Raw genomic sequence first — 111165 nt, forward strand, 5'->3', positions numbered from 1 at the left:
ATAGCACGACATGTCGAAGAGAGGGCGGGCGAGTATAGTGGACAGGTGCGCCAGCAGTAGAGGGCCGGCGGCGGCGGCGGGAACGTGACTGATGGCACACCGCGGGGCGCGGGGCCGGGGCCAACACGGCGCACGGCCACGTCTGGGGGGGCGTGGCCGTGCGGGACCTCAGGAACGCTGCGGAGTGCTCGCGCTCAGCGTGCGGCGCAGAAGCCGAACTCGGCGGTGGCGCCGGGGGCCAGGGTCTTGTTCCAGTTCACGCCGCTGGCGCTGAGGGTGGTGCCCGACTGCGTCCAGGTGGCGTTCCACAGGTTGTTGACCGTGCCGCTGATCGACAGGGTGGCGGTCCAGTCGCCGCTGCTGCCGCCGGTGTTGGTCACCTGCACGCGGTTGCAGTAGCCGGCGTTCCAGTCGCTGTCGACCAGCACCCTGGTGCTGAAGCTGCTGCCGGACGGTGGCGGCGTGGGCGTTCCGCCGCCGCCGTTGCCACCGCCGTTACCGCCTTCGCCACCAACACCACCACTACCACTACCACTACCGGCGCCGTCCCACAGCTTCTTCAGCAGGGTCACCTTGTCGTTGCGCACCGTGCTCCAGTCGTCGTTGAGGATGCCGCCGGTGTCGCCGCTGTTCGGGTTCCACGACCAGTAGAAGCCGCTGTGGATGCCCTTGCCGATCAGGTAGTCGACCAGGGCGTTCTGCCACTGCACGTCCAGCGGGTTGCCCTGGCCGTACTTGCCGCCGAACTCGCCCAGCAGCAGCGCGTGGCCGGCCTGGACGAACCGGCCGAAGTGCTGCTCCCAGATCGCCGGCATGTTGGCCGGGAAGTTGCTGGCGCTGAAGTAGGGCTGCATGGACACGTCCGGCCCGTACACGTGCGGGGCGAGCAACAGGCGGTTGGCCGGGACGGCCAGCGGGGTGCAGGCCAGCGGTTCCAGGTTCTCGCCCCAGAAGTGGGCGGTGTCGCTGGAGCAGGTGGAGGTGTTGGAAATGCCTTCGACCACGATCAGCCAGTTCGGCGCCGCGTTCAGCACCACCGCCGACGCGCGTTCGGCGGCCTTGTTCCAATCGGTGGCGGCATTGCCGCTGCCCCAGGTGGCGGCGCCGTGCGGCTCGTTCTTCAGATCCAGGCCGATCACCCCAGGCACCGACGCGTAGCGCTTGGCGACGAAGCTCAGATCATTCAGCCATTGCTGCTCGCTGTAGCTGCCGGTGTACCAGAGTTCGGAGATCGCGTTGCAGTCCGGGGTGTGGTGGTCGAGCAGCACGTACATGCCGCGGCTGCTGAGTTCGTTGATCACCTTGTCGAGCAGCTGCAGCGAGTTCAGACCCTGCAGGTCCGGATTGCGGCTGTAGTCGATGCTGCCGGGCGAGACCGCCTGCAGCGTCTGCGGGCAGAACGGCAGGCGCACGGCGTTGAAGCCCAGGCCCTGCATCTGCGTGATCATGTCCTTCCAGTTGCGCGCCCACAGGCCGTGCACGGTGTGCTGCGAGGTCTCGAAACCGAACCAGTTGACGCCGCGCAATTGCACGGCGTTGCCGGCGTCGTCCACCACCTTGCCCTGGTCGATGGCATAGCTCCAGGCCGAGCCGCTGGCGACCACGAGCGCCGCGGCCAGCAGGCAGCGGGTAATGCGGGAATGCAGGGATCGGTTCATCGCGATGCTCCGAGGGTGGCCGGTGCGGAGTGCGCCGGCCAAGGGGGCGGATACTTGGCGGCGATGATCGGCAGTGTCCGCCATGGCGGCCGTGACTGCCGTTGCAGAAGACGGGCTTGTCCACGGATTGCGCGCAGGTGCTGTGGTGATGTCCACGGGCGCGCCGTCACCTGGTGAAAACGCCAACGGCAGCGTCGTGGGACGCTGCCGTTGAGGTTGGGCCCCGCGCGCTGCGCGGGGCGATGGCGCCGTCTTCAGCGGGCGGCGCAGAACCCGAACTCGGCGGTGGCGCCGGGGGCCAGGGTCTTGTTCCAGTCCACGCCGCTGGCGCTGAGGGTGGTGCCCGACTGCTTCCAGGTGGCGTTCCACAGGTTGTTGACGGTGCCGCTGATGGACAGGGTGACCGCCCAGTTGCCGGTGGCGCTGCCGCTGTTGGTCACCTGCACGCGTTCGCAGTAGCCGGCGTTCCAGTCGCTGTCGACGATGACCTTGGTGCTGAAGCTGGCGCTGCCCGGGGCCGGAGTCGGCGTGGGGGTCGGGGTGGGCGTCGGCTCCGGGGTGGGCGTGGGCGTCGGAGTGGGTGTCGGCGTGGTGCCGCTGGTGTCGCCCCACAGCCGCTTGAGCCCGGTCATCTTCTCGGTGCGCACGGTGGTCCAGTCGTCGTCGAGCACGCCGCCGGTGTCGCGGCTGTTCGGGTTCCAGGCCCAGTAGAAGCCGCTGCGGATGTTCTTCTTGATCAGGTAGTCGATCAGCGCCTTCTGCAGGATCGGGTCCTGCGCCTGGTTGCGGCCTTCGTTGCCGCCGAACTCACCGATCATCATGGTGTAACCGAGCTGGGTCAGCTGGCCGAACTGGCGCTCCCAGATCGCCGGCATGTTGGCCGGGAAGCTGCTGTCGCCGAAGTAGGGCTGCCAGTTCACGTCCGGGCCGTACACGTGCGGCGACAGCAGCAGGCGGTTGGCCGGCACGTTGAGCTTGGTGCAGGTCAGCGGTTCCAGGTTGCCGCCCCACCAGTAGCCGTAGCTGCTGGAGCAGGTCGGGTTGTCGGTGATGCCCTCGACCACGATCAGCCACTTCGGCGCCACCTTCAGCACCGCCGCCGAGGCGCGCTCGACCGCCTTGTTCCAGTCGGTCTTGAGGTTGCCGGTGCCCCAGGTGTTGCGGCCGTTCGGCTCGTTCTTCAGGTCGATGCCGATCACGCCCGGCACCGACGCGTAGCGCTTGGCCACGAGCGTCAGATCGCTGAGCCACTGCTGCTCGCTGTAGGAGTCGGTGTACCAGAGCTCGGAGATGCCCTGGCAATCGGGCGAGTGGTGGTCCAGCAGCACGTACATGCCGCGGCTGCTCAACTCGTTGACCACCTTGTCCAGCACCTGCAGCGAATTCAAGCCCTGCAGGTCCGGGTTGCGGCCGTAGTCGATGCTGGTCGGCGCGACGCCGCGCAGGGTCTGCGGGCAGAACGGCAGGCGCACGGCGTTGAAGCCCAGGCCCTGCATCTGCGTGATCATGTCCTTCCAGTTGCGCGCCCACAGGCCATGCACGGTGTGCGCGCTGCCTTCGAAGCCGAACCAGTTGACGCCACGCAGCTGCACCGCGTTGCCGCGGTCGTCCACCACCGTGCCTTTGCTGACGGCGTAACTCCAGGCCGAACCGCTGGCGGCCAGCAGCGCGGCGGCCAGCACGCAACGGGTGATGCGGGTGAGAGGGGACATCGACATCTCTGCAGGTCTCCGGAAGCGGGCCGGCCCCGCAGTCGGAGCGGCCCAGATGAGGGTAGGGGCAACGGGCGCCGCGCCCGGCTCGGGTGGAAGCCGGGAGGGGCACGCGGATCGGCGTGGCCACCGGATCGGCGCGGCCCCGTGATACGCGAGCGCGGCATTAGAGCATGTTCAGGTTCGTATTTGAGCGGTTTATCACAATAAATTTTTGCGACAGCGCACGTCTGGCGGGTGCCCGGCCCTCGCCGGTCCCGCGGCCGCCTCGCTACACTCGGCCGCTCATGCCTGCCGAGAGGGATCTTCGTGCAACGTCCAAACCTGTCCTTCGCGGTGCAGTGGCCCCATTGGCGCCCCGATTCCGCCTTCCGCGCGCGCCGCGTCGCCGGCGCAGCGCGGCGCCCGTGAGTCGGGAACCGCTACCGCCGTCCGCAGCGCCGGCGCCAGCCCCGGCGGTTGCCGCCGGGGCCGCGGCGGCACGGATGGACGAAGCTGCGGCGGTCGCCCCGGCGGACACCGCAGCCGCTGCGCGCGCGCAGCCCGATGGCGTGCCCCCGGGCAATGGGGCGCCGCGCTGGCTGGTCCGCAGCGGCGTGGTGCTGGCGTTCGCGATCGTCGGGCCGCTCCTGGGCACGCTGGTCGTCGGTCTGCCGTTGGCGTTTTTCTGGACGCGGGGGCAGCCCGGCGGCTTCGGCGATGCGCTGCCGCTTCTCCTGCTCATGGCGTTGATGTCCTGCATCTTCGGCGCGTTGCCGGGGCTGTTGACCGGCCTGTTCGCCGCCTATGCCTGGCCCCGCCTGCGTGGCTGGCGCGCGCATCTGCTGGTGGGGGTGATCGGTGCCGCCATGTCGGCCGTCTGCGTCGGTGCGCTCATCGCCTGGATCAACAGCCACCGCGACGCGTTCCGCGAGCCCGGCAGCTGGCTGGGATCTTGCGTGCTTGCCGGGGGCGTCGGCGCCATGCTGCTCTCGCTGGCGCTGGATCGGCTGCGCGGACGCTGAGCGCTGCCGCGGCCCGGCCGGTGCTGGCCTGCGGCCGCAGGGCGCCAGCCGGCCCGCGGGCTCCAGCCACGGAAGTCCCGGGCGAGCGTCCATTTCCTCGCGCGTCCCTGCCGCACGCGCAGCCGCAGGCGGCGTGCGCGCGGATGATGGTGCGTCCCAGGACATCAGTGCTCGAAGGACCGCGCGCCCGAAGGGCCCCCGGCCCCTGCCGATCGCCTGGCCGCGCCGCTACACTCGAGGTTCTTTGTGTCTGCCGAGGGAACTCCGTGAAACGACCGATCGTGAGCCTGCTGGCGCTTGCGCTGTCCGGCGCCAGCCTGGCGGCACCGCCGCCCGCACCGACCTTCGACACCAAGCGCTTGTCCGCCGACGTCAAGACACTGGCCTCCGACGCCTACGAGGGCCGCGCCCCGGGCTCGGCGGGCGAGGAGAAGACCGTGGCCTACCTCAGCGCGCAGTTCCAGGCGGCCGGCCTGCAGCCCGGCGGCGACCTGCGCGACGGCAAGCGCCTGTGGACCCAGGCGGTGCCGCTGCGCCGCGCCGACATCGTCGGTACGCCGCAGCTGGCCATCGCCAGCGGCGACCAGCGCCAGGCCCTGACCCAGGGCCAGCAGATCGCCGTGCGCGCCGCGCTCGACGGCAGCAGCCAGGTGACCCTGGACGGCGCGCCGCTGGTGTTCGTCGGCTACGGCGTCAAGGCGCCCGAGCGCGGCTGGGACGACTTCAAGGGCGTGGACCTGAAGGGCAAGATCGCGGTGGTGCTGATCAACGACCCCGATTTCGAGACCGGCAAGGGTGCGTTCGACGGCAAGGGCATGACCTACTACGGCCGCTGGACCTACAAGTTCGAGGAAGGCGCGCGGCAGGGCGCGGCCGGCGTGCTGATCGTGCACGAGACCGCACCGGCGTCCTACGGCTGGGCCACCGTCGCCAACTCCAATACCAACAGCATGTTCGATGTGGTCCGCGACGATCCCAAGTCGGTGCACCCGGAGCTGGAGGGCTGGATCCAGCGCGACCTGGCGGTGGACCTGTTCAAGCGCGCCGGGCTGGATTTCGATGCGCTGAAGAAGCAGGCGCAATCGCGCGACTTCAAGCCGGTGGAGCTGAAGGGCGAGCGCCTGTACGCCGACTACGCGGTGAAGTCGGAGGTGATCACCTCGCACAACGTGGTCGCGCGGCTGCCCGGCAAGACCCGGCCGGACGACACCCTCATCTACACCGCGCACTGGGATCACCTGGGCGTGGGCGCACCCGACGCCAAGGGCGACCGCATCTTCAACGGCGCGCTGGACAACGCCAGCGGCGTCGCCGCGCTGCTGGAACTGGCCCGCGCCTTCGCCAAGGGCCCGGCGCCGCAGCGCTCGGTGGTGTTCATGGCGGTCACGGCCGAGGAGAAGGGCCTGCTCGGCTCGGAGTACTACGCCTCCAAGCCGCTGTATCCGCTGGCGCGCACGGTGGCGGTGATCAACATGGACGGCATGAGCCCGTTCGGGCCCTCGCGCGATTTCGGCATCTACGGCACCGCCAAGCTGGAACTGCTCGACGACCTCAAGCGCGTGGCCAAGGGCTGGGACCTGCGCTACACGCCCGATCCGAAGCCGGAAGCCGGCTACTTCTTCCGCTCGGATCACTTCTCCTTCGCCAAGCGCGGCGTGCCGGCGCTGTCCTTCGCCGCCGGCCAGGACTGGGTGGACGGCGGCGTGGCGGCCGGCAAGGCCGCCTCGGACGACTACACCGCCAAGCGCTACCACCAGCCCGGCGACGAGTGGCAGCCGAACTGGACCTTCGCCGGCGCCGCGCGCGACATGCAGGTGCTGTACACGCTGGGCGAGGAACTGGCCAATTCGACGCAGTGGCCGAACTGGAGCCGCGACTCCGAGTTCCGCGCCACCCGCGACGCCAGCGCCGCACAGCGCCAAGCCGCGCCCGCCAAGTGAGTCGCGCCCCAGTGCCGCCTGCGCCGCAGGCGGCGGCGGATCCGCCGCCGGGTGCGGGCGCGGAAGGCGCCGATCCGATGGGCGCCGACGCGGGGAGCGATCCGCTGCCGCGCTGGCTGGTCTACCTCGGCGTGGCCGTGGCGTTCCCATTGGTAGGGCCGCCGCTGGGGACTGCGGCGGTCTTGCTGCCGATGATGGCGGTCGCGTGGCTCTGGGGCGGCGCTCACCTCGGTGACATCGGCGGCGGGCTGCTGATGCTGCTGGGGATCGCGCTGTATTCCTACCTGTTCGGCGTCTTGCCGGCCTTGCTGACCGGCCTGGTCGCAGTACGCGCCTGGCCGCATCTGCGCGGCTGGCGCGCGCATCTGCGCATCGGTCTGGTCGGCGCCGGGTTCTCGGCAGCGTGCATCGGCTCGGCGATCGCGCTGTTCGGCGATCATGCCGAGATCGGTGCGCTGGCCGCCGCGGCAGGGCTGTGCGCGCTGGCCGGCTTCAGCGGCGCCACGTTGCTGTCGCGCGCGCTGCAAACTTTGCGCGGCGGCTGAGCGCCGCCGCGGCTCAGCCGCCGCTGGCCTGCTGCAGCGACGGGGTGCGCCAGCCGGCACGCACGCCCCAGAAGTAGAAGCCCAGCGCGACCACGCCGACCACCACCAGGTCCGGCCCGTAGGACAGGTAACCGTGGCCGCCGAAGGTGGTGCTGCCGGCCCACGACAGCAGGGCGATGGTCGGCAGATAGGCGATCAGCCAGCTGGCGCCGCGCAGGTGCCGGCGGAAATCCTTCCAGCCGTCGCGCTGCTGGTAGTACGCGTACACCGGCAAGGCGACCAGCATCAGCAGGATGATCTCGCCGGTCAGCGGCCAGCGCGCCCAGTACAGCAGTTCGGTGGCCAGCACGAAGGCGGCGGCGGCCAGCACCGGCAGGCCGGCGATGCGCAGCGGGCGGTGCATCTCCGGCGCATGCTTGCGCAGCGCCATGGCGCTGATCGGGCCGGTCAGGTAGGAAATGATCGTCGCCACCGAGATCACCGCCGCCAGCGTGCCCCAGCCGCGGAAGAAGAACAGGAACAGGTAGGACACCAGCAGGTTGAAGAACATCGCCGGGCGCGGCACGCCCCAGGTCGGATGGATCCGGCCCAGCACCTTGGGCATGGTGCCGTTGCGCTCCATGCCGTAGATCATCCGCGCGGTGGTGGCGGTGTAGGTGATGCCGGTGCCGCTGGGGCTGACGAAGGCGTCCACGTACAGCAGCATCGCCAGCCAGTGCAGGTTGACGATGATCGCCAGCTGCGCGAACGGCGAGCGGAAGTCGATGCCGTGCCAGCCGGCCTTGGCCAGCAGGTCCGGCGGCACGGCGCCCAGGTAGGCGACCTGCAGCAGCACGTAGACCACCGTGGCCAGCGCGATCGAGCCGAGCACGGCGAACGGGATGCTGCGCCCGGGATTGCGCGCCTCGCCGGCCAGGTTCACCGGACTCTGGAAGCCGTTGAAGCTGAACACGATGCCGGCGGTGGCCACCGCGGTGAGCACCGCGGCGAAGTCGATGGTGTGGCTGCCGCCGTGCAGGCCGACGCTGAAGTTCTCGCTGTGGAAGCCGCTGGCGATCAGCGCCACGCCGGTCAGCGCCGGCACCACCAGCTTGAACACGGTGATCAGGCTGTTGGAGCGCGCGAACAGCTTGACGCTCCAGAAGTTCAGCAGGAAGTACACCAGCACCAGCACCGCGGCGATGCACAGGCCGGGCACCGACAGCTCGCCGGCGCCGCCGGGCTGCTGCACGTACAGATCCTGCGCCCACTGCCAGGGCCAGGAGGCCATGTATTGCACCGAGGCCTCGGCCTCCACCGGGATCACCGACACGATCGCGATCCAGTTGGCCCAGCCGGCGATGAAGCCGACCAGCGAGCCGTGTGAGTAGTGGCTGTAGCGGACCATGCCGCCGGACTCGGGGAACATCGCGCCCAGCTCGGCATAGGCCAGGGCGATGGTGGTGACGATCGCCGCGCCCAGCACCCAGGCCCAGATCGCACCGGGGCCGGCCAGCCCGGCGGCGCGCCAGGCGCCGAACAGCCAACCGGAACCGATGATCGAACCGAGGCCGGTCAGCATCAGGGCGAACGGGCCGACATCGCGGCGCAGGGCGGTTTGGGTCATGGCGGGTCCGGCGGCGGCGGGAAGCGGGGGATGATCGCATAAAGCCGGGAATGGGGATTGGGGAATGGGGAATCGGAAAAGCGGCATGTCGTTGGCTGAACGTTCCCGGCTTGCGCTCAACGATTCTCCATTCCCGATTCCCGCCTTACGCAAGCTTTACGCCCCAGGCCCACTTCCGCCATGGAACGCTTACGCGGCGCGCGCGCAGACTGCGCCACGTCCTTTCCGTTGGATGTGTTCCATGTCGATTCTGCTGATCCAGGGCCCGCATCGCGATGCGTCGGCCATCGCCGCGGCGCAGTGTCTGGCCGCTTCCCATGCCGCGCAGGTGGTGCCGGTGGCCTGTGCCGATGCCGCGCAGATCGTGGCGCGGCTGCAGCAAGGCGCGTGCGACGACACCGAGCTGGTGCTGCTGGATTCCGGTGAGTTGCCGGCGTCGGAGCTGGCCGACCATGGCGCGCAGCTGTGCGCGGCGCTGGATGCGCTGGGCCATCCGTACATCGAGGTGCACGATGCCAGCGCGCAGGCGCTGGAACCGCTGCTGCATCCGCGGCACATGCCGTTGCTGACGGTGATCGCCAACGGTGCGCTCGCCGACAGCTACGCGATCGCCCTGGGCGTGGCGCAGCGCCGGCTCGGCGCGCGCGCGGCGCTGGCCAACTGAGGGCGCCGCCATGTCGATCCTGTTGCTCCGTGGCCCCGACTGCGTGGCCGGCCATCGCGGCCGCCCGGCCCGCATCGCCCCACCGGTGATGCGGCAATTGCTCGCCCATGCCGGCCGCGCCGGCAAGACCCTGGCCGTGCGCGGCTGCGCCAGCGAGCGCGAACTGCTGCAGGCGCTGGCCCAGGCCGACCAGGCCGGGGTGGAGATGCTGCTGCTGGATCCGGGCGCGTGCTCGGACAGCGCCGTCACCGCGGACGCGGTCGCGCACCTGCGCCGGCCCTACGTGGAAGTGCACGACGATGCCAGCGATCGCCGCGAAGCCTGCCTGTGCGCGGCGTCGGTGCAGCGGCTGGGCCAGGTTGGCGGCTACTGCGCGCAGGGCTACGCGCTGGCGCTGTCGATCGCGCTCGAACACCTGGGCTGCAACGGCTACGAAGGCGATGTCCACGTCGGCACCTGAGCGCGCGCGCCACTACCTGGCCGACTACGAGGCCTACAGTTTCGGCCAGCGCGTGGCCTGGGGCACCCTGGCGCACACCTGGGCCGAGCCGGCGCCGCTGGATCCGGAGCGGCTGCTGTGTCACATGCGGGCGCAGGCGGCGCAACGCCACGGCGTGGACAGCAGCGAGATCCGCATCCGGAGCGTGAGCCGGCTGTAGGGCGCGCTGTCGCCTGGAATGGCGCCGCCGCCTCGGCGTGCAGATGGGCTGCGGTTTCGTCCTGCCAAGGCCCGGTCCCATCCTCGCCAGCGGCGGTTTCGTCGCACGCCGCTGGCGCCGTGCGACGCCGCGGCTATCCTCGCCGGAACTTCCCAGTCCACGGCCGCCATGCTCGCCAGCCTGTTCTTCCTCGTTCGCCTGTTGTGCGCCTGGGCAGTGGCGGTGGTTGTCGCCGCCTTCGTCTGGGCGGGGTTGTTCTACGGCATGAACTCCGGGCCGGGCTGGCTGTTCGGCCTGTTGGCGATGCTGCTGATGCTGTCGGCGCTGATCGCCGGCATCACCCACCTGCGCAAGGTCTGGCTGATCGCCGGGCGCCTGGACTGGGGCACCCTGGCCAGCCGCCAGCGGCGCCAGATCGAGATCCCGCTGGACACCCATGAGGCGTTCGCACTGCTGGATGCGGCGGTGCGCGAGCTGCCGCGGGTGGAGGAGGTGGAAAGCACGCTGGACAGCCTGCAGGTGCGCGCCAAGGTGCGCCGCATCGATCCGTACAACGGCCGCCCGCCGTCGCGCTGGAACCTGGCCGCGCGCTTCGCGGTCAAGCGCAACCAGGTGCTGGCGACAGTGACCCCGGGCACCGGCACCAGCAGCCTGACCCTGCTTCTGGAGCCGGATGCCAGCGCCTGGATCGACCTGTTCGCGGTCGACGAGGGCAGCAACTACGAGAACGCCGAAGCCTTGGGTCGTGCGCTGGCCCGGCGCGTGGCCGAGCTGCGCCGCGACGAGCAGGCCGCCGCCACACAGGCCGCCACCGAGCAGGAGCTGACCGTGGCGCGGCTGAACCTGCTGCACGCGCAGGTCGAGCCGCACTTCCTCTACAACACGCTGGCCAGTGCACAGGTGCTGGCGCGGACCGATCCGCCGCGCGCCGACCTGATGCTGGGCTATCTGATCCAGTACCTGCGGCGTTCGCTGCCCAGCACCGAGGACGCGATGAGCTCGCTCGGCGACGAACTCGAGCGGACCCAGGCCTACCTGGAGATCCTGCGCATTCGCATGGGCGCGCGCCTGCAACTGCAGGTGCAGGTGCCGGAGACGATGAAGACGCTGCCGCTGCCGTCGATGATGCTGCAGACGCTGGTGGAGAATGCGATCAAGCACGGGCTGGAACCCAAGCCCGGCGGCGGCACCATCTGGATCCTGGCGCGCGCGGTCGACGACCACGTCACCCTGACCGTGGCCGACGACGGCCTGGGCTTCAACACCCAGTCCAGCGGCACCGGCATCGGCCTGAAGAACCTGCGCGAGCGCTTGCGCCTCACCTATGCCGGCGCGGCGAGCTTCGCCATCGTCTCCAACTTCCCCAGCGGTGTGGCCGCCACCATCACCTTGCCGTGGCCGGCGGGGACGACGCCGCCACCGCCGCCATTGCCGGCGCCGGTGGCGACGCACACGGGAGCGCACCATGACTGACGCGATCGTCGCCGAGGACGAAACCCTGTTGCGCGATGCGCTGGTCGCGCTGCTGGGCGAGGTGTGGCCGGAGTTGCGCATCGTCGCCGAGTGCGAGGACGGCGCCAGCGCGCTGGAGCGGCTGGCCGAGTTGCGCCCGCAGGTGGCGTTCCTGGACATCCGCATGCCCGGGCTGAGCGGCATCGAGGTGGCGCGTGCGCTGGGCGAACTCAGCCCGCACACGCAGGTGGTGTTCGTCACTGCCTACGACCAGTACGCCATCGACGCGTTCGAGCACGGCGCGGTGGACTACCTGCTCAAGCCGATCGTGCGCGAGCGCCTGCAGGCCACGGTGCAGCGGCTGCAGGCACGGGCGGCGCAGGGGCCGGATCCGGCGGTGCTCGACGCGCTGCTGCAGCGTCTGCAGCAGCGCCCGGCCGCGCCGTCGGCGCCGCCGCCGCTGGCCTGGGTGACCGCCAGCAGCGGCCGCGAGACGCGGCTGATCCTGCTCGACGACGTGCTGTATTTCCAGGCCGACAGCAAGTACACCACGGTGCTCACCCGGGATGGCGAGGCGGTGCTGCGCACCTCCTTGCGCGAGCTGCTGGACGTGCTCGATCCGGCGGCGTTCCGGCAGATCCACCGCTCCACCATCGTCAACCTCAAGGCGGTGGCCTCGGTGGTGCGCGACGACACCGGCAAGGGCCGGCTGAAGCTGCGCCACCGCGACGAGGTCCTGACCGTCAGCCAGCCGTATATGAGCCTGTTCCGCGGCATGTAGCCGCGCATCCCCTCGCTTCGCACTGGAACAAGGAATCTCCGCCATGCGTCTGCTCTCCGTGCTGTGGTCGTGCCTGCTCGGCCTGTTCGGCTGCCAGGGACATGCCGATCTCGACCTGTCCATGGGCGCCCGCCGCGAGACCGTGGTGCAGGCCAGCGAACGCGGCGTGCCGCTGCTCTTCAGCCGCACTACGTATCGCGGTGGCCTGGCCACGTTCCGTTGCATCGACAGCCGCAGCGGGCGCTGCCACTACCAGGTCTACGCCGCCTGCACGGCATCGCCGCAGGCTAGCGGCGGCGATGGCGCTGCCTGCAATCCGCGCGTGCTGCAGGCCTTCGATTTGGCGATCGGTCAGCGCCGCGAGATCGCCGGGCTGCCACGCGACTTCCGCCAGTGCGTGGTGTCGGATGCGCCGGCGTCGGCCTGCGGGCGCGAGTGAGAGGCGATAGCGAACGGCTGGTCGATACGATCTTCCGACACATCCAGCGATGTCACGATGGCCGCGGCTGTTGTGGGAGGGACTTCAGTCCCGGCGCGTCTGCAATGGAACTGCCGGATGGCGTCTTGCGTCGCGACCGAAGTGGCTCCCACACGGGCATTACCGCGGAGCTGTCGGACGTCGCGCGTCGCGGCTGCAGCCGTTGAGAGGCATTGCCGCAGAGCCGTCGGACAGCGTCATGCGTCGCGGCTGAAACCGCTCCTGCGCGATGCCTCGTTGCGGTCCGAAGATCGGCGCCGTCGGAGCGGCTTCAGCCGCGACCCGGATGCGAGGTCGACCGATGCATCGCGTCGCCGTATCCGCCTTGCATCCGACTGTCGCAATCGGATCGCTGCCGTTGTGGGAGGGATTTCAGTCCCGACGCCTCTGCAACGGAGCCGCCGGATGGCCTCTCGCGTCGCGACTGAAGTCGCTCCCACAGGACGCTGTCCCGCAATCCCACAGCACGCTGGCACGAACGGCGTCGCGTCGTGCGCAACGACGCGCACCCACTCAGTAATCCACGCCCACCGAGAACAGCAGCGTGCGCGGGTCGCCCAAGGCCACGGCGCGCTGCAGGCCGCCGGTGAAGTAGTCGCGGTCGAAGGCGTTCTTCAGGTTCAGCGCGTAGCGCCAATGGCCCTGGCGGTAGCCCAGGCCGGCATCGAACACCAGGTAGCCGGGAATGCGATGGCCGTAAGCGGTCTTCTCGCCTTCGGCGCGGGCGCCGCCGCTGACGCTCCAGCCGTCGACCGCGCCGTGGGCGGTGTACTGCAGCCACACAGAACCGCTATGCCGCGGCACGTTGTTCAGGCGGCTGCCGACGCTGCTGACACGCTGGCCACCGTCATTGGTGACCACCGCATCGGTGTAGGCGTAGCCGCCGAACAGGCTCAACCCGTTGCCCAGGTCGGCGGCGGCGTTGAGCTCCAGGCCGCGGCTGCGCTGTTCGCCCACGGCGATGCTGTAGCCGTCGTTGAACGGATCGGTCTGCAGCACATTGCGCCGGCGCAGGTCGTACAGCGCCATGCTCAGGCTGGTGCTGCTGCTCACTTCCATCTTGACGCCCAGTTCCACCTGGCGCCCGCGCTCGGGATCGAACTGCGCGCCCTGCGCATCGCCGCCGACATTGGGATAGAACGAGGTGGCGACGCTGACATACGGGCGCAGCCCGCCACCGACGTCGAACATCAGCGCCGCCGAACCCGTCGTGGCACTGTTGTCGGTGCGCGTGTCGCTGCCGGCCAGCCGGTCCTCGCTGCGGTTGCGGCTGCGGTCGTGGCGCAGGCCCAGCAGCAGTTGCCAGTCCGTTGCGAACTGGATGCGGTCGCGCAGGTACAGGCCGCCCGAGGTCACCACGCTGAGGTTGTCGCGGGTGGGGCGGGCCGGGCAGGTCACGGCGCTGCCGTAGACCGGCGCGTACACGTCGAGATTGCCGACGCGGCAGGTCGACTGCACGTTCCATTCCCAGGTCTTGAACGCGTCCAGGCCGGCGGTGACGGTGTGCTGCCAGGTGCCGGTGGCGAAGCCGCCCTGCAGGTAGGTGTCCTGCACCCAGGTGCGTCCGTCGAACTGTTGCTGGGTGGCGGTACGGCGCAGGGTGCGCAGGTTGGCGGCCAGGCCGTTGTTGGCGATCAGGAAGCCGTCCAGGCCGAAGCTCTGCCAGCGTGCGGCGTGGTGCAGGCTCCAGCCGTTGTCGAAGCGGTGATCGAGCACGTAGCCGATCCGGCTCTGGTGGCTGTGGTACGGCCGCTGCCCGGGTTCGCCGGTGAACAGCGCGCGGTCGATCCTGCCGTTGCGGTTGGGTTCGGCGCTGCCTTCCCACGGCAGACCCTGCTGGCGGATGTAGTCGCGTTCCTGGTAGCTGGTCAGCAGCACGAAATCGGTGCGCGGGCCCAGGTCCAGCGACAGCGAGGGGGCGATCCAGCGGCTGCGGAAGTACACGTGGTCGGTCGGGTCGTCGCTGTTCATCGCCAGCGCATTGAGGCGCAGTGCGACCTTGCCATCGGCCGACAGCGGCTGGTTGAGATCGACGCTGCCCTGGCGCAGGCCGTCGCTGCCCACGCCCAGGTCGACCCGCCGCATCGGTTCGGCGCCGGGACGCTTGCTGATCAGGTTGACTAGGCCGCCGGGCAGCACCTGTCCGTACAGCAGCGAAGCCGGGCCCTTCAGCACCTCCACCTGCTGCACGCCGAACAGTTGCTCGGCCACGCGGTTGCTGTCGGCGGTGCGCAGGCCGTCGACGAACAGCGCGTCGGAGGCGGTCTGGCCGCGGATGATCAGGTCGTCCCAGCCGCGCCGGCCGTAGGTGTTGGCGACCACCCCGGAGACGTTGTGCAGGGCATCGGACAGGGTGCGCGCCTGCTGGCTGTCCAGCAGCGCGCGCGGCACCACGGTGATCGAGAACGGCGTCTGCGCCAGCGGCGCATCCGACTTGTCGGCCTGCACCGGTCCGGTGGCGCGGAAGCCGCTCTGCGCGTCGGCGCGCACCTGCACCGTGGGCAGGGCGGTCGCCTGTGCGGCATCGGCGCCGCTGTCGGCGTCCGAGACGGTGGCGGCGTGCGCAGGCAGGGACAGCGCCATGCCCAGCAGGCAGGCGCAGGAGAGGGGGTGCAGTGTCATCGAGAACGTGGGGCGAAAGTTCTAATCGAGAATGATTATATTTCGCGAAACGGGCGTTGGGAATGCCCCGTGTCACCGCGATCGGCCGACGCCGGCTGCGTCGGGTCGGTGCGGCTTGACTGGGGGCTGGCATCGTCGTGGCATTGCGCCCTTGCGGCGATCGCGGGCTTGAGCGAACACGCCGTCGGACGCGCGGATCGCGACCGACTGTGCGCGTGTTGCGCCCGATTCGCGCCCGCGCGTGATGTGGTCGGCGGGCGCGCCGTCTATCGCAGACGGCGCGCGTGAGATGCGTGTGCGGCCGACTCAGCCGGCGACGCGGAACACGCCGGGCTGGCCGCCGGGCGGCGTGCCTTCGAACTGGATCAGCGAGGCGACCAGTTCGGCATGCAGGCGGATGCGGCCCATCTCGCGCATGATCCGGATGTCCTCGTGGCGCAGTTCGCGGTTGGCCACCACCTCGCGCTTGTAGGCGAGGATCTCCGGGTACTTGCGCGCCATGTTCAGCGCGTCGGCCACGCACTCCACGGTGTCGGCATCGGCCGACAGCGGTTCGCGGCTGTTGAACGCGGTGAGCCAGCGCTCGAAGCCGGCGGTGCGGTCGAACATGTTGGCGATGAACCAGATCACGAACAGGATCGCCACCCACGAGGTGACCACGATGACGATGCGCGAGAACGTCAGGTGGTAGTCGTGCTGCCACAACTGCGCGGTGATCACGCCGAGCAGGATCAGCGAGATCGCCTGCCAGCCGATGATCGACGCCACCAGCCACTGCTGCTTGGCCTTGGCCAGCAACGCGACCTCTTCGCGGATCTGCGCCTCGCTCTTGTGCTGCCAGTGCGCGACCTGTTCGGGAAACGAGCGCTGGTGCAGCGCGTTGTCCTCGAGCAGCAATCCCAAGCCTTTGAACAGAGCGAGCATGACGGGCTCCTTGCAGATGCGGTGACGGACGCGGAACGTCGGTTGGCGATCTTGAGGCAGCTTCTTTCTAGCACAGCGGCCGCAAAGTGCATGCTGCGGTCGCACATGCGGCGCGGTCGCGGCGCGCCATACGCCATCGCACGGCGCTCGCGCCGCTTTCGCTACCATCGGCGCATGCCCCCGCTGCTACGCACCCTCTCCGCTCCGGCCACCGCGCAGATCCGCCGCTGGGTGCTGGGCGCCTTCCCGCGCGAACGCGACGCCATCGACTACGACCAGCCGCTCGGCGATGTGGGCCTGTTTGGTCCGGACAGCGTCACCTGGCGCATCCATGCCGAGTTTCCCGGGATGCTGGCCGGCGGGCTGTGTGCGCTGCTGCTGCAGACCCTGCATCCGCTGGCGCTGGCCGGGGTCTACGACCATTCCAACTTTCGCGAGGATCTGGTCGGGCGCCTGCGCCGCACCACCCAGTTCGTCGCCGCCACCAGCTACGCGCCCACCGACGCGGCGCAACGCCAGATCGCCCGTGTGCGTGCGATCCACACGCGGGTGCGCGGCCACACGCCCGACGGGCGCGCCTACGCCGCCGACGATCCGGCGCTGCTGACCTGGGTCCACGTGACCGAGGCCTACGGCTTCCTGCAGGGCTACCGCCGCTACTGCCGCGCGGTGCCGGCGGCGATCGCCGACCGCTACTACGACGAAGGCCGGCGCGTGGCCGAAGCGCTGGGCGCACGCGACGTCCCGGCCAGCGAGGCGGCGGTGCTGGACTATTTCGAGCGGCAGCGGCCGCTGCTGCGGGTGGATGCGCGCTCGCGCGAGGTGCTGGCGGTGCTGTCCGGCCTGCGCCTGCCGGTGCCGGCGCCGGGACTATCGCGCGAACTGTTCCTGGGCGCCGGCGCGGCCTTGTTGCCGCCATGGGCCAGCGCCCTGCTGCGGCAGGCACGGCTGCAGCGCACCGGCCCGACGGTGCCGGCCTGGTTGCTGCAGCAGGTGGCGCCGCTGTTCCGGGTGGCACTGCACGATGGCATCGCCGCGCGTGCGTGCCGACGGGTAGGACTGACGACGCAGGCACTGGCGCAGTGGCCGCAACGGACTGAATGATTTATCCGCATCGCTGAACGCAGCATCGCGTCACGGGTGGTCAAGATCGCCGGTCCCAGGCCGCTGTATCCAGCATCTACGCCGCACTCCCGACCCTCGATGCCGCCGAACCCGCTCGCCTACAGGAAGCGTGACCGTCGCTTTCGGCACAGCCTGCGGCGCGTCACGCGCGCGCCGTTGCGGGCGATCGCGACCTGGGGCCTGGCGCTGGCGGTGCTGCTGGCCGCCGGCCTGGTGCTGGTGTTGGCGCAGGACCGCCACAACCGCCTGGCCGCAGCGCAGCGGCAGAGCCTGGCCCTGGCCACCGGCAGCGACCGCCTGCTGCAGTTGCAACTGGACAATCTCGGCCAGGCCCTGCATGGCGAGGGCCTGAGCGCGCAGGCGCTGCTGGCGGAGACGCCGGCGCGGGCGCCCGAGCTGATCGCCGCCTCGCTGCACGGCCTGCAGGCGCGGCACCCGGAACTGCGCGACGTGGCCCTGCTGGATGCGCAGGGCCAACGCCGCTTCGGCGGCACGGGCGATCCGCAACTGCGCGCATGGATGCCGCGCGCGCGCTGCGGCGACCGGGTCTGCGTGAGTCCGCCAGTGCGCCTGGCCGATGGCGAGGCGGTGGTGCGCGTGGCGGTCCCGTGGGGCACCGATGGCTGGGTCGAGGCGCAATGGCGGGTGGCCGCGTTGCAACGCATCGTGCAGGGCACCGACAGCGGGCGCGACGGCATCGTCGCGCTGACCGACGCGCAGGGCGTGCTGCTGGCCGCCAGCCGTCCGCTCGCGGCCGGCCAGCCACGCCTGCCGATCGCGCTGACGCAGCCGATGCCGCACGGCGGCGCCCTGGGCGTACGCCGCGATGTCTTCGACGGGACACCGCGGATCCTGGCGCTGAGCGGCGGCGGTGCGTATCCGTTGCTGGCAGTCGCCGGGGTGGGGCTGCGCGAGACGCTGTCCGGCTGGTGGTGGTTCGCCGCGGCGGCGGCGCTGGTGTACGTGCTGTACCTGCTCGGCCTGGCCTATCTGCTGGTCAGCCTGCGCCGTGCCGAGCGTCGCCAGCGCCACCTGCTGCAGCGCCTGCGCCGCGGAGACGAGGATCTGCGCCTGGCGCACGGCATGGGCGGCATCGGCACCTGGCGCGTCGACATCGCGCAGCGTGTGCTGCGCCTGTCCGAACCGACCGGCGCGATGTTCGGCCTGCAGCGCATGCAACTGCCCATCGAGGCGTTCCTGGCGCGGATCCACGACGAGGATCGCGCACGGGTGACGCAGCTGTACGAGGACGCGGCGCAAGGGCGCGCGGACTACAACACCGTCTATCGCATGCACCTGCCCGATGGACGCCTGCGCTGGCTGGCCGCGCGCGGCGCGCTGGTGCACACCCGCGAGGGCGTGTGCATGACCGGCGCGGTGCAGGATGTCAGCGACCGGGTGGCGGCGCACGCGCGCCTGCTCGATGCCGAGCGCCAGTTCCGCCTGGTGTTCGATCGCAATCCGTTGCCGTACTGGGTGTTCTCCGTGGACAGTCTGCGCTTCCTGGAAGTGAACCAGGCCGCGGTGCGCCAGTACGGCTACAGCCGCGAGGAATTCCTGGCGATGGACCTGCGCGATCTGCGTCCGTCGGAGGATGCCGAGCGCTTGCTGCAGGACGTGCGCAAACCGCGCGAGGGCTTCGACGCGCCGAGCGTGTGGACGCATCGGCGCAAGGACGGCAGCCTGCTGTCGGTGTGCATCCACAGCGCCGACCTGGAGTTCGGCGGCGTGCCGGCGCGGCTGATCCTGGCCGAGGACGTCACCGAGCGCCTGGCCCACGAACGCGAACTGGCCTATCTCGCACGCCACGAATTCAGCACCGGCCTGCTCAAGCCGCGGGCGCTGGCCGAAGCCCTGCGCGCGCAGCGTGGCGGCTACGCCATCGCCTACGTGCAGGTGCGTGGCCTGGCCCTGATCGGCGACACCCTCGGCCGCGCCGTCGGCGATGCAGTGCGTTGCGCAGTGGCCGAGCGCATCCGCGCGCTCGGCGAGCGCTTCGGGCTGAGCGCGCACCAGCCGGCGCAGGACTTCGTGCTGGCGATCCTGGACCCGCAGGCCCTGCCGCTGGCCTTGCAGGCGCTGCAGGAGGCGCTGTACGCACCCGTGCAGGGCGGCGAATTCGCTCAGCAGTTGCAGGCGCACATCGGCGTGGCGCTGTGTCCGGACGATGCCGCCGATGCCGACGAGGCGATCGGCAGCGCCGCGCAGGCCGCGCATGCGGCGCAGGCAGAGGGCCGCAGCCTGGTGCGCTTCGACCGCGCCATGGCCGCGCGCACCGGCGAACGCCTGCGCCTGGCCGGGCGCATCCAGCAGGCGATCGAGCGCCAGGAGTTCGAGCTGTATTTCCAGCCGATCATGGACGCCGTCAGCGGCGCGCCGCGCGAACTGGAAGCCCTGATCCGCTGGCCGCACGCAGATGGCGGTTTCATCGCGCCGGATGCGTTCATCCAGTTGTGCGAGGACACCGGGCTGATCCTGCCGCTGGGGCGCTGGGTGATGCGCGCGGCGGCGCGGGCGCGTCGCGCCCTGGTCGAGCACGGATGGCCGGACCTGCCGGTGGCGGTGAACGTGTCGGCGCTGCAGTTCTTCGATGGCGATCTGGTCGCCGACCTGGTGCAGGCCTGCGCCGAGGCCGGGCTGGCCGCCAATGGCCTGCAGTTGGAGCTGACCGAGAGCAGCCTGATGCGGCAGCCGCAGCAGGCCGGCGACGTGCTGCGGCAACTGCGCGCGCTGGGCGTGCGCGTGGCCCTGGACGATGTCGGCACCGGTTTCTCCAGCATGGCGTATCTGCGCGACCTGCCGCTGGACACGCTGAAGATCGACCGCAGCTTCGTCGCCGAGGTCGACCGCGATCCGCGCAACGCCTCGATCTGCCAGGCGCTGCTGACCCTGGGCCATTGCCTGGGGCTGGACGTGGTCGCCGAAGGAGTGGAGACCGAGGCGCAGTTGCGCTGGTTGCGCGCGCACGGCTGCGGCGGCGTGCAGGGTTATCTGCTCGGGCGTCCGGCCCCATTGGCGGATGTGCTGCAGAGGCTCGGCGCGGTCACAGCATGAGTTCCACGTCGTGGCCGCTGCCCGGTGCCGGCAGCGGCTCGCCGTCCCAGTAACGCCGCAGCGGTTCGCGCACCAGGTCCAGCGCGGTGGAGGCACCGCGCGCGCCCGGAAAGCGCTGCAGGTTGCGCGACTGCAGCGCGAGCATGCGCCGGTCCTGTTCGCCGACCCGGCGCAGCAGCGGCCACACCAGCAGGCGCACCGCCCACGCCGGCGCCCAGCGCCCCTCCACGTGCAGGCTGGCGAAGACGTCGGTGCTGCGCGCGTCGAGCGGGGTGAAGTGCAGGCTGATCCGCACGCGGCCGCCGCGCGCGTAGCGGTACTCGATCTGCGCGCTGCCGGGGCCGGCGAAATGCGCGCGTTCCAGAATGCGCGGCGATTCGAACAACCGGTACAGCCAGCCGCTCTGCGCCGCGGCGCCGCGGTAGTCGACGTGGAAGCCTTCGTCGGTGTGGCGCAGCTCGGCGCGCATGGCGGTGCGCGCGCCGCCGCGCCGCACCAGCCCCGGATGCAGCAGATGGGTGTGCAGCGGGTCCAGGAAGTTCTCCAGCGCATCGACCACGTGCGCATGCCAGCGCGTGCGCCACAGGAAGCGCCGCGCCGACGGCTGCAGCGCCTGCACCAGTTGCGAGGGCGCGTCCGCGCCTTCCGGGTCGGGACGCAGCCAGATCAGGCCATCGTGTTCGCGCGCGGCGAAGGCGCGGACCCGCACCGCCGGCGGCGCCTGCCCCGGCGGCAGGCCGGGGATCTCGCGCAGGGCGCCGGCGCGGTCGAAGCGCCAGCCGTGATAGGGGCAGGACAGGCCGTCGCCGGTGGCGCAGCCGGCCGACAGCGGCGCGTGCCGGTGCGGGCAGCGGTCTTCCAGCGCCAGCAGGCCGCCATCGGCGCAACGCGCGATCGCCGCATGCCGGTCCATCACCGACACCGCCAGCGGCTGGCGCCGCAACGCCGCGGCGGGCGCGACGGCGAACCACTGCCGGTACAGGGACGGATGCCAGGCGCTCATGCCGCCGGCGCCACGCGCGTGGTGTGCCGCGCGCCGCGCGCGTTCATGTGATGGTGGTGCCGGCGACCCGGTTGCGGCCGGCGCGCTTGGCCGCGTACAGCGCCTGGTCGGCGGCCAGCACCAGGGTCTGCCAGGACGCCTGCGCCCCGGGCGACAGGCAGTAGCCGATGCTCACCGTGCACACCAGCGGCGCCTCCGGCGCGGCATCGATCTGTTGCTGCTCGATGCGCCGCCGCAGGCGTTCGGCGAGATCGCGCACCGACGCCTCGTCGCCCTGCGGAATCAGCACCATGAACTCCTCGCCGCCGATGCGCGCCAGCAGGTCCGGCATGCGGATGTGCTGCGTCAGGGTCTGCGCGATGGCGACCAGCACCTGGTCGCCGACCGCATGGCCGAAGCGGTCGTTGATCGCCTTGAAATGGTCCACGTCGATCATCAGCACCGCGATCGACGCCCGCTTGCGTGCGGCATCGAGGGTCGCCGCCTCGCCGCGCTCCCACATCACCCGGCGATTGGTGACCCCGGTGAGCGGATCCTGCGAGGCGTGCCGCCGCAGTTCCGCGTTCATTTCGCGGGTCAGCATCCACAGGAAGCCGGGGGTGATGCTGGCGGTCAGCACGATGCGCGAGAGCAGGCCGAAGTTGGTGGTCGGGTCGTAGCTGGTATCGACGTCGGGATGGACGGCCCACCAGACCACCCGCAGCCCGACCATGCCGGCCCACAGGAAATGGAAGACGGCCGTGAAGCGCGCCGGCGTGCGCACGGTGCTGTCGGCGTGGCGCCACAGCGCCACCGCGGTGGCCAGGGTCAGCATGCCCCGCACCAGGCCGCCGAAGATCACCATGATGCGGTGATCGAGGCCTGTGTAGTGCAGGCTGTAGAGTTCCAGCGCGCAGAGCAGCGCGATCGGGACCAGCAATGTCCACTGCAGCAGCGGGCGTCGCAGGTAGGCGTTTACCGCCACCAGTGTCAGTGCGGTGGCCACGTCGAGGGTGACGTTGCCGGCGGGCACGACCCAGATGTCCATGTAGTGCCAGGCCGGCGCCAGCAGGGTGCCGAAGCCCAGGGTGAACACGGCGTAGCTCAGCGTCAGCAGCAACAGACTGCGCGCGTGCCGTTCCTTGCGGCCGGTGACGTACAGCGCCAGGAACATCGCCGAGGACACCGCCGCGAGCAATGCGTTGACGATCAGCAAGGTGCCGGCATGGGCCAGATGCGCAATCCATTCCACAGATGTTCCGGGCCGCAGCGGCGATGAGGTGTTGCAGATGCAGCAAAGTATATGCCAGTGCCAGCGTCGGGCAGCCGACGCGGCATGCGCGATCGACGCTGAAAACGATTACGGCCCGCCTTCGGGCTTGGCGCGGCCTGGCCTCACAGCCGGTACTTGCGCATCAGCGGGACACCGATGCGCCGGGTCAGGGCGCCGAGCGCGGCGATCGGCTGGCGTCGCCGCAGCGGCAGGTGGCGCGCATCGACCGCGCTGTACTCGATGACCGGCATGCCGCCGCGCTGGCGCTTGAAACTGGCCGCGCCGGCGCTCTGGTTGAGGCGCTGGCCATACCGTCGCGCATGGTCGATGCCGCAGGCGGTGAGGGTGCGGTACAGCGCCAGCCGCTGCGGCAGCTGCAGGTCGTAGCCGACGATCGGTGCGGTGACGGTGCCGCCGACGCCGAACAGGCCGGTGATGCAGACCAGTTGCCCGTCGCCATCGCGGAAGCCGTCGAAGCGCAGCAGCCCGGCGCGGTGCCAGGCGCGCAGGAAGCCGGCGTGGTAGGCAGGATTGCAGTGTGAATATTTCTCCAGATACAGCTGCGCATACAGCGCGGCGATGCGCGCATAGTCGGCCTCGCCGATGGCGTCGTTGCCGCAGCGCTGCAGGTCGCGGCGGTCGACCAGTTTGAGGTCGCGGGCCAGGTCGCGATGGCGCAGCAGTTGCGGCCAGTCTTCGTACAGGTAGACCTGGCGGCTGCCGATCAGGGTGAAGCCTTCGGCCTGCAGCGCGTGCAGCCACTGCGGCGTATCCACCGCGTTGAGCGAGCGGAACCACAGCGCGTGGTCGGGCCAGCGCGTGCGTGCGGCATCCAGCAATGCGCGCAAGCCGCTTGGCGGCAGCGGCGGGTAGAGGTTGGTGGACAGCAGCCAGTTGTTGAGGGTGACCGCGCGGTCGATCCGTGCCCAGTCCAGCCACGCGCCGATGCCGCCGCACAGGCCGCGTACCGGCGCGGCCAGCGCGCCCGGCAACAGCCGCGCGGCTTCCTCGGCGGCGTAGTCGGCATAGGTGGTGCGCGGCGAGCAGACCCAGGCGTTGCCGGGGTGGCGTTCGCCGACCGTCACCGGCAGCGCCAGGTCGCCCGCCTGCAATACCTCGATGCGCGCATGTGCGTTGTCGGCCAACTGCTGCGCGTCGCCGCCGGCGTGCAGCGTGGCGAAGCGTTGCAGCTGCGCGGCGTAGTCGGCGGCTGCGGCGGCGTCGCCATGGCTCATGGCGGCGGCAGTGCCTCGCCGTCCCACTCGGTATCGCGGGTGGCGGCTTCGCGCACGCTGCAGCGTTGTGCCAGCGCCAGGCGCGCGTGGCTGCCCAGGTCGCACAGCGTGCCGACCAGCGGCCAGCGGTCGCCGCGCGGCGCCAGTACGTCCTCGGCGCGTGCGTAGTCGCGGCGCCACTGCCGCAGCCGGCCCTGGCCCAGCGCCGCCGGCAGTGCCACGCCCAGCATCAGCATGCCCAGCATCGCCGCGCGCTCGTCGGCCGGGCGCAACGGCGCCGGCGCTGCGCCCGCGTCGCCGCACAGCAAGGCCACCAGCGGATCGGTCGCGGCGAACAGGTGCAGGCCGCTGGTCGCACGCGGATTGCATTCGATCACGCTGCAGCGCCCTTCCGAAGACACCATCCAGTCGAAGGAGATCTGCCCGGTGAAGTGCAGCGCCCGCACCAACTGCGTGGTGAAACACTCGATCTGCGGATCCGGGGCCGCGTCGAAGTAATAGCTGGAGCTGCGCCGCAGGCGGTAGCGCGGGCGGTACACCGCATGCGCCAGCAGCACGCCGTCGCGCGCCAGCGCATACGAGCAGCGTTCCTCGCCCTCACAGTAGCGCTGTGCGACCCAGTCGCCCTGCGCGGGCAGCTGTGCGGCATCGGCGGGAACTCCTTGCGGGTACAGCCGCACATGCACGCCGAAGCGCGAGAATTCCGGTTTGAGCACCAGCGGTTCGGAACCGGCCCATTCGCGCGCCTGCCCCAGGCTGCGCACGCGCACGCTGGCGGGTACGTCGATGGCGCTGTCCAGGCTGCGCGCCAGTTCCATGAAGTGGTACTTGCTGTGCAGCGTGCGCAGCGTGTCGAAGTCCTGTAGTGGCAGGTGCAACTGCGCCGGCAGCGCGCCGCGGTAGCGGGCCAGGTAGAACACTTCCTCGCAGGTCGGCACCAGCACGTCGATGCGCTGGCGGGCGAGCACGCCATTGAGATCGGCCAGCCAGGCGCGCGGCGCATCGCGTGCCGGGGCGACGCGGTGATGCGCGGTCACCGCGCGCGACCAGCCGGAGATGCGGCTGGCGACGCTGTCGGCCAGGTGCACCCGCCAACCCAGCGCGGCGAAGCGGCGCGCCAGGTCCAGCGCGACCGGCGCGCGTGCGCCGGTGATCAGCACCCCGCGGGCCTCAGCCATGCGTGTGCTCCGCCGGTGCCGGCCGCCATTGCCGACAATGCGAGGGCACCAGGCGCAAGCCCGGCTCGGCCTGGCGCAGCGCATGCAGCCGCGCCAGGGTGTCGCGATACGCGCGATGCTCGCCGAGCAGGCGGGTGACCAGGGCCGGCGGCGGCGTTCCGTCGGCGAGCGCGGCGCTGGACCAGGCCGCATCGGCGATCAGGAACACCGGGCCGTGCGCGTCCTCGAACCACAGGCCGTAGTGGCCGGGCGCATGCCCGGGCAGCGGCACCAGCAGCACGCTGGCATCGCCGAACAGGTCGCGCGGCGTGCCGAAGTCGCGCAGTGCGGCGGGCGACAGCGCCGCGGGCAGTGCCTCGATCCAGTGCATGCGCGGACGCGCGCCGCGCAGCAGCGCGGGCAGGAAGCCTTCGCGCAGCGCGGCCAGCCGGCCGCGGCGCTGCAGATCGTCCCAGGCCTGCTGTGCGCAGGCCAGGCGCGCCTGCGGGAAATCGGCGACGCCGCCGACGTGGTCGCCATGGAAATGCGACAGCACGATCCAGCCGATGCGGTCCGCATCCACGCCGTCGCGGGCGAGTTGTTCGCGCAGCGATTGCCCGGGTGCCAATTGCACGGGAGTCAGCCAGCGGTACAGGCGTTCGGGAAAGCGCGCGGTGGCATCGAAGAAATGACGGGCGTAGCCGGTGTCGAACAACAGGTCGCCCTGCTGCGGATGCTGCAGCAGGGCCGCCAGCGCCGGGAACGGGCACGGCGCCAGCGGCGCGCCGCGGCGCGTGGCGCGCTCCGGATGCGTGCAATGGCCGGCTTCGTACAGCCGCCACTGCAGCCGGGGCGCACTCATGGCCGCCCCAGCGCGGCCAGCCCGGCCTGGGTCGACAGCACCGGCGCATAGCCGAGTTCGCGGCGGGCGCGGCCGATGTCCAGCGTCTGCGAATAGCCGAGCACGCCGATACCGTAGCGGCTGAGCCGCGGCTCCGGCTGCCCGCGACGGCGCAGCGCCATCTGCTCGCCGAGCGTGGCCAGCGCCAACGCCGGTCCGCGCGGCACCGGCAGCAGCCGCACGCGCAGGCGCAGCACCGCGAACAGCTCGGTCAGCAGGTCGCGCACCGCGATCGGCACACCGTTGCTGATGTTGTAGGCGCGGCCATCGCCGATGTGCTCGGCGCGCAGCGCCGCCAGCGCCGCGGCCACCGCGTTCTCCACGCAGCACACGTCGATCATCGCGCGGCCGCCGTTGACCAGCGGGAACCAGCCGCGCTGCGCCACCGCCAGCAAGCGCGGCACGATCGCGTTGTCGCCATGGCCGAACACCGCGCGCGGGCGCAGCACCACCGCCGGCAGTCCGGCCGCGGCGGCGGCGCGCACCTTTTCCTCGGCTTCCCACTTGGTCTGCGGGTAGCCGCCGATCCAGCGCGCCGGCGGGGTGAAGTCTTCGGTGATCTGGTATTGATCGGCGAAGCGGAAGTAGATGCTGGGCGAACTGAAGTGCACGAAGCGACGCAAGCGCGCGGCGAGCGCAGCGGCGAGCAGGCGTTCGGTGGCGACCACGTTGGCCAGGCGGAAGGTCTCGGCGCTGGCCCAAGGTGCCGACAACGCGGCGCAGTGGATCACCGCATCGCAGCCGTGCAGCAACGGCGCCAGGTCGTCGCGACACAGCTCGGCGGGCACGACCTCGATCCGCGGATCGCCGGCGAAGGCCGCCAGCTTGGCGGCGTCGCGGCCGCTGGCGCGCACCGCTACGCCGGCATCGGCGAGGGCGCGCACGATGTAGGCGCCGATGAAGCCGGACGCGCCGGTAACCAGGACGCGGGCCATGTCAGTAACGCAACACCGCGCCGCCGAACGCCAGTCCGGCGCCGGAGCCGACCAGGCCGATCAGGTCGCCGCGGACGATGCGGCCGCTGTGGATCGCCTGGTGCAGCGCACTCGGAATGGAGGCCGCCATCTGGTTGCCGCGCTGGCCGATCACCTCGATCAGCGCGTCCGGCGCCAGCCCCAGCGCGACGCGCAGATGGCGCAGCGCCTTGGCGCTGGCCTGGTGCGGCACGATCCGCCGCAACTGCGCCAGCTCGACCCCGGCCTGCGCCAGCAGCCGCTGCAGGAAACCGGGCAGCTTCGCCGCGGCCAGCCGGTAGGTGGCGCGCCCGTTCATTTCGAACTGCGAGCCGGCGCGCAGCGCGTCGACGCCATGATCCAGGCGCAGGCGGGTGCCGCCGGCGCGCACGCGGCAGTGGTCGATGCCTTCGGAATAGGTTTCCAGCCGCGCCGTCAGCAATTGCGAACCGCTGTCGCCGCTGTGGGCGCCGACGACCACCGCGGCGGCGCCGTCGCCGAACAGCGGCGCGGTGTCCGCATCGTCCGGGTTGAGGCCGACGCTGGCGATCTCGCTGGCGACGATCAGCACGCGGCGGTAGCGGCCGGCGGCGATCGCGCAGGCGGCCAGGTCGAGTGCGGCGATGAAGCTCAGGCAGGTGGCGTTGATGTCGAAGGCCGGAATGCCGCTGCCCTGCAGGCCCAGCCGCGCGTGCAGCAGCGCCGCGCTGCATGGGATCGCCTGTTCCATCAGGCTGCAGGCGCTGATCACGCAATCGACCTCGTGCGCCTGCAACTGCGCCGCCTGCAGCGCCGCGCGCGCGGCGCGTTCGCCCATGAAGGTGGCCGGCTCGTCGGCGCCCGCGTAGTGCCGCGTGGCGACCCCGGTATGCCGCAGGGTCCAGCCGGCGGGCTTGCCCCAGCGCCGGTCGAAGGCTTCCGCCGGCACCCGCTGCGCGGGCAGATACTCGCCCGTGCCGAGGATGCGCAGCGCGACGGGCCTGCTGGTGTGGACGCTCATCCGTAAAGCTCGCACAAGGGGCGCGCAGCGTACTGCCAGCGGCTCGGCGCCGGCAACCGCTCTTGCGAAGATCGCGCCGCTGTCCGCGGCGGGCGGCCTCAGACAATCCTCAATCGCGCAACGACCTGGCGAAATACGTGGGCGCTTCGACAAAGCCTTCCCGCCGATAGAAGGCGTGCGCCCGTTCCCGCCGGTTGTGGCAGTGCACCTCCAGGCGGTCGCAGCCGCGCTGCCGCGCCAGCGCCTCGCCCTCTGCCAGCAAACGCTGTCCCACCCCGGCCCCGCGCGCGCGATCGTCGACGCAGAAATAGCTGATGCGGCAGATGTCGCCGGCCAATGCCAACTGCGGCAGAAAGTGCAGCGACAACACACCCAGGACGTCGTCCCCTGCGGCGGCCACCAGCAAGGCCGCGTCCGGATGCGCCAGGAGCTGCGCCAGGCGGGCCTCGATGAAGTCTTCGGTTCCGGCGTAGTCCAGTGCCGCCATCAGCGTCACGATCGCCTGCCGGTCCGCCATCGCCGCGTTCCTGATTTTCAGGGTACCGTTCTCGCGCATTTGCAGAGCGTAGGAAGTCGCCCGCGTTGGGCGCAACCGCTTTGCCGATCCGACGCAATCTGTGCGGAAATGCGCGGAGCGCCCTAGCGCCCGCGACGCTGCCCGTACCAGAAGCCGAGGCCGTCGCGCGAGCGCAGCAGGCTGCGGCCGCGGCGCAGCAGGCGCAACAGCAGCCCCAGGTGCTCGCGCTTGCTGAAGCTGCGCAGCTTGCGGTCGGAGGTGTGCACCGGCTCGCGCAGGATCACGAAGCGGCCCTGCCGCGCCAGTGCGCGGCTCAGCGCCACGTCCTCGCCGGCGTAGTAGCGCTCGTCGAAGCCGCCGGCGGCGACGAAGGCGCTGCGCGTGCAGAACAGGAAGCAGCCGGGGGCGATGCCGGTGCAGCGGAACAGCCAGCCGAACAGTGTCTGCGCCAGGCGCTCGTGCCAGGCGATGTCGCCGAGCAGGCGCACCTGCGCGCCGCCGCCGACCGCACCGGTGCCGAGCGCGCGTAGCGCCGCGGCCAGCAGCGGGGTGTTGACCCGGGTGTCGGCATCGACGAACAGCAGATGGCGGCCGCGGCTGGCGGCGGCGCCGGCATTGCGCACGGCGGCGATGTGCCGCAGTTCCACCTCCAGCACCTGCGCGCCGTGCCGGCGCGCGATCTCGGCGGTGCCGTCGCGGCAGGCATCGGCGACCACCAGCGTCTCGCAGTCCAGCCGCAGCGCCTGGGCGGCGACATGCAGCGAGGCCAGCGTGTCGCCGATCAGGGCGGCTTCGTCGTGCGCGGGGACGATGAAGGAGATCACCCCCGCATCATGCGGGGCCGGCGCGGCGCGGGCAATCGACCCGCGTCGCGGCCGGGGGCGCGGTTCAGCCCTGCAGGGCGCCGCGCGAGGCGGCCGGGTAGCGATGGCCGGCGGCGGCGTCGGCGGGGAAGATCGCCTCGATCTGCGCCAGCTCCTCGGTGCTCAGCTTCACCTGCAGCGCGCCCAGGTTCTCTTCCAGGTAGGCCAGGCGCTTGGTGCCCGGGATCGGCACCAGGTCCTCGCCCTGCGCCAGCACCCAGGCCAGCGCCAGTTGCCCCGGGGTCACGCCCTTGGCCTGCGCCAGCTCACGTACCCGCTCCACCAGCTGCAGGTTGCGGTCGAAGTTCTCGCCCTGGAAGCGCGGCGAATGGCGCCGATAGTCGTCGGCCTCGAAGTCCTCCGGCGAACGGATTGCCCCGGTCAGGAAGCCGCGGCCCAGCGGCGAGTACGGCACGAAGCCGATGCCCAGCTCGCGCACCGTCTCCAGCACGCCGTCGTGTTCCGGATCGCGCGACCACAGCGAGTACTCGCTCTGCAGCGCGGTGATCGGATGCACCGCGTGCGCGCGGCGGATGGTGGCCGCGGCGGCTTCGGACAGGCCGAGGAAGCGCACCTTGCCCTGTTCCACCAGCCGTGCCATCGCCCCGACCGTGTCCTCGATCGGCACGTTCGGATCCACCCGGTGCTGGTAGTACAGGTCGATATGGTCAACACCGAGCCGGCGCAGGCTGGCCTCGCAGGCCGACTGTACGTATTCCGGGCGGCCGTCGATGCCGCGTGCGGCCGGGTCGTTGGGGTCGAGCTTGATGCCGAACTTGGTCGCCAGCACGACCTGGTCGCGGCGCCCGGCCAGCGCCTTGCCCACCAGCACTTCGTTGGTGTGCGGGCCGTACATGTCGGCGGTGTCGATGAGGCTGACGCCGTGCTCGATCGCGGCATGGATGACGGCGATGGCGGCATTGTCGTCGCTGCGGCCGCCGTAGAACGCGCTCATGCCCATGCAGCCGAGGCCGAGGGCGGAGACGCGGGGGCCGTTGCGGCCGAGGGTGCGGGTTTGCATGGAAATGCTCCTGAGGGGGAGGGGAGGGAAAGCGTGGCCGCCGGGCGGTTCGCTCAGGGTGAGGACGGGCCCAGCGCGTCGCGGGCGACGGCCAGGGCATTGAGCGCGGTGGGGAAGCCAACGTAGGCGTACAACTGGTCGAGCACGGCGAAGATCTCCGCACGGCTGGCGCCTGCCGCCTGCGCGGCGCGCAGGTGCAGGCGCAACTGCGGTGCGGCGTGGCCGAGGCTGGCCAGCACCGCCACCGTGACCAGTTCGCGGGTCTTCAGGTCCAGCGCGCTGTCGGCGCGGTAGATCTCGGCGAAGGCGATGGCGGCGCCGCGGCCGCTCAGTGCGGTGTCCGCGTCGTCGGCCAGGGCGCGGATCGCCGCGCCCTGCTGCGGGCCCATCAGCGCGGCGATCTGCGCGATGCCGGCCGCTTCGACCTCGGCCAGGGTCATGTTGCTTGGCAACGCGTTCGCGATGGATGCCATGGAATGGTGCTCGTGTGCGAAGGGGCAGGACGCCGCGCTCAGCGCGGCTGGATGCGGGTGCCGCCGCTCAGCAGCGCCTGCGGGTTGGGCGAGGCCAGGAAGTCGTGCGGGAAGCCCAGTTCGATCGCGCTGGCGGCATCCAGCCGCTGCAGCGCCTCGGCATCCAGGTGCAGGGTGAGTGCGCCCAGGTTGTCCTGCAGTTGCGCCACGCTGCGCGCGCCGACGATCGGCATCGCCCTGCGCGCCAGCAGCCAGGCCAGCGCCACCTGCGCCGGCGAGCGCTGCAGCTCGGTGGCCAGCGCCACCACCGTTTCGGCGACCGCCAGCGCGTGTTCGTTGAAGGTGCGTTGCGAATGCGCGACCTCGGCGCGGCCCACGCCATCGACCTGCGCGCCGCCCGAGGCCGCCGCGCGCACCCGTGCCAGATCGGCGGCGCCGTACTTGCCGGTGAGCACGCCCATCGCCAGCGGCGACCAGGCCAGCACCGACATGCCCAGTGCCTCGGCCATCGGCACCAGTTCGCGCTCGACCGTGCGCTGCGCCAGCGAGTACTCGATCTGCAGGGCGACGAACGGCGTCCAGCCGCGCAGGTCGGCCAGGGTCTGCATGCGCGCCACCTGCCAGGCGGGGGTGTCGGAGATGCCGGCGTAGAGGATCTTGCCGGCGCGCACCAGGTCGTCGAAGCCGCGCATCACCTCGTCGATGCCGGTGGTGCCGTCCCAGGCGTGCAGATACAGCAGGTCCAGGTAATCGGTGCCCAGCCGCGCCAGGCTGGCGTCGACCGAGCGCAGCAGCGCCTTGCGGTGGTTGCCGCCGCCGTTGGGGTCGCCGGGGAAGGGATTGAGCGCGAACTTGCTGGCGATCACCAGCCGGTCGCGGCGACCGGCAGCGAAGCGGCCTAGCAGGGTCTCGGCGCTGCCGTTGGTGTAGATGTTGGCGGTATCGAGGAAGTTGCCGCCGGCATCGACGTACAGGTCGAACAGGCGGCGTGCCTCGGCTTCGTCCGCGCCCCAGCCCCAGTCGGCGCCGAAGGTCATGGTGCCCAGGCACAGCGGGCTGACGCGCAGGCCGGAACGGCCGAGCAGGCGGTAGTGATCGAGGGCCATCGCGGCGGTCTCCAGGTGAGGGTGCGGGGCACTGTAGGCGCCGCGTCGCCCTGGATAAATCCTGGTAATCCGCATGGGCTTTGAAGCTGTGCTACACAATGACCGGCGCCTGCCGCGTCCGTCCTCCCTTGCTGCCCGCCCGCCATGCACCGTCCCTCGCCGCTGTCCGCCGTCGTCGCCTTCGTCCGCGTCGCCCACCATGGCAGCTTCACCCGCGCCGCCGCCGAGCTGGGCGTCTCGCCCTCGGCGCTGTCGCAGACGCTGCGCGCGCTGGAGACGCAACTGGGCGCACGCCTGCTCAACCGCACCACCCGCCGGGTCGGGCTGAGCGAGCACGGCGAGCGCTTCCTGCAGCGGGTGGCGCCGGGCCTGGCGCAGATCGACGCGGCCTTCGCCGACCTGGATTTCCTGCGCGACCGCCCGGCCGGCACGCTGCGCATCAACCTGCCGCTGGTGGCCGCCGAGCAACTGGTGTGCCCGCAGCTGCCGGCGTTCCTGGCCCGCTATCCGGAGGTCAGCGTGGAGTTGTATTCGGACCGGACCCTGGCCGACATCGTCGCCGGCGGCTTCGACGCCGGCATCCGCCTGGGCGAGAGCCTGGCGCGCGACATGATCGCGGTGCCGCTGGGACCGCCGCAGCGGCAGACGGTGGTGGCCGCGCCGGCCTACTTTGCCGCGCATGGGACGCCGCACACGCCGGCCGAACTGGCCGAACACGACTGCATCCGCTGGCGGCGCACCGACGGCCGCCTGCAGGCCTGGGAATTCACCCGCGACGGCCACGATTTCCTGGTCGAAGTCAGCGGACGGCTGGTGGTCAACGACACCGCGGTTGGCCTGGACGCCGCGCGCCGTGGGCTGGGCCTGGGCCAGGCGTTCGAATGGCAGGTGGCGGCCGACGTCGCTGCCGGGCGCCTGCAGCGGGTGCTGGACGACTGGCACGCGCCGTTCGCCGGCTGGCACATCTACTACCCGGCGCGCGAACACTTGCCGCCGAAGCTGCGCGTGTTCATCGATCATCTGCGTGCGGCGCATCCAGTGGGTGGCACGGTGTAGCGCGATGGCGCTGGCCGAGGGCCGGTGCATGGCGAGACCAGAATGCAGAGAACACGCGGCAGCGCCGCAGCGCGAGGGCATTGTTGCCTCGAAGACGCGCCCGACCGGCAATGCCGGGCGCCGAAGGGGCATCGCCTCGCCCGGAGACCGCCGCGATCGCGATGCAGGGTGCCGCCCTTTGCGGGCGGCACCGCCGGGCTCAGCCCTTGAGCTTGGCCGCGAACTCGGCCACGCGCTTGCCGAGCAGGCGCGCGGTCTCCAGGTCGCCGCTGCGCGGCGCCTCGTCCGGCGAGGCGTCGGACGGCGAGATCGCCAGCGCGCCGCCGGAGCCGGCGGTCCAGTTCACGTCGTTCGGGCCGTGCGCCTTGGTGTTGGACGGCAGCAGGCCGGTGCCGACCCAGATCTGGCCGTGCTGCTGGGCCAGGGTCCAGAAGTATTCGATGGTGGCGAACTTGTCGCCGTTGACCGAGGCCGAGTTGGTGAAGCCGGCGGCGATCTTGTCCTTCCAGGCCTGCGCGAACCACGGCTTGGAGCTGGCGTCGGCGAATTTCTTGAACTGCCAGGCCGGGCCGCCCATGTAGGTCGGGCTGCCGTAGACGATGGCGTCGGCCTGGCCGATGGCCTCCCAGGCGCCGTCGGGCAGGTTGCCGTCCTGGTCGATGCGGTACAGCGTGGCTTCGCCGACGCTGGCGGCGCCGGCGTGCACGGCCTCGGCCTGCTTGACGGTGTGGCCGTAGCCGCTGAAGTAGACGATCGCGATCTTGCTCATACGCGGACTCCTGAAGGTGAGGGGAAAAGCGCGGGCATTGTGCGCATGCGCGGCGGCCGCGATCAGCGTCATCGGCGGGATGTTGTGTCCGGTCCGCGCGCTGCGGTTCAGCTCTCGGCCGGGGAGCGCATCGTGCGATCGATGCCCACTTCGACCAGGTAGTCGATGAAGCTGCGCACCTTCGGCGCCAGGTGGCTGCGGCTGGCGTACACCGCGTAGACGCCGATCGGCCCGATCTCATGGTCGGGCAGCACCCGCACCAGGCGGCCGTCCTCCAGCGCCGCTTCGGCCATGAAGTCCGGTTGCACGGTGACGCCCATGCCGGCGATGGCCGCCTCGCGCAGCACGTCGCCGCAGTTGGCGCGCAGCGTGCCGGCCACCCGCACCTGGGTCGCGCCGTCGGGGCCGTGCAGGGTCAGGTCGTCCTGCACGTAGCTGTAACTGAGGAAGGCGTGGCCGGCGAGGTCGGCGGCCAGCTGCGGGGTGCCGGCACGCGCCAGGTAGTCCGGCGACGCGCACAGGAACGCCTGCACTTCGCCGAGCTTGCGCGCGATCAAGGTGGGCGCCACCTGGCGGGTGATGCGGATCGCCAGGTCGTAGCCTTCCTCGACGATGTCCACCAGGCGGTCGGACAGCGACAGATCGAGGGCGACCTGCGGATAGCGCGCGCTGTAGCCGGCCAGGCGCGGGCCCAGCCGGGCGACGCTGAAACTGAACGGTGCGTTGATCCGCAGCGTGCCGGAGGGCGTCAGCGCCTGCTCGCCGACCGCCGCCTCCATGTCGTCGAACTCGGCCAGCAGCAACTGGCAGCGCTGGTAATACGCCGCGCCGACACTGCTCGGGCTGACCCGGCGGGTGGTGCGGTTGAGCAGGCGCGAACCCAGGCGCTGTTCCAGCCACGCCAACTGGCGGGTGACGCTGGCGGTGGAAATGCCCAGCGCGTCGGCGGCGGCGTTGAAGCCGTTGCGGTCGACCACGGCGACAAAGACCCGCATCGCCTCCAGCGTGTCCATTGTTTCGGTTCCTGAAATGGATCGTCGGCGGCAGGGTAATTTATTCCCGCAGATGGCGGAAATACCCTGGTCGCCTGCACGAACGCCCGGCGCTGGCCGCGCGCGCCACCGTGCCGCCCCCCACTGTGGAGACCTGCCATGGCGCGTTTGCCTTCCCTGTACATCTCGCACGGTTCGCCGATGACCGCGCTGCAGCCCGGCCTGGTCGGCACGCGGCTGGCCGAACTGGCGGCGACGCTGCCGCGGCCGCGCGCCATCGTGCTGGCCTCGGCGCACTGGCTGGGCCGGCGGCCGCTGGTCGGCGCCGCGGCGCAGCCGCAGACCATCCACGACTTCGGCGGATTCCCGCAGGCGCTGTACGCGATGCAGTACCCGGCGCCGGGTGCGCCGGCCGTGGCCCAGCAGGTTGCCGAGCTGTTGGCGCAGGCCGGGCTGGCGCCGGTGCTGGACGAGCGTCGCGGGCTGGACCACGGCGTGTGGGTGCCGCTGTCGTTGCTGTACCCGCAGGCCGACATCCCGGTGGTGCCGCTGTCGATCCAGCCGGAACTCGGGCCGGAGCACCACCTGGCGCTTGGCCGCGCACTGGCGCCGCTGCGCGAGGACGGCGTGCTGGTGATCGGCTCGGGCAGCATCACCCACAACCTGCACGACTTCGGCCGCTACGCCGAGGGCAAGGAAGTGCCCTACGTGCGTCCGTTCATCGAATGGACCGAGCAGGCGTTGCGCCGCGACGACGTGCCGGCGATGCTCGACTACCGCCGGCAGGCGCCGTTCGCCGAGCGCGCGCATCCCACCGACGAGCACTGGCTGCCGATCTATGTGGCGATGGGTGCGGCCGGCGCGGACGGGCTGGGCGCGCAGCGCATCGATGCGGGGATCGACGCCGGCCTGCTGGCGATGGACATCTACCGCTTCGACGGCGCCGCGGCGCGCGTGGCGGCCTGAACGCCAGGAGATCGACCTGAGCGATTCATCGCGGTGAAGGCCGCACCGCATCCGCGTCTCACCGTTTGAGACGCGGACCCGGCATCGTCGGCCGGTGAATACCCTCGAGAAACTCGCCGTGCTCGCCGACGCGGCCAAGTACGACGCGTCCTGCGCCTCCAGCGGCGCCGACAAGCGCCATTCGCTGCGCAGCGGCGGCATCGGCAGCACCGAGGGCATGGGCATCTGCCATTCGTACACGCCCGACGGGCGCTGCGTGTCGCTGCTGAAGATCCTGCTGACCAACTTCTGCGTGTTCGACTGCGCGTACTGCGTCAACCGCGTGTCCAGCAACGTGCGCCGCGCGCGCTTCACCCCGGCCGAAGTGGTCAAGCTGACCCTGGATTTCTACAAGCGCAACTACATCGAAGGCCTGTTCCTCTCCAGCGGCATCATCCGCAACAGCGACTACACCATGGAGCAACTGGTGGAAGTGGCGCGGCAGCTGCGCGAGGAGCACCGCTTCGCTGGCTACATCCATCTCAAGACCATTCCCGACGCGGCGCCGGAGCTGCTCGCCGCCGCCGGCCGCTACGCCGACCGGCTCAGCATCAACGTGGAGCTGCCGACCGAGCGCGGCCTGGCGCAACTGGCGCCGGAGAAGAACGTCGGCGGCATCCGTGCGGCGATGGGCGAATTGCGCTGGCGCATCGAGGAGAGCAAGGAGGCGCGCAAGGCCGAGGCGCGGGTGCGCGCCAAGCCGCCGCGTTTCGCCCCGGCCGGGCAGAGCACGCAGATGATCGTCGGCGCCGACGGCGCGGACGACCGCGCGATCCTGCACACCAGCCACAATCTCTACGGCAACTATCGCCTGCGCCGGGTCTACTACTCCGCGTTCAGCCCGATTCCCGACGCCTCGGCCAAGCTGCCGCTGCTGGCGCCGCCGCTGCAGCGCGAGCACCGCCTGTACCAGGCCGACTGGCTGCTGCGGTTCTACGATTTCTCGGTGGAGGAGATCGCCCCGCCTGCGGCCAGCGGCATGCTCGATCTGGACGTGGACCCCAAGCTGGCGTGGGCGCTGCGCAACCCGGAGCGATTCCCGGTGGATCTCAACACCGCCGCGCGCGAACTGTTGTTGCGCGTGCCGGGGCTGGGCACCCGCAACGTCGAGCGCTTGCTGCTGGCGCGGCGGCATGCGCGGCTGCGGGTCGAGGATCTGGCGCGGCTGAGAGTGCCGCTGAAGAAGTTGCTGCCGTTCGTCAGTGTGCTGGACCACCATCCGCGGCAGCGGCTGGACGATCCGCAGCGGCTGCGTGCGCAGTTGGCGCCGGCACCGCGGCAGGGTGGCTTGTTTGATTGACGCGGTGGGGTGGAGTGTTGCCATGCTTGCTGCAACGGCAACGGCAACGGCAACGGCAACTGCAACAGCAACAGCAACATCAAAGGCTTTCGCGCCTACGGGCGCGAGTGACTTTTGTCTTGGCAAAAGTCACCAAAACCGCTCCCGCCTGACACGAGCCGGTGCGATACGGCCGCACCGGTCCCCTGCGCTCCTCGCGGCGAGCGGCACGGCGCCCAAACTCGCTTCGCTCAAACAAGGGCGCCTCTTCGGCCGCTCGCCACTCCGGTGCTCGGCTCGCTTTAAGGCGGGAAGTTTTAAAAGCAACATCACGAGCAAAAGCAAAAGCAACATCTGCAGGCGCGGCGATGGTTGCGGATGCTGTGTTGGCGGTTGTGTTGCTGTGTTCTGCATTCGTTTCGGTGAGCTGATGCGTGGAGCGGGGCATGTTCCAGGCTGAGGTGGTGCCGCCGTGGAGCCTGGAGGCGTGGCGGGCGGTGGCGCGGGCGGCGTGGTGTGCGCAGGTGGCGCCGGAGACGCTGGCCTGGGACGGCGACGCGCAGGGCGGGCTGCTCGCCGGGACCGACGTCGCCACGCTGCCGGCGCAGGTGCCGCCGCCGCGGGTGTCGGCCGAGTTCCTGGCGCTGGCCTGTGCGGTGCTGTGCCATCGCGATCCGCAGCGGCATGCGCTGCTGTACCGGCTGCTGTGGCGCATCGCCGGCGGCGAGCGCGCGCTGCTGCAGCGGGTCACCGATGCCGACGTGCACCGCGCCCAGCAATGGGCGCAGGCGGTGCGCCGCGACAGCCACAAGATGAAGGCGTTCGTGCGCTTCCGTGAGGTGCCGGGCGAGCAGGAGGCCTACATCGCCTGGTTCGAGCCGGAGCACCACATCGTCGATCGGGTGGCGCCGTTCTTCGCGCGGCGCTTCGCCGGCATGCGCTGGGCGATCCTCACCCCGTACCGCAGCGTGCGCTGGGACGGCGAGACGCTGCAGTTCGGCGCCGGCGCCCAGCGCGCCGATGCGCCGGCCGACGATGCGCAGGACACGCTGTGGCGCACCTACTACGCCAACATCTTCAACCCGGCGCGGCTCAACCCAACGATGATGCGCCAGGAGATGCCGCAGAAATACTGGAAGCATCTGCCGGAAGCGCAACTGCTGCCCACGCTGATCCGCGACGCCGGGCAGCGCGTGCGCGAGATGGCCGAGCGCGCGCCCGAGCCGGTGCGGCGGCGCATTCCCGCGCCGGCACCGGCGCCGGTGGTGGCCGCCGACGACAGCCTCGACGCGCTGCGCGCGGCGGCGCGCGACTGCCGCCGCTGTCCGCTGTGGCAGCCGGCGACCCAGACCGTGTTCGGCGAAGGTCCGCAGGATGCCGCGGTGATGGTGGTGGGCGAGCAGCCCGGCGACGAGGAGGACCTGAGCGGGCGTCCCTTCGTCGGCCCGGCCGGGCGCCTGTTCGATCGCGCGCTGCAGGAACTGGGCGTCGAACGTGCAGGCCTGTACGTCACCAACGCGGTCAAGCATTTTCGTTTCGAGCAGCGCGGCAAGGCGCGGCTGCACCGCAATCCCGAGCGCGCCCATGTCGAGGCCTGCCGGATGTGGCTGGCCGGCGAACTGGCGCGGGTGCGCCCGCGCATCGTGCTGTGCCTGGGCGCGACCGCGGCGCACGCGGTGCTGGGCAGCGGCTTCAAGCTGATGGCCCAGCGCGGGCAATGGCAGATGCTGGACGACGGCACCCGCGCGCTGGCCACCGTGCATCCGTCGTGGGTGCTGCGCCAGCGTGGCGGCGAGGCAGGCGAGGCCGCCTATCACGGCTTCGTGCGCGACTTGCGCGCATTGGCGGAGCAGGTGCCGATGCTGCACGCAGGCGGTGCTGGCGACTGAGGGTTCGTGCGCGTGGTCCGGTCGTTGTCGGCGTGGCGAGCGATCGCCGTTGGCTGAATGGGCGTGCAAAACGGGGACGGCCGTAGCCGCCCCCGCGATGCCAATGCACCCCCCGACGCGTGCTTACGGCATCAAAACCTTGTCCACCACATGGATCACGCCGTTGCTCTGCATCACGTCGGCGGTGGTGACGTGCGCGGTATTGCCCTTGCTGTCAGTGAGGGTGACCTTGCCGCCGCGGGCCTTGGCGATCAGCGTTTCGCCCTGCACGGTGGTCAGCTTGGCACTGCCGCCGCCGGCCTTGATCTGCGCCAGCAATGCCGCCGCGTCGAGCTTGCCCGGGACCACGTGGTAGGTCAGTACCTGGGTCAGCTTTTCCTTGTTCTCCGGCTTGAGCAGGGTGTCCACCGTGCCGGCCGGCAGCGCGGCGAAGGCGGCATTGGTCGGCGCGAACACCGTGAACGGGCCGGCGCCCTTCAACGTGTCCACCAGACCGGCAGCCTTGACCGCGGCGACCAGGGTGGTGTGATCCTTGGAGTTGACCGCGTTGTCGATGATGTCCTTGGTGGCGTACATCGGCGCGCCGCCGACCATCGGATTCGGCTTGGCTTCGCTCATCGCGGCGTGGTCGTGCATCGCGGCCTGGCTGGGGGCGGCCATGGCGGGCAGGGAGACGAGGCCGGCGAGGGCCAGGGACAGCAAGTGGATCTTCATGGGCTTGCTCCTTGAAAGGGATGCGCGGCCAGTCGGCCGTGCACCTGTCTTTACGCGGCCTGCGCCGGCGCGGTTGCATCACGCCATCCAGATAATGATGAACAGGGGGCTGGCGGGTACCGTCGCTCGCATCCAGGGCGGCTCAGGCGAGCGCCCTGTCGCGCTTTGGTACAGCCGCAAGGCCGGGCAGCGCTCCGGCGAACGGTCTATACGAGTGCAGGCAGGCCTCATCGTCGGCCTGCGCCGATGAGATCACCGACACTGAGAAGGGATGTCCATATCCTCAAACTGGGCTGCCAATGGCAGAACGCCAGCCTCAAACCTGGCGCCACGCAAGTCGCATTTCTTGAATTTCGCATCGGCAAAGATGCAGTTGATGAATGTCGATGCTCTGAATTCGACTCTGTCAAAGACAGCGCCGGTAAAATCGCAGTCCATGAATTTTACCCGGCGGCCGCCGTACTCCACTCCGCAAGATCCACCGGAAAACCTGGCTTTGACGAAATCGGTTTTTTCGCAGATCGCATCATCCATGTTGATCACAAGCTTGCTTCTTGAAAAGTTGCAGTTTTTTATTTCCGATCTGCACAAAAGGGCTCCGTTCAAGCTGGCACTTTCGAAGCTGACATTAATGAAGGAACTATCGTTCGCACTTCCCGATATTTTCGAGTAAGACAGATCGGTGTTGCTGATCCTCGATTCGAAGAGATTTGCGGCTTTTAACTGCTCCAGGATGGCAGATGGGCCGATGCTGATGCCGGAAAGATCAGCGTCGCGAATGATCGGCCGTCCAGCCGCGATCGAATCGATGCTGTCGATGATGCTCGCCAGATATGCATGGTTTCGCCATTTGGCGGTTGTATTTTTCATGGGTGGCCGCTTCGGCGATGAATTGGCGGCATGATATCTGCCATGCCGTTATGGTTGAGCGCGGCTGCAGCTTCGGACGCGCCGCGACGTCCGCACCCTGAGTGGCTGTCGGGCTCAGGGTCCAGGATCGATGATCGGTGTGTCGGAAATGTTTGTCCTGTTGGTTGGCCGGGATCATCCCGGCGATGCCGTTCTCGGAACGCCGCTTTGCGCTGCCGGCACGCGCTGGAGGGCCAAGGCGAGCCGGCTCAGCGGCGCTGCAGCACGTAGCTGTTCTCGAAGCCGTGGGCGCAGCCGAGCACATGGAAGTCGCCGAAGTAGCCGGCGGCGCGCAGCAGGTCCACCGCGGGACCGACCTCCGGCGAGTATTCCCAGTCGCCGTAGTCGTCGAACACCACGAACCCGCCGGACACCACGCTCGGCCCGTACAGCAGGAAATCCAGCAGCACGTTGCGCCCGGTGTGGCCACCGTCGATGTGCAACAGCGCCACCTTCGGCTCCATGGCGTAGAAATGTTCGGCGCAGAATTCGGAATAGCCGCGGATGAAGCGCGCATTGGGCAGCAACTGCTGCCGATAGTGGTTGAACTCCTCGAACTGATTCGGCAGCGCGAACGGATCCATGCCGATCACCCGGCGCTGGCGGCCAGACACCTCGTTCATCAGCACCAGCGACTTGCCCTTCCACACCCCGATCTCCACCAGATCGCCCGGCACGCCCTCCAGCAGCAGGCACAGGTAGCCCAGCAGCCGCACGTGATCGTGGAAGGACAGCTCGCGCCGCTCCATCGCGTGCTCGGCCGGCAGGCCGGCCTGGGCCTGCACGAAGTGCTCGCCGATCAGCTCCCAGATTCGCGGAATGCTGCCTTCGGCCGCGTGTTCGTCGATGAAGCGGTTGAGTTCCTGGATGGTGAGCATGCGGTCTCCGGCGAAAAGGCGCCGGTGTCCGCCACCGGCTCTGCCGCCGGATAGTAGCCTCCTCGGGACACGCCTGGACGCCCCCGCGGGGGCGTGTCGGGTCACGATGCGTCCCGCGGCGCCCGGTCGTCCGCGCGTGGCGACGCAGAGGCATGCATCGCCCGTGGAATCAGTCCTGGTCCGATGGCCGTGGCGTGAGCGTCCGCCGACGCTGCGGTTGTACCGCGATGGGCGCGGTGCAGCCTAACCAGGAGAAAGGACGATGGTCGCACTGCGCGGCAGTCGCAACAATTATCAGCTATCGGCCCACGATGAAGATCTGCAGGACACCCCGCCGCTGACCCAGAGTGCGGCACGGATGCGCAACAAGGAGGGTACGCCGAAGGCGCGCGCCATCGCACGGTTGTCGGCGGCGACCGGCCTGACGTTGTCGCTCAGCCAGTTTTCGGTGACCAGGACCGCCGTCGGCGACACCGGTCCCTCCACGCCGGTGGAGTGGCGCTACGAGGTCACCACGGGGCAGGGCGCGCGGGCGCGACACTGGACGCTGATGGTCGACATGGACGACGTCCCCGCAGGTGCGCAGGGCAATGGTCCGGACCGGCCGCACGTGGGCTATTCCTATTGGTGCACCGGCTACGACCCGGTGGCGCGGGTGAACGGACATATCTTCGTGGAGTACGTGTCCGCCTCGCGCTGAGGGCGGCGTGGTGGGACGGCGGCACGCATGCCGGGACCGGCGCGACCGCACCGGCATGGCCGCCGTCGGAGCCCGGACGGACCGGCATCTTGAGACGGGCGGCAGTGGCTCGATCAGGGTGAAGCCCCGCGTCGGTGCGATTGTGTCCGCGGCGCCGCCTGCCGACCCGGCAGTACGGCCGGACACCGCGCCGCCCGCCCCACTGGACATCGCCGCCGCGGTGCGCTTTGCTTGCAGGCTCCCCCATTCATGGGCGGCGCCGCCGGCGTGGCGCCGCCGTCCGGACGAGCATGCATTCGATCGAAGTGGTCTTGGCGATGTTGCTGGCCGTGGTGGCCAGCGGCTACCTGGTGCGCGTACTGCCGTTTTCGCTGCCGTTGCCGCTGGTGCAGATCGGCCTGGGCGCGATCATCGCCGGCGTGTTCAAGAAGGGTTATGCGCTGGAGCCGGAGCTGTTCTTCCTGCTGTTCCTGCCGCCGCTGCTGTTCCTGGACGGCTGGCGCATCCCCAAGCAGGGCCTGTTCCGCGACAAGGGCGTGATCCTGGAGCTGGCGCTGGGCCTGGTGGTGTTCACCGTGATCGGCGCCGGCTTCCTGATCCACTGGATGATCCCGACCATGCCGCTGGCGGTGGCGTTCGCGCTGGCCGCGGTGGTGTCGCCGACCGATCCGATCGCGGTGTCCTCGATCGCCGCGCGCGCGCCGATCCCCAAGCGGCTGATGCACATCCTGGAAGGCGAGTCGCTGCTCAACGACGCCTCCGGCCTGGTCTGCTTCCAGTTCGCGGTGGCTGCGGCGATCACCGGCACGTTCTCGCTGGCCGATGCCTCGCTGACCTTCCTGTGGGTGGCGCTGGTCGGCGTGGCCGCCGGCATCGCGGTGGTGGTCGGCACCAGCCTGGCGCAGCGCTGGGTGTGGCGCCAGGTCGGCGAGGAGCCGGGCGCGGCGATCCTGGTCAACCTGCTGCTGCCGTTCGCCGCCTACCTGCTGGCCGAGGCGATCAACGCCTCGGGCATCCTCGCCGCGGTCGCCGCCGGCATCGCCATGAGCTACGTGGAACTGAGCGGCCGCGCCCCGGGCAGCATGCGCGTGCAGCGCTCGGCGGTGTGGGACATGGTCCAGTTCACCCTCAACGGCATCATGTTCGTGCTGCTCGGCGAGCAGTTGCCGGGCATCGTGCAGGGCGCCATGCACAACATGGACGAAGCCGGACACCTGGACCCGTGGTGGCTGCCCGCCTACGCGCTGGCGATCTACGTCGGCCTGCTGTTGCTGCGCTTCCTGTGGGTGTGGCTGTCGCTGCGCTGGACCCTGCTCAAGGCGCGCCGTCGCGGCGAGGACCGGCAGAGCCCGCCGTGGCGGATCGTGGTGGCGACCTCGCTGGCCGGCGTGCGCGGCGCGATCACCCTGGCCGGCGTGCTGACCCTGCCGCTGGCCCTGCCCGGCGGCGCCGCGTTCCCGGCGCGCGACCTGGCGATCTTCCTGGCCAGCGCGGTGATCGTCACTTCGCTGCTGGTCGCCAGCATCGGCCTGCCGCGGCTGCTGCGCGGCCTGGAGTTGCCGGAAGAGCCGACCGATCGCCTGGAGGAAGACCTGGCCCGCCGCGAGTCCTCGCGCGCGGCGCTGGCGGCGGTGGAGAAGCTGCGCCAGCGGCTGGTGCAGGACAGCGAGCACGCCGATCTCTACAACGAGGCCGCCAACCGGGTCAGCGCGCTGTACCAGCGCCATCTCGACCATGGCGAGGCGATGGAGAGCGATCCGGAGGAGGCGCGGCGCCTGGACGCGGTGCTGCGCCAGCTGCGGCACGCCGGCCTGCAGGCCGAACGCCAGGAACTGTTCAAGCTGACCCGCCAGCGCAAGATCTCCGACGAGATCGCGCGGCGGCTGATCCGCAACCTGGATCTGCTGGAGGCGCGGCGCAAGAGTTGATCGACGGCCGGGAATGGGGAGTCGGGAATGGGGATTCGTGAAAGCGGCTTCCTGGCGTCGTTTTGGGCTCGCCGCGATGCCACTTTCGGCGCGCGCCGGTTCACTGCTCGTCGCTTTCTGCCCGCCAGGGGCGCACGCCGGCCTGCGCCCCTGGCGCTGTGTGGTCTGTTGCAAGCCGCGTGGCTAGCGCATCGCGCTAGGCGTCCTCGGCCAGCGGCGGCAGCCGTCGCGGCACCGGGGTCGACTTCACGATGGCGGAGTTGGTTTCGGCGCGATCGGTGACTTTTGCCAGGATGCTGTCCAGGTGCTCGATGTTGCGCAGGTACAGCCGGCAGATGAAGCAGTCCTCGCCGGTCACCTTGTCGCACTCGACGAATTCCGGGATGCGCTGCAGCAGTTCCTCCACCAGGTGCAACTGCCCCGGCAGCGGTTTGACCCGCACGATCGCCTGCAAGGTGTAGCCCAGCGCGCGCGGATCGAGCTCGACCGTGAATCCGGCGATCACGCCCTGGTGCTGTAGCCGGCGCACGCGGTCGGCGGTCGCCGGGGCCGACAGGCCGATCTGCCGGGCCAGTTCGCTGGTCGCCATGCGCGCGTCCTGCGCCAGGGCGGCGAGGATGGCGCGGTCGATCGCGTCGAGTGGGGCGATGGCGGGAGGGGAAAGGCAGGTTTGCATAGTAGCCTTCCTTTTTTAGGTAAATTCCGTAGTTGACCTAAGTTTAAGCATATTTTCGCGGAATTGCGATTTCTACAATGACGGCTGTTCGCAGCATTGAAAGGAACCGGAATGGCCTCGAACGAGATTCGCCGTGGTGCGGCCGAGATGGTCGTGGCCATGCTCATGTCCGGCACGATCGGCTGGCTGGTGGTGTCGTCGGGGCAGTCGCCGTTCAACGTGGTGTTCTTCCGCTGCCTGTTCGGCGCGGCCACGCTGCTCATCGTCTGCGCGGCGCTGGGCCTGTTGCGGCGCAAGGCGTTCTCGCCGCGGATGCTGGCGCTGGTGCTGCTCGGCGGGATCGCGATCGTGGGCAACTGGCTGCTGCTGTTCGCCGCCTACGGCCGCGCGTCGATTTCGATGGCCACCGCCGTCTACAACACGCAGCCGTTCATGCTGGTCGGGCTCGGCGCGCTCGTGTTCCGCGAGCGCATCAGCGCCTCGACCGTGGGGTGGCTGGCGGTGGCGTTCGTCGGCCTGGTGGGCGTGGTGCGCATCGCGCCTGCGGTGCTCGCCGTGCCGGGCGAGTACCTGCAGGGCGTCGCCCTGGCGCTCGGTGCCGCGTTTCTGTACGCGGTGTCGTCGATCGTCACCAAGCACCTGAAAGGCACGCCGCCGCATCTGCTCGCGCTGCTGCAACTGGGCATCGGCATCGTGTTGCTGGCGCCGTTCGTGCGCTTCGATGCCTTGCCCAGCCGTCCCGGCCAATGGCTGGATCTGGTCGTGCTTGGCGTGGTCAACACCGGGGTGATGTACGTGCTGCTGTACGGCGCCATCCAGAAACTGCCAACAGCAATGATCGGGGCGCTGTCGTTCATCTATCCGGTGGTGGCGATCGCGGTCGATCGCATCGCCTTCGGGCAGTCGCTGGCGTGGACGCAGGTACTCGGGGCGCTGCTGATCCTGCTGGCGGCGGCCGGGGTCAACTTCGGCTGGCGCGTGCTGCCGTGGCCGCGCGCAGCGCGGGCGCCTGCCAGCCGGCTCAAGACCGGCGAGCGCTAGTCCACGGCGCGACGACGGCGTCGCCCGGCGTTTGCGGATACCTCGCTGGCGCACTGTCCCGCATCCGGGAGAGTGCTTCCGCCGGATCGGGATTTATCCATCACGAGCCGGCTTCTACCCTGGGGGCCGTTTCCGCAGCCGCCGCGCGCCCAGGGAGTTCCCGTGTCGCCGATCATTTCCGTACAACACCTGACCAAGACCTACGCCGGGGGTTTCCAGGCACTGAAGGGCATCGATCTGGAGATCCATCGCGGCGAGATCTTCGCCCTGCTCGGCCCCAACGGTGCCGGCAAGACCACGCTGATCAGCATCATCTGCGGGCTGGTCAATCCCAGCAGCGGCCGGGTGCTGGCCGACGGCCACGACATCGTGCGCGACTACCGCGCCGCGCGCGGCAAGATCGGCCTGGTGCCGCAGGAACTGGCCACCGATGCGTTCGAGACGGTGTGGGCGACGGTGCGCTTCAGCCGCGGCCTGTTCGGCAAGCCGCGCGACGATGCGCACCTGGAGCGGGTGCTGCGCGAGCTGTCGCTGTGGGACAAGCGCGGCAGCCGCATCTCCACCCTGTCCGGCGGCATGAAGCGGCGCGTGCTGATCGCCAAGGCGCTGGCGCACGAGCCGTCCATCCTGTTCCTGGACGAACCCACCGCCGGGGTCGACGTGGAGCTGCGCCACGACATGTGGCAGATGGTGCGGCGCCTGCGCGAGCAGGGCACCACCATCATCCTGACCACGCACTACATCGAGGAAGCCGAGGACATGGCCGACCGCGTGGGCGTGGTCAATCGAGGCGAACTGGTGCTGGTGGAGGACAAGCGCACGCTGATGCGCAAGCTCGGCAAGAAGCAACTGGCGCTGACCCTGCAGGCACCGCTGCACGCGTTGCCGCCGGCGCTGGCGGCGCAGCCATTGGAGCTGTCCGCCGACGGCACGACACTGACCTACACCTACGACGCGCAGGCCGCGCAGACCGGCATCGGCCCGCTGCTGCGGCAACTGGAGGCGCAGGGCGTGGAGATCAAGGATCTGCAGTCCAGCGAGAGTTCGCTGGAGGAGATCTTCGTCAACCTGGTGCGGCCGGCGTCGGCCGCGGCGGAGGTGCGCGCATGAACCTGCACGCGATCGCCGCGATCTACCGCTTCGAGATGGCGCGCACCTTCCGCACGCTGACTCAGTCCATCGCCTCGCCGGTGCTGTCGACCTCGCTGTACTTCGTGGTGTTCGGCGCGGCGATCGGTTCGCGCATGGGCGCCATCGACGGCATCAGCTATGGCGCCTACATCATCCCCGGGCTGGTGATGCTGTCGCTGCTCAGCGAAAGCATCTCCAACGCCTCCTTCGGCATCTACATGCCGCGCTGGGCCGGCACCATCTACGAGGTGCTGTCGGCGCCGGTGGCGTGGTGGGAGGTGGTGATCGGCTACGTCGGCGCGGCGGCCAGCAAGTCGGTGCTGCTGGGCCTGCTGATCCTGCTCACCGCACGCGCCTTCGTGCCGTACGAGATCGCGCATCCGCTGTGGATGTTCGGCTTCCTGGTGCTGACCGCGCTGACCTTCAGCCTGTTCGGCTTCATCATCGGCGTGTGGGCCGACGGCTTCGAGAAGCTGCAGGTGATCCCGCTGATGGTGATCACGCCGCTGACCTTCCTCGGCGGCAGTTTCTACTCGATCAACATGCTGCCGCCGCTGTGGCAGAAGATCAGCCTGTTCAACCCGGTGGTGTACCTGGTCAGCGGCTTCCGCTGGGCGTTCTACGGCAAGGCCGACGTGCACATCGCGGTCAGCCTGGGCATGACCCTGGCGTTCCTGGCGCTGTGCCTGGGCGTGGTATGGGCGATCTTCCGCAGCGGCTATCGGCTCAAGCCCTGAGGCGGTAGCCTGGGCCGCGGCGTGCGGCCGTGCGTCGCAGCAACATGCCGGCAGGCGCGGCGCCTGCCGGCGGTCGCGATTACTTGGCGTCGAGCCAGAAGGCTTCGACCGTGCCCTTGACCTTCATGGTCATCGGGTTGCCGCGGCGGTCGCGCGCCTTGCCGACCTGGACGCGGATCCAGCCTTCGCTGATCGAGTACTCCTCGACGTTGTCGCGCTCCACGCCGTTGAAGCGGATGCCGACGCCGCGCGACAGCGTCTCGGCATCGTGGAAGGGGCTCTGCGGACTGACCGCCAGGCGGTCGGGGGGCGTGTCGGACATCGTGGTGGCTTCGCGTGGCGGCGGACAGCGCCGTCTTCCGGGCTGCGAAGGATAAACGCCTGCGGCGCCGTTGCCGAGTTCCGTGCGCTTCCGTCGCCGCGGCGGGCACGGCACACTTGCACCTTCCCTTCCATCCGCCGGCTCACGCCATGCCCGACAACAGCACCGATTACGACGATCCCGACGATCTGCACGACGAGCTCGACGACGATCCGGACACCCAGCAAGGGCTGATCTGGAACCTGCTGCTGCTGATCAATCCCGGCGACGAGGAAAGTGCGTTGCGTCAGTTCAACGCGTTCCGCGAAGCGCGCGCCGAGCACGAGGGCGAAGAGGACGACGGCTGGTTGTGGACGCTGAAGGATGCCATCGACTGGAGTGCCGGCTTCTACGTGGACTGGAAGGACACCGAGTCGCTGATCGGCGCGATCGACGAACTGGCGACGCGCTGGAACCTGCGCATCGATTGGGGCGGCGACGTGGACGACGAGGACTTCCTCGACAGTCATGACGTGCCGGCGCTGCTGAACGTCGCCTACGACCGCCTGCGCGAACACGGCTATACCCTCTGGTGCTGGGACACCGAGGGCGATGCGTACGCCGGGTGGATGGCGCTCAGCCGCGACGACGAGGACATGCGGCGCCTGGCGGCGCTGCTGGACATCGAACTGCGCCCGGGCAGCGATCCGTTCTAGGCGGACATGGCGCCACCGTTCACCGCGCCTCGCCGCGCGCCTGCGCACGTGCATTGCGGATCAATGCTTTCAACAGCTCGCGGTCGCTGTGGCGCGAGACCGGCACCGCGCCCAGGCGGATCGCGTCGTCGCGCAGGGCGGCGGGCACGTCGTAGTGCGCGCCGCTGAGCTTGTTCTGGAAGGCGCGGCGGGGAATGCCCAGCCGCGCCGCCATGGCGTGCAGTTCGTCCAGCGTGTCGGCGAGCAGGTGGCCCCAGCGCTGGCCGCGCCAGGGATGCACCGCATCGTCGATGTAGACCGCCACGCGCCAGGTCAGGCCGGCTTGTGCGTGCCGTCGGCATCCGCCACGGCGTCGGTCGCCGCGCTGCCGTCGGCCTCCACCGGGTCGGTATCGCTCGTCGTCTTCTCGGCGTCCGCGTCGGCCCCGTCCTCGTCCGCATCCTCTGCCGCGCCATCGCCCGCGGCGAACTCGGCAACCAGCGCGTCCAGGTACTCGGTCGGGGTCTGGCCGGCCTCGGCCGCCAGTGCGTCGATCATCTGCTGCAGCTGCGTGGAGTAGTCCAGGGTGATGGTGTTGCCTTCCTGCTCCTGCAGGTTGGCCAGGTGCTTGAGCATCGCCAGCATCGGCACCGGATTGTCGGCATTGCCCATGGTCTGGCCACCGACCGACAGCAACCACTGGCGACCCTGCAGGCCGATCGCGGCCAGCACGCGGCCGCTCTCGTTCTGCAGCACGGCGTGGTTGGCGATGGGCTGCTCGCGGCCCAGGCGGGCGAAGGGGCGCGGCGACTGCTGCTTCTTGCGCTTGTCGCGCTTGGCTTTGGATTGCTTGGACACGGCGGTCTCGTTGGCGAAGTGGCGGCCATTGTAAGCGCCGCGCCGTGTGCGGTCCCGCCGGGCCGGTGCGGCGCGGTCGTCGCCCGCGCCTGCGCGGCCGCTGGCGGCGCGCGCGGTGGCGCCGCGGTCAGCGCGTGTTGGTCGCTGCCGGGGTCCCGCCGGGGGCGGCGGTGCTCGCCACCGGTGCGCTGCCGTTGATGCTGCGCAAGGCATCGCGCGCGGCCGCGGCCGCGGCCTCCGGCGAGGTCGTGCGCGGCTCGGCGATCTGCACCGAGGCCTTGCCCGGCGTCGCGGCCGGCGCCGTCGGGGCAGCGCCGTTGCTGGCGGCAGGCGCCGCCGCGGGCGCGCCCTTGCCGGCGGCCGGCGCGGCGGCCGCGTCCCCTGCCGTGGCGCTCAGGTCCGGCACCTTGGTGTCGGCGTCGGGTTGCACCGTGCCCAGGGCGACGCTGTGGTCGCCGTCGGCGGTGGCGGCGTCCTCGGCATCCTTGGTCATCACCACGATGCTGATGCGGCGGTTGATCGGATTGTTCGGCACCTGCTTGTCGAACAGCACCGAGGAGGACAGCCCGACCACGCGCGAGACCTTGTCCTCGCCCATGCCGCCGGCGACCAGTTCGCGGCGCGCGGCGTTGGCGCGGTCCGCGCTCAGCTCCCAGTTGCTGTAGCCGTTCTTGCCGCTGTACTGGGTGACGTCGGTGTGGCCGGTGATGCTGATGTGGTTGGGCACCTGGTTGATGAAGCCGGACAGCTCGTGGAGGATGCCGCGGGTGTAGGGCTTGAGCACCGCGCTGCCGAGGTCGAACATCGGCCGGTTTTCCTTGTCCACGATCTGGATGCGCAGACCGTCCGGGGTCAGGTCCAGCAGCAGCTGGTCCTTGAACGGTTCCAGCGCCTGGCTCTTGTCGATGGCTTCCTTCAGCTCCTGCATCAGCGTTTCCAGGCGTTGCTTCTCCTTCTCGCGCTGCGTGGTCTTGCTGTCGTCGCCCTTCAGGCTCTTGCTGCCGAACGGATCCTTGTTGTTGCCGCGCTGCATCTCGCCGGCGCCGCCGAGCTTGATCATCGAGGTGCTGGCGCCGCCGGGGCCGGCCATGCCGGGGCTCGGCGCCGGGCTCTTGCCGGCCAGCGGGCTGGGATTGCGGAAGTATTCGGCGATCGCCGCGCGCTGTTCCTTGGTGGTGGCCGCCACCAGCCACAGCACCAGGAAGAACGCCATCATCGCGGTCACGAAGTCGGCATAGGCCACCTTCCACGCGCCGCCGTGGTGGCCGCCGCCCTGGACCTTCTTGACCCGGCGGATGACGACGGTGGATTTGGTCTCGGCCATGACCGCGTTACTTGATCGTCTTCAGATGCGATTCGAAGTCGGCGAAGCTCGGCCGCACGTCGGTCGGCAGGGTCTTGCGCGCGAATTCGAGGGCGATCTTCGGGTTGTAGCCGCGCAGGCAGGCCAGCAGCGCGGTCTTCACCGATTCGAAGATGCGGCTGTCCTGCTCGGCGCGCGCTTCCATCGCCGCCGACAGCGGCGCGACGAAGCCGTAGGCCAGCAGGATGCCGAGGAAGGTGCCGACCAGCGCCGCGCCGACGTGGTGGCCGATCTCCTCGATCGGGCCGCCGATCGAGCCCATGGTGATGACGATGCCCAACACCGCGGCGACGATGCCGAAACCGGGCAGGCCGTCGGACACCTTGCTCAGCGCATGCGCCGGCGCCATCGCCTCGTGGTGGTGCTTCTCCAGCTCCAGCTCCAGCAGCGGTTCCAGTTCGTGCGGCTCGATGTTGCTGCCGATCATCAGGCGCAGGCAGTCGGTGATGAAGTCGAGCAGGTGGTGGTCGGCCAGCACCTTCGGGTAGTTGCCGAAGATCGCGCTGTCGGCCGGGCGCTCGACGTGGTCTTCCAGGGCCATGAAGCCGTCGCGGCGCGCCTTGTTCAGCAGTTCGTAGATCAGGGTGAGGGTGCTGCGGTAGTCGTCGGCCTTGTACTGCGGGCCCTTGAACACGCCCAGCACGCCGGAGAGCGTCGCCTTGACGATCTTGCCCGGGGTGCTGACCAGGAACGCGCCCAGCGCCGCGCCACCGATGATCATCAGCTCGTAGGGCTGCCACAGCGCGCCGAGTTTGCCGTGCGACAGCACGTAGCCGCCGACCACGCTGATGATGACGACGATGAAGCCAACGATGATGAGCATGGCGGGGCAGCCTGCGGGCCGGAGCGGGGACGCTCTAGATGTCGGCCCCGCCGCGCCATTCTGAAGGTGTGAACTGTGCCGGGTTTTTGGCGGCGGCCGCGCCAGCTCCGGTGTTCAGCCGGTCATGCCGCTGTCGTGGCGGACGCATTTGAGGGTCTCGCCCAGGCCGGCCAGGGTCAGTGTGGCCTGGTCCGGCTGCGACTGCCAGAAGGTATTGCCCAGGGCGTCGGTGTAGCGCGCGCCGGTGGCGCCGCCGGCATCGGTGCGCTGCATGTCCAGGCGGGTGCCGCGCACCTGCAGGGCCAGGCGCTCGCGCGCCGGATCGGCGGCCGCCTGCACCAGTTCCTCGCCGCAGCGCCACTGCATGGGCAGGGCATCGGCCTGCAGGCCGGGCGCGGCGGCCGGTGAGACCGCCGCCGCGGGGGCGGCCTGCGCGGGCGGGGTGGGGCTGCGCTGGCAGGCGGCCAGGGCCAGTGGCAGGAGCAAAAGGGGAAGCAACGGAGTTCGACGCATACCGGTGGTCTCCCTGTGGCGGCGCGGCTGCGCCGGAATCAGGCCGGTTCGGTCTCGCCGCCGCCGCGGTGCAGCGGGTTGGGCAGCGCCTGGCCCTGTTCGGTGAACTGCAGCGAGACCGAATTCAGGCAGTGGCGCTCGCCGCTCGGCGGCGGGCCGTCCGGAAACACATGGCCGAGATGGCTGTCGCAGCGGGCGCAGACGATCTCGGTGCGGATCATGCCGTGGCTGGTGTCGCGTAGTTCGCGCACGTGGTCGGGGTGGTAGGGCGCGAAGAAGCTCGGCCAGCCGGTCCCGGAATCGAACTTGGCGCTGGAGCGGAACAGCGGCAGCCCGCACATCCGGCAGGTGTAGACGCCCTCCAGCTTGTTGTCCAGGAATACGCCGCAGAACGGCGCTTCGGTGCCGTGCTGCAGCAGCACCCGGCGTTCCTCCGCGTTCAGTCCGCCGATCAACTGCTCGCGCTCGGCAGCGGTAGGAGGCGTGAGGTCGAATCGGCTCATGGCGGGGCCCGTGGCTGGAGGAGGGGAAAACAACATGAGGGCTGTACGGGGTGGATCAAGCGCGCCGCGCCGCGTCGACGCCGAGTCGGCGATGCGCTAGCGTGGAACGCTCTCTTGCGGCCCGTCGATGGAGCCACCGTGAAGCGCCTGCTGCCCTGCGTTGCCATCGCCCTGCTCCTGCCGGCGCTCGCCGCCGCGCAGAGTCTCCAGCCGGTCCCCGGCGCGCCGGCCGGCAATCGCGACGCCAACACCCTGCAGTCCGCGCCGCCGCCGGCGCCCTCGGTGGCCAGCCGTCTCGACGAGCGTCCGCCGGCCTCGACGACCGCTCCCAAGGCCGCGCCGGTGCCCTCCAGCCTGGACGACCGGCCGCAAGGAAAGGCCCGGCACACGCGCCCGGCCAGTCCGGCGGTACCGGCCGCCGCGCTCGCCGACCCGTCCGCACGCCGCCCGGTCCGCCTCTACGACCGCCGCGGCCAGCTGGTGCCCGGGGCGATGCAGGTGGGGCCGAACCGCGCGCTGGATACCCGCACCGGCCGTTACTACGACACCGTGCCCAGCGGCGACGGGGTCCGCATCCAGGACTGAGCGCCTGCGCCCCGGCGGCGAACGCGCGGCGAACGCCGCGTGGCCGCCATCCTCACAAATCGGTTCCTAGACTGGCGAACCGGCCGCGACTGCCGCGGCGCCATGTTTTCGCAGGAGAACCGATGAGCAAGCTTCCCGACAACACCCTGATCGTCGTCGCCGACCGCACCAGCGCGCGCCTGTTCCGGGTCAATCTGGCCGGCGAGACCGCGCTGCTGGAGCAGACCGAAGTGCTGAACCCGGCGCCGATCGAGGGCGTGGAGGACGGCGACCGGCCGATGACCATGGATGAAGCCGGGTTCGTGCGTCAGATCGCCGAGCGCCTGTACCAAGACGCGTTGCGCGGCGATGTCGAGCACCTGATGCTGGTCGCCGACCCGCACACGCTGGGGCAGTTGCGGCCGCTGCTGCACAAGGAGGTCCAGAAGCGGGTGGTGGCCGAACTGGCCAAGAACCACGCCAATTCCTCGCGCGACGACCTGGAGAAGCTGCTGGTCTCCTGACCCGCCCCTCGCGTGGAACGCTCAGTCGGCGATCGGCAGGCTGAGCGTTTCCTTCACTTCTTCCATCACGATGTAGCTCTTGGACTCGCGCACGTGCGGCAGGGTCAGCAGGGTGCTGCCCAGCAGCTTGCGGTAGGACGCCATCTCGCTGATCCGCGCCTTGAGCAGGTAATCGAAGTCGCCCGAGACCAGGTGGCATTCGAGCACGTTGGGCAGCTTCAGCGCGGCGCGGCGGAACTCCTCGAAGATGTCGCCGGACTTGTAGGCCAGGCTGATCTCCACGAACACCAGCAGGCTGGCCTTGAGGTAATGCGGGTCCAGCCGCGCGTAGTAGCCGGTGATGGCGCCGTCGCGTTCCAGCCGGCGCACCCGCTCGGTGCACGGGGTGGTGGACAGGCCCACCCGCTCGCCCAGTTCGGTGAAGGAGATGCGCCCTTCCTGCTGCAGGATGCGCAGGATCTTGCGGTCGATCTTGTCCAGTTCGCGAAGGCGTGCGGCCATGCGGGGCGGTCTCAGGGGTTTGGCCTGCCAGGCCGGCAGAAGTCAGGGGAAAATCCTGGGTTGTGCTGCCTATACTGCACCGAACTTCTGCCCTGGCGCCATCCAGCCAGGGAATTGATCCGAACGGAGTAGGCGCATGCGGGTTCTGGTTCTCGGCAGCGGTGTGATCGGCACGGCCACGGCGTGGTATCTGGCCCGCAGCGGCTGCGAGGTGACGGTGGTCGACCGCCAGCCGGCGGCCGGGCTGGAGACCAGTTATGCCAATGCCGGCCAGGTCTCGCCCGGCTACGCCTCGCCGTGGGCGGCGCCCGGGGTGCCGCTGAAGGCGCTGAAATGGCTGTTCCAGCGCCATGCGCCGCTGGCGATCACCCCGACCGCCGATCTGCAGCAGTACCTGTGGCTGGCGCAGATGCTGCGCAACTGCACCGCCGAGCGCTACGCCATCAACAAGGCGCGGATGGTGCGCCTGTCCGAGTACAGCCGCGACTGCCTGGACCAGCTGCGTGCCGAGACCGGCATCGCCTACGAAGGCCGCCAGCTCGGGACCACCCAGTTGTTCCGCACCCAGCAGCAACTGGACGGTGCGGCCAAGGACATCGAGGTGCTGCGCGAGTACGGCGTGCCCTACGAGTTGCTGGACCGTGCCGGCATCGCCCGGGTCGAGCCGGCCCTGGCCAGCGCGCCGGCCAGCCTGGTCGGCGCGCTGCGCCTGCCCAACGACCAGACCGGCGACTGCCGCCTGTTCACCCAGCGCCTGGCGGCGATGGCCGCCGCGGCCGGCGTGCAGTTCCGCCAGGGCGAGACCATCGAGGCGCTGCAGGCCGATGGCGACCGCATCGATGGCGTGCGCATCGGCGGCCGGGTCGAGCGGGCCGACCGCTATGTGGTCGCGCTGGGCAGCTATTCGCCCGGCCTGCTGGCGCCGCTGGGCATCCGCCTGCCGGTGTACCCGCTGAAGGGCTACTCGCTGACCCTGCCGATCCGCGACGCGGCGCTGGCGCCCACCTCCACCATCCTCGACGAGAGCTACAAGGTGGCGATCACCCGCTTCGACGAACGCATCCGCGTCGGCGGCATGGCCGAACTGGCCGGTTTCGACCTGTCGCGGCCGGCACGGCGCCGCGCCACCCTGGAGAAGGTGGTCAACGACCTGTACCCGCGCGGCGGCGACCTGGCCGCGGCCGAGTTCTGGACCGGGCTGCGCCCGGCCACCCCGGACGGCACGCCGGTGGTCGGCGCCACCGGCTACCGCAACCTGTTCCTCAATACCGGCCACGGCACGCTGGGCTGGACCATGGCCTGCGGCTCCGGTCGCTACCTGGCCGACCTGATGGTCTCGCGGCAGCCGCAGATCAGCGGCGAGGGCCTGGACATCTTCCGTTATTCCCGCGGTTCCGCCGCGTCCGTCGCCGAGGCCGTCGCGTGCGCCCAGCCCGTGCATTGATCGATCTCGACGCGCTGCGCCACAACTACCGCCTGGCCCGCCGGCTGAGCGGCGGCAAGGCGCTGGCGGTGGTCAAGGCCGATGCCTACGGGCACGGCGCGGTGGCCTGCGCGCGCGCGCTGGACGGCGAGGCCGACGGCTTCGCGGTGGCCTGCATCGAGGAGGCGCTGGAATTGCGCCAGGCCGGCATCGCCGCGCCGATCCTGCTGCTGGAAGGCATCTTCGACGCCGACGAACTGCCGCTGGTCGCCGAACACCGGCTGTGGTGCGCGGTGGCCTCGCCCTGGCAGGTGGAGGCGATCGCCGCCTTCGCCGCACCGCAGCCGCTGTGCCTGTGGCTGAAGCTGGACAGCGGCATGCACCGGCTGGGCCTGGCGCCGGAGGAATTCCGCGCCGCGCACGCACGCCTGAGCGCGCTGCCGCAGGTCGAGCGGCTGGTGCTGATGAGCCACTTCGCCCGCGCCGACGAACTGGACAGCGCGCGCACCCGCGAGCAGGTGGAGGTGTTCCGTCAGGCCACCGCCGGCCTGGCCGGCGAGACCAGCCTGTGCAACTCGCCGGCCCTGCTCGGCTGGCCGGAGCTGCGCAACGACTGGGGACGGCCGGGACTGATGCTGTACGGCGCAGACCCGTTCGCCGCCGCGGCCGCGCTGCCCGGCGAACTGCGCCCGGTCATGACTCTGCAGTCCAGGATCATTTCCGTGCGCGACATCGCGCCGGGCGAGCCGGTCGGCTACGGCGCGCGCTTCGTCGCGGCGCGTCCGACCCGGGTCGGCGTGGTGGCGATCGGTTATGCCGACGGCTATCCGCAGTTCGCGCCCAACGGCACCCCGGTGCTGATCGACGGCGCGCCCGGCGCACTGATCGGGCGCGTGTCGATGGACATGCTGACCGTGGACCTGACCGACCACCCGCAGGCCGGGCTCGGCAGCGAGGTGCAGTTGTGGGGCGAACAGCCGCGCATCGACGCGCTGGCCGGGCGCTGCAGTTCCAGCGCCTACCGCTTGCTGTGCGGCCTCAAGCGCGCGCCGCGCGTCTATCTCGACGCGTAAGCCACTGGCTGACGGCGCCGGCGCGATGTCGGCGCCGCGCGTGCGGCCTCAGCGCTCGGCGACCGTGCTGTCCTTGCGCAACTGCCGGCGCAGCCAGTCGTCGAGCATGCGCTTTTCGTAGCGCAGCGGATCGGTGCTCAGGCCGACCGAGCTGTTGTACAGATAGCTGGGGTCCATCAGTTTCGGCTGGCCCTGCGCGATCACTTGGCCGTCGGCGCCGTACAGGGTGAAGTCGAGGCTGATCCGCGGCGGATACAGGTCGCGCATCACCCGCACGTCGTTCCAGTTCGGGCCGTGCCACGGCTCGAAGTCGCCGGCGCGCTTGATGTCGGTCAGCTTGATGTCCAGGCGCTGCCCGGGCTGCAGTTGCTTGGCGGCCTGCTTCTGCAGGTAGGCGGCCAGGTCCTGTACCCAGTCGCCGCGTTCGGCTTCCCAGCGATTGCGGCTCTGCCGCAGTTCGCTGAAGGTGGACGGGTCGGCCCAGCTGACCTGCACCGGGCCGTCGCTGACGAGGCTACGCGGCGCCTGCGGGTCGGTGACGTTGCGGACCTCGGCGGAGGCGCCGCCCGCCCACAGGCAGGCAAGCGCCAGCACCGTCCAGGCATAGCGGATCTTCATGGCGGATCTCCAGGAGGCGTGCGCCCAGTGTGTGCCTGTGCCGGCGTGCCCGCAATCGCGGCGAGGCGTGCGGCGACGACCGTTGGCCGCGGATTCATCCGCCCGGCATGACGGACGGCTCACATCGCCTCGCCGCCTGCTTCACGGTGCGCGCGCGAGCATGGATGCCACTCGGAGGATGCGGGGATCGCATGAAGACGCCGTTGTTCCACCAGGCCCACACCGGCAGCGATGTGCGCCTGCAATTCATCGACTGGGCCAAGCGGCATGGGCACAGCCCGGCCAGCGGTGCGGCCGCGTTCGTCGAGCACCAGGCCAACCTGGACGAGGCGGCGCGGCAGTTGCGCCTCAACCCCGGCGACGACGTGCGCCATCTGCTGCGGCGCTATCTGGTCTCGCTCGGCGAGGCGCAGGACGTGGCCGTGCAGTTCCCGCCCAGCTACCACTACCGCAGCCCGCAGGGGCAGAGCTTCCGCTACACGCTGACCCTGGTGCTGGCCGAGGACGGCGTGGAGTGGAAGGCGCGGGTGTGGACCGGCCTGGAGTACCTGGGCCTGATCGTCGGCCGCGGTGCTGGCCCGCGCGCCAACTACACGCGCCTGGCGCGGATGGCGGTGGAGCACGAACTGGCCAGCGACGCGCCGCGTTTCACGCTCGGCTGAGCAATTCAGGAGCGTTGTCATGTCCGTCGTCAGCGCACCCGAGCGATCCGTGGTTCCCGAAGAATGCCGCCGGCAATGCCGGCAGCTGGGGCCGGCGCGCGTGCAGCAGTTGCTGGAATCCTCTTCGCCGCCGCCGTGGCGCGAGGAAGCCGAGCGTTGGCTGGAAGAGCAGGCCTTGCGCAGCGCGCGCCTGACCCAGTGGATGGTGCTCGCCGGCATCGGCCTGTCGCTGCTGGGCATCGTGCTGGTGATCGCGTTCTTCTGGTGACCGCGTTCGGGCAGGCGCAGTCCAGGCGCTGGCTTGACGGCGGCGGAGTGGCTTAACAAGATGGGGGTTTACGCCTTGCAGCTCCTGGCGCATCGTCGTTGCGCCGCGGATGCCGGGCACCGTCTTCATCCGTTGCCGTAGGCCGCTTCCAGAGCTAGTCCGTCATGCATGCCAGTCCAGACTCCACCGCTTCCTCGTTCGCGCAGGCGACGGACCTGCAGTACCGCGAGATCTTCGACAAGATCGATTCCGGCTTCTGCGTGATCCAGATGCTGTTCGAGGGCGAGCGCGCGGTCGATTACGTGTTCCTGCAGGTCAATCCGGCCTTCGAGCGCGAGACCGGCCTGCGCGACGTGGTCGGGCGGCGTATGCGCGAGATCTCGCCGACCCACGAGGAGCACTGGTTCCAGCGCTACGGCGCGGTGGCGTTGACAGGCCGTCCGGACAAGTTCGAGAACTTCGCGACTGCGCTGGACCGCTGGTGGGCAGTGGATTCGTTCCGTGTCGGCGCGCCCGAACTGCGCCAGGTCGCCGTGCAGTTCCTCGACATCACCGAGCGCAAGCGGATGGAGCGCGACCTGGCCGAGAGCGAGGCGCGCTTCAGCGCGCTGGCCGAGGGCCTGCCGATGCCGGTGTGGGTGCTGGACGCCCAGGGCGAACTGCGCTTCACCAACACCGCCTATGCCGAATTCTTCGGCATCGATCTGGACACCGATGCTGCGCGCCCGGGTTGGGGCGACGTGCTGCATCCGGAAGACGTGGGCGTGTTCGCCTACGAACTGCGCAACGCGCTGCACGACCAGCGCAACCTGCGCGCGCTGGTGCGCGCGCGCCGCCACGACGGCGAGTGGCGCTGGGTGGAAATGACCGCGGTGCCGCGCTATTCCGCCGAGGGCCAGTTCATCGGCCTGGCCGGCAGCAGTCCGGACGTCACCGAACGTCGCGACATCGAACTGGCGCGCGAGCAACTGCTGGAATCCGAGCGCAGCGCACGCAACGCCGCCGAGAGCATGGCGCGGCTGAAGGACGAGTTCCTGGCGACGCTGTCGCACGAACTGCGCACGCCGCTGACCACCATCCTCGGCTGGAGCGACCTGCTGCTGCAGCGGCTGCCGCCGGGCGACCCGAGCAGCAAGGGCCTGTCGGTGATCGCCAGCAGCGCGCGCGCGCAGCAGCGGCTGATCTCGGACATGCTCGATCTCAGCAGCATGCTGCTGGGCAAGGTTCAGTTGGAAGTGGAGGCGCTGGACCTGGCCGAACAGGTGCGCGAGGCGATGCGCGCGCAGGAGCCGGTGGCCGAAGGCAAGGACCAGGCGCTGACCCTGCAGGCGCCGTCGCAGCCGTGCATGGTGCTGGGCGACGCCACGCGCCTGCAGCAGGTGTTCTGGAATCTGTTGTCCAATGCGATCAAGTTCACGCCCGCGCACGGGCGCATCGCCCTGGCGATCGCGCTCGACGACGATGGCGAGCACGTCAGCGTGGCGGTGCGCGATTCCGGCGACGGCATTCCGCCGGAATTCCTGCCGCATCTGTTCGGGCGCTTCCGCCAGGCCGACAGCACTACGACACGCCTGCACGGCGGCCTCGGCCTGGGCCTGGCGATCGTGCAGCAGCTGGTGGAAATGCATGGCGGCCAGATCAGCGCGGCCAGCGAAGGTCGCGGCTGCGGCTCGGTCTTCACCGTGCGCCTGCCGCTGCACCGCGATGCGCCGGGCTCGCGCCCGCTGCGCGAAGTGCGCGCGTTCGCGATGGCCGAGCAGGTGGTCGAGGCGTATTCGCTCAAGGGCGTGCGCCTGTTGGCGGTGGAGGACCAGCCGGACATGCTCGACTACCTGCGGCGCCTGCTCGAGGAGCAGGGCGCGGAGGTGGTCGCGGTGGGCTCGGCCAGCGAGGCGCTGGAGGTGCTCGACGGCGGCGGCCATGCGGCGATCGACGTGATGGTCACCGACATCGGCATGCCGGGCATGGATGGCTACGGGCTGATCCGCACCGTGCGCGAGAACATGGGCCTGGGCGCGGACGAATTGCCGGCGGTCGCGGTGACTGCGCTGGCGCGTGCCGACGATCGCCAGCGCGCGCTGCAGTCCGGCTTCCAGGAACACCTGGCCAAGCCGTACAGCGTGGCGCAGCTGGTCTCGGCGGTGCGCTTCGCGCGGCAGCGTTAGCGCGGTCTTGCCCGCCGGCTCACGCGGCCGGCGTTAGGGTGCTGCGGTTCCCCATCAGGAGTCCGCCGATGACCCAGTTTGCCGAGCGTATCCACACCGACCAGGCGCAGATCCAGGCGCTGGAAGCGTTGATCCTGCAACTGCCCGGGCAGGCGCATGTGCGCATCGAATTGCACGACGGCAGCGTGTGCTTCGGCACCGTGTCGGTCCGGCCCAGCATCCAGCAGTTCCGCGACGCCGATGGCAACGAGGGCAGCAATGCACAGGTGCGCATCGACGACCTCGACGATCCGGCCCGGCACCGCTACCTGTGGCTGGACGAAATCCGCAGCGTGCGCCAGTTGCCGGCGCGGCCCTGGGAGACCGATCCGCGCGGCGACGCCTCTTGACGCATCTTTCACTTTTTTCGCGTCGGGGCTGTGCATCATCGGCGTTCCCCCCGTGTTCCCGGATATCCAAGACACATGGCCATGTCTTCGCCGATTCGCGCCCGTTGGGTGTTGTGTGCGCTCAGTGCCGCCCTGCTCGCCGCCTGCGGCGACACCGCCAAGCACTCCATCGAGGAGGGCATGGGGCCGGATCCGGTGTTGCCCGATCCGGTCAAGCGCATGATCCCCACGGTCAAGGTCGCCGAGGTCAAGCGCTGGGCCGATGGCGCCGCGCCGATGCCGGCCGCCGACCTGGCGGTGCAGGCCTTCGCCCGCGATCTGGACCATCCGCGCTGGCTGTACGTGCTGCCCAACGGCGACGTGCTGGTCGCCGAGACCGCCGAGCCGCCGGCACCGGAAAAGGAGAGCAGCGGCCTGCGCGACAAGATCCAGGGCGCGATGATGGCCAAGGCCGGCGCCGCCGTGCCCAGCGCCAACCGCATCACCCTGCTGCGCGACGCCGACGGCGATGGCGTCGCCGAAGTGCGCACGCAGTTCCTCAAGGGCCTGTATTCGCCGTTCGGCATGGCCCTGGTCGGCGACCGTCTGTACATCGCCAATGCCGATGCCCTGGTCAGCTTCCCGTACAAGGACGGCGACACCCAGATCACCGCCGCGCCCAGCTTCGTCGCCAACCTGCCCGGCGGCATCAACCATCACTGGACCAAGAGCCTGCTGGCCAGCCGCGACGGCAAGAAGCTGTACGTGGGCGTCGGCTCCAACAGCAACGTCGCCGAGAACGGCATGGAGCAGGAGCTCAACCGCGCCGCGATCCTGGAAGTGGACGCCGCCAGCGGCGCCACCCGCGTGTTCGCCAGCGGCCTGCGCAATCCGGTCGGCCTGGCCTGGCAGCCCGGCACCGACACGCTGTGGACCGTGGTCAACGAACGCGACGAGATCGGCAGCGACCTGGTGCCGGATTATCTGACCTCGGTGCGCGAGGGCGGTTTCTACGGCTGGCCCTACAGCTACTACGGCCAGCACGTGGACGAGCGCGTGCAGCCGCAGAACCCGGAGATGGTGGCCAGCGCGATCAAGCCGGACTACGCGCTGGGCGCGCATACCGCCTCGCTGGGCCTGGCCTTCTACGAAGGTGCGCTGCTGCCGCAGCCCTACCGCGGCGGCGCCTTCATCGGCCAGCACGGCTCCTGGAACCGCGACCCGCCGTCGGGCTACAAGGTGATCTACGTGCCGTTCGCCAACGGCAAGCCCAGCGGCAAGCCGCAGGACGTGCTGACCGGTTTCCTCGACGCCGAGGGCCGTGCGCAGGGCCGCCCGGTCGGCGTGGCGGTGGACAAGCCCGGCGCGCTGCTGGTCGCCGACGACGTCGGCAATGTGGTGTGGCGGGTGACGCCGAAGCCGGGGAAGTGAGCAGCGTGGTGAGCCGCGTGTTTCCGCATCGATCGTAGGGGGTGGCTTCGGTCGCGGCGCGGGGTTCATGGTCGCGATGCGGGACTGATGGCTGCGACGTGGGCTTCATGGTGAAGCCCGATCGCGGCTTAGGCCGGTCCTACAAAGGACCACTGCGGAAGGTGTGGCGCGTGCCCCCAGGGCTGCTGCAGCGCGCATCTCATTGCGCGGCCGCGTGCTTCGAAAAACAGGGAAAACCACGACCGCAGCCGCTTCCTGGAAGCCGGCCTTGTTTGCTGCAATCGAAAATCGCGCGAGTGAGCACGAGGGCAAATCCATCTCTGCTGACGCGTGCGGGAGCAGCGTCAGCCGCGACCGGGATACGCCTGGCGAGGCCCGGTCGCGGCCGACGCCGCTCCTGCATGTTTGATTGGCCGAGCCGAAAGCCTGGCGTCAGTGCTCCACAGGCGCCGGTTCCACACCGAAGCGGCGGGCGTAGCCGCGTTCGTTGAAGACGCGCTCCACTTCGGTGTCGCCCAGTTCCGGGGCGGCATAGACGGCATACACCACGCTGCCGTCGTCGCGTGCGCCGCGCTGGTGCAGGCGGTAGCGCGGACGGCCGGTGCCGGTGTTCTCCGGGTAGTGCAACGGCGGCTGGCTGCCATCCAGGTCCACTTCGCTGTTGTCGACGACGCCGCCGATGAACACTGCGCGCATGCTGCCTCTCCGGTCATTGGGTGCCTTGCAGCCTAGGCGCGGCGATGTTGCCGAAACATCAATGATGCGTTGGATTCGCGCAAAACCGGGGTCGCCGCGCACTGCCGGTAGAATGCGCGTCCCTGTTCCGATGACTCACGCCCGATGCCGGCTGCGCAAGACGCCCCCCTCGACACCCTGTTCCTGCCGTTCGCCCAGGGCGTGTTGCGCTGGCCTGCCGGCAAGGTGCTGTTTCTGCGCGCCCGCGACGGCTGGGCGCTGCGCCAGCACGCGCAGCCGCCGCAACTGGTCTGCGAGCAGGACTACCGGCCGTTCGCCAGCGCGCTGCAGCAGGGCGGCTGGACGGTGCGTGCGGAGCAGGACGGCGCCGCCGACGCAGGCGGCTACGCGCTGGTGCTGGTGCTGCCGCCGCGCCAGCGCGAGGAAGCGCGGGCGCTGCTGGCGCGCGCCGTGGCGCTGGCCGCGCCGGGCGGCATGGTGGTGGCCTGCCAGGCCAACAACGAGGGCGCGCGCTCCGGCGAGGACGACCTGCAGCAATTGGCCGGCCTCGGCGGCAAGCTGACCAAGCACCACTGCCGGGTGTACTGGACCGCGCCGCTGCAGGGCGGCCACGACGCCGCGCTGCAGCAGCGCTGGGCGAAGCTGGATGCCGTGCGGCCGATTCTCGACGGTCGCTTCCGCAGCCGCCCAGGCGTGTTCGCCTGGGATCGCATCGACCCGGCCTCGGCGCTGCTGGCCGAGCACCTGCCCGCCGATCTGCGCGGCCGTGCCGCCGATCTCGGCGCCGGCTACGGCTACCTGTCGGCCGAACTGCTGGCGCGCTGCCCGCAACTGACCGCGCTGGACCTGTTCGAGGCCGACGCGCGCGCGCTGGCGCTGGCGCGCGCGAATCTGGCGCAGGCACCGGCCGGCCCGACGCTGGGCTTCCACTGGCACGACGTGACCACCGGACTGCCGGGGCAGTACGACGTCATCGTCAGCAATCCGCCGTTCCATGCGCCGGGGCGGATGGAGCGGCCGGACATCGGCCGGCGCTTCATCGCGGTGGCGGCGCAGGCGCTGGCGCCCAGCGGGCGGCTGTTCCTGGTCGCCAACCGGCATCTGCCCTACGAGGCGGTGCTCGACGCCAGCTTCGGGGAGACCGAGGTGCTCGCCACCCGCGACGGCTTCAAGCTGATCCACGCGGTGCGCAGCCGTGCCGGAGCGCGCCGATGAAACTGGTCAAGCACCTGGCCAACCTGGGCTACGGCAGCCGCAAGCAGGTGGCGCTGATGTTCCGCGAGGGCCGCATCACCGATGCCGAGGGCGAGGTGCTGTATGCCGACGACCAAGTGCCGCACGCGGCGATCCGGGTCGATGGCGAAGCGCTGGATCCGCCGCCCGGGCTGATCCTGGCGCTGCACAAGCCGGTCGGCTACACCTGCTCGACCAAGGATCCGGGACGCATCGTCTACGACCTGCTGCCGCCGCGCTTCCGCCTGCGCTCGCCGCTGCTGTCCACGGTGGGGCGGCTGGACCGCGACACCAGCGGTCTGCTGCTGATGACCGACGACGGTGCGCTGCTGCATCGCATCGTCTCGCCCAAGGCGCGGTTGGCCAAGGTCTACGAGGCCACCCTGGCCGAGGACCTGCGCGGCGACGAGGCCGCGCAGTTCGCCAGCGGCACGCTGATGCTCGACGGCGAGACCACGCCGCTGCTGCCGGTGCAACTGGAGACGCTGGGACCGCGCCAGGTGCGCATGGCCCTGCACGAAGGCCGCTACCACCAGGTGCGGCGCATGTTCGCCGCCGTCGGCAACCACGTGGCCGCGCTGCACCGCAGCCGCATCGGCGGCTTCGGCCTGGACGATCTGCCCTCGGGGCAGTGGCGGGTGCTGGAGGCGGCGGACGTGGCGGTGCTGTTCGAGGGCCGGGATTAGGGAGTCGGGATTGGGGATTGGCAAAAGCGCGTGGCGCCACGCACCGTCGCAAATCCCGCTTCTACGAATCCCGAATCCCGAATCCCAAATCACGAATCCCGCTCCCCAACCGCCCGCTTCCAGCCCTCCAGCCCCAGCTTCTCCAGGGTCTGCAGATTGCGCTCGACGATCACGTCCGCGTCCGGGAACGCGGCCACCGCGCGTTCCACGCTGTCCTCGCGCAGCAGGTGCAGGGTGGGGTAGGGCGCGCGGTTGGTGTAGTTGCCGATGTCGTCCGGTGCGGTGCCGGCGAACTGGTACTGCGGATGGAAACTGGCCACCTGCAGCACGCCCTGCAGGTCCAGCGCCTCGACCGCGGCGTCGGCGTTGTCGAGGAAGTCGTTGTAGTCCAGGAAGTCCTGCAGCACGTCCGGGTGCACGATCAGCGTGGTGTCGATCTGCTCGGCCGGGGTATCGCGCAGCAGCACCAGTTCTTCGGCCAGTTGTTCGAGCAGCGCCTCGGGCGTACTCGCATCGCTGAGCACGAAACGCACCTGCTGCTTGACGTACACCGCCTTGGCGAACGGACACAGGTTCAGCCCGATCACCGCGCGCTCCAGCCATCGGCGGGTCAGGGCGATCGGGTCGTCGGAGGCGGGGGCAAGCGAGGTGGGAGGCATGGCGTCGGCGGCGGCGAAGGGGCGGCGCGCGTGGGCACGGGGCCGCGCGCGGCGGCCAGTGTATGCCGGATAGGCGCCGGTGGCCGGGGTTACGGTGCGTTCCAGCGGTTGTAGGACACGTCCAGCCACGGCGGATGCTCGGCATACATCTCGCGGATCAGTTGCTTGGTCAGTTCCACCAGGCCGGAGTCGTCGTTGCGGCGATAACTCATGATGATCGGCGAGGTGGCGTGTTCGTCGTCGATCAGGCGGTAATGCAGGTCGCTGCGCATCGACCGCGCCGAGGCCGGGATCAGGCAGATCCCGCTCTCGGCCGCGACCAGGCCCAGCGCGGTCTGCAGCTCGCGCACCTCCTGCAGTTCGCTGGGATGCGCGCCGTGATCCTGCAGCAGCGACAGCACCTGATCGGCGAAGCTGGGGCGCGGATGGCTGGGATAGAGCAGCAGCCGTTGCCCGGCCAGCGCCGCCGGCGGCAGCGGCGCGTCCTCCGCGGCCAGCGGGTGTTCCATCGGGATCGCCGCGACCAGGCGCTCCTCGCGCAGGACCAGGCGTTCGACATGCTGGTCGCTGCTGCGCACGCGGCCGAAGCCCAGGTCGATGCGGCCTTCCTTCAGCGCTTCCACCTGCTGGCTGGACATCAGCTCGACCAGGCGCACTTCCAGGTCCGGTCGCGCCTGGCGCAGGCGCCGCACCACCGTGGGCAGACCGCCGTACAGGGTGGAGGCGACGAAGCCGATCGAGGCCACGCGGCGCTCGCTGCGGCCGAGCCGGCGCGCGGCCTCGGTCATCTGCTCGACCCGGCCCAGCACCTGCAGCGCTTCCTCGTAGAACAGCCGTCCGGCGTCGGTGAGACGCAGCGGGCGGCTGCGCCGCACCAGCAGCGGCACGCCCAGTTGCTGTTCGATCTGCTGGATCTGCCGGCTCAGCGGCGGTTGCGCGATATGCAGGATTTCTGCGGCACGGGTGAAGTTGCGTTCGCGGGCGACGGCCACGAAGTAGCGGAGTTGACGCAGATCCATAGACGCTCGCTGTGGCGGAAAGTTACATGACATTCAAAGTATGCTGTGCTGCAGCAAATCATGAACGTCTAGGTTTCCCGCCATACTATATCTTCAGGGTATGAAATGGTGCTGCATTCAGTCTTGGACGGCAGTGCCGTGCCGGGCCAAGAATCGGCGCCATGTCACCGCACCCCACCACCGCCACCGTCGAACGCGTCGAGACGCTGCTGCTCGACCTGCCCACGATCCGCCCGCATCGCCTGTCGATGGCGACGATGCGCGGGCAGACCCTGATGCTGGTGCGCCTGCATTGCAGCGACGGCGTGGTCGGGCTGGGCGAGGGCACCACGATCGCCGGTCTGGCCTACGGCGCGGAGAGCCCGGAAGGCATGCAGTTGACGATCGACCGCTACATCGCGCCGCTGCTGGTCGGGGCCGATGCCTGCGCGGTGCAGGCGCTGATGCAGCGGATCGGCGGCCTGGTCAAGGGCAACCATTTCGCCAAGTGCGCGATCGAGACCGCGCTGCTCGACGCCCACGGCCAGCGGCTCGGCCTGCCGGTGTCCGAGCTGCTGGGCGGGCGCCTGCGCGATCGCCTGCCGGTGGCGTGGACGCTGGCCTCCGGCGACACCGAACGCGACATCGCCGAGGCCGAACGCATGCTCGCCGAGCGCCGGCACAACGTGTTCAAGCTGAAGATCGGCACGCGCAGCGTCGCCGAGGACGTGGCCCACGTGGCGGCGATCAAGCGCGCGTTGGGGGCGCGCGGCGCGGTGCGGGTGGACGTCAACATGGCCTGGAGCGAGACCGAGGCGGTGCGCGCGCTGCCGGCGCTGGCCGACGCCGGCTGCGAACTGGTCGAACAGCCGGTGGCGTCGCTGGCGGCGATGCGGCGGCTGATGCGCCGCTTCCCGATCGCGTTGATGGCCGACGAGATGCTGAGCGGCCCGGAAAGCGCCTTCGAGGCGGCGCGACGCGGCGCGGCCGACGTGTTCGCCGTGAAGATCGAGCAGTCCGGCGGCCTGTACGCCGCGCAGAAGGTCGCGGCCATCGCCGATGCCGCCGGCATCGGCCTGTACGGCGGGACGATGCTGGAAGGGGCGATCGGCACCATCGCTTCGGCCCATGCCTTCGCCACCTTCGCCAACCTGCAATGGGGCACCGAGCTGTTCGGTCCCTTGTTGCTGACCGAGGAGATCCTCGCCGAGCCGCTGCGCTACGAGGATTTCCAACTGCACTTGCCGTGCGGACCAGGCCTGGGCATCGCCCTGGACGAGGCACGGGTGGACGCGCTGCGCCGCGATCGCCGCCGCATCGTGATGCCGGTGGCTACCGGCGTGGAGGAATGAACATGTTGTTTCACGTGAGCATGGAAGTGAACCTGCCCGGCGACATGCCGCCCGAGCGTGCCGAGCAGCTCAAGCGCGACGAAAAGGCGCGTTTCCAGCAGCTGCAGCGCAGCGGCCAGTGGCGCCATATCTGGCGGGTGGTCGGGCAGTACGCCAACGTCAGCATCTTCGACGTGGCCGACAACGCCGAACTGCACGCGCTGCTGCTGTCGCTGCCGTTGTTTCCCTACATGCGCATCGCGGTCACCCCGCTGTGCCGCCATCCCTCGTCGCTGTACGAGGACGATCGCTAGTCCCGCACCACGGGCGCTTCCTCGGGAGGGGAACGTCTCAAGGCAGCCAACGCAACCATGAGCAGAGAAGGAACCAGACGATGAGCGTCAAGATTTTCGAGACCCCGGAGGTGCAGGCGTTCCTGCGCACGGTCAGCGGCCTGGAGCAGACGGCCGGCGACGCGCGTGTGAAACGGATCGTGCATCGCGTGCTGTCGGACCTGTTCAAGGCCATCGACGATCTGGATGTCACGCCCGACGAGTACTGGAGCGCGATCGCCTGGCTCAACGACCTGGGCGCGGCAGGGCAGGCCGGGCTGATCTCGCCCGGGCTGGGCCTGGACCACTTCCTGGATCTGCGCCTGGACGCCATCGACGCGCAACTGGGCATCGACAATCCGACGCCGCGGACCATCGAAGGGCCGCTGTACGTGGCCGGCGCGCCGGTGGCGCACGGCTTCGCCCGGCTCGACGACGGCAGCGACGAAAACGGCCATCCGCTGATCATGCATGGCACCGTGTACGGCGCCGACGGTCGTCCGTTGCCCGGCGCCAGCGTCGAGGTCTGGCACTGCGACACGCGCGGCTTCTATTCGCACTTCGACCCCACCGGCAAGCAGGCGCCGTTCAACATGCGCCGCACCATCGTCGCCGACGACAACGGCCAGTACCGTTTCCAGAGCATCGTGCCCAAGGGCTACGGCGTGCCGCCGGGCAGCCCGACCGAACGCCTGCTGTTCGCGCTCGGCCGCCATGGCCAGCGTCCGGCGCACATCCACTTCTTCGTCGGCGCCGACGGCCACCGCAAGCTGACCACGCAGATCAACATCGCCGGCGACCCGCTGGTCAACGACGACTTCGCCTATGCCACCCGCGATGGCCTGGTGCCGGATCTGGTGGAACGCAGCGACGAGGCCAGCATCCAGGCCAACGGCCTGAGCGGCCCGTTTGCCGAGATCCAGTTCGATTTCCGCCTCACCGCACTGGTGGAAGGCGTGGACAACCAGGCCAATCCGCTGCGCCGCCGCGTCGCCGCCTAGTTTCCGCCGCGTCACGGGGCACGCTGCGCGTCGCCCCGTGCCGGTCACTGCCGCGGCCTGCGGTTGCCAACGCAGGCCGCCGCCATTCTCACAGGAGACACCCCCATGTCTGCCGTCATCGACCCTGCGGCCGCGCTCGACACCCTGCTCGCCAATGCCGTGCAGGACGATCCCGCCGCGGGACAGTTCCGCTGCCGTCGCGAGATCTTCACCAGCGCCGACCTGTTCGAGCTGGAGATGAAGCACATCTTCGAGGGCAACTGGATCTATCTGGCGCACGAGAGCCAGATCCCCGCGCCGAACGACTACTACAGCACCTACATCGGCCGTCAGCCGGTGGTGATCACCCGCGACAAGCACGGCGAACTGCACGCGGTCATCAACGCCTGCGCGCATCGCGGCGCGATGCTGTGCCGGCGCAAGCACGGCAACAAGGGCAGCTTCACCTGTCCGTTCCATGGCTGGACCTTCTCCAATACCGGCAAGCTGCTCAAGGTCAAGGACGAGAAGACCACCCAGTACCCGCCGCAGTTCGGCCAGGACGGCAGCCACGATCTCAAGCGCGTGCCGCGCTTCGAGAGCTACCGCGGCTTCCTGTTCGGCAGCCTGCGCGAGGACGTGGCGCCACTGCACGAGTTCCTGGGGCAGACCCGGATCATCATCGACCAGATCGTCGATCAGGCGCCGCAGGGGCTGGAAGTGCTGCGCGGCAACTCGTCCTATGTCTACGACGGCAACTGGAAGCTGCAGATGGAGAACGGCTGCGACGGCTACCACGTCAGCACCGTGCACTGGAATTACGCCGCCACCATGAGCCGGCGCAAGCAGGAAGGCACCCCGGCGGTCGATGCCGGCAGCTGGAGCAAGAGCGTCGCCGGCGTGTACGGCTTCGAGAACGGCCACATCCTGCTGTGGACCAAGACCATGAACCCGGAAGTGCGCCCGGTGTACGCGCAGCGCGAGGAACTGGCGCAGCGCCTGGGCGCCGACCGCGCCGCGTTCATCGTCGAGCAGACGCGCAACCTGTGTCTGTATCCGAACCTGTTCCTGATGGACCAGTTCTCCACGCAGATCCGCGTGGTCAGGCCGCTGGACGTGGACAAGACCGAGGTCAGCATCTTCTGCTTCGCGCCCAAGGGCGAAAGCGCGCGCGACCGTGCGCTGCGCATCCGCCAGTACGAGGATTTCTTCAACGTCTCGGGGATGGGCACCGCCGACGACCTGGAGGAGTTCCGCGCGTGCCAGGCCGGCTACGCCGCCGGCGCGGCGCCGTGGAACGATCTCAGCCGCGGCGCGCCGTTGTGGATCGACGGCCCCGACGAGAACGCGCGGCGGATGGGACTGGCGCCGCTGCTGTCGGGCGAGCGCAGCGAGGACGAAGGCCTGTTCGTGCGCCAGCACGCGTACTGGGCAGAGGCGATGCGCGAGGCGATCGCACGCGAACGCGAGGGTACGGCATGAGCACCGACTACCAGACCATCTGCGCCTTCCTGTACCGCGAGGCGCGCCTGCTCGACGACCGCCAGTGGGACGAGTGGCTGACCCTGTACGCCGAGGACGCGGTGTACTGGATGCCGGCCTGGGACGACGACGACCGCCTCACCGACGATCCGCAGTCGCAGATCTCGCTGATCTACTACGCCGATCGCTCCGGGCTGGAGGACCGCGTGTTCCGCATCAAGACCGAGCGCTCCGGGGCCTCCACGCCGGAGCCGCGCACCAGCCACAACCTGAGCAACATCGAGGTGCTGTCCGAGCACGGGCAGGACATCGAGGTGCGGCACAATTTCCACACGCTCAGCCATCGCTACAAGGTCACCGACCAGTTCTTTGGCACGGTGACGCTGACCCTGCGCCGGCAGGACGACGCGCTGCGCATCGCGCGCAAGACCATCGTGCTGAAGAACGATTACATCCGCCAGGTCGTCGACGTCTACCACGTCTGATCGGCACGTACCTGCGAGCAACCGCCATGTCCTATCGCATCGCGCTGAATTTCGAAGACGGCATCACCCGCTTCATCGACTGCAACGACGGCGAGACGGTGCTCGACGCCGCCTTCCGCCAGCGCATCAACCTGCCGATGGATTGCGCCGACGGCGTGTGCGGCACCTGCAAGTGCCGCGCCGAACGTGGGCGCTACGATCTGGGCGAGGACTACATCGAGGACGCGCTCAGCGCCGATGAAGCCGCCGCCGGCATGGTCCTGACCTGCCAGATGCGGCCGCAGTCGGACTGCGCGGTGGCGGTGCCGGCGACCTCGCTCGCCTGCAAGACCGGGAGCGTGCACTTCCAGGCCACGGTGGCGGCGGTGGTCGCGCATGCCGACGCCGCGCTGGAACTGACCCTGGAAACGATCGGCCCGGCGCCGGCCTTCCTGCCCGGCCAGTACGTCAACATCGCCGTGCCCGGCAGCGGCCAGTTGCGCGCGTATTCCTTCAGTTCCGCGCCGGGCGCGTCCACGCTGACCTTCCTCATCCGGCGCGTCCCCGGTGGCCTGATGAGCGCCTACCTGGACACGGCCACGCCGGGACAGGTCCTGGACCTCAACGGCCCGCTGGGCAGCTTCTACCTGCGCGAGATCACCCGGCCGCTGCTGTTGCTGGCCGGCGGCACCGGCCTGGCGCCGTTCCTGTCGATGCTGGCGCAATTGCAGGCCAGCGGCTGCGCGCATCCGGTGCATCTGATGTACGGCGTGACCCGCGGCGCCGATCTGGTGCTGCTGGAGCGCCTGCAGGCGCTGGCCGAGCAGGCCGACTGGTTCACGTTCGATACCTGCGTGGTCGATCCGGCGGCGGCGCATCCGCGCACCGGCTACGTCACCGAGCACCTGCCGGCGCACGCCCTGCACGGCGGCGACGTGGACGTGTACCTGTGCGGACCGCCGCCGATGGTCGAAGCGGTGCGCACGCATTTTTCCGGCATCGGGCTGGTTCCGGCCGCCTTCCACTACGAGAAGTTCACCCCCAGCGCCGTGGCGCCGGTGCAGGAACGGGCCGCATGAGCGCGCGTTTCGCCGGCAAGGTGGTGGTGATTACCGGCGCGGCGCAGGGCATCGGCCTGCGCGTGGCCGAGCGTGCCGCCGCCGAGGGCGCACGGCTGGTGCTGGTGGACCGCGCCGACCATGTCGCCGAACTGTCCCAGGCACTGGCGCCGGCCGAAGTCGCCACGCTGGTGGCCGACCTGGAACACTACGAGGAAAACGCGCGGGCGATGCAGTTCGCGCAGGCGCAGATGGGCCGCATCGACGTGCTGGTGAACAACGTCGGCGGCACCATCTGGGCGCAGCCGTACCAGGAATACACCCCGGCGCAGATCGAGGCCGAGGTGCGGCGCTCGTTGTTCCCGGCGCTGTGGGGATGCCGCGCGGCGCTGCCGTACATGATCGCGCAGGGTGGCGGGGCGATCGTCAACGTCTCCTCCATCGCCACCCGCAGCATCCATCGCGTGCCGTACGGCGCGGCCAAGGGCGGGGTCAACGCGCTGACCGCGTGCCTGGCGTTCGAGCACGCCGCGCATGGCATCCGCGTCAACGCGGTCGCCCCGGGCGGTACCGAGGCGCCGCCGCGGCGGGTGCCGCGCAATGCCGATGCGCAGAGCGCGCAGGCGCAGGCCTGGTATCAGCAGATCGTCGCGCAGACCGTGGAATCGAGCCTGATGAAACGCTACGGCACGCTCGACGAGCAGGCCGCGGCGATCCTGTTCCTGGCCTCGGACGAGGCTTCCTACATCACCGGGACGGTGCTGCCGGTGGGCGGCGGCGACCAGGGATGATCCACCCGCCCGGCCCGCCGTGCGCGCGTCGCCGCGGCCTGCCGCCGCGCACCGGCGGCGCCCACTGACCCCCGTGTCCTCACCTCTGTCCTTTCCTGGAGCGAACGCCATGCAGTCCCCTCTCTTCGACCCTTCGCGGCTGGCGCCGGACGTGCTGGCGGTGTTGCAAGGCATGGCCGCCAGCGGCGCGCCCCCGCTGGAGACCCTGCCGATCCCGCAGCTGCGCCAGGCCTACGGTCAGATCGGCGCGCTGCTCGGCGGCACGCCGTTGCCGGTGGCCGAGGTCCGTGCGCTGACCGCCACGGGGCCGGCCGGTCCGATCCCGCTGCGCCTGTATCGGCCGGTCAGCGCGCCGCAGGCCACCGCGGCCATCGTCTATCTGCACGGCGGCGGCTGGAGTGCCGGCGATCTGGACACCCACGATCCGGTCTGCCGGCGCCTGGCGCAGGCGGCCGCGTGCGCGGTGGTGGCGGTGGACTACCGGCTGGCGCCGGAACATCCGGCCCCGGCCGGCCCGCAGGACGTGGTCGCGGCGATCGCCTGGCTGGCGGCGCATGCCGGCGAGCTGGGCCTGGATGCCGGCCGCCTGGCCGTGGCCGGCGACAGCGCCGGCGGCAGTCTGGCGGCGGTGGCCTGTCAGCAGTTGCGCGGCAGTGCGGTGGCGCTGCGCGCGCAGGCGCTGTTCTATCCGAGTACGGATCTGTCGCCGGCATCGCAGGACTTTGCGGCGCGCCACGAGAACGCGCATGTGCCGCCGCTGACGCTGGCGGTGATGCAGGCGATGTCGGCGCCGTTCGTGGCCGAGTACGACCCCAGCGACAGCCGGCTGTCGCCGCTGCGCGCGGCCGATCTGCGCGGACTGCCACCGGCCTTGATCTACACCGCCGCCTGCGACGTGCTGCGCGACGACGGCCGCCACTACGCCGATGCCCTGCGCACGGCCGGGGTGGCGGTGGAGTACGTCGAACTGCCGGGCATGGTGCACGGCTTCGTCGAAATGGCCGGCGTGCTGCCGGCCGCCGTGCGCGCCATCGAACATGCCGCCGCCTTCCTGAGCGCGCGACTGGCATGACCGGCAACCCCGATTCCCAGGAGAACACCCGCATGAACGATACGCTTTTGCTGCAGCACGATTTCTGGCACGGAGCGCTTTTCACCGGTCAGTGGCAGGCCGCCACCGAGAGCGCGGAGGCGATCGCGCCGGCCAGCGGAGAGCAGCTCGGCCGCGTCGGCCTGGCTGGCCCGGCGCAGGTCGCGGTCTCGGCCGCCGCCGCTGCGCAGGCGCAACGCGGCTGGGCCGCGGCGCCGTATGCGCAACGCGCGCAGGTACTGCGCCAGGCCGCGCAACTGGCCGAGCGGTTCCAGCAGGAGATCGCCGATTGGCTGGTGCGCGAGAGCGGTTCCACCCAAGGCAAGGCCGGCTTCGAAGCGGCCCTGTGCGCCACCGCCCTGCACGAAGCGGCGGCGCTGCCGTCGCGCAGCGCCGGCGAGGTGCTGCCCTCCGCGGCGGGGCGCCTGAGTCTGGCGCGGCGCCGTCCGCTGGGCGTGGTTGGCGTCATCGCGCCGTTCAATTTCCCGCTGTACCTGGCCATGCGCGCGGTGGCGCCGGCGCTGGCGCTGGGCAACGCGGTGGTGCTCAAGCCCGATCCGCGCACCGCGATCTGCGGCGGCGCGGTCATCGCGCGGCTGTTCGAACTGGCCGGCCTGCCGGCCGGCGTGCTGCACGTGCTGCCCGGCGATGGCGGCGCCGGCGCCGCACTGACCGCCGATCCGCACGTGGCGATGATCCAGTTCACCGGTTCCACCGCGGCCGGGCGCAAGGTCGGCGAGGCGGCCAGCCGTCATCTGAAGAAGGTGTCGCTGGAGCTGGGCGGCAAGAACTCGCTGATCGTGCTCGACGATGCCGACCTGGATCTGGCGATCGCCAACACCGCCTGGGGCGCGTATCTGCACCAGGGCCAGATCTGCATGTCCGCCGGCCGCGTGCTGGTGCAGCGCGCACTCTACCCGCAGTTCGTCGAGCGGCTGGCGGCCAAGGCCAGGAGCCTGAGCGTCGGCGACCCGGCCAGCGGCGAGGTCGCGCTCGGCCCGTTGATCGATGCGACCCAGCGCGATCACGCCGCGCGCCTGGTCGCGGCCGCGCGCGAGGCCGGTGCCACCGTCGCCGCCGGCGGCGGCTACCGCGACCTGTTCTTCGAGCCCACCGTGCTCAGCGACGTCACCCCCGACAACCCGGCCTTCCGCGAGGAGATCTTCGCTCCGGTGGCGGTGGTGGTGCCGTTCGACACCGATGCCGAGGCCGTCGCCCTGGCCAACGACACCGAGTACGGGCTGTCGATGGCGGTGCTGTCGGCCGACGTCGGCCGCGCAATGGCGCTGGGCGAGCAGTTGCGCACCGGCCTGCTGCACATCAACGACCAGACCGTCAACGACGAGGTGGTCAATCCGTTCGGCGGCGTCGGCGCCTCCGGCAACGGCAGCAGCATCGGCGGCCCGGCGAACCTGGAAGAGTTCACCCAGTGGCAGTGGTTGACCGTCAAGGGCGCAGCGCCCGCCTATCCGCTTTGAACCCCAGGAGACAGTGCGATGAACGCAGCAACCGATAAGCGCGAGATCACCGTGGCGGTCGCGCACGCGCCGCAACAGCCCTTCACCATCGAGCAGGCGCGCATCCGCGCGCCGCAGGACGACGAGGTGCTGGTGCGGGTGGTGGCCACCGGCCTGTGCCACACCGACCTGATCGTGCGCGATCAGTACTATCCGGTGCCGCTGCCGGCGGTGCTCGGCCATGAGGGCGCCGGCGTGGTCGAAGCGCTGGGTCCCAACGTCAAGAGCCTGCAGGTCGGCGACCACGTGGTGCTCACCTATGGCGCCTGCGGCCACTGCAATCCCTGCGATGGCGGGCATGCCGCGTATTGCCAGGAGTTCTTCCCGCGCAACTTCGGCGGTGCCGACGCGCATGGCCATACCGCCATCGAGGATCTGCACGGGCAGCCGCTGCACGACCACTTCTTCGCCCAGTCCTCGTTCGCCACCTATGCGCTGGCGCGCGAGAACAATGCGATCAGGGTGTCGCGCGAGGCGCCGCTGGAACTGCTCGGCCCGCTGGGCTGCGGCATCCAGACCGGAGCCGGCGCGGTGATCAATGCGCTGAAGGTGCGTCCTGGCAGCAGCTTCGTGGCGATCGGCGCCGGTGCGGTCGGACTCAGCGCGGTGATGGCCGCGCACGTGGCCGGCGCCGCCTGCATCATCGCCGTGGACGTGGTGCCGTCGCGGCTGGCGCTGGCCAAGGAACTGGGCGCCACGCACGTGATCGACAACCGCGAAGGCGATCTGGTGGAAGCGGTGCGCGCGATCACCGGCGGCGGCGCCGACTTCGCGCTCGAATCCACCGGGCGTCCGCAGTTGCTGGAGGCGGGCATCGAAGCGTTGGCCAGCCTGGGCACGATCGGCGTGGTCGGCGCACCCAAGCTCGGCACCATGGCCGGTTTCGACGTCAACAACCTGCTGCTGGGCGGACGCAGCATCCGCGGCATCGTCGAGGGCGACAGCGTGCCGCAGGTGTTCATTCCGCAACTGGTGACGCTGTACCAGCAGGGCCGCTTCCCGTTCGACAAGCTGGTGAAGTTCTATCCGTTGAGCGACATCAACCAGGCCGCCGCCGACAGCAGCAGCGGCATCACCCTCAAGCCGATCCTGCGCATGGCCAGCTGAGCCTTGCGCTGGCGACGGCGCTGCCGTCGCGCGTGTCCCCGCAGCAGGCGTCGCGCCTGCCTCGGCACCGACGTCGCCACACGCTGCCGTGGGCGATGCCGGTGCCGTTTTTTTTGATCGCGCCCTCGCCGTGCGCGTTCGCCGGCATCCTGCCTGCCTCGGCCGAGACGCGGGAGGCCGGCGCGCGTGCCAGGCTGCGCCGCAGTGCAGCGCCCGAGCGGTGTCTGCGTTGCCCTCCTTGCGTTGCCGGACCGCACCGCCGCCCGATGAAGCCCGTGCCGTGTAGCGCCGCGCGCCGCTGCGCTGCGCGTGCCTGGCTGTCTGTGCGCTGCGGCGCGCGGGGTGTCCAGTGGCATGCAGACACTGGCATGCGCAAGCTCGCCGAGGCGGCGCAGAGCGCGTGTGCGTGCGCGTCCAGGCGTTGGCGTTTGCGCAAGCGATGCGGGCGTGCGCCTGCGACGACGCTGCCGCTGCGTCGGCATGCACGCCATCGAACGCGCATGTTGCATCGCGGAAGATCCAGTGCTAGCGCGCATCGCGCGATGAACATACCAGCAGGGTATGAAACGAGACTGACATGGTCTTGGACGCCTGGTGTGATGCGGGGCAGTGTCGGACGCATGGATGCATCGCCGAGGTCAGTCGTCTCCTGCTTCGATCGTCGCGAGCGTCCGTACCGGTTGCGCGCACGGTCTTGCGTTCGCGTCGTACCGCGTCGCCGTGTCGGCCGACGCGTGCACAAAGGATGAGTGCCGTTTCCAACATCCCGCGCTGCCGGTCGTCACGACGGCAGTGCGGACCCCGCGTGCCGCCGGTCGGCGGCCGCACCCACGCATCGGCTCGGAGGGAGGGCTCGATCATGCAGCAGTTCGCACATCCAATGCGCCGCAGGGCGCAACGACAGGGCACGCCACGCTGGACCACGCTGCTGTGGACCGTGGCGGCGGTTTCGGGTGGTGCCGCCGCCAACAACGGCGTCGCCTTGCCCGGCTACGGCGCGCAGACCCAGGGCCTGGCCGGCACCTCGATCGCGTTGCCGCTGGACGCGGCGGCGTCCGCCAACAACCCGGCCGGCATGGGCGCGGTCGGCGACCGCATGGACGCCGACCTCACCTTGATCGCGGCGCCGGTGCGCGCGCAGGTCGGCCCCAACCGCTACGGCGACGATGCGCTGGTTCCGGTGCCCACCGCCGGCTACAACCATCAACTCAACGACGACCTGAGCCTGGGGGTGTCGGTGTTCGGCCACGGCGTCGCGCTGGACTACGGCGCTCCGGTGTATGGCAGCCACAACACCCTGTCCAAGCTGCAGCAGGTGGTGTTCGCGCCGACCCTGGCCTGGCGCGTGGGCGAGCACCAGTACCTGGGCATCTCGCCGCGGCTGGCCTACCAGCGCTTGCACGTCGCCGGCCTGGAGGGGGTCGGCTTCCAGTCGGCCGGGGCCGATGCGGCCTACGGGTACGGTGTCGCCGTGGGCTGGTACGGCCAGCTCGCGCCGCGCCTGAGCGCCGGCGTCACCTGGTCCAGCCGCATCCGCTTCGGCCAGATGCAGCGCTACCGTGCGCTGCTGCCGGAAGGCCGTCTGAACATGCCGCAGCAGGCCGGTGTCGGTCTGGCCTGGCAGGCCAGCGATGCGCTGACCGTGGCGGCCGACTGGCTGTGGATCGACTGGGCCGGCGAGCGCTCCTACGGCAATCGCGTCGATGAGGGCGGCGCGTTCGGCGATCCGAACGGTCCGGGCTTCGGCTGGCACAGCCAGCGCGTGTTCCGGTTCGGCGCCGATTACCGCCTCAACGATGCCTGGTCGCTGCGGCTTGGTTACTCGCGCGCCAGCCAGCTGATCCCCGACAGCCAGGCGCAACTCGCGGTGCTGGCGCCGTTGGCGCAGTACCGCCACTACGCGCTTGGCGCGACCTGGCGGCTGTCGCCGCAGCTGTCGCTGACCGGCAGCGTCACCCACGCACCGGGCGGTTCGGTCGCCAGCGGCGGCGTGCAGGCCGGGACCCGCGACCTCACCTATCTCACTTTCGGCCTCGGCTGGACCTTCCGCTGAGCCACACGGAGACGACCCCATGCAAACCTATCTGTTGCTGCACGGTTCCTGGCACGACGGCCACGCCTGGGACGGCGTCGCCGCCCATCTGCGCGCGCACGGCGTGCAGGTGCACGCACCGACCATCGCCGGGCATGGCGTGGGCGCCGACAAGCGCGTCTCGCACGCCGACTGCGTGGCCTCGGTGGTGGACTACGTGCGCCGCCACGACCTGCGCGATCTGGTCGTGCTCGGCCACAGCTGGGGCGGCAGCATCGTGCAACGCCTGGCCGAGGAGGAGCCGGAGCGCTGCAAGCGGCTGATCTTCCACAACGCCTTCGTGCTGCGCGACGGCGAGGCGCTGTTCGACCTGTTGCCGCCGCATTACCAGGCGCTGTGGAAGAACGCGGTCGATGCCGACGGCGGCATCATGCTGCCGTTTCCGATCTGGCGCGACGGCTTCATCGGCGACGCCGATCTGGCGCAGGCGCAGCAGGCGTACGCGCAGTTGAGTCCGACCCCCGCGCGCAGCCATTTCGACGCGGTACCGCTCAAGCGTTTCCACGAGCTGCAGATCCCGCGCAGCTGGCTCTATGCCACCGACGATGTGGCATTGCCGCCGGGCGAGTACGGCTGGCATCCGCGGCTGAGCTCGCGCCTGGGCGGCTACCGTCTGGTCAGCCTGCCGGGCAGCCACGAAGTGTGTTTCAGCGCGCCTGCGCTGCTGGCCGAGAAAATCCTGCTGGCTGGCCGCGACTGACATTCCCCACCGGAGACTCCAGATGAATCCTGCATCCCCCCTGCGCATCGGCATCGTCGGCGGCGGCATCGCCGGCGTCGGTCTGGCCCTGGGCCTGTGCCGGCACCGCCATCTCGACGTGCAACTGTTCGAATCGGCGCCGGCCTTCGGCGAAATCGGCGCCGGCGTCTCGTTCGGCCCCAATGCGGTACGCGCGCTGGCCGGCCTGGGCATGGGCGAGCCCTATGCCGAACTCGCCGACCGCACCCCCGCCCCATGGCAGGACGTCTGGTTCGAATGGCGCCGCGGCGAGGACGCGCGGCTGCTGGGCCAGACCCTGGCGCCCGGCGTCGGCCAGTCGTCGGTGCACCGCGCCGACTTCCTCGATGCGTTGGCTACCCGCCTGCCGTTCGGGCTGGCCAGGTTCGGCAAACGCGCAGTCGACGTGGAGCAGGACGCCGACGTGGCGCGCGTGCGCTTCGCCGACGGCAGCCAGTACGAAGGCGACGTGCTGATCGCCGCCGACGGCATCAAGTCCGCCATGCGCGGCGAAGTGCTGCGTGCGCTCGGCCATGCACCGGCCGAACCGCGTTTCACCGGCACCTGCGCCTATCGCGGCCTGATCGACGCCGCGCGGCTACGTGCCGCTTTCGCCGCCCGCGGCGTGGACGCGCACCTGGTCGACGTGCCGCAGATGTTGCTGGGCCTGGACGCGCACATCCTGACCTTCCCGGTGAAGCAGGGAAGGCTGATCAACGTGGTCGCCTTCGTCTCCGACCGCAGCGAGCCGGCGCCGCAATGGCGCGCTGGCCAGGCCTGGGTACGCGAGGCCAGCCGCCGCGAGATGCTGGAGGCGTTCGCGCACTGGGGCGAGGCGGCGCGTACGCTGCTGGAGTGCATCGACACGCCCACGCACTGGGCGCTGCACGATCTGGCCGAGCTGCCCGGCTATGTGCATGGGCGGCTGGCGCTGATCGGCGATGCCGCGCACGCGATGCTGCCGCACCAGGGCGCCGGCGCCGGGCAGGGCCTGGAGGATGCCTATCTGCTGGCGCAACTGCTGGCCACGCCTGGCCTGACGCGCGGCGATCTGCCGGCCCTGCTGCAGGTCTACGAGCGCCTGCGCCTGCCGCGCGCCTGCCGCGTGCAGCGCACCTCGCGCGAGGCCGGCGAGCTGTACGAACTGCGCGATCCGCAGGCCGGCGCCGACGATACGCGGCTGGCGCAGACGCTGGCGCAGCGCTTCGACTGGATCTGGACGCACGACCTGGAAGCCGAAGTGGCGCAGGGGCGGAGAATGCTGGCCGCGGGCGTCACCGCGGGTGCCTAGCAAGAAATTGCGGCGCTAGGCGTCCGCGTCCCGGCGCGGAGGCGGGAGTGCCGTTGCGTGGTGTCGCCTCGTTCCGATGCGGAGTGCGTCGCTTTCGCATGGCTGCAATGGCCGGGATGCGCTCGCGTGGTCATGCCGGCATGCCTGCTTGCGCAGGCCGGACGGCATGCGCAGGTCGCGACATGGGCGTATCGCTCGTCTGCCGTGCCGCCCTGCAAGGCGAGGCGATGCGCAGCCGTGTGCACTCACGCAGCGTGGCGACGATATCGCGCGGTCGACTGCAGAACGACCATCGCCACGCGGTGGTCGTCCTGCACCCTCGCACCGGCATGGCGATGACGCGCGAGGCGTTTGCGCGGCGGCTTCAGTCGCGGAAATTGTCGAACTGCAGCGGCAGCTCGAAATCGCTCTTCTTCAGGAGCGCGATCGCTTCCTGCAGGTCGTCGCGCTTCTTGCCGCTGACCCGCAGCTTGTCGCCGTTGATCTGCGCTTCCACCTTGAGCTTGGCGTCCTTGAGCGCGGCGACGATCTTCTTGCCCAGCTTCTGCTCGATGCCCTGCTTGACGGTGATCTTCTGCCGCGCGCCGGCGAGGTTGGTCTCCACATCGCCGAACTCCAGGCAACGTACGTCGATGCCGCGGGCCAGCAGGCGCGCGCGCAGGATGTCGGTCATCTGCTTGACCTGGAAATCGCTGGGCGCCGATTGCGTGATGACCTGGTCGTCGAGCGCGAACTTGGCGTCGACGCCCTTGAAGTCGAAGCGCGTCGACAGCTCGCGGTTGGCTTGGTCGACGGCATTGGTCAGTTCGTGCTTGTCGACTTCGGACACGATATCGAAGGAAGGCATGGGCAAGTCCTCGGCAAAGATGCCTATCGTAAGACGTGCGGGCGAGGAGTGGGGCGCGGCAGGTGGGAAGTGGCAGCGCCGGTGTCGCAGGGGCTGGCACGTGCAGGGTGGGATGGATGTCGGTTCCGGCGCGTTGCGCAATGTCGTGCGTTGGTGGGCGCCGCGCGTCGCGACTGAAGTCGCTCCCACAAGAAGCGGCATCGGCCGGTGCGCCGGCTGGAGCCATGTGGGAGGGACTTCAGTCCCGACGCGATGAGCCCCGGCACCACGCGCATCGCCGATCGCGGCGATAATGCGCCGATGCCCAACTCCCGTTCCAATGCCGCCGCCGCCGCGTGGATGATCGCCGCGGTCGCGTTCTTTTCGCTGATGGATGCGTCGATGAAGCAGCTCAGCACGCACTATCCGGCGCTGCAGGTCGCAGCGCTGCGCGGCGGCGCCTCGCTGCCGTTCGTGCTGGTATGGGTGCTGGCCAGCGCCGGGCCGCGCGCGATCTGGCCGGTGCGCTGGGGCTTGCACCTGCTGCGCGGCGTGCTCGGCATCGCCATGATCGGCTGCTTCGCCTGGGCCTTACGCAGCCTGCCGCTGTCCACCGCCTACACCATCTACTTCGTCGCGCCGCTGCTGGTGGCGGCGCTGTCGGTGCCGCTGCTCGGCGAATACGTGGGCCCGCGGCGCTGGGCGGCGATCGGCGTCGGCCTGGTCGGCGTGCTGGTGGTGCTGCGCCCGGGCATGGACGGGTTCGTCTCGCTGCCGGGGCTGATGGTGCTGCTGGCGGCCATCGCCTACGCGGTCGCCTCGGTGCTGGTCAGCCTGCTGGCGCGCACCGACACGTCGCAGTCGCTGGTGGTGTGGTTCCTGCTGATCATGGCGCTGGGCGCCGGTGCGCTGGCGTTGCCGGAGTGGACCCCGCTGCGCCCGGCCGACACCGGCTGGATCGCCGGCATGGGCCTGGCCGGGGCGCTGGGCCAGGTGGCGCTGACCCAGGCGTTCCGCCGCGGCGACGCCTCGCTGGTTGCGCCGCTGGAGTACAGCGGCCTGTTGTGGGTGATTCCCTGGGACTGGCTGCTGTGGCGCAAGCTGCCCGATGCCTGGACCTGGGTGGGCGGTGCGATCATCGTCGCCAGCGGCCTGTACCTGCTGCATCGCGAGCGGGTCCGCGCGGTGGCGCATCCGCCGCCGCAGGCACGCCCCTAGGCCCCGCGATGCGCGCCTACGTTAGAATCGAATGGAATAACGCACGCCATCCTGGCCTGCTAGGCTTTGCGCCCCCCGTCGCTGCCGGTCCCGCGCGTTGATCCAGTTCGAGCGCCTGCACAAGTCCTATTCCGTCGCCGGCCAGCCGGTCGTGGCGCTGCATCCGCTCGACCTGCGCATCGAGGCCGGCGAGGTGTTCGGCATCATCGGCCATTCCGGCGCCGGCAAGTCGACCCTGATCCGGTTGATCAATCGGCTCGAAGAGCCCAGCGGCGGCCGTCTGATCATCGACGGCGAGGACGTCACCGCGCTGGACCGCGCCGGGCTGCGCATGCTGCGCCAGCGCGTGGGCATGATCTTCCAGCACTTCAACCTGCTGTCCTCGCGCACGGTCGCCGGCAATGTCGCCTTCCCGCTGGAACTGGCCGGCACGCCGCGCGCGGAGATCGACGCGCGGGTGGCCGAGTTGCTGGAGCGGGTCGGGCTGGCCGCGCATGCCGGCAAGTACCCGGCGCAGCTGTCGGGCGGACAGAAGCAGCGCGTCGGCATCGCCCGCGCCCTGGCCACGCGCCCGCGGATCCTGCTGTGCGACGAGGCCACCAGCGCGCTGGACCCGCAGACCACCGCCTCGGTGCTGGCGCTGCTGGCGCAGATCAACCGCGAGCTGGGCCTGACCATCGTGCTGATCACCCACGAGATGGAAGTGATCCGCCGGGTCTGCGATCGCGTGGCGGTGCTCGATGCCGGGCACCTGGTCGAGAGTGGGCCGGTCACCGAGGTGTTCCTGCATCCGCAGCATCCGACCACCAAGCGCTTCGTGTCCGAGGCCGAGCACGTCGACGAGGCAGAGCTGTACCGCGATTTCACCGCCGTGGACGGGCGCATCCTGCGGCTGACCTTCCTCGGCACCGACACCTACGCGCCGCTGCTCGGGCGCATCGCCCGCGCCACTGCGGTGGACTACAACATCCTGTCCGGGCGCATCGACCGGATCAAGGACACCCCGTATGGCCAACTGACCGTGGCCCTGGTCGGTGGTGACATGGACGCGGCACAGGCCGCCTTCGTCGCCGCCGGCGTGCATGTGCAGGAGCTGCGCCGATGAGTCCGATCGCCACCGCCGCCGCAGGCTTCTTCCGCAATCTCGATGCCGGCAAGTGGAGCGAGATCGGACGGGCCACCGTCGATACGCTGCTGATGCTGGGTGGTTCGCTGCCGCTGACCCTGCTGATCGGCCTGCCGCTGGGCGTGCTGCTGTTCCTGACCGGCCCGCGCCAGACCCACCAGAAGCCGCTGCTGTACGGCAGCCTGGCGCTGGTGATCAACGTGCTGCGCTCGGTGCCCTTCATCATCCTGATGATCGCGATGATCCCGCTGACGCTGTGGGCGATGGGAACCTCGCTGGGCGTGCGCGGCGCGATCCTGCCGCTGGTGGTGGGCGCGGCGCCGTTCTACGCGCGGCTGGTGGAGACCGCGCTGCGCGAAGTGGACCGCGGCGTGGTCGAGGCCAGCCTGGCGATGGGCGCGACCACCTGGCAACTGGTGACGCGGGTGCTGCTGCCGGAAGCGCGGCCGGGCCTGATCGCCGGCGCCACGGTGACCACCATCGCCCTGATCGGCTTCACCGCGATGGGCGGCGCGATCGGGTCGGGCGGCCTCGGCGACCTGGCCTACCGCGACGGCTACCAGCGCTCGCATGCCGACGTGGCCCTGGTGACGGTGGTGATCCTGCTGCTGCTGGTGCAGGCGCTGCAGATGCTCGGCGACCGCCTGGTCGCGCACTACAACCGGCGCTGATGTCCTGCGTGCCGCGGTAGGGCTTCAGTCGCGCCTCCGATCGGTGAGCGGTCGCGGCTGAAGCCGCTCCTGCGCGCATGGATCGCCCCGCCTGCACGGCCGTCTGCTAGCGTGCACGCATCGCGGCCGCGGGTCGCGCTCCTCCACTCCCCCCGTTTCTCCGGATACCTGCCATGACCCGATTCCCGTTCCGCCTCCTGCTCGCCAGCGCCGTGCTCGTGCTCGGCGGCTGCGGCAAGCCCGATGCCGGCGCCGCCGGCGACCATCTCAGCGTCGCCGCCACTGCGGTGCCGCACGCCGAGATCCTGGAGGTGGTCAAGCCGATGCTGGAGCAGCAGGGGCTGACCCTGGACGTGCGCGTGTTCAACGACTACGTGCAGCCCAACGACCAGGTGGTGCAGAAGCAGATCGACGTGAACTACTTCCAGACCGAGCCCTACCTGCAGGCCTACAACCGCGACCGCAAGAGCGACCTGGTGACCGTGGTCGGCGTGCACATCGAGCCGTTCGGCGCCTACTCGCGCCGCTACAAGTCGCTGGACGCGCTGCCGCAGGGCGCCGACGTGGTGATCCCCAACGATCCCAGCAACAACAGCCGCGCGCTGATCCTGCTGGACAAGGCCGGGGTCATCAAGCTCAAGGACCCGAGCAATGCGCTGTCCACCCAGCGCGACATTGTCGCCAATCCCAAGCAGCTGAAGTTCCGCGAGCTGGATTCGGCGATGCTGCCGCGGGTGCTGGACCAGGTCGACCTGGCGCTGATCAATACCAACTACGCGCTCGACGCCGGCCTCAACCCGACCCGCGACGCGCTGGCGATCGAAAGCAAGGATTCGCCGTACGTGAACTTCCTGGTCGCGCGTCGCGACAACAAGGACGATCCGCGCGTGCAGAAGCTGGCCAAGGCGCTGACCAGCCCGGAAGTGAAGGCCTTCATCCAGCGCAAGTACCAAGGCGCGGTGCTGCCGGCGTTCTGATCGGGCCACGCGCATGCCGCTGCTGCTGGCCATTCCGCTGGCGATCGTGATCGCGCTGGCGGTGACCGCCGTGCTGTTGCCGCTGTCGCTGCTGCAGCGGTTTCGCGTGGGCACGGCGCGGCGTCAGGCGCGCGGCTGGCTGGTCGCGGTGCAACTGTGGTCGGCGCTGCTGTCCAGCGTGGTGTTGCTGGTCTTCGCCCTGATCGCCGCGCACTGGTGGCCCGGTGCGGCCACGCATGCGCTGGCCGGCTGGGGCATCGGCGCGCTGCTGGGCGCGCTCGGCATCGTCGCCACCCGCTTCGAGCCGTTGCCGCACGGGCTGCACTACACGCCGAACCTGTGGTTGGTCTTGGGTCTGACCGCGCTGGTGGCGGTACGCATCGGTGCCGGACTGTGGCAAGGCTGGCGCAGTCTGGCCGATGGTGCGGCGTGGCCGACCGAGGGCTGGATGAGCCATGCCAGTCTGCTGGCCGCCGCGGCCTTGCTGCTCGGCTATGCCTGCGCCTACGCCTGGCTGCTGCGGCGGCGCCTGCGCCGGTTCGACCGCTACCGCGGTTTCGATCGCTCGCCGCGCTGAAGGCGCCCGCGTGCACGCGCAATGCGGTTTGCGCTGGTCGCGCGCGCGATCCGGCGCACGCACAAAAACAAACGGGCCCTTGCGGGCCCGTTTGCGCAAACGCTGGAGACGGAACGCTTAGAAGCGCGCGCCGACGCCAAAGCTGAACAGCCACGGATCCAGCTTCAGGTCTTCGCCGGTGCCTTCGCCGGCCACCTTCAGCTCCGGACGCGAGTGCATGTAGCGCGCATCGGCACGGGCGAACCAGGTGGAGTTGATGTTCATGTCCACGCCGACGGTGCCGATGGCGCCCTTGGCGGTGTCCAGGCTGATGTGCTGGTCCGGGTTCAGGCCAGCCAGCTTCTCGTTGCTGAAGTTGGACTCGTAGTAACCGACGCCCACGAACGGACGGAACACGTTGTCCGCCTGGCCGAAGTGGTACTGGCCGCTCAGCGCGATCGGCTGCTGCTCGACGGTACCGACCTTGCCGATGCCGTCGGCCTTGACGCGGTGGTTGAACTTGTCGGCAGCGCCCCACAGTTCGACCGCCCAGTTGTCGTCGATCAGCCAGCTGGCGCTGATGGTCGGCGCCGGGCCGCCATCGACGTCGAGGCCGGCCGCCGGCTTGGAATGCGGGTCGAGCAGGGTCGCGCTGCCGACGACGGAGAAGTGCTTGCCGGAAGCGGTATCGGCATCCTGTGCGAATGCGGCGGGCGCAAACGCAAGGGCGGACACGACAGCCAGGCTCAGGATCTGAATGGACCGCATGGGGTATCTCCTCATCTTTTTCTTGTGGGGCCACGGGAGTGGGCGCGCACACCGTATCGATGAGAAGATGAATCGTCGCCGACCCTCGCCGGACGAATGCAGGCGATGTTCAGGCACTTGCCTCCGATGCTTGAAATAACGAGGTTTTAAGACTTTTGGCTGTTCATCCAGGTGCGCGCGACGTGACGACGCAGCCGCTGTTGCAGGGCCTGCCCGCGCAGATTCGCGACGATTGCCGCGTGCTTGTGCTCGGCTCCATGCCGGGTGCGGCGTCGTTGCAGCAGGCGCGTTACTACGCGCATCCGCGCAACCGGTTCTGGCCGCTGATGGCGGCGCTGTGCGGCTTCGATGCGGCACTGGACGCCGAAGCGCGGATGCAGGCGCTGCACGCGGCCGGCGTGGGCCTGTGGGATGTGATCGGGCAGTGCCGACGCCGCGGCAGCCTGGACGTGGCGATCGTGCGCGGCAGCGAAATTCCCAATGCCTTGCCCGATCGCATCGCGCAGTTGCCACAGCTGCGCGCCATCGCCTGCAATGGCGCAGCGGCGGCGCAGGCGTTCGCGCGCTTCGTGCAGCCGCACCTGCCGCTGCGCGATCCGCCGCTGGTGCTGCTGGCGCTGCCGTCAAGCAGCCCGGCCAATGCCGCGTTCGCCTGGCCGCGGCTGCTGCAGGCGTGGTCGCCGCTGCAGCAATGGCTGCGGGTGCCGATGGCTGGCGATTGACGGGTGCCTCCAATCACGCACGAGGCACACGCGCAGGGGCGGCTTCAGCCGCGACGCGGCTATCCCGACAGCGCTGGCGCGGCCGAAGCCACTCTTACGAGACAGCGCGATGTGGCAAAAACAGGTGATTGGCGGCGCGCTGGCGTTGCATCCATGGATCAGCGCCGCGCGCGCAGGCGCAGCCACAGCGTCTGCAGCGCCAGCACCGCGGCCAGCAGCAAGGCCACCCACGCTGCGCTCTGCGCACCGGCCAGCGTGCTGGCGGCCTGTTTGACGTAGACCGCGGCTAGCGCCCACAGCGCCGCCGCCGCATAGGCGAGGTTGCCGCGCATGGCCCGGTTCATGCCCAGCAGCAGCGCCGCCGCCAGCGCGAACAGCACCAGGCTCCACGGCAGCATCCGCTCGGTCGAGAGCCAGCGGTAGGCCACGATCACCTGCGCGGTGTTCAGGAATGCCGCCAGCGACAGCCAGCCGGCGTGCAGCGACAGCGGCAGCCAGGCCCACAGGGTCTGGCCGGATTCGGGGGCGGGGTCGCGCGACAGCCGCAGCGCGGCCAGCAGCATCGCCGCCAGCGCGGTCCAGATCACCGCCAGCGCCAACAGGAAGTGCTGCTGCGAGAACACCGGCATCCACGCCGCCGTCAGCGCGAAGCCCAGCGCCGCCGGCGTCCGCACCTGCGCCAGCGCGCTGACGCGACGGCGCCGCGCGCTGGATTGCCACAGGCCGAAGGCCAGGTCGAGCAGGAAGATCACACCCCAGATCGCGAAGGCGTAGCCGGCGGCGACGATCAGGGTCGGGTAGCGGTCGGAGATGGCGCCGTTGGTCGGGCCGAACGCGCCGCGTTGCGAGAACCAGGCGACCAACGGCATCGCCAACGCCATCAACAGCACCAGGATCCGCATGCCTGCCCTCCGGAAATCTGCGGCGAGCCTAGCCGTGGCGCCGTGAAGGCGGTGCACCGGCGATGGCTGCGCAACATGCGCCGGCGTACTGTCCGCCGGCAGTGGCGCTCCCTGCAGGCGATCGGGCTTTTTTGCCCGCCAAAGGTTGGCGCTGCGGCTGCGGGCCGCCACAATAGGGGTTTCCCCCTCATTAGTTGCCGGAGTTCCCCGCATGGCCGAAATCAAGGAAGCACTTGTCCCCGATATCGGTGACTACAGCGACGTCCCGGTAATCGAAGTGCTGGTGGCCGTCGGCGACACGGTGAAGAAGGACCAGAGCCTGGTCACCCTGGAATCGGACAAGGCGACGATGGAAGTGCCGTCGCCGTTCGCCGGCGTGGTCAAGGAGGTCAAGGTCAAGGTCGGCGACAGCCTGTCCGAGGGCAAGGTGGTGGCGCTGATCGAAGTGGCCGAGGGCGGCGCCAGTGCCGCACCCGCCGCGCCTGCGGCCGCCAAGGCCACGCCCGCGCCGGCCCAGCAGGCCGCCGCCCCGGCTGCCGCACCTGCGCAGAACGCGATCAAGCCGGCCGCGGCCGCGCCCGCCGGCGTGGTCGAGGCGCGGGTGCCGGACATCGGCGACTACAGCGACGTGCCGGTGATCGAGGTGCTGGTCGCGGTCGGCGACACGGTCAAGAAGGATCAGGGCCTGGTCACCCTGGAGTCGGACAAGGCGACGATGGAAGTGCCTTCTTCGGTGGCCGGCGTGGTCAAGGAACTCAAGGTCAAGGTCGGCGACAGCCTGTCCGAGGGCAAGCTGGTGGCGCTGATCGAAGTGGCCGGCAGCGATGCCGACGCGCCGGCCGTGTCCGCGGTGCAGCCCAGCGCCGAGACCGGCGGCGGCGTGGAGCCGGTGCCGGCCTCGTCCGCGCCGGACAAGCTGGCCCAGCGCGAGATCGCCCAGGTCCAGGCCACGGCGCCGGCCAAGGCCGCCGCGCCGTCCGCCACCCAGAGCAGCCCGCCGGTAGCGTTCGACGCCGACAACGTGCTGCCGCAGAAGGTGCCCTACGCCAGCCCGGCGGTGCGCGTGTTCGCCCGCGAGCTCGGCGTGGACCTGTTCCAGGTCAGCGGCTCGGAGCAGGGCGGTCGCATCACCAAGGACGACGTGCAGCGCTACGTCAAGGCGGCGCTGTCCGGCGCCGCGCCGGCCGCCGCCGGTGCCGCGCCCGCCGCGGGCGGCAATGGCCTGAACCTGCTGCCGTGGCCGAAGGTGGACTTCGCCAAGTTCGGCGAGGTCGAGGTCAAGCCGCTGTCGCGGATCAAGAAGATCTCCGGCGCCAACCTGGCGCGCAACTGGGCGATGATCCCGCACGTCACCCAGTTCGAGCAGGCCGATATCACCGACCTGGAAGCCCTGCGTGTGGCGTTGAACAAGGAGAACGAGAAGGCCGGCATCAAGCTGACCATGCTCGCCTTCCTGCTCAAGGCCAGCGCCGCGGCGCTGAAGCAGTTCCCCGAGTTCAACGCCTCGCTCGATGCCAGCGGCGAGAACCTGACCCTGAAGAAGTACTTCCACATCGGCTTCGCCGCCGACACCCCGAACGGGCTGGTGGTGCCGGTGATCCGCGACGTGGACAAGAAGGGCGTGGTCGAGCTGGCGCGCGAGAGCGGCGAGCTGGCCAAGAAGGCGCGCGACGGCAAGCTGGGCCCGGCCGACATGAGCGGTGGCTGCTTCTCGATCAGCTCGCTCGGCGGCATCGGCGGCACCGCCTTCACCCCGATCGTCAATGCGCCGGAAGTGGCGATTCTGGGCGTGTCCAAGTCGTCGATCCAGCCGGTCTGGAACGGCAAGGAATTCGCGCCCAAGCTGATGCTGCCGCTGTCGCTGAGCTACGACCACCGCGTCATCGATGGCGCCGCCGCCGCGCGCTTCACCACCTACCTGAGCCAGGTGCTGGCGGACATGCGCCGCGTGCTGCTGTAAGCCCTGTCGTCACGGTGCCGCGTCCGTCGCGGTGCCGGTTTTCCCCCACCTGCGCGCGCCGCCTGTTTGCGCGGTCGCGCCGACGAACTGCAAACGCCCCTCGCCGCGGCGAAGGGCCACAGGAGAAGCTGCATGGCGGTCATTGAGGTCAAGGTCCCGGATATCGGCGACTACAGCGACGTTCCGGTCATCGAGGTGCTGGTCGCCGTCGGCGACACGGTGAAGAAGGACCAGGGCCTGGTGACGCTGGAGTCGGACAAGGCCACGCTGGAAGTGCCGTCCGCGGCTGCCGGCGTGATCAAGGAACTGAAGGTCAAGCTCGGCGACACCCTGTCCGAGGGCGCGGTGATCGCGCTGCTGGAGACCGCCGACGGCGCCGCTGCGGCGCCCGCCGCGGCCCCGGCCGAGGTGCCGGCCGAGGTGCCGGCCAGCAAGCCGCCGGTGGCGCCGTCGCACCGCGCGCCGGCCGAGCCGCCGGCACCCAAGCCGGCACTGTCCAGCGGCAAGCCCGCCGACATCGAATGCAAGATGGTGGTGCTCGGCGCCGGCCCCGGCGGCTACACCGCCGCGTTCCGTGCCGCCGACCTGGGCCTGGACACGGTGCTGATCGAGCGTTACGCCAGCCTCGGCGGCGTCTGCCTCAATGTCGGCTGCATCCCCTCCAAGGCCCTGCTGCACGCGGCCGCGGTGATCGACGAGGTCGCCCATGCCGGCGATTTCGGCGTGGACTTCGGCAAGCCCAAGATCACCTTGGACAAGCTGCGCGAGTACAAGGAAAAGGTGGTCGGCAAGCTCACCGGCGGCCTCGCCAGCATGGCCAAGCAGCGCAAGGTGCGCACCGTCACCGGCGTGGCCAGCTTCGTCTCGGCCAACGAGCTGGAGATCGTCGGCGCGGACGGCAAGACCCAGTTGCTGCGCTTCGAGCACTGCATCGTCGCCGCCGGCTCGCAGGCGGTGAAGCTGCCGAACTTCCCGTGGGACGACAAGCGGGTGATGGACTCCACCGACGCGCTGGAACTGCAGGAGATCCCCAAGACCCTACTGGTAGTCGGCGGCGGCATCATCGGCCTGGAAATGGCCACCGTGTACAGCGCGCTGGGCAGCAAGGTCACCGTGGTCGAGTTCATGGACCAGCTGATGCCGGGCGCCGACAAGGACCTGGTCAAGCCGCTGGCCGACCGCTTGAAGAAGCAGGGCGTGGAGGTCCATCTCAAGACCAAGGCGGCCGAGGTCAAGGCCGACAAGAAGGGCATCACCGTGACCTTCGAGGCCGCCACCGCGGGCGAGACGCCGGCGCTGGCCGCCACCACCTACGACCGCGTGCTGGTCGCGGTGGGCCGCGCGCCCAACGGCAAGAAGATCGGCGCCGACAAGGCCGGCATCAACGTCACCGAGCGCGGTTTCATCCCGGTCGACCGGCAGATGCGCACCAACGTGCCGCATATCTTCGCCATCGGCGACATCGTCGGTAACCCGATGCTGGCGCACAAGGCCACCCATGAGGGCAAGCTGGCCGCGGAAGTGGCCGCCGGCGAGAAGAAGGAGTGGGTGGCGCGGGTGATCCCGTCGGTGGCCTACACCAACCCGGAAATCGCCTGGGTCGGCGTCACCGAGACCGAGGCCAAGGCCAAGGGCCTGAATGTCGGCGTGGCCAAGTTCCCGTGGGCGGCCAGCGGCCGCGCGATCGGCATCGGCCGCACCGAGGGCTTCACCAAGCTGATCTTCGACGAGGAGACGCACCGCATCATCGGCGGCGCGATCGTCGGCGTGCACGCCGGCGACCTGCTGGCCGAGATCGGCCTGGCGATCGAGATGGGCGCGGAGGCCGAGGACATCGGCCACACCATCCACGCGCATCCGACCCTGAGCGAATCGGTCGGCATGAGCGCCGAGGTCTACGACGGCACCATCACCGACCTGTACATCCCGAAGAAGAAGTGACGCCGCCCGGCGCGACCGTGCCGCTGCGTGCGGTGCGGTCGCGGCCGTGGTGAATCCACGCATGGAGGTCGCCGTGGGGCAGGGCACCCTATGTCCCGAACTGCAGGCCCTGCTGCAGCGCGAACTGGCCAGCGGCAACCGCATCGCCGAGCCGCCGCGCCGGACCGACTGGCCGCATCCTGGCTCGGTCTTCGTGTCGCTGAAGCGCGACCTGCGCAGCGACGTGGCGGCGTTGCCGGCGATGGTGCGGCATGCGATCTGCACCGATCCGCACTACGGCTGGCACGACGAGTGCTACTGCACGACGCACCAGCATCTGCTGGTGGCGGGAGCGACCAAGCCGCCGTGAGCCTGTGTCGGCTGCCGCAGCGCTGCCACCGCCTCTGCGATCTGCCGCGCACCCCGTTGAACGACAAAACCCCGCATCGCTGCGGGGTTCTGCATGGAACCGCTCGCGGGTCCCGGGTCCCGGGTCCCGAAAGATCAGAACGCGAAGGTCACGCCCGCGACCGGACCCTTGAACTCCTGCTTCAGGCCGATCGCGGCGTTGCCGCCTTTGCGGTCCACGTCGAGCTTGAACCAGTCGTAGCCGGCAAAGATGCCGAAGTTGCGGGTGAAGCGATATTCGGCGATGGCGTTGGCGCGGCTCAGGTCGCCGTCGTATTTCTTGAAATCGCCCCACTTGGTGTTGACGTACTGCCCCTGCACATTGAACAGCCAGTGTTCGTTCGGGTGCGCGGTGAAGCGCAGGCCGACCACCGGCGCGGCGCCGTCGTCGCTTTCGTCGACGAAGGTGCCGGTGTACAGCGGGCCCAGGTCGGCATAGGCCTTGCCGTTGACCTTGGCCCACTCGGCACCGAGCTGCAGGCCCATGCTGAACTGCGGCGTATCGATCACCGAGTAGTCGTACACCAGGCTGGCGACCTGATACTTCAGTTGGCCCTTGACGAAGCTGCCCGACGGCACGGTGACGCCGCCATAGCTGACGTCCTGGCCCAGCTCCTCGCGGCGGTCCTTGTCGTACTTGAAGTAGTCGAAGATCAGGCGCTGACGGGTGCTGATGTGGAACACGCCGTCCACGCGCGGCTCCCACTCCTTGCCGCCCAGCTTGAAGTCCTGCGACCCGGAGATGGCATTGCCGTTGATGACGGTGTTGCCGCGCAGGGTGTTGTTGTTGTCGACGTTCATCGCGCCCAGGCGCAGGGTGAAGCGGTCGTCGCCGTCTTCGGCGTGGGCGGGCAGGGCGTAAGCGGCGGCGAGCGCGCACGGCAGCGCCAGGGCAAGCAAGTGTTTCATGGGGGACAAGCTCCGTCGTCTTGGGATTTTTTTGATGAGGCGTCGATGGCTGGGCCATCGCGTGCCGTCACTATCCTTAAATTTGCGTCCACCATTCGTGAAAGTATGGTGGCCCGGGCCGCCACGCCCGTCCCAGAACGCGCGACGAAAAGAGCCCCGGGAGGACCGGGGCTCGGTGGGTCTGCGCTGTGGGCCGACGAGGATGGGCGCAGTCCCTGTCCGATCAGACAGCGCAGTGGACAGAAAGTTCCTCCGCAAAGGCGTGCTGCAATGCCGCATTCGGCGCCGGCGGCGGGCGGTGGCCGTGTTATCGTCTACGGGCGGATGGGCATTCGGACGCGGCCAGGACCCCTGGCGGTTGTCTCGCAAATTGTCCCATTGCTATAATTCCGCGGCTCGACGGACGCGAAGACGTCCTCAATCCACCACCAATTGCAGGATTTTCTGTGCTGAACTCCGTTGATGCGGGTCGGCGGCTGATGCTGCGCGCAGCGATTTACCCGCTGGTGGCGGTGGCCGTGGTGTCCCTGCTGTTCCTGCTGCTGGGACCGAAATACGCGATGGGCGCCGCCGCAACCGGGCTGGCGACCGTGGCAGGGGGATGGCTGGCCGCACGCACCGCGCTCAATGGCGGCGTGCAGGCGGCGGGTTCGGCGCTGGCGCGGTTGATCGTGGCCATGGTGCTGAAGTGGGTGTTGGTGTTCGCGGTGCTGGCGCTGGGCTTTGCCTGGTGGCGGTTGCCTCCTCTGGCCCTGTTGGCGGGTATCGCCGTCGGGCTGATGTTCCAGGTTCTGGCTCTGGCCAGGCGTTGATCGAATCAAGAAAAGGCTCAGGACTCATGGCGGGCGAGGCACTAACCCCTACCTCCTACATCCAGCACCACCTCAAGAACCTCACTTTCCAGGTGCAGGAAGGCGGGTTCTGGCAGTTGCACGTCGACACCCTGGTGATGTCGCTGCTGATGGGCCTGCTGATGGTGTTAGGCTTCTGGCTGGCCACGCGCAAGGCCACCGCCGGCGTGCCCGGCAAGTGGCAGGCGTTCGTGGAGATCCTGCTGGAGTTCGTCGACCGCCAGGCCAAGGACACCTACCACGGCACCAGCAAGCTGGTGACCCCGATCGCGATCACCCTGTTCTTCTGGATCCTGATGATGAACCTCATCAAGATGATCCCGGCGGACTTCATCGCCAAGCCGCTGGAACTGCTTGGTGTGCATGCGTGGAAGCCGGTGCCCACCGCCGACGTCAATGCCACCCTGGGCATGTCGATCAGCGTGTTCTTCCTGATGCTGTTCTTCTCGCTGCGCTCCAAGGGCGTGGGCGGGATGACCAAGGAATTCCTCACCGCGCCGTTCGGCAAGTGGATGCTGCCGTTCAACCTGATCCTCAATATCGTCGAATGGCTGAGCAAGCCGGTGTCGCTGGCGATGCGACTGTTCGGCAACATGTTCGGCGGCGAGATCGTGTTCCTGCTGATCTGGGTGCTGGGCGGTGCCGGCATCCTCGGTGCGCTGGCCGGCGGCGCGTTCGGCTTCGGCTGGATGCTGTTCCACCTGCTGGTGATTCCGCTGCAGGCGTTCATTTTCATGATGCTGTCCATCGTGTACCTGAGCCTGGCGGAAGACAGCCACTGACGTTTCTGTTTCACGCGTTCTAAGCAACCCTTCGTTCGATTCACCATCCTCAAGCAACTTTGTTCCTGGAGAAAACCATGTACTTCGCCGTCCTGACCAACCTCGCCCAAGTCCAGAGCTCCACCGTCCTCGCCGTCGGCATCATGATCGGCCTGGCCGCGCTGGGCGCCGGCCTCGGTCTGGCCATCATGGCCGGCAAGTTCCTGGAATCGGCCGCGCGCCAGCCGGAACTGATCCCGGTGCTGCAGGTCCGCATGTTCATCACCGCTGGCCTGATCGACGCCGCGTTCATCATCAGCGTCGCGGTCGGCCTGCTGTTCGCGTTCGCCAACCCGATGATCGGCGAGTTCGTCGCGCGTCTGCCGCAGGGCGGTTGATCCCGTCGTACCGGCGTGCGGTCGCCATCGGCGGCCGCCGCTACGGATGAAGGTTCGGACGCGTCGCCGTGCTGGCGGCGCGTCCACCCCGTCACCATTGGCTGAGCGTACCCCATGAATATCGGTCTCACCCTCTTTGCCCAGGCGCTGGCGTTCGCCGGTCTGATCTGGATCGTCGCGACCAAGATCTGGCCGCCGCTGATGCAGGCCATCGAAGAGCGCCAACAGAAGATCGCCGAAGGCCTGGCCGCCGCCGATCGCAGCCAGAAGGATCTGGCGCAGGCGCAGGAAAAGGTCAACGAAGCGTTGAAGGACGCCCGCATCAAGGCCAACGAGATCATCGATCAGGCCCATGCGCGCGCCAACCAGATCGTCGAGGCGGCCAAGCACGAGGCGATCGTCGAAGCCACCCGGCAGAAGGAACTGGCCCAGGCCGAGATCGACGCCGCGGCCAACCGCGCGCGCGAAGACCTGCGTCGCCAGGTGTCGCTGCTGGCGGTGAGCGGCGCCGAGAAGCTGCTCAAGCGCGAAATCGACGCCAACGCCCACAAGGCGCTGCTCGACGAGCTGGCGGCGGAGATCTGAGATGAGCCAGGCCCTCACACTGGCGCGTCCCTACGCTCGCGCCGCGTTCGCCGCGGCCAGCGACGCCGGCAAGCTCGCGCCCTGGTCGCAGGCGCTGGCGTTCTCCGCCCAGGTCGCCGCCGACCCGCGCGTGGCCGCGCTGCTGCACAACCCGCTGCTGCAGCGGGAGCAGGCGGTGTCGCTGCTGGCGCCGGACGCGGCCGACGAGCAGTACCAGCGCTTCCTGAGCCTGCTGGCCGAAGGCCAGCGGCTGCCGCTGCTGCCGGAGATCGCCGGGCTGTACGACCAGCTGCGGGCCGAGGCCGAGCGCGTGGTGCAGGCCAACGTGACCTCCGCGACGGCGCTGAGCGAAGCCGAGGTGGCCTCGCTGAAGGTGGCGCTGAAGCAGCGCTTCGGCCGCGAGGTCGAGATCACCACGGCGGTGGACGCTTCGCTGATCGGCGGCGCGGTGATCGATGCCGGCGACGTGGTCATCGACGGTTCGTTGAAAGGCAAGCTGTCGCGTCTGCAATCCGCACTGGCCCACTAAGAAACGGGAATGGCGAATAGAGAGGAGAGAACCCGGCCCGGCGGCGACGCCACCCGCGATTCCCGATTCCCCATTCCCGATTCTCAAAGAAGCTAACCACACGTCGCCATCCGCCGCTGCGCGATGGACGATCCGAAGGAAACCAAGATGGCAACCACGCTCAACCCCTCCGAAATCAGCGAACTGATCAAGAACCGCATCGAGCAGGTCAAGCTGGCCGCGGAGTCGCGCAACGAAGGCACGGTCACCAGCGTGTCCGACGGCATCGTGCGCATCTTCGGCCTGGCCGACGTGATGCAGGGCGAAATGATCGAACTGCCGAACGACACCTACGCCCTGGCGCTGAACCTGGAGCGCGACTCGGTCGGCGCCGTGGTGCTCGGCGACTACGAGAACCTGCGCGAAGGCGACGTGGCCAAGACCACCGGCCGCATCCTGGAAGTGCCGGTGGGCAAGGAACTGCTGGGCCGCGTGGTCAACGCGCTGGGCGAGCCGATCGACGGCAAGGGCCCGCTGGGCACCAGCCAGACCGCGCCGGTGGAGCGCGTGGCGCCGGGCGTGATCTGGCGCAAGTCGGTCGACCAGCCGGTGCAGACCGGCTACAAGTCGGTCGACGCCATGATCCCGATCGGCCGCGGCCAGCGCGAGCTGGTCATCGGCGACCGCCAGACCGGCAAGACCGCGCTGGCCATCGACGCGGTGATCAACCAGAAGAACACCGGCATCAAGTGCGTGTACGTGGCGATCGGGCAGAAGGCCTCGACCGTCGCCAACATCGTGCGCAAGCTGGAAGAGAACGGCGCGCTGGCGCACACCATCGTGGTCGCCGCGACCGCCTCCGAATCGGCGGCGATGCAGTACATCAGCGCCTACGCCGGCTGCACCATGGGCGAGTACTTCATGGACCGCGGCGAAGACGCGCTGATCGTGTACGACGATCTGTCCAAGCAGGCCGTGGCCTACCGCCAGATCTCGCTGCTGCTGAAGCGCCCGCCGGGCCGCGAAGCCTACCCGGGCGACGTGTTCTACCTGCACAGCCGCCTGCTGGAGCGCGCCGCGCGCGTGTCCGAGGAGTACGTGGAGCAGTTCACCAAGGGCGAGGTCAAGGGCAAGACCGGTTCGCTGACCGCGCTGCCGATCATCGAGACCCAGGCCGGCGACGTGTCCGCGTTCGTGCCGACCAACGTGATCTCGATCACCGACGGCCAGATCTTCCTGGAAACCGACCTGTTCAACGCCGGCATCCGCCCGGCGGTGAACGCCGGTATCTCGGTGTCGCGCGTCGGCGGCGCCGCGCAGACCAAGATCATCAAGAAGCTCTCCGGCGGCATCCGCATCTCGCTGGCGCAGTACCGCGAGCTGGCGGCGTTCGCGCAGTTCGCCTCGGACCTGGACGAAGCCACCCGCAAGCAGCTCGAGCGCGGTCAGCGCGTCACCGAGCTGATGAAGCAGAAGCAGTACATGCCGATGTCCATCGCCAACCAGGCGCTGTCGATCTACGCGGTCAACGAGGGCTACCTCGACGACGTGCCGGTCAACAAGCTGCTGGCGTTCGAAGAGGGCCTGCACGCCCACTTCGCCAACACCCAGGGCGAGCTGATCGCCAAGGTCAACGACACCGGCGACTGGAACGGCGACATCGAGGCCGCGTTCAAGAAGGGCATCGGCGAGTTCAAGACCACGGGTAGCTGGTAAATCAGTTGCCGGGAATCGGGATTAGAGAATAGGGAATCGTAGGAGCGGGATCCGGGCTTGCCCATTCCCGATTCTCCATTCCCCATTCCCACGAAGCGAGCAAAGCGAGCGAGAGCATGGCAGGCGGACGCGAAATCAAATCCAAGATCAAGAGCGTGCAGAACACCCGCAAGGTGACGCGCGCGCTCGAGATGGTCTCGGCCTCCAAGATCCGCAAGGCGCAGGATCGGATGAAGACCTCGCGTCCGTACGCGCAGGCGATGAAGCAGGTGATCGGGCATCTGGCGCAGGCCAGCACCGATTACACGCATCCGTTCCTGGTGCAGCGCGAGTCGGTCAAGCGCGTCGGCTACATCGTGATCTCCTCCGATCGCGGCCTGGCCGGCGGCCTGAACAACAACCTGTTCCGCAAGATGCTGGGCGAAGTGCGCCAGTGGCAGGACCAGGGCGCGGGCGTGGACGTGGTCACCATCGGCCAGAAGGCCTCGGTGTTCTTCCGCCGGATCAAGGTGGACATGGTCGGCAGCGTCAGCCACCTCGGCGACCTGCCGCAGCTGGAGCAGTTGATCGGCGTGATCAAGGTGATGCTGGACGCGTTCACCGAAGGCAAGCTGGACCGCGTGTATCTGGTCTACAACCGCTTCGTCAACACGATGACGCAGAAGGCCAGCTTCGACCAGCTGCTGCCGCTGCCGGCGTCCGAGAGCCAGGTCGCGCACCACGACTGGGACTACCTGTACGAACCCGATGCCGCGAGCGTGCTCGAGCACGTGATGACGCGTTACATCGAGTCGCTGGTGTATCAGGCGGTGCTGGAGAACGTGGCGTCCGAGCATGCGGCGCGTATGGTCGCGATGAAGGCGGCCAGCGACAACGCCAGCAAGCTGATCAGCACCTTGCAGTTGGTCTACAACAAGGCGCGTCAGGCTGCGATCACCCAGGAAATTTCCGAAATCGTCGGCGGCGCAGCCGCTGTGTAGCCGGGAATGGGGAATGGAGAAACGGGAATGGTCGAAGCAGCAGCGCTTGATCTTCCCATTCCCGATTCCCCGTTCCCCATTCCCGACACCAGATTCGCATAGACATTAGTGGAGTTATCCAAATGAGTCAGGGCAAGATCGTTCAGATCATCGGCGCGGTCGTCGACGTCGAATTCGCGCGTGCCGATGTGCCGAAGGTGTACGACGCACTGAAGGTCGACGGCACCGCCATCACGCTGGAAGTGCAGCAGCAGTTGGGCGACGGCGTCGTGCGTACGATCGCCCTCGGCTCCACCGACGGCCTCAAGCGCAACCTGGTCGCCACCAACACCGGCCGTGCGATCTCGGTGCCGGTCGGCGCCGGCACGCTGGGCCGCATCATGGACGTGCTGGGTCGTCCGATCGACGAGGCCGGCGACGTGCAGGCCACCGACCATTGGGAAATCCACCGCGCGGCGCCGACCTACGAAGACCAGTCCTCGGCCACCGAGCTGCTGGAGACCGGCATCAAGGTCATCGACCTGATGTGCCCGTTCGCCAAGGGCGGCAAGGTCGGCCTGTTCGGCGGCGCCGGCGTCGGCAAGACCGTCAACATGATGGAACTGATCAACAACATCGCCAAGGCGCACTCGGGTCTGTCCGTGTTCGCCGGCGTGGGCGAGCGCACCCGCGAGGGCAACGACTTCTACCACGAGATGAAGGACTCCAACGTCCTGGACAAGGTGGCGATGGTGTACGGCCAGATGAACGAGCCGCCGGGCAACCGCCTGCGCGTCGCGCTGACCGGCCTGACCATGGCCGAGTACTTCCGCGACGAGAAGGACGCCTCGGGCAAGGGCAAGGACGTGCTGCTGTTCGTCGACAACATCTACCGCTACACCCTGGCCGGTACCGAAGTGTCGGCGCTGCTGGGCCGCATGCCGTCGGCGGTGGGCTACCAGCCGACCCTGGCCGAGGAAATGGGCGTGCTGCAGGAGCGCATCACCTCGACCAAGTCCGGCTCGATCACCTCGATCCAGGCCGTGTACGTGCCCGCGGACGACCTGACCGACCCGTCGCCAGCGACCACCTTCGCCCACCTCGACGCCACCGTCGTGCTGTCGCGTAACATCGCTTCGCTGGGTATCTACCCAGCGGTGGATCCGCTCGATTCGACCAGCCGCCAGCTGGACCCGAACGTGATCGGCCACGAGCACTACGACACCGCCCGCCGCGTGCAGTCCACCTTGCAGAAGTACAAGGAACTGAAGGACATCATCGCGATCCTGGGCATGGACGAACTGTCCGAAGAGGACAAGCAGGCCGTGTCGCGCGCGCGCAAGATCGAGCGCTTCTTCAGCCAGCCGTTCCACGTGGCCGAAGTGTTCACCGGCTCGCCGGGCAAGTACGTGTCGCTGAAGGACACCATCCGCGGCTTCAAGGCCATCGTCGACGGCGAGTACGACCACCTGCCGGAGCAGGCCTTCTACATGGTCGGCGGCATCGAGGAAGCGGTCGAGAAGGCCAAGAAGATGGCCGAGAAGGCCTGATCTGGACGCCGGCCGCAGGCGGCCGGCATCCGGGAATGGGGAATCGGGAATCGAGAATCGTCAAGGCGGGACAACTGGAATCTGATGCATCGCGTAATGGTCGAGAAACGGCACACCCGCTTCTCCCCATTCCCGATTCCCGATTCCCGATTCCCGCCTCACCCAGTGAGGCACCATGAGCACCATCCGTTGCGACATCGTCAGCGCCGAGCATGAGATCTACCACGGCGACGCCACCCTGGTGGTCGCGACCGGCGAGCTGGGCGAGCTGGGCATCGCGCCCAAGCACGCGCCGTTGATCACCCGGCTCAAGCCCGGCAAGGTGGTGGTGACCACCGCGAGCGGCGAGCAGCTGGATTTCGCCATTTCCGGCGGCATCCTCGAGGTGCAGCCGCAGGTGGTGACGATCCTGGCCGACACCGCGATCCGCGCGCAGGACATCGACGAGGCGTCTGTGCGCAAGGCCAAGGAAGAAGCCGAGCGCCTGCTCGCCAACCGCGGCGAAGGCATGGACGTGGCTGAGGCGCAGGCCAAGCTGGCCGAGGTCACCGCGCAGCTGCAGGCGCTGGAGCGTCTGCGCAAGAACCTCAAGCACTGAGTTCACCGCCCCGCGGCCTGATGGCCGCATGCGCGACGACGACGCCGGCGTTTGCCGGCGTTGTCGTGTCTGGGAGATGGGGGTCTCCTTCGCACGCCGCCTCCGCGTGCATGTGGGGGATCACCTCGCGGATCCGGCTTGCCGCACTCTGTGACGCGCAGGCGCATTGGATCGCCGTGAAGATCGCATTCCTGCGGCGCAGCTCGAGATCGAGCTGGACTGCGACGCAGCGCACGGCGCTGGCTTGCTGGTCGCTGACTCGGCCGCGCTGGCATGCGACAAGACGCGGGTGCGGTCATCGTGCGGTCGGTGGACTGCGGCAAGATGGCCGCCCGATCTGCGGTTCATCCCCCACCCGCAGACGGTTACCGGAGAACCGAGATGAGCCTGTCCGCTGCCGTTCCTCGTCCCTGCATGCATGCGCTGACCGCCGTGCTGGCCGGCGCCCTGTTGATGGGATGCGCATTGCCCGCACGCAGTGCCACCCCACTGGAGCCGCTGCTGGATCGCATCGTCGAGCGCAATGCGATCGGCGACCAGGTGGCGCTGAGCAAGTGGGACAGCGGCAAGCCGGTGCTGGATGCCACGCGCGAGGCCGCGGTGCTGGCGAGCGTGCGCGATCAGGCGCCGGCCCACGGCGTGGATCCGGACGATGCGGCGCGTTTCTTCGGCATGCAGATCGAATCCAACAAGCTGGTGCAGTACGAACTGCTGTCGCGCTGGCACCTGCGCGGCCGCGCGCCCAACAGCCCGCGCCCGGACCTGACCGCACTGCGCGCGCGCCTGGACCAGCTGCAGGGCGAGATGCTGGACGCGTTGCAGGCCAGCGCCACGCTGCGCCAGGCCCCGGATTGCCCGGCCACGACCGCGCGCGCGGCCGAGGCCTATGCGCTGCGCTGGCAGCTCGACCAACTGCACCGCACCGCGCTGGTGCGCAGCCTGGGCGATTTCTGCCATTGAGTCGTCGGTAGCGGGGCCGATGGCGCGTTGCCTGCGCCCAACGGGGCGCTGAAGCCGATTTGGCGCTCTGCAGGCCCGATCCGCGCTGGCCGTCTAGGCTTCGCTCGTCGCGACTGAAGTCGCTCCCACAGGGATGCTCCCGGCATACGTTAGGTCTTTTGTGGGAGGGGCTTCAGCCCCGACAGCCGGCGCCGAGCGCACGCAGCGGTGCCGCCTGCCTGCCGTGTCGCCAGCGCTAGCGATACACCAACTGCCGGCCCAGGAAGAACGACACCACCGCCAGCATGCCTTCGACCAGCGGCTTGGCCAGCCAGGCCAGGCGCAGGCCCAGGGCGTGGGCGCACAGCGCCACCAGCCAGGTGCTGAGCGCGGTGAGCACGAGCCACATGGCCATGAAGCGGCCGAAGCGGCGCCAGCCCAGCCGCGCGTCGTCGTCGCTGGCGAAGGTGATGCGGCCGTTGAGCCAGAACCCGAGCAGGGCGCCGCAGACGCGGCCCAGCACGTTGCCCGGGACCGTCGGCATGCCGGCCGCGGTGGCGGCGACGAACACGCTCCAGTCGACCAGCAATTGCAGCAGGCCGATCAGCAGGAACTGGCTGCCCTGGCGCAGGAGACCCATGAACATCCGCAGGAGAAGACGATCGCGCATGCTAGCGCCTGCGGCGCCGATGTGCAGCCCGCCGCGTGTGGCGCGGTCGTGACGGCAGACGTGGCCGGCAGCCTCTAGAATTCGTCGTCCACCCGCAACGGAACCGCCCCATGAGTCTGCCCCTGCACGTCGTGATCCTCGCCGCCGGCGCGGGCAAGCGGATGAAGTCGGCCAAGCCCAAGGTGCTGCAGCCGATCGCCGGCCGGCCGATGCTGGCGCATGTGATCGAGACCGCGCGCCACCTGCAGCCGGACGCGATCCACATTATCCATGGCCACGGCGGCGAGGCGGTGCTGGCGGCGTTCGCCGACCAGCCGGACCTGCTGTGGGCCGAGCAGGCGCAACAGCTGGGCACCGGCCACGCGGTGCAGCAGGCGATGGCGGCCGTACCCGACGCGGCCACGGTGCTGGTGCTGTACGGCGACGTGCCACTGATCCGCGCCGAGACCCTGACCCGCCTGCTGCATGCGCCCGGCCGCGTCGCGGTGCTGGTGGCCGAGCCGGAGGATCCCACCGGCTACGGCCGCATCGTGCGCGATGCTGCCGGCAAGGTCGCGGCGATCGTCGAGCAGAAGGACGCCGACGACGAGCAGCGGCGCATCCGCACCATCAACACCGGCATCGTCACCGCCGAGTCCACCGCGCTGAAGCGCTGGCTGGCGCAGTTGCGCAACGACAACGCGCAGGGCGAGTACTACCTGACCGACGTGTTCGCCGCCGCTGCCGCCGAGTTCACCCCGGCCGAGATGGTGCTGGTGGCCGACCCGATCGAGGCCGAGGGCGCCAACGATCCGTGGCAGCTGGCGCAACTGGAACGTGCCTGGCAGTTGCGCGCGGCGCGCGCGTTGTGCGAGCAGGGCGTGCAACTGATCGACCCGAACCGCCTGGACCAGCGCGGCCGCGTGCGCGCCGGCCACGACGTGCGCATCGACGCCAACGTGATCCTGGAAGGCGAGGTGGAACTGGGCGACGGCGTCAGCATCGGCCCGTTCGTGCGCTTGAAGGACGTGGTGCTGGGGCCGGGTACCGAGGTGCGTGCGCATTGCGACCTGGAAGGCGTGGTCGCCGAGGGCGCGGTGCAGATCGGCCCGTTCGCGCGGCTGCGCCCGGGCACGGTGCTGGCCGATGGCGTGCACATCGGCAACTTCGTCGAGACCAAGAAGGCGGTGCTCGGCGTCGGCAGCAAAGCCAATCACCTGACCTACCTCGGCGACGCGACCATCGGCAGCGGCGTCAACGTCGGTGCCGGGGTGATCACCTGCAACTACGACGGCGTCAACAAGTCGCAGACGGTGATCGGCGATGGCGTGTTCGTCGGCTCCAACAGCGCGCTGGTGGCGCCGCTGGAGATCGGCGACGGCGCCACCATCGGCGCCGGCTCGGTGATCACCCGCAGCGCGCCGGCCGGCAAGCTGAGCGTGGCACGGGTGCGGCAGGAAACCGTCGAAGGCTGGAAACGCCCGGGCAAGCGCGACTGAGGCATGGCCGGGCGCATTCGTCTGGCGCGCGCGCAGGAGTTGGCGCGGTTGCCGGAGATCGAACGGCGCGCCGGTGCCCTGCTGCAAGGGCATCCGGCGCAGGCCGTGTTCGCGACGCACGGACTGGATGCGGAGGCGCTGCGTGCCGGATTGGCGCGCGAGCAGTTATGGGTGGCGCTGGACGAGGACGAACATTGCGTCGGCTATCTGCTCGGCGGGCGCCTGGACGACGGCTTCCACGTGCAGCAGATGGACGTGGATCCCGATGCCGGGCGCCGTGGCCACGGTCGTGCGCTGCTGCGGCATGCGCGCGCCGCCGCGGCAGTTGCTGGTTTCCAATGCATGCTGCTGACCACCTTGCGCGACGTGCCGTGGAATGCGCCGTTCTACGCCAACGAGGGCTTCGTCGAGATGCCGCCTGCGCAGTGGGGCCCGCAGTTGCGGGCGACCTGGCGACAGGAAGCCGCGCTCGGTTTCCCGATGCACCTGCGGGTGGCGATGCGCTGTCCGCTGCCGTCGCACTGAGCCTCGCGGCCGGCTCGCCGCTTCTCAGCTCGCCGCGACCGCTGCATTCCTAGGGAACCGGATCCCCAATCCCCAATCCCGGCCCCAAAAAATCAGCCCCGCTCCCCCTGTGGCAACTGCACCGTCACGCACAGTCCGCCTTCGTCGCGGTTGTGCAGCGACAGGCGGCCGCCGTGGGCTTCGACGATCTCGCGGGTCAGGGCCAGGCCCAGGCCGGTGCCGTTGCGCTTGGTCGAGTAGAACGGCATCAACGCGTTGTGCAGCACCGCCTCGTTCATGCCGCTGCCGCGGTCCAGTACTTCCAGGCGCAGCCAGTCCGGGCGGGTGGACACGCGCACGCGCACGCCATCGGCCGGCGTCTGCCCCTCGGGCAGGGACTCGTGGGCGTTCTTGACCAGGTTGAGCAGCGCCTGCTGCAGTTGCGCCGGATCGACCCGGCTGTGCAGGTCGGGCGACTCCAGGTCCAGCGCGAACGGAATCTGCTGCTGCAGCCCGGCCAGGAACTGCGCCCAGTGCACCGTCTGCAGTTGCGGCTGCGGCAGCTTGGCGAAGCGCGCGTAGCCGCGGATGAAGCCTTCCAGGTGCCGCGCGCGTTCCTCGATGGTGCCGAACACCTCTTCCAGCCGCTCCACCTTCTGCCGCCGCACCAGCTCGGCGCCGGAGTGCGCCAGCGAGGCAATCGGCGCCAGCGAGTTGTTGAGCTCGTGGCTGATCACCCGGATCACCTTCTTCCAGGTGTGCACTTCCTGGCGGCGCAGTTCGGCGGTGAGCAGGCGGATCAACAGCAGTTCGTGCGGGCGGCCGTTGAGATGGAAGCGGCGCTGCGACAGGTGGTAGATCTGCTCCTCCTCCGGGTCCTCGTCGCTGCCTTCGATGGCGAACAGGCTGTCGCCACCGCGCGAGATCGCCTCGCGCAGCGGCGCCGGCACGCCCAGCAGCAGGTCGTCCAGGCGCTGTCCTTCCAGCTTCCAGCCGCTGTGCAGCAGCTTGCGCGCGGCCAGGTTGGAGAACACCACGCGGCGCAGGCCGTCGCCGCCCTTGGAGGTGAGCAGCATCGCCACCGGGGTGTTCTGCACCATGGTGTCGAGCATCAGCTCGCGCTGCGCCAGGCCCTGGCGCTGTTCGCGCAGGATCTCGCCCAGTTGCGCGTGCGCGGCGACCATCTCGCCCAGTTCGTCGTCGCCGCGCCAGTGCACGCCGAAGTTGTATTCGCCGTCGCGGTAGCTGCTGACGGTGCCGGCCAGGGCGCGGAACAGCGAGCGCATCGGCGCGGTGGCGCGCCGCAGCGTCCACCACATCAACAGCAGCAGGGCCAGCGCCGAGGCCGTGACCACTTCCCAGCCGCGGTCCATCCAGTAGGCCAGCAGCCACGGCAGGGCGGCGGCCAGCGCCAGCACCGGCAGCAGGCGCAGGAACAGCATGACGGTGAAGGAGCGGCGCAGTTTCATTCGCGCGGGATGCCGTAGCGGTCCATGCGCCGGTACAGCGCCTGCCGGCTCATGCCCAGTTCGGCGGCGGCCTGGGCGATGACGCCGTGCGCACGGCTCAGCTCGGCCACGATGCGCTCGCGGTCGGGTTCGGCGGCGGCGGCCGCGCGCGGGGCCGCCGGCTTCGGCAGGTTGAGGTCGGCGGACTCGATTTGCGCACCGCCGGCCAGCAGTTCGGCGCGCTGCACCACGTTGCGCAGTTCGCGCACGTTGCCGGGCCAGGCGTGGCGCTGCAGCGCTTGGCACGCGCCGGCCGACAGCGGCTTGTCGCCGGAGAGGAAGTGTTCGGCCAGCGGCACGATGTCGCCGGGGCGCTCGGCCAGCGCCGGCAGCGACAGTTCCACCGCGTTGAGCCGGTAGTACAGGTCCTCGCGGAAGCTGCCGTCGCGGATCATCGCGGTCAGGTCGGCATTGGTGGCGCTGATCACCCGCACCTTGACCTGCCGCTCGCGGTTGGAGCCGAGCCGCTCGAACCGGCCGGTCTCCAGCACCCGCAGCAGCTTCATCTGCCCGGCCAGCGACAGGTTGCCGATCTCGTCCAGGAACAGCGTGCCGCCGTCGGCGGCCTCGAACTTGCCCTCGCGCACCTTGTTGGCGCCGGTGTAGGCGCCGGCCTCGGCGCCGAACAGCTCGGCCTCGATCAGTTCGGCCGGGATCGCGCCGCAATTGAGGGCCACGAACGGGCCACGCCGCACCGAGGAGTTGGCCTGGATGATCTGCGCGATCTTCTCCTTGCCGCTGCCGTTGGGGCCGGTGATCAGCACCGGCAGTTCCGAGCGCGCCACCTGGCAGGCCAGCGCGATCGCGCGCTCGCTGGCGGGGTCGGCGAACACCGCGCCGCACAGGTCGTAGCGCTGCGCCAGCTGCTGGCGATGGCGGCGTTCGCCGTCGCGGCGGCGCTCCAGTTCGCGGCGGGTCTCGGACAGTTCCAGCAGGTTGTTGACCGTGGTCAGCAGCTTGCGGTCGTCCCAGGGCTTGGCCAGGTAGTCGGCGGCGCCGGCCTTGACCAGTTCCACCGCGCTGCTGAGCTGGGTCCAGGCGGTCAGCAGGATCACCGGCAGATCCGGATGGCGCGTGCGGATCGCCTCGAACAGGGCCACGCCTTCCTCGCCGGAGGTGGTGTCGGCGGTGAAGTTCATGTCCTGCAGGACCAGATCGATGTCGCCCTCGCCCAGGCGCTGCAGGCCGGCCTGCGGGCTGTCGGCATGGACGGTGTCGATGTCGTGCAGGGAGAACAGCACTTCCAGCGCGGTGGCGACCGCGGGGTTGTCGTCGATGATCAGCAGGCAGGGCATCGTGCACCTTGGGCGCGGCGGGACACGCCGGCGGAGAAGAACGGACCAGGCGGCATCATCGCAGCCCGCGCGCGGCTTGTCGTGCCTGCGTGCATCGGCGGCTCAGACACTGCGGGTGGCCACCGCCGGCGGCACCGCCGCGGCGCGGCGTGCGGGCGCCAGGATCGCCAGCTGGCCGAGCAGCAAGAGCGCCGCAGCGACGGTCGGCAGGTAGCCCAGTGGCAGGCGCGGCAGGTCGTAGCGCTGCAACAGCGCTTGATTGAGCAGCAACGCCAGCACCATGCCCGCGACGCTGCCGGCGCTCACGATCAGCAGGTTTTCGGTCTGGAAATGGCGCAGGATGTCGCGACGGGTCGCGCCGATGGCGCGGCGGATGCCGATCTGGCGCGTGCGTTGCTGCACCCAGAAACTGGCCAGCCCGCCAATGCCCAGGGCGGTCACGAACAACAGGCCCGTGGTCGCCGCGAGCAGCAGCCCGATCATGGTGGCATCGCGCTGGAAATAGCGCTGCCGCAGCTGGGCGTAGCTGCGGCGCCCTTCGGCCGGAATCAGCCGCAGCGGTCCTGCCTGCGCCAGCGCGTCGGCCGCCGCGGCCAGGATCCGTTCGCGGTCCTGCGGCGCGCTGCGCAACAGGTACTGCACCTGGTTGCCCGCGGGCAACTGCGGCGACAGCGCGGCCAGATGGTCGACCGCTGCGCCGCGCAGCGTCGTGCGCAGCAGATCGTCGACGACGCCGACGACGACGGCGCCCTGGACTCCGCCATACAGCGTTTTGCCGACCGCAGGTTGACCTGGCCACAGTTGCCGCGCCAGCGCGCGGGTGACGATCACGGCGCTCGGTGTGGCGGTGGAATATTCGTCGGCACGGAAGTCGCGGCCGGCGATCAGGTGGGCGCCCATGGCCTGCACGAAACCGGGCGAGCCGCTGTAGTACGTGGCCTGGATGCACCCTGTATCGTCCATCGACTGCCGCGCCATCGCGCGGTCCAGCGTCTGCCGGTCGGGGCAACCGCCATAGTCGTTGGCGCCGCCGGACAGCGGCAGGCTGAAGCCGATCGCGGCGGCCGCGGTGACACCGGGAATGCTGCGCAACGCCCGCAGATCGGATTGCTGCTGGGCCAGCGCATTGCCATCGCTCTGGACGCCGCGAACCGAGATCAGCGCCAGTTCTTCCTCGGGCAAGCCGCTGGAGACCCGCAGACGTTCGATGCGCCCACCGATCAGGAACACGGCGTTGGCGACGAAGGCGCAGGTCAGTGCGACCTGCAGCGCCAGCAGCGCGGCGGTCAGGCGGTGATGCTGCAGGCTGGAGAGGATGGGGCGGATCGGCAGATTCATGTCAGGTCCTTGATCTGCAAGGCGGGGTTGATCCGGCTGGCCCGCCAGGCGGGCAGCAGGCCCGCCAGCAGGGCGGCGATCACCGCCAGTGCTACGGTGGCGAGCAGCATCTGCAGGTCCATCCGCGCCAGCCTGGCGTAGTCGTCCGGGCGCTGGCGCACGCTCCACAGACCCAGTTCGGCGATCGCGATGCCAACGGCGCCACCGAGCAATCCGATCAGCGCGGCCTCGCTGCCGAACTGCAGGAACACGTGGCCGCGGCGGGCACCGAGCGCGCGTCGCACGCCGATCTCGCCACCGCGACGCAGGAATTTCGCCAGCAGCAAGGCGATCACGTTGACCAGGCAGATCCACAGGAAGCCCAGCGCCAGCAGCGTCTGCAGGCGCACATCGTCGGGCACCATCCGCAAATGGTGCAGCCAGTCCATCAACGCATACAGGCGCGCCCGCTCCGGCGGCCGCTGGAAGCGGCCGCTGGCGTGCTGTGTCGCGGCGTAGTCGTAGAGCAGGCGCTGGTAGGCGGCGACCTGTTGCGGCGTGTCCAGGCGCACCCAGAACTGCAGCCAGCTGGTCGAGGGATCCTTGCGTCGCGCCGCGTCGTCGCCGTTGAAGCTGTTCCAACTGCTGATGTTGCTGTTGACGTCCAGCGCCAGTTCCATCGCGGTCGACAGCGGCAGGAAGAAATCGTCGCGCTGGCCGAAACTGCCCTTGCTGCCAGGGTCGGCGTAGAACAGCGGTTGCGGATCCCAATCGCCGGTCACGCCGATTACCTCGAAGCCGATGCGCTTTTCCCCGAGCGCCACCCGCTGGCCGACCGGATCGCGCGCGCCGAACAGGGTGTCGGCCAGGGTGCGGCTCAGCACGATGACGCGGGCGTGGCGCTGGTCGTCCGCCGTGCTCCAGCCGTGCCCGCGCTGCAATGGGATGCCGAACAGGGCGAAGAACCCGGCGCTGGTGTAGCGGCCGCTCAGGTCGAGCGGCGCTTGCGTCGCCCGCGGCGGCCACAGCAAGACCTGCCCGCCGGCCATCGCCGCCTGCGGCGTGGCGGGTGCGGCGCGCAGCAGCGCCATGGCGTCGGGCCAGGTAAGGTTGTCGGCCGGATCGCCCCACTCCTGGTTGTCCGGGTAGCTGCTCGGCAACGGATCCAGATGCGGTGTGTAGAGCGCAGCGCTCCTGTCCGGCAGCGGGTCGCGCGACATCACGTGCAGCACCGTCAGCATGGTCATGCTCGCGCCGATGCCCAGGCCGATCGCCAGCACCATCAGCGCGGTGGCGATCGGCGTGCGCCGCAGGCTGCGCCAGGCCAGCAGCAGATAATGGTTCAGCATCCTGCCTCTCCTCGTTTGGACGGTGGCCGCGTTCGCTCAGACACTGCGCGTGGCCACCGCCGGCGGCACCGCCGCGGCGCGACGTGCGGGCGGCAGCACTGCGAGCTGGCCGAGCAGCCACAGCACCACCGCGCCGACCGGCAGGTACCACAACGGCAGCCGCGGCAGCTCGTAAGCGCTCATCAGATACAGGTTGGCGGCATAGGCCAGCAGCATGCCGAGGACGATGCCGGCGCTGGCGAGCAGGAAGTTCTCCAACTGGAAATGCCGCAGGATCTGCGTGCAGGTAGCGCCGAGCGCGCGGCGGATGCCGATCTGCTTGGTGCGCTGCTGCACCCAGAAACTGGTCAGGCCGACGATGCCCAGGGCGGTGACCAACAGCAGCAGGACGCAGACGCCGACCAGGAGCCAGGCCATCGCCTGGTCGTCGCGGTAGTAGTCCGCGCGTGCTTGTTGCAGGGTCTTGCCGCCGTTCATCATCCGCCGTGGACCGTGTTGCGCCAGCGTCGCCTTGGCTTGCCGCAGCACTGCCTCGCGCTGCGCCGGATCGCGCACGCGCAGCAGGTAGGTGCCGCGATCGTAGGCGACGTTCACCGGGAACAGCATCGTGTCCTCGTAGTGGCCGACGT

The 111165-nt window shown here is 69.8% G+C and carries 109 protein-coding genes and 3 pseudogenes (1 of these 112 only partly in view); 66 read left to right on the forward strand and 46 right to left on the reverse strand.

The annotated features are described in order from the left end of the window. Positions 1-194 precede the first annotated feature (194 nt). Positions 195-1658 (reverse strand): glycoside hydrolase family 5 protein, encoded by a 1464-nt coding sequence (locus CEK68_RS02835; protein WP_043093454.1) that lies wholly within the window; start codon positions 1656-1658, stop codon positions 195-197. A 254-nt stretch (positions 1659-1912) separates the two neighbouring features. Further along, positions 1913-3376 (reverse strand): glycoside hydrolase family 5 protein, encoded by a 1464-nt coding sequence (locus tag CEK68_RS02840; protein WP_193314085.1) that lies wholly within the window; start codon positions 3374-3376, stop codon positions 1913-1915. 479 nt (positions 3377-3855) lie between these two features. Here CEK68_RS02840 and CEK68_RS02845 point away from each other — a divergent pair, with 479 nt between their 5' ends. From CEK68_RS02845 to CEK68_RS02855, 3 genes are all read left to right on the forward strand, one after another. Further along, positions 3856-4374, forward strand: a complete 519-nt coding sequence (locus tag CEK68_RS02845) for a hypothetical protein (RefSeq protein WP_226977739.1) — start codon at positions 3856-3858, stop codon at positions 4372-4374. A gap of 266 nt (positions 4375-4640) precedes the next feature. After that, the gene (locus tag CEK68_RS02850; protein ID WP_026143885.1) at positions 4641-6314 is read left to right on the forward strand and encodes a M28 family metallopeptidase; all 1674 of its coding nucleotides are present in this window, start codon (positions 4641-4643) and stop codon (positions 6312-6314) included. Next, on the forward strand, positions 6311-6859 hold the full coding sequence (locus CEK68_RS02855) for a hypothetical protein (protein WP_226977740.1): 549 nt from the start codon (positions 6311-6313) through the stop codon (positions 6857-6859). Before CEK68_RS02850 ends, CEK68_RS02855 begins: the two co-directional genes overlap by 4 nt. A 13-nt stretch (positions 6860-6872) precedes the next feature. On the opposite strand, the gene CEK68_RS02860 is transcribed toward CEK68_RS02855, so the two are convergent. Then, the gene (locus CEK68_RS02860; RefSeq protein WP_017908520.1) at positions 6873-8465 is read right to left on the reverse strand and encodes an APC family permease; all 1593 of its coding nucleotides are present in this window, start codon (positions 8463-8465) and stop codon (positions 6873-6875) included. Between the two features lie 241 nt (positions 8466-8706). Here CEK68_RS02860 and CEK68_RS02865 point away from each other — a divergent pair, with 241 nt between their 5' ends. The 6 genes from CEK68_RS02865 (at position 8707) to CEK68_RS02890 (ending at position 12460) form a co-directional block, all read left to right on the forward strand. Further along, positions 8707-9129 carry a hypothetical protein gene (locus tag CEK68_RS02865; protein WP_017908519.1) on the forward strand — a complete coding sequence of 141 codons (423 nt, stop codon included), beginning with the start codon at positions 8707-8709 and terminating at the stop codon, positions 9127-9129. Between the two features lie 10 nt (positions 9130-9139). Next, entirely contained in the window at positions 9140-9589 is a 450-nt protein-coding gene (locus CEK68_RS02870) for a type II 3-dehydroquinate dehydratase (protein WP_152238479.1), read from the forward strand. Next, positions 9570-9788 carry a hypothetical protein gene (locus CEK68_RS02875; protein ID WP_017913865.1) on the forward strand — a complete coding sequence of 73 codons (219 nt, stop codon included), beginning with the start codon at positions 9570-9572 and terminating at the stop codon, positions 9786-9788. The genes CEK68_RS02870 and CEK68_RS02875 overlap by 20 nt, the downstream gene beginning before the upstream one ends. A gap of 168 nt (positions 9789-9956) precedes the next feature. Next, positions 9957-11261: a histidine kinase gene (locus CEK68_RS02880; RefSeq protein WP_152238480.1), complete on the forward strand. Its 1305-nt coding sequence runs from the start codon at positions 9957-9959 to the stop codon at positions 11259-11261. Further along, positions 11254-12021 carry a LytTR family DNA-binding domain-containing protein gene (locus CEK68_RS02885; RefSeq protein WP_017916878.1) on the forward strand — a complete coding sequence of 256 codons (768 nt, stop codon included), beginning with the start codon at positions 11254-11256 and terminating at the stop codon, positions 12019-12021. Before CEK68_RS02880 ends, CEK68_RS02885 begins: the two co-directional genes overlap by 8 nt. Positions 12022-12064: 43 nt before the next feature. Next, positions 12065-12460, forward strand: coding sequence for a hypothetical protein (locus CEK68_RS02890; RefSeq protein ID WP_152238481.1), 396 nt, complete (start codon positions 12065-12067; stop codon positions 12458-12460). 552 nt (positions 12461-13012) lie between these two features. Here the strand turns inward: CEK68_RS02890 and CEK68_RS02895 are convergent. Together CEK68_RS02895 and CEK68_RS02900 are read right to left on the reverse strand one after the other, a co-directional pair. After that, complete coding sequence (locus CEK68_RS02895) at positions 13013-15121, reverse strand: TonB-dependent siderophore receptor (protein ID WP_152238482.1); 2109 nt, start codon at positions 15119-15121, stop codon at positions 13013-13015. 306 nt (positions 15122-15427) lie between these two features. Continuing rightward, a complete protein-coding gene (locus CEK68_RS02900) occupies positions 15428-16213 on the reverse strand; it encodes a hypothetical protein (protein WP_226977741.1) in 786 nt (261 codons plus the stop codon). A gap of 6 nt (positions 16214-16219) precedes the next feature. Between CEK68_RS02900 and CEK68_RS02905 the strand changes: the two genes are divergently transcribed. Further along, positions 16220-17149 carry an oxygenase MpaB family protein gene (locus CEK68_RS02905; RefSeq protein ID WP_152238483.1) on the forward strand — a complete coding sequence of 310 codons (930 nt, stop codon included), beginning with the start codon at positions 16220-16222 and terminating at the stop codon, positions 17147-17149. A 177-nt stretch (positions 17150-17326) separates the two neighbouring features. Further along, complete coding sequence (locus CEK68_RS02910; RefSeq protein WP_152238484.1) at positions 17327-20224, forward strand: EAL domain-containing protein; 2898 nt, start codon at positions 17327-17329, stop codon at positions 20222-20224. Here the strand turns inward: CEK68_RS02910 and CEK68_RS02915 are convergent. From CEK68_RS02915 to CEK68_RS02970, 12 genes are all read right to left on the reverse strand, one after another. Beyond that, a complete protein-coding gene (locus CEK68_RS02915; protein WP_152238485.1) occupies positions 20214-21227 on the reverse strand; it encodes a Rieske 2Fe-2S domain-containing protein in 1014 nt (337 codons plus the stop codon). The two genes, CEK68_RS02910 and CEK68_RS02915, sit on opposite strands and share 11 nt — an antisense overlap. 43 nt (positions 21228-21270) lie before the next feature. Next, a complete protein-coding gene (locus tag CEK68_RS02920; RefSeq protein WP_152238486.1) occupies positions 21271-22458 on the reverse strand; it encodes a GGDEF domain-containing protein in 1188 nt (395 codons plus the stop codon). A gap of 143 nt (positions 22459-22601) precedes the next feature. Beyond that, entirely contained in the window at positions 22602-23714 is a 1113-nt protein-coding gene (locus tag CEK68_RS02925) for a hypothetical protein (protein ID WP_152238487.1), read from the reverse strand. Next, complete coding sequence (locus tag CEK68_RS02930) at positions 23711-24892, reverse strand: ATP-grasp domain-containing protein (RefSeq protein ID WP_152238488.1); 1182 nt, start codon at positions 24890-24892, stop codon at positions 23711-23713. Before CEK68_RS02930 ends, CEK68_RS02925 begins: the two co-directional genes overlap by 4 nt. Further along, entirely contained in the window at positions 24885-25733 is an 849-nt protein-coding gene (locus tag CEK68_RS02935) for an MBL fold metallo-hydrolase (protein ID WP_152238489.1), read from the reverse strand. The genes CEK68_RS02930 and CEK68_RS02935 overlap by 8 nt, the downstream gene beginning before the upstream one ends. Beyond that, a complete protein-coding gene (locus tag CEK68_RS02940; protein WP_152238490.1) occupies positions 25730-26707 on the reverse strand; it encodes an NAD-dependent epimerase/dehydratase family protein in 978 nt (325 codons plus the stop codon). Before CEK68_RS02940 ends, CEK68_RS02935 begins: the two co-directional genes overlap by 4 nt. A 1-nt stretch (position 26708) precedes the next feature. After that, the gene (locus CEK68_RS02945) at positions 26709-27725 is read right to left on the reverse strand and encodes a 3-oxoacyl-[acyl-carrier-protein] synthase III C-terminal domain-containing protein (RefSeq protein WP_152238491.1); all 1017 of its coding nucleotides are present in this window, start codon (positions 27723-27725) and stop codon (positions 26709-26711) included. Between the two features lie 109 nt (positions 27726-27834). Then, complete coding sequence (locus CEK68_RS02950; protein WP_226977742.1) at positions 27835-28281, reverse strand: GNAT family N-acetyltransferase; 447 nt, start codon at positions 28279-28281, stop codon at positions 27835-27837. Between the two features lie 83 nt (positions 28282-28364). After that, a complete protein-coding gene (locus CEK68_RS02955) occupies positions 28365-29066 on the reverse strand; it encodes a glycosyltransferase (RefSeq protein WP_043093436.1) in 702 nt (233 codons plus the stop codon). A 64-nt stretch (positions 29067-29130) separates the two neighbouring features. Further along, positions 29131-30126 carry an aldo/keto reductase gene (locus CEK68_RS02960; RefSeq protein WP_152238492.1) on the reverse strand — a complete coding sequence of 332 codons (996 nt, stop codon included), beginning with the start codon at positions 30124-30126 and terminating at the stop codon, positions 29131-29133. 53 nt (positions 30127-30179) lie between these two features. Further along, positions 30180-30599: a carboxymuconolactone decarboxylase family protein gene (locus tag CEK68_RS02965; protein WP_152238493.1), complete on the reverse strand. Its 420-nt coding sequence runs from the start codon at positions 30597-30599 to the stop codon at positions 30180-30182. 38 nt (positions 30600-30637) lie between these two features. Further along, positions 30638-31705, reverse strand: coding sequence for an aldo/keto reductase (locus CEK68_RS02970; RefSeq protein ID WP_152238494.1), 1068 nt, complete (start codon positions 31703-31705; stop codon positions 30638-30640). Between the two features lie 144 nt (positions 31706-31849). Between CEK68_RS02970 and CEK68_RS02975 the strand changes: the two genes are divergently transcribed. Further along, positions 31850-32761 carry a LysR family transcriptional regulator gene (locus tag CEK68_RS02975; protein WP_152238495.1) on the forward strand — a complete coding sequence of 304 codons (912 nt, stop codon included), beginning with the start codon at positions 31850-31852 and terminating at the stop codon, positions 32759-32761. Between the two features lie 199 nt (positions 32762-32960). Here CEK68_RS02975 and CEK68_RS02980 read toward each other — a convergent pair whose 3' ends face one another. Continuing rightward, a complete protein-coding gene (locus CEK68_RS02980) occupies positions 32961-33530 on the reverse strand; it encodes a flavodoxin family protein (RefSeq protein WP_010343649.1) in 570 nt (189 codons plus the stop codon). A 107-nt stretch (positions 33531-33637) separates the two neighbouring features. Next, positions 33638-34543 carry a LysR family transcriptional regulator gene (locus CEK68_RS02985; RefSeq protein ID WP_152238496.1) on the reverse strand — a complete coding sequence of 302 codons (906 nt, stop codon included), beginning with the start codon at positions 34541-34543 and terminating at the stop codon, positions 33638-33640. Between the two features lie 138 nt (positions 34544-34681). Between CEK68_RS02985 and CEK68_RS02990 the strand changes: the two genes are divergently transcribed. From CEK68_RS02990 to CEK68_RS03005, 3 genes are all read left to right on the forward strand, one after another. Then, positions 34682-35488 (forward strand): class III extradiol ring-cleavage dioxygenase, encoded by an 807-nt coding sequence (locus CEK68_RS02990; protein ID WP_148828025.1) that lies wholly within the window; start codon positions 34682-34684, stop codon positions 35486-35488. A gap of 94 nt (positions 35489-35582) precedes the next feature. After that, positions 35583-36827, forward strand: coding sequence for a putative DNA modification/repair radical SAM protein (locus tag CEK68_RS02995; RefSeq protein WP_017914786.1), 1245 nt, complete (start codon positions 35583-35585; stop codon positions 36825-36827). A gap of 425 nt (positions 36828-37252) precedes the next feature. Next, the gene (locus CEK68_RS03005) at positions 37253-38695 is read left to right on the forward strand and encodes a UdgX family uracil-DNA binding protein (protein WP_043093428.1); all 1443 of its coding nucleotides are present in this window, start codon (positions 37253-37255) and stop codon (positions 38693-38695) included. A 123-nt stretch (positions 38696-38818) separates the two neighbouring features. Here CEK68_RS03005 and CEK68_RS03010 read toward each other — a convergent pair whose 3' ends face one another. From CEK68_RS03010 to CEK68_RS03020, 3 genes are all read right to left on the reverse strand, one after another. Further along, the gene (locus CEK68_RS03010; protein ID WP_017914789.1) at positions 38819-39409 is read right to left on the reverse strand and encodes a fasciclin domain-containing protein; all 591 of its coding nucleotides are present in this window, start codon (positions 39407-39409) and stop codon (positions 38819-38821) included. Positions 39410-39661: 252 nt separating this feature from the next. Further along, complete coding sequence (locus tag CEK68_RS03015; RefSeq protein WP_226977743.1) at positions 39662-40279, reverse strand: pentapeptide repeat-containing protein; 618 nt, start codon at positions 40277-40279, stop codon at positions 39662-39664. A 248-nt stretch (positions 40280-40527) separates the two neighbouring features. Further along, the gene (locus tag CEK68_RS03020; protein ID WP_152238497.1) at positions 40528-41196 is read right to left on the reverse strand and encodes a class I SAM-dependent methyltransferase; all 669 of its coding nucleotides are present in this window, start codon (positions 41194-41196) and stop codon (positions 40528-40530) included. A 262-nt stretch (positions 41197-41458) separates the two neighbouring features. Here CEK68_RS03020 and CEK68_RS03025 point away from each other — a divergent pair, with 262 nt between their 5' ends. Both CEK68_RS03025 and CEK68_RS03030 read left to right on the forward strand, forming a co-directional pair. Beyond that, entirely contained in the window at positions 41459-41896 is a 438-nt protein-coding gene (locus CEK68_RS03025) for a hypothetical protein (protein WP_152238498.1), read from the forward strand. A gap of 290 nt (positions 41897-42186) precedes the next feature. Next, positions 42187-43824, forward strand: coding sequence for a Na+/H+ antiporter (locus tag CEK68_RS03030; RefSeq protein WP_017907651.1), 1638 nt, complete (start codon positions 42187-42189; stop codon positions 43822-43824). 196 nt (positions 43825-44020) lie between these two features. Here CEK68_RS03030 and CEK68_RS03035 read toward each other — a convergent pair whose 3' ends face one another. Beyond that, a complete protein-coding gene (locus CEK68_RS03035) occupies positions 44021-44500 on the reverse strand; it encodes an Lrp/AsnC family transcriptional regulator (RefSeq protein WP_152238499.1) in 480 nt (159 codons plus the stop codon). A gap of 111 nt (positions 44501-44611) precedes the next feature. On the opposite strand from CEK68_RS03035, the gene CEK68_RS03040 reads away from it, so the two are divergent. From CEK68_RS03040 to CEK68_RS03050, 3 genes are all read left to right on the forward strand, one after another. Continuing rightward, positions 44612-45541: a DMT family transporter gene (locus tag CEK68_RS03040; RefSeq protein WP_043093424.1), complete on the forward strand. Its 930-nt coding sequence runs from the start codon at positions 44612-44614 to the stop codon at positions 45539-45541. Positions 45542-45703: 162 nt separating this feature from the next. Then, positions 45704-46651: an ABC transporter ATP-binding protein gene (locus CEK68_RS03045; protein ID WP_017914796.1), complete on the forward strand. Its 948-nt coding sequence runs from the start codon at positions 45704-45706 to the stop codon at positions 46649-46651. Continuing rightward, positions 46648-47409, forward strand: a complete 762-nt coding sequence (locus CEK68_RS03050; protein ID WP_017907655.1) for an ABC transporter permease — start codon at positions 46648-46650, stop codon at positions 47407-47409. The genes CEK68_RS03045 and CEK68_RS03050 overlap by 4 nt, the downstream gene beginning before the upstream one ends. Positions 47410-47488: 79 nt before the next feature. On the opposite strand, the gene CEK68_RS03055 is transcribed toward CEK68_RS03050, so the two are convergent. After that, on the reverse strand, positions 47489-47731 hold the full coding sequence (locus tag CEK68_RS03055; protein ID WP_010343635.1) for a DUF3297 family protein: 243 nt from the start codon (positions 47729-47731) through the stop codon (positions 47489-47491). A 149-nt stretch (positions 47732-47880) separates the two neighbouring features. Between CEK68_RS03055 and CEK68_RS03060 the strand changes: the two genes are divergently transcribed. Continuing rightward, on the forward strand, positions 47881-48426 hold the full coding sequence (locus tag CEK68_RS03060; RefSeq protein WP_017907656.1) for a hypothetical protein: 546 nt from the start codon (positions 47881-47883) through the stop codon (positions 48424-48426). Positions 48427-48445: 19 nt separating this feature from the next. On the opposite strand, the gene CEK68_RS03065 is transcribed toward CEK68_RS03060, so the two are convergent. From CEK68_RS03065 to msrB, 6 genes are all read right to left on the reverse strand, one after another. Beyond that, complete coding sequence (locus tag CEK68_RS03065; protein WP_017907657.1) at positions 48446-48730, reverse strand: DUF4031 domain-containing protein; 285 nt, start codon at positions 48728-48730, stop codon at positions 48446-48448. Between the two features lie 8 nt (positions 48731-48738). Beyond that, positions 48739-49263, reverse strand: a complete 525-nt coding sequence (locus tag CEK68_RS03070; protein WP_152238500.1) for a hypothetical protein — start codon at positions 49261-49263, stop codon at positions 48739-48741. 127 nt (positions 49264-49390) lie between these two features. Beyond that, the gene (gene motB, locus CEK68_RS03075; RefSeq protein ID WP_152238501.1) at positions 49391-50587 is read right to left on the reverse strand and encodes a flagellar motor protein MotB; all 1197 of its coding nucleotides are present in this window, start codon (positions 50585-50587) and stop codon (positions 49391-49393) included. A gap of 7 nt (positions 50588-50594) precedes the next feature. Further along, a complete protein-coding gene (motA, locus tag CEK68_RS03080; RefSeq protein ID WP_017908926.1) occupies positions 50595-51449 on the reverse strand; it encodes a flagellar motor stator protein MotA in 855 nt (284 codons plus the stop codon). 114 nt (positions 51450-51563) lie between these two features. Further along, positions 51564-51935: an MliC family protein gene (locus CEK68_RS03085; RefSeq protein ID WP_152238502.1), complete on the reverse strand. Its 372-nt coding sequence runs from the start codon at positions 51933-51935 to the stop codon at positions 51564-51566. A 65-nt stretch (positions 51936-52000) separates the two neighbouring features. Then, a complete protein-coding gene (gene msrB / locus CEK68_RS03090) occupies positions 52001-52465 on the reverse strand; it encodes a peptide-methionine (R)-S-oxide reductase MsrB (protein ID WP_152182202.1) in 465 nt (154 codons plus the stop codon). Positions 52466-52603: 138 nt separating this feature from the next. On the opposite strand from msrB, the gene CEK68_RS03095 reads away from it, so the two are divergent. Both CEK68_RS03095 and CEK68_RS03100 read left to right on the forward strand, forming a co-directional pair. After that, on the forward strand, positions 52604-53050 hold the full coding sequence (locus CEK68_RS03095; RefSeq protein WP_043093412.1) for a hypothetical protein: 447 nt from the start codon (positions 52604-52606) through the stop codon (positions 53048-53050). A 122-nt stretch (positions 53051-53172) separates the two neighbouring features. Continuing rightward, complete coding sequence (locus CEK68_RS03100) at positions 53173-53553, forward strand: host attachment protein (protein ID WP_152238503.1); 381 nt, start codon at positions 53173-53175, stop codon at positions 53551-53553. Positions 53554-53574: 21 nt separating this feature from the next. Here CEK68_RS03100 and CEK68_RS03105 read toward each other — a convergent pair whose 3' ends face one another. Then, complete coding sequence (locus CEK68_RS03105) at positions 53575-54054, reverse strand: Lrp/AsnC ligand binding domain-containing protein (RefSeq protein WP_017908762.1); 480 nt, start codon at positions 54052-54054, stop codon at positions 53575-53577. Between the two features lie 136 nt (positions 54055-54190). Here CEK68_RS03105 and CEK68_RS03110 point away from each other — a divergent pair, with 136 nt between their 5' ends. Together CEK68_RS03110 and alr are read left to right on the forward strand one after the other, a co-directional pair. Further along, on the forward strand, positions 54191-55498 hold the full coding sequence (locus CEK68_RS03110; protein WP_152238504.1) for a D-amino acid dehydrogenase: 1308 nt from the start codon (positions 54191-54193) through the stop codon (positions 55496-55498). Continuing rightward, positions 55477-56550, forward strand: a complete 1074-nt coding sequence (gene alr / locus CEK68_RS03115; protein WP_152238505.1) for an alanine racemase — start codon at positions 55477-55479, stop codon at positions 56548-56550. The genes CEK68_RS03110 and alr overlap by 22 nt, the downstream gene beginning before the upstream one ends. A 48-nt stretch (positions 56551-56598) precedes the next feature. On the opposite strand, the gene CEK68_RS03120 is transcribed toward alr, so the two are convergent. Continuing rightward, positions 56599-57168, reverse strand: a complete 570-nt coding sequence (locus tag CEK68_RS03120; RefSeq protein ID WP_152238506.1) for a DUF3016 domain-containing protein — start codon at positions 57166-57168, stop codon at positions 56599-56601. Positions 57169-57359: 191 nt separating this feature from the next. On the opposite strand from CEK68_RS03120, the gene CEK68_RS03125 reads away from it, so the two are divergent. From CEK68_RS03125 to CEK68_RS03145, 5 genes and pseudogenes are all read left to right on the forward strand, one after another. Further along, positions 57360-57830, forward strand: a complete 471-nt coding sequence (locus CEK68_RS03125) for a hypothetical protein (protein WP_010343261.1) — start codon at positions 57360-57362, stop codon at positions 57828-57830. Between the two features lie 19 nt (positions 57831-57849). Then, positions 57850-58098, forward strand: a complete 249-nt coding sequence (locus tag CEK68_RS03130; protein WP_148828011.1) for a hypothetical protein — start codon at positions 57850-57852, stop codon at positions 58096-58098. Positions 58099-58319: 221 nt separating this feature from the next. Next, positions 58320-60263 (forward strand): annotated as a pseudogene (locus CEK68_RS03135) (ATP-binding protein); the annotation flags it as partial. A 68-nt stretch (positions 60264-60331) separates the two neighbouring features. After that, entirely contained in the window at positions 60332-60652 is a 321-nt protein-coding gene (locus CEK68_RS03140; protein WP_017908768.1) for a DUF3247 family protein, read from the forward strand. A gap of 75 nt (positions 60653-60727) precedes the next feature. Continuing rightward, positions 60728-62062: a sorbosone dehydrogenase family protein gene (locus CEK68_RS03145; RefSeq protein WP_193312602.1), complete on the forward strand. Its 1335-nt coding sequence runs from the start codon at positions 60728-60730 to the stop codon at positions 62060-62062. A gap of 432 nt (positions 62063-62494) precedes the next feature. Here the strand turns inward: CEK68_RS03145 and CEK68_RS03150 are convergent, their stop codons facing one another. Then, positions 62495-62758: a hypothetical protein gene (locus CEK68_RS03150; RefSeq protein WP_017908770.1), complete on the reverse strand. Its 264-nt coding sequence runs from the start codon at positions 62756-62758 to the stop codon at positions 62495-62497. Between the two features lie 144 nt (positions 62759-62902). Between CEK68_RS03150 and CEK68_RS03155 the strand changes: the two genes are divergently transcribed. Together CEK68_RS03155 and CEK68_RS03160 are read left to right on the forward strand one after the other, a co-directional pair. Next, positions 62903-63973 (forward strand): methyltransferase, encoded by a 1071-nt coding sequence (locus CEK68_RS03155; RefSeq protein WP_152238507.1) that lies wholly within the window; start codon positions 62903-62905, stop codon positions 63971-63973. Continuing rightward, complete coding sequence (locus CEK68_RS03160; RefSeq protein ID WP_150411050.1) at positions 63970-64677, forward strand: pseudouridine synthase; 708 nt, start codon at positions 63970-63972, stop codon at positions 64675-64677. The genes CEK68_RS03155 and CEK68_RS03160 overlap by 4 nt, the downstream gene beginning before the upstream one ends. Positions 64678-64766: 89 nt before the next feature. Here the strand turns inward: CEK68_RS03160 and CEK68_RS03165 are convergent, their stop codons facing one another. After that, positions 64767-65336, reverse strand: a complete 570-nt coding sequence (locus tag CEK68_RS03165; protein WP_152238508.1) for a DUF1415 domain-containing protein — start codon at positions 65334-65336, stop codon at positions 64767-64769. A gap of 89 nt (positions 65337-65425) precedes the next feature. Then, entirely contained in the window at positions 65426-66355 is a 930-nt protein-coding gene (locus CEK68_RS03170) for a LysR family transcriptional regulator (protein ID WP_017908774.1), read from the reverse strand. Positions 66356-66516: 161 nt separating this feature from the next. Between CEK68_RS03170 and CEK68_RS03175 the strand changes: the two genes are divergently transcribed. From CEK68_RS03175 to salA, 13 genes are all read left to right on the forward strand, one after another. Beyond that, entirely contained in the window at positions 66517-67686 is a 1170-nt protein-coding gene (locus CEK68_RS03175) for a muconate/chloromuconate family cycloisomerase (RefSeq protein ID WP_152238509.1), read from the forward strand. A 2-nt stretch (positions 67687-67688) separates the two neighbouring features. After that, positions 67689-67979, forward strand: a complete 291-nt coding sequence (gene catC / locus CEK68_RS03180) for a muconolactone Delta-isomerase (protein WP_043095268.1) — start codon at positions 67689-67691, stop codon at positions 67977-67979. Between the two features lie 80 nt (positions 67980-68059). Next, positions 68060-68998, forward strand: a complete 939-nt coding sequence (catA, locus tag CEK68_RS03185; protein WP_043093404.1) for a catechol 1,2-dioxygenase — start codon at positions 68060-68062, stop codon at positions 68996-68998. A 105-nt stretch (positions 68999-69103) separates the two neighbouring features. Then, positions 69104-70459, forward strand: a complete 1356-nt coding sequence (locus CEK68_RS03190; RefSeq protein ID WP_152238510.1) for a Rieske 2Fe-2S domain-containing protein — start codon at positions 69104-69106, stop codon at positions 70457-70459. Continuing rightward, positions 70456-70944 (forward strand): benzoate 1,2-dioxygenase small subunit, encoded by a 489-nt coding sequence (benB, locus tag CEK68_RS03195; RefSeq protein WP_017908779.1) that lies wholly within the window; start codon positions 70456-70458, stop codon positions 70942-70944. Before CEK68_RS03190 ends, benB begins: the two co-directional genes overlap by 4 nt. A gap of 26 nt (positions 70945-70970) precedes the next feature. Beyond that, positions 70971-72002: a benzoate 1,2-dioxygenase electron transfer component BenC gene (gene benC, locus CEK68_RS03200; RefSeq protein ID WP_152238511.1), complete on the forward strand. Its 1032-nt coding sequence runs from the start codon at positions 70971-70973 to the stop codon at positions 72000-72002. After that, a complete protein-coding gene (locus tag CEK68_RS03205; RefSeq protein ID WP_152238512.1) occupies positions 71999-72772 on the forward strand; it encodes a 1,6-dihydroxycyclohexa-2,4-diene-1-carboxylate dehydrogenase in 774 nt (257 codons plus the stop codon). The genes benC and CEK68_RS03205 overlap by 4 nt, the downstream gene beginning before the upstream one ends. 109 nt (positions 72773-72881) lie before the next feature. Continuing rightward, positions 72882-73844 (forward strand): alpha/beta hydrolase, encoded by a 963-nt coding sequence (locus tag CEK68_RS03210; RefSeq protein WP_017908782.1) that lies wholly within the window; start codon positions 72882-72884, stop codon positions 73842-73844. A gap of 32 nt (positions 73845-73876) precedes the next feature. After that, entirely contained in the window at positions 73877-75340 is a 1464-nt protein-coding gene (locus CEK68_RS03215; protein ID WP_148828001.1) for a benzaldehyde dehydrogenase, read from the forward strand. A gap of 18 nt (positions 75341-75358) precedes the next feature. Further along, entirely contained in the window at positions 75359-76486 is a 1128-nt protein-coding gene (locus CEK68_RS03220) for an NAD(P)-dependent alcohol dehydrogenase (protein WP_017913080.1), read from the forward strand. 859 nt (positions 76487-77345) lie between these two features. Beyond that, positions 77346-78539, forward strand: coding sequence for an outer membrane protein transport protein (locus CEK68_RS03225; RefSeq protein WP_152238513.1), 1194 nt, complete (start codon positions 77346-77348; stop codon positions 78537-78539). A 19-nt stretch (positions 78540-78558) separates the two neighbouring features. Continuing rightward, on the forward strand, positions 78559-79278 hold the full coding sequence (locus CEK68_RS03230) for an alpha/beta hydrolase (protein WP_152238514.1): 720 nt from the start codon (positions 78559-78561) through the stop codon (positions 79276-79278). A 22-nt stretch (positions 79279-79300) separates the two neighbouring features. After that, positions 79301-80587 carry a salicylate 1-monooxygenase gene (salA, locus tag CEK68_RS03235; protein WP_017908787.1) on the forward strand — a complete coding sequence of 429 codons (1287 nt, stop codon included), beginning with the start codon at positions 79301-79303 and terminating at the stop codon, positions 80585-80587. Positions 80588-80951: 364 nt separating this feature from the next. On the opposite strand, the gene CEK68_RS03240 is transcribed toward salA, so the two are convergent. Further along, positions 80952-81434, reverse strand: coding sequence for a YajQ family cyclic di-GMP-binding protein (locus CEK68_RS03240; RefSeq protein ID WP_152238515.1), 483 nt, complete (start codon positions 81432-81434; stop codon positions 80952-80954). Between the two features lie 300 nt (positions 81435-81734). Between CEK68_RS03240 and CEK68_RS03245 the strand changes: the two genes are divergently transcribed. The 5 genes from CEK68_RS03245 to CEK68_RS03265 all read left to right on the forward strand — a co-directional run bounded on the left by CEK68_RS03245 (position 81735) and on the right by CEK68_RS03265 (position 85982). Next, the gene (locus CEK68_RS03245; RefSeq protein WP_152238516.1) at positions 81735-82631 is read left to right on the forward strand and encodes a DMT family transporter; all 897 of its coding nucleotides are present in this window, start codon (positions 81735-81737) and stop codon (positions 82629-82631) included. A gap of 97 nt (positions 82632-82728) precedes the next feature. Beyond that, positions 82729-83736: a methionine ABC transporter ATP-binding protein gene (locus CEK68_RS03250; RefSeq protein WP_152238517.1), complete on the forward strand. Its 1008-nt coding sequence runs from the start codon at positions 82729-82731 to the stop codon at positions 83734-83736. Then, entirely contained in the window at positions 83733-84428 is a 696-nt protein-coding gene (locus CEK68_RS03255; RefSeq protein WP_152238518.1) for a methionine ABC transporter permease, read from the forward strand. The genes CEK68_RS03250 and CEK68_RS03255 overlap by 4 nt, the downstream gene beginning before the upstream one ends. A gap of 173 nt (positions 84429-84601) precedes the next feature. Then, the gene (locus CEK68_RS03260; RefSeq protein WP_017907484.1) at positions 84602-85405 is read left to right on the forward strand and encodes a MetQ/NlpA family ABC transporter substrate-binding protein; all 804 of its coding nucleotides are present in this window, start codon (positions 84602-84604) and stop codon (positions 85403-85405) included. A gap of 13 nt (positions 85406-85418) precedes the next feature. Next, positions 85419-85982, forward strand: coding sequence for a DUF1453 domain-containing protein (locus CEK68_RS03265; protein WP_148827998.1), 564 nt, complete (start codon positions 85419-85421; stop codon positions 85980-85982). Positions 85983-86099: 117 nt separating this feature from the next. Here CEK68_RS03265 and CEK68_RS03270 read toward each other — a convergent pair whose 3' ends face one another. Continuing rightward, the gene (locus CEK68_RS03270; RefSeq protein ID WP_017907486.1) at positions 86100-86729 is read right to left on the reverse strand and encodes an OmpW family outer membrane protein; all 630 of its coding nucleotides are present in this window, start codon (positions 86727-86729) and stop codon (positions 86100-86102) included. A 182-nt stretch (positions 86730-86911) separates the two neighbouring features. On the opposite strand from CEK68_RS03270, the gene CEK68_RS03275 reads away from it, so the two are divergent. Beyond that, the gene (locus tag CEK68_RS03275; RefSeq protein ID WP_152238519.1) at positions 86912-87451 is read left to right on the forward strand and encodes a DNA-deoxyinosine glycosylase; all 540 of its coding nucleotides are present in this window, start codon (positions 86912-86914) and stop codon (positions 87449-87451) included. Positions 87452-87609: 158 nt separating this feature from the next. Here the strand turns inward: CEK68_RS03275 and CEK68_RS03280 are convergent, their stop codons facing one another. Then, complete coding sequence (locus CEK68_RS03280; protein ID WP_152238520.1) at positions 87610-88353, reverse strand: hypothetical protein; 744 nt, start codon at positions 88351-88353, stop codon at positions 87610-87612. Between the two features lie 211 nt (positions 88354-88564). Between CEK68_RS03280 and aceF the strand changes: the two genes are divergently transcribed. The 3 genes from aceF to CEK68_RS03295 all read left to right on the forward strand — a co-directional run bounded on the left by aceF (position 88565) and on the right by CEK68_RS03295 (position 92603). After that, entirely contained in the window at positions 88565-90313 is a 1749-nt protein-coding gene (gene aceF / locus CEK68_RS03285; RefSeq protein ID WP_152238521.1) for a dihydrolipoyllysine-residue acetyltransferase, read from the forward strand. A 132-nt stretch (positions 90314-90445) separates the two neighbouring features. Next, positions 90446-92254 carry a dihydrolipoyl dehydrogenase gene (gene lpdA / locus CEK68_RS03290; RefSeq protein WP_152238522.1) on the forward strand — a complete coding sequence of 603 codons (1809 nt, stop codon included), beginning with the start codon at positions 90446-90448 and terminating at the stop codon, positions 92252-92254. Positions 92255-92315: 61 nt separating this feature from the next. After that, positions 92316-92603: a hypothetical protein gene (locus tag CEK68_RS03295; protein WP_152238523.1), complete on the forward strand. Its 288-nt coding sequence runs from the start codon at positions 92316-92318 to the stop codon at positions 92601-92603. Between the two features lie 134 nt (positions 92604-92737). Here the strand turns inward: CEK68_RS03295 and CEK68_RS03300 are convergent, their stop codons facing one another. Next, positions 92738-93550, reverse strand: a complete 813-nt coding sequence (locus CEK68_RS03300; protein ID WP_193314086.1) for a hypothetical protein — start codon at positions 93548-93550, stop codon at positions 92738-92740. 446 nt (positions 93551-93996) lie between these two features. Between CEK68_RS03300 and CEK68_RS03305 the strand changes: the two genes are divergently transcribed. From CEK68_RS03305 to CEK68_RS03350, 10 genes are all read left to right on the forward strand, one after another. After that, positions 93997-94362, forward strand: coding sequence for an ATP synthase subunit I (locus CEK68_RS03305; RefSeq protein WP_026143249.1), 366 nt, complete (start codon positions 93997-93999; stop codon positions 94360-94362). Between the two features lie 26 nt (positions 94363-94388). Next, entirely contained in the window at positions 94389-95183 is a 795-nt protein-coding gene (gene atpB, locus CEK68_RS03310; protein ID WP_152238524.1) for a F0F1 ATP synthase subunit A, read from the forward strand. 77 nt (positions 95184-95260) lie between these two features. Beyond that, positions 95261-95560: a F0F1 ATP synthase subunit C gene (gene atpE / locus CEK68_RS03315; protein WP_010340497.1), complete on the forward strand. Its 300-nt coding sequence runs from the start codon at positions 95261-95263 to the stop codon at positions 95558-95560. Between the two features lie 114 nt (positions 95561-95674). Then, on the forward strand, positions 95675-96145 hold the full coding sequence (locus CEK68_RS03320; protein ID WP_010340680.1) for a F0F1 ATP synthase subunit B: 471 nt from the start codon (positions 95675-95677) through the stop codon (positions 96143-96145). Between the two features lies 1 nt (position 96146). Continuing rightward, positions 96147-96674, forward strand: coding sequence for a F0F1 ATP synthase subunit delta (locus CEK68_RS03325; RefSeq protein ID WP_152238525.1), 528 nt, complete (start codon positions 96147-96149; stop codon positions 96672-96674). A 147-nt stretch (positions 96675-96821) separates the two neighbouring features. Beyond that, positions 96822-98369 carry a F0F1 ATP synthase subunit alpha gene (gene atpA / locus CEK68_RS03330; RefSeq protein WP_026143773.1) on the forward strand — a complete coding sequence of 516 codons (1548 nt, stop codon included), beginning with the start codon at positions 96822-96824 and terminating at the stop codon, positions 98367-98369. A 116-nt stretch (positions 98370-98485) separates the two neighbouring features. Continuing rightward, positions 98486-99349: a F0F1 ATP synthase subunit gamma gene (atpG, locus tag CEK68_RS03335; RefSeq protein WP_017913606.1), complete on the forward strand. Its 864-nt coding sequence runs from the start codon at positions 98486-98488 to the stop codon at positions 99347-99349. A gap of 122 nt (positions 99350-99471) precedes the next feature. After that, positions 99472-100878, forward strand: coding sequence for a F0F1 ATP synthase subunit beta (gene atpD, locus CEK68_RS03340; protein ID WP_017910295.1), 1407 nt, complete (start codon positions 99472-99474; stop codon positions 100876-100878). Positions 100879-101053: 175 nt separating this feature from the next. Continuing rightward, positions 101054-101476 carry a F0F1 ATP synthase subunit epsilon gene (locus CEK68_RS03345; RefSeq protein WP_017910296.1) on the forward strand — a complete coding sequence of 141 codons (423 nt, stop codon included), beginning with the start codon at positions 101054-101056 and terminating at the stop codon, positions 101474-101476. A gap of 414 nt (positions 101477-101890) precedes the next feature. Beyond that, a complete protein-coding gene (locus tag CEK68_RS03350) occupies positions 101891-102436 on the forward strand; it encodes a chorismate mutase (RefSeq protein WP_148828041.1) in 546 nt (181 codons plus the stop codon). A 235-nt stretch (positions 102437-102671) separates the two neighbouring features. Here the strand turns inward: CEK68_RS03350 and CEK68_RS03355 are convergent, their stop codons facing one another. Then, positions 102672-103055, reverse strand: a complete 384-nt coding sequence (locus tag CEK68_RS03355) for a GtrA family protein (RefSeq protein WP_193314087.1) — start codon at positions 103053-103055, stop codon at positions 102672-102674. A gap of 140 nt (positions 103056-103195) precedes the next feature. On the opposite strand from CEK68_RS03355, the gene glmU reads away from it, so the two are divergent. Both glmU and CEK68_RS03365 read left to right on the forward strand, forming a co-directional pair. Next, positions 103196-104563, forward strand: coding sequence for a bifunctional UDP-N-acetylglucosamine diphosphorylase/glucosamine-1-phosphate N-acetyltransferase GlmU (gene glmU / locus CEK68_RS03360; RefSeq protein WP_152238526.1), 1368 nt, complete (start codon positions 103196-103198; stop codon positions 104561-104563). 3 nt (positions 104564-104566) lie between these two features. Then, positions 104567-105088: a GNAT family N-acetyltransferase gene (locus tag CEK68_RS03365; RefSeq protein ID WP_152238527.1), complete on the forward strand. Its 522-nt coding sequence runs from the start codon at positions 104567-104569 to the stop codon at positions 105086-105088. A 92-nt stretch (positions 105089-105180) separates the two neighbouring features. Here the strand turns inward: CEK68_RS03365 and CEK68_RS03370 are convergent, their stop codons facing one another. From CEK68_RS03370 to CEK68_RS03390, 6 genes and pseudogenes are all read right to left on the reverse strand, one after another. Then, entirely contained in the window at positions 105181-106536 is a 1356-nt protein-coding gene (locus CEK68_RS03370; RefSeq protein WP_017916671.1) for a HAMP domain-containing sensor histidine kinase, read from the reverse strand. A 66-nt stretch (positions 106537-106602) separates the two neighbouring features. Further along, positions 106603-106821 (reverse strand): annotated as a pseudogene (locus CEK68_RS21445) (hypothetical protein); the annotation flags it as partial. 134 nt (positions 106822-106955) lie between these two features. Then, positions 106956-107870, reverse strand: a pseudogene (locus CEK68_RS03375) (sigma 54-interacting transcriptional regulator); the annotation flags it as partial. A 102-nt stretch (positions 107871-107972) separates the two neighbouring features. Beyond that, positions 107973-109208, reverse strand: coding sequence for an FtsX-like permease family protein (locus tag CEK68_RS03380; protein ID WP_152238528.1), 1236 nt, complete (start codon positions 109206-109208; stop codon positions 107973-107975). Continuing rightward, positions 109205-110536: an ABC transporter permease gene (locus tag CEK68_RS03385; protein ID WP_152238529.1), complete on the reverse strand. Its 1332-nt coding sequence runs from the start codon at positions 110534-110536 to the stop codon at positions 109205-109207. Before CEK68_RS03385 ends, CEK68_RS03380 begins: the two co-directional genes overlap by 4 nt. A gap of 36 nt (positions 110537-110572) precedes the next feature. Beyond that, positions 110573-111165: the 3' portion of an FtsX-like permease family protein gene (locus CEK68_RS03390; RefSeq protein WP_152238530.1), read on the reverse strand. The gene runs 628 nt beyond the window's last position; the window shows 593 of its 1221 coding nt (coding positions 629-1221); its start codon lies beyond the right edge, outside the window — the gene reads right to left on this strand; the stop codon is at positions 110573-110575.

It is taken from the genome of Xanthomonas sp. LMG 12461 (assembly GCF_009192935.1).
Lineage (GTDB): Bacteria > Pseudomonadota > Gammaproteobacteria > Xanthomonadales > Xanthomonadaceae > Xanthomonas_A > Xanthomonas_A sontii.

Coding starts and splice junctions, on each gene's coding strand:
- CEK68_RS02835 (WP_043093454.1), bottom strand. CDS start 1,658: ATGAACCGATCCCTGCATTCCCGCATTACCCGCTGCCTGCTGGCCGCG.
- CEK68_RS02840 (WP_193314085.1), bottom strand. CDS start 3,376: ATGTCGATGTCCCCTCTCACCCGCATCACCCGTTGCGTGCTGGCCGCC.
- CEK68_RS02845 (WP_226977739.1), top strand. CDS start 3,856: ATGGACGAAGCTGCGGCGGTCGCCCCGGCGGACACCGCAGCCGCTGCG.
- CEK68_RS02860 (WP_017908520.1), bottom strand. CDS start 8,465: ATGACCCAAACCGCCCTGCGCCGCGATGTCGGCCCGTTCGCCCTGATG.
- CEK68_RS02865 (WP_017908519.1), top strand. CDS start 8,707: ATGTCGATTCTGCTGATCCAGGGCCCGCATCGCGATGCGTCGGCCATC.
- CEK68_RS02870 (WP_152238479.1), top strand. CDS start 9,140: ATGTCGATCCTGTTGCTCCGTGGCCCCGACTGCGTGGCCGGCCATCGC.
- CEK68_RS02875 (WP_017913865.1), top strand. CDS start 9,570: ATGTCCACGTCGGCACCTGAGCGCGCGCGCCACTACCTGGCCGACTAC.
- CEK68_RS02880 (WP_152238480.1), top strand. CDS start 9,957: ATGCTCGCCAGCCTGTTCTTCCTCGTTCGCCTGTTGTGCGCCTGGGCA.
- CEK68_RS02885 (WP_017916878.1), top strand. CDS start 11,254: ATGACTGACGCGATCGTCGCCGAGGACGAAACCCTGTTGCGCGATGCG.
- CEK68_RS02890 (WP_152238481.1), top strand. CDS start 12,065: ATGCGTCTGCTCTCCGTGCTGTGGTCGTGCCTGCTCGGCCTGTTCGGC.
- CEK68_RS02895 (WP_152238482.1), bottom strand. CDS start 15,121: ATGACACTGCACCCCCTCTCCTGCGCCTGCCTGCTGGGCATGGCGCTG.
- CEK68_RS02900 (WP_226977741.1), bottom strand. CDS start 16,213: ATGGTAGCGAAAGCGGCGCGAGCGCCGTGCGATGGCGTATGGCGCGCC.
- CEK68_RS02905 (WP_152238483.1), top strand. CDS start 16,220: ATGCCCCCGCTGCTACGCACCCTCTCCGCTCCGGCCACCGCGCAGATC.
- CEK68_RS02915 (WP_152238485.1), bottom strand. CDS start 21,227: ATGAGCGCCTGGCATCCGTCCCTGTACCGGCAGTGGTTCGCCGTCGCG.
- CEK68_RS02925 (WP_152238487.1), bottom strand. CDS start 23,714: ATGAGCCATGGCGACGCCGCCGCAGCCGCCGACTACGCCGCGCAGCTG.
- CEK68_RS02930 (WP_152238488.1), bottom strand. CDS start 24,892: ATGGCTGAGGCCCGCGGGGTGCTGATCACCGGCGCACGCGCGCCGGTC.
- CEK68_RS02935 (WP_152238489.1), bottom strand. CDS start 25,733: ATGAGTGCGCCCCGGCTGCAGTGGCGGCTGTACGAAGCCGGCCATTGC.
- CEK68_RS02940 (WP_152238490.1), bottom strand. CDS start 26,707: ATGGCCCGCGTCCTGGTTACCGGCGCGTCCGGCTTCATCGGCGCCTAC.
- CEK68_RS02945 (WP_152238491.1), bottom strand. CDS start 27,725: ATGAGCGTCCACACCAGCAGGCCCGTCGCGCTGCGCATCCTCGGCACG.
- CEK68_RS02950 (WP_226977742.1), bottom strand. CDS start 28,281: ATGCGCGAGAACGGTACCCTGAAAATCAGGAACGCGGCGATGGCGGAC.
- CEK68_RS02960 (WP_152238492.1), bottom strand. CDS start 30,126: ATGCAAACCCGCACCCTCGGCCGCAACGGCCCCCGCGTCTCCGCCCTC.
- CEK68_RS02965 (WP_152238493.1), bottom strand. CDS start 30,599: ATGGCATCCATCGCGAACGCGTTGCCAAGCAACATGACCCTGGCCGAG.
- CEK68_RS02970 (WP_152238494.1), bottom strand. CDS start 31,705: ATGGCCCTCGATCACTACCGCCTGCTCGGCCGTTCCGGCCTGCGCGTC.
- CEK68_RS02975 (WP_152238495.1), top strand. CDS start 31,850: ATGCACCGTCCCTCGCCGCTGTCCGCCGTCGTCGCCTTCGTCCGCGTC.
- CEK68_RS02980 (WP_010343649.1), bottom strand. CDS start 33,530: ATGAGCAAGATCGCGATCGTCTACTTCAGCGGCTACGGCCACACCGTC.
- CEK68_RS02985 (WP_152238496.1), bottom strand. CDS start 34,543: ATGGACACGCTGGAGGCGATGCGGGTCTTTGTCGCCGTGGTCGACCGC.
- CEK68_RS02990 (WP_148828025.1), top strand. CDS start 34,682: ATGGCGCGTTTGCCTTCCCTGTACATCTCGCACGGTTCGCCGATGACC.
- CEK68_RS03005 (WP_043093428.1), top strand. CDS start 37,253: ATGTTCCAGGCTGAGGTGGTGCCGCCGTGGAGCCTGGAGGCGTGGCGG.
- CEK68_RS03010 (WP_017914789.1), bottom strand. CDS start 39,409: ATGAAGATCCACTTGCTGTCCCTGGCCCTCGCCGGCCTCGTCTCCCTG.
- CEK68_RS03015 (WP_226977743.1), bottom strand. CDS start 40,279: ATGAAAAATACAACCGCCAAATGGCGAAACCATGCATATCTGGCGAGC.
- CEK68_RS03020 (WP_152238497.1), bottom strand. CDS start 41,196: ATGCTCACCATCCAGGAACTCAACCGCTTCATCGACGAACACGCGGCC.
- CEK68_RS03025 (WP_152238498.1), top strand. CDS start 41,459: ATGGTCGCACTGCGCGGCAGTCGCAACAATTATCAGCTATCGGCCCAC.
- CEK68_RS03030 (WP_017907651.1), top strand. CDS start 42,187: ATGCATTCGATCGAAGTGGTCTTGGCGATGTTGCTGGCCGTGGTGGCC.
- CEK68_RS03035 (WP_152238499.1), bottom strand. CDS start 44,500: ATGCAAACCTGCCTTTCCCCTCCCGCCATCGCCCCACTCGACGCGATC.
- CEK68_RS03040 (WP_043093424.1), top strand. CDS start 44,612: ATGGCCTCGAACGAGATTCGCCGTGGTGCGGCCGAGATGGTCGTGGCC.
- CEK68_RS03050 (WP_017907655.1), top strand. CDS start 46,648: ATGAACCTGCACGCGATCGCCGCGATCTACCGCTTCGAGATGGCGCGC.
- CEK68_RS03055 (WP_010343635.1), bottom strand. CDS start 47,731: ATGTCCGACACGCCCCCCGACCGCCTGGCGGTCAGTCCGCAGAGCCCC.
- CEK68_RS03060 (WP_017907656.1), top strand. CDS start 47,881: ATGCCCGACAACAGCACCGATTACGACGATCCCGACGATCTGCACGAC.
- motB (WP_152238501.1), bottom strand. CDS start 50,587: ATGGCCGAGACCAAATCCACCGTCGTCATCCGCCGGGTCAAGAAGGTC.
- motA (WP_017908926.1), bottom strand. CDS start 51,449: ATGCTCATCATCGTTGGCTTCATCGTCGTCATCATCAGCGTGGTCGGC.
- msrB (WP_152182202.1), bottom strand. CDS start 52,465: ATGAGCCGATTCGACCTCACGCCTCCTACCGCTGCCGAGCGCGAGCAG.
- CEK68_RS03100 (WP_152238503.1), top strand. CDS start 53,173: ATGAGCAAGCTTCCCGACAACACCCTGATCGTCGTCGCCGACCGCACC.
- CEK68_RS03105 (WP_017908762.1), bottom strand. CDS start 54,054: ATGGCCGCACGCCTTCGCGAACTGGACAAGATCGACCGCAAGATCCTG.
- CEK68_RS03110 (WP_152238504.1), top strand. CDS start 54,191: ATGCGGGTTCTGGTTCTCGGCAGCGGTGTGATCGGCACGGCCACGGCG.
- CEK68_RS03120 (WP_152238506.1), bottom strand. CDS start 57,168: ATGAAGATCCGCTATGCCTGGACGGTGCTGGCGCTTGCCTGCCTGTGG.
- CEK68_RS03125 (WP_010343261.1), top strand. CDS start 57,360: ATGAAGACGCCGTTGTTCCACCAGGCCCACACCGGCAGCGATGTGCGC.
- CEK68_RS03130 (WP_148828011.1), top strand. CDS start 57,850: ATGTCCGTCGTCAGCGCACCCGAGCGATCCGTGGTTCCCGAAGAATGC.
- CEK68_RS03140 (WP_017908768.1), top strand. CDS start 60,332: ATGACCCAGTTTGCCGAGCGTATCCACACCGACCAGGCGCAGATCCAG.
- CEK68_RS03145 (WP_193312602.1), top strand. CDS start 60,728: ATGGCCATGTCTTCGCCGATTCGCGCCCGTTGGGTGTTGTGTGCGCTC.
- CEK68_RS03150 (WP_017908770.1), bottom strand. CDS start 62,758: ATGCGCGCAGTGTTCATCGGCGGCGTCGTCGACAACAGCGAAGTGGAC.
- CEK68_RS03155 (WP_152238507.1), top strand. CDS start 62,903: ATGCCGGCTGCGCAAGACGCCCCCCTCGACACCCTGTTCCTGCCGTTC.
- CEK68_RS03160 (WP_150411050.1), top strand. CDS start 63,970: ATGAAACTGGTCAAGCACCTGGCCAACCTGGGCTACGGCAGCCGCAAG.
- CEK68_RS03165 (WP_152238508.1), bottom strand. CDS start 65,336: ATGCCTCCCACCTCGCTTGCCCCCGCCTCCGACGACCCGATCGCCCTG.
- CEK68_RS03170 (WP_017908774.1), bottom strand. CDS start 66,355: ATGGATCTGCGTCAACTCCGCTACTTCGTGGCCGTCGCCCGCGAACGC.
- CEK68_RS03175 (WP_152238509.1), top strand. CDS start 66,517: ATGTCACCGCACCCCACCACCGCCACCGTCGAACGCGTCGAGACGCTG.
- catC (WP_043095268.1), top strand. CDS start 67,689: ATGTTGTTTCACGTGAGCATGGAAGTGAACCTGCCCGGCGACATGCCG.
- catA (WP_043093404.1), top strand. CDS start 68,060: ATGAGCGTCAAGATTTTCGAGACCCCGGAGGTGCAGGCGTTCCTGCGC.
- CEK68_RS03190 (WP_152238510.1), top strand. CDS start 69,104: ATGTCTGCCGTCATCGACCCTGCGGCCGCGCTCGACACCCTGCTCGCC.
- benB (WP_017908779.1), top strand. CDS start 70,456: ATGAGCACCGACTACCAGACCATCTGCGCCTTCCTGTACCGCGAGGCG.
- benC (WP_152238511.1), top strand. CDS start 70,971: ATGTCCTATCGCATCGCGCTGAATTTCGAAGACGGCATCACCCGCTTC.
- CEK68_RS03205 (WP_152238512.1), top strand. CDS start 71,999: ATGAGCGCGCGTTTCGCCGGCAAGGTGGTGGTGATTACCGGCGCGGCG.
- CEK68_RS03210 (WP_017908782.1), top strand. CDS start 72,882: ATGCAGTCCCCTCTCTTCGACCCTTCGCGGCTGGCGCCGGACGTGCTG.
- CEK68_RS03215 (WP_148828001.1), top strand. CDS start 73,877: ATGAACGATACGCTTTTGCTGCAGCACGATTTCTGGCACGGAGCGCTT.
- CEK68_RS03220 (WP_017913080.1), top strand. CDS start 75,359: ATGAACGCAGCAACCGATAAGCGCGAGATCACCGTGGCGGTCGCGCAC.
- CEK68_RS03225 (WP_152238513.1), top strand. CDS start 77,346: ATGCAGCAGTTCGCACATCCAATGCGCCGCAGGGCGCAACGACAGGGC.
- CEK68_RS03230 (WP_152238514.1), top strand. CDS start 78,559: ATGCAAACCTATCTGTTGCTGCACGGTTCCTGGCACGACGGCCACGCC.
- salA (WP_017908787.1), top strand. CDS start 79,301: ATGAATCCTGCATCCCCCCTGCGCATCGGCATCGTCGGCGGCGGCATC.
- CEK68_RS03240 (WP_152238515.1), bottom strand. CDS start 81,434: ATGCCTTCCTTCGATATCGTGTCCGAAGTCGACAAGCACGAACTGACC.
- CEK68_RS03245 (WP_152238516.1), top strand. CDS start 81,735: ATGCCCAACTCCCGTTCCAATGCCGCCGCCGCCGCGTGGATGATCGCC.
- CEK68_RS03255 (WP_152238518.1), top strand. CDS start 83,733: ATGAGTCCGATCGCCACCGCCGCCGCAGGCTTCTTCCGCAATCTCGAT.
- CEK68_RS03260 (WP_017907484.1), top strand. CDS start 84,602: ATGACCCGATTCCCGTTCCGCCTCCTGCTCGCCAGCGCCGTGCTCGTG.
- CEK68_RS03265 (WP_148827998.1), top strand. CDS start 85,419: ATGCCGCTGCTGCTGGCCATTCCGCTGGCGATCGTGATCGCGCTGGCG.
- CEK68_RS03270 (WP_017907486.1), bottom strand. CDS start 86,729: ATGCGGTCCATTCAGATCCTGAGCCTGGCTGTCGTGTCCGCCCTTGCG.
- CEK68_RS03280 (WP_152238520.1), bottom strand. CDS start 88,353: ATGCGGATCCTGGTGCTGTTGATGGCGTTGGCGATGCCGTTGGTCGCC.
- aceF (WP_152238521.1), top strand. CDS start 88,565: ATGGCCGAAATCAAGGAAGCACTTGTCCCCGATATCGGTGACTACAGC.
- lpdA (WP_152238522.1), top strand. CDS start 90,446: ATGGCGGTCATTGAGGTCAAGGTCCCGGATATCGGCGACTACAGCGAC.
- CEK68_RS03295 (WP_152238523.1), top strand. CDS start 92,316: ATGGAGGTCGCCGTGGGGCAGGGCACCCTATGTCCCGAACTGCAGGCC.
- CEK68_RS03300 (WP_193314086.1), bottom strand. CDS start 93,550: ATGAAACACTTGCTTGCCCTGGCGCTGCCGTGCGCGCTCGCCGCCGCT.
- atpB (WP_152238524.1), top strand. CDS start 94,389: ATGGCGGGCGAGGCACTAACCCCTACCTCCTACATCCAGCACCACCTC.
- atpE (WP_010340497.1), top strand. CDS start 95,261: ATGTACTTCGCCGTCCTGACCAACCTCGCCCAAGTCCAGAGCTCCACC.
- CEK68_RS03320 (WP_010340680.1), top strand. CDS start 95,675: ATGAATATCGGTCTCACCCTCTTTGCCCAGGCGCTGGCGTTCGCCGGT.
- CEK68_RS03325 (WP_152238525.1), top strand. CDS start 96,147: ATGAGCCAGGCCCTCACACTGGCGCGTCCCTACGCTCGCGCCGCGTTC.
- atpA (WP_026143773.1), top strand. CDS start 96,822: ATGGCAACCACGCTCAACCCCTCCGAAATCAGCGAACTGATCAAGAAC.
- atpG (WP_017913606.1), top strand. CDS start 98,486: ATGGCAGGCGGACGCGAAATCAAATCCAAGATCAAGAGCGTGCAGAAC.
- atpD (WP_017910295.1), top strand. CDS start 99,472: ATGAGTCAGGGCAAGATCGTTCAGATCATCGGCGCGGTCGTCGACGTC.
- CEK68_RS03345 (WP_017910296.1), top strand. CDS start 101,054: ATGAGCACCATCCGTTGCGACATCGTCAGCGCCGAGCATGAGATCTAC.
- CEK68_RS03350 (WP_148828041.1), top strand. CDS start 101,891: ATGCATGCGCTGACCGCCGTGCTGGCCGGCGCCCTGTTGATGGGATGC.
- CEK68_RS03355 (WP_193314087.1), bottom strand. CDS start 103,055: ATGGGTCTCCTGCGCCAGGGCAGCCAGTTCCTGCTGATCGGCCTGCTG.
- glmU (WP_152238526.1), top strand. CDS start 103,196: ATGAGTCTGCCCCTGCACGTCGTGATCCTCGCCGCCGGCGCGGGCAAG.
- CEK68_RS03365 (WP_152238527.1), top strand. CDS start 104,567: ATGGCCGGGCGCATTCGTCTGGCGCGCGCGCAGGAGTTGGCGCGGTTG.
- CEK68_RS03370 (WP_017916671.1), bottom strand. CDS start 106,536: ATGAAACTGCGCCGCTCCTTCACCGTCATGCTGTTCCTGCGCCTGCTG.
- CEK68_RS03380 (WP_152238528.1), bottom strand. CDS start 109,208: ATGAATCTGCCGATCCGCCCCATCCTCTCCAGCCTGCAGCATCACCGC.
- CEK68_RS03385 (WP_152238529.1), bottom strand. CDS start 110,536: ATGCTGAACCATTATCTGCTGCTGGCCTGGCGCAGCCTGCGGCGCACG.